Genomic DNA, 115,343 nt, shown 5'->3' with positions numbered 1-115,343 from the left:
CGCGCACAACGATTGTCGGCGCGTTCGATCATGGCATCTACGGCGCGGTCGAGCGGGTGGCCGACCACAAACCGCAACCCGGTTCGGCAGAGCCACGCCAGATCTTCTGGCGGATCTACTCGAAACGGGCGGTTCTGTGTGCGGGCGCAACCGAACGCCCTATCGCCTTCCCGAATAATGACCGGCCCGGGATCATGATGGCGGGGGCTGTGCGATCCTACGCCAATCGCTGGGCCGTGACGCCGCATGAACGGATCGCGGTCTTTACCAATAACGACGACGGGCATCGCACGGCTGCGGATCTGATGGCAAAGGGCGTCAAAGTTGCCGCCGTCATTGACACGCGGGCCGATGCGCCTGCGGTTGACGGTGCGGAGCTGTTCGCCGGGGCTCAGGTCATTGGAAGCAAAGGGCGGCTGGGTCTTGAGACCGTCACGATCCAGACGCAACAGGGCTTTACTCACGACATCATCTGCGGGGCTTTGGCTGTCTCTGGCGGCTGGAACCCGAATGTGCATCTGACCTGTCATCAGCGTGGGCGACCCCAATGGAACGAAGCGCTGGCTGCGTTTGTGCCGGGTGACTCCCTTCCGGTTGGCCTGTCGGTCGCCGGGGCGGCGGCGGGCGTGTTGTCCACCCATGGGGCCATGGAAACGGGTGCCGCGCGTGCCGCCGAAGCACTGGCCGATCTGGGCATTCAGGCCACGCCGGGGGATGTTCCAAAGGCCGAGGATGCCGCGGTCAATCTGCAACCCTTCTGGTATGTGAAGGAGGGCAAAGGTCGGGCCTGGATCGACCAGCAGAACGATGTGACCGTCAAGGATGTAAAACTGGCGCATCAGGAGAATTACGTCTCGGTCGAGCATCTGAAACGCTACACGACCCTCGGGATGGCGACCGATCAGGGCAAGACCTCGAATATGGGTGGTCTGGCGGTGATGGCCGAGATGACCGGCAAGTCGATCCCCGAGACCGGTACAACCATCTTCCGTCCGCCCTATACACCGGTGGCGATGGGCACTTTGGCGGGCCGTGCAGTCGGCAAGCAATTCCACCCCACCCGCAAAACCCCCAGCCACACATGGGCCACCGAGCAGGGCGCGGTGTTCACCGAAGTCGGCGACTGGCTGCGCGCGCAATGGTATCCGCGCAAGGGCGAGACCCACTGGCGGCAATCGGTGGATCGCGAGGTTCTGGCCACCCGCAACTCGGTCGGCATCTGCGATGTGACCACGCTGGGCAAGATCGACGTGCAGGGCGCGGATGCGGCGGAGTTTCTGAACAAGATTTACTCGAACGCATTTGCCAAACTGCCCGTCGGCAAGGTGCGCTATGGGTTGATGCTGCGCGAGGACGGGATTGCCTATGATGACGGCACCGCCGCGCGGTTTGCCGAGGATCATTTCGTTGTCACCACAACCACAGCCAACGCGGTGCTGGTCTATCGCCAGATGGAATTCGCGCGGCAATGCCTGTGGCCCGATCTGGATGTTCAGCTGATCTCGACCACAGAAGCCTGGGCGCAATATGCGGTGGCAGGTCCGAACGCGCGCAAGTTGCTGCAAAAGGTGGTTGATGCCGAGTTTGACATTTCGAACGAGGCCTTCCCCTTCATGGCCTGTAGCGAAATCACCGTCTGCGGCGGCTGCCGCGCGCGGCTGTTCCGTATCTCGTTCAGTGGTGAGCTGGCCTATGAGATCGCCGTACCCACCCGCTATGGCGACGCCCTGATCCGGGCGCTGATGGAGGCAGGGGAAGAGTTCGATGCGACCCCGTATGGCACCGAGGCACTGGGCGTCATGCGGATCGAAAAGGGCCATGCAACCGGGAATGAGATTAACGGGACCACAACGGCCCTGAACCTGGGTCTGGGGCGGATGGTCAGCAAGAAGAAGGACTGTATCGGCAATACGCTCAGCGAGCGGGACGGGTTGAATGAACCGGATGCCTTGCGGCTGGTCGGGCTGAAACCTGTCGATGCCAGCCGGACCGTGACAGCCGGGGGGCACCTGATGACCAAGGGCGGCCCTGTCGATGCGGCCCACGATCAGGGTTATGTCACCTCGGCGGCCTATTCCCCGATCCTTGGGTCTTCGATCGGGTTGGGCCTTTTGAAGAACGGGGCCGAGCGGATGGGTGAGGTCATGCGTCTGGTCAATCCGCTGGAAGGGTCCGAGACCGAGGTCGAAATTGTCAGCGCCCATTTTGTCGATCCGGAAGGGGAGCGTTTGCGTGCATAAACTAAAAGCCATCACCGCCCTTGGATCTGCCGAGGCACGTGTCTCGACCATCGCAGGGCTGACGATAACCGAGGTGACAGACCGCGCCCTGGCCTCTGTTTCGATGCGTCTGGGGCAGGGCGCGGAATTTGCCAGCCGGGCCAAAGACGTTTTGGGGTTCGATCTGCCGGGTCCCGGCGGCGCGGCTGTTGGGTCGCCATTTTCCGGCTTCTGGCTTGGCCCGGACAGCTGGATGATCGATGCGGATTATGCGGCGCATGAAACGCTGGCTGCAGACCTCAAGTCGGCCATGCAACAGACCGCTTCGGTGGTCGAGCAGACCGACGGATGGTGCCGGTTCGACGTTACCGGCCCGACGGCCTGCGATCTGTTCGAACGGTTGTGCAACGTGGACATTCGCGCGATGAAGGCCCAGACGGCGACACGTTGCGCCATTCATCACATCGGCTGCTACCTTTGGTGCCTTGAGGCGGGTCAAAGCTTTGCCGTGCTTGGGCCACGGTCATCGGCGGGGTCCCTGCATCACGCATTAGTAGAGGCGGCGCAGGCTATCTCGGCGGGCTGAAACGATCAGTGCAACACGGTATCGCGGGTGACGCGGAACCGGTTACGCTCTTGCCGGTCCTGGCGCGGTGACGCCCCGAATTGTTCTGCATAGTGGCGCGACATGGCGGTTGGGTTGGTGTAGCCGATGGCATGGGCAATCGATGTCAGGGAATCCTGCGTGTAGATCACCAATTGCCGTGCCGCGCGCAGGCGCAGATGCCGGTAATACTCTGCCGGGCTTTGATCCAGCGCCTTCCGGAAGCAGCGTTCCAGATGTCGCGAGGATACACCGACCTGACGCGCAACATCGCGCGTGGTCAGTGGAAACTCCAGATTGTCGGCAAACAGCCGAACCGCGCGGGCCACGACTTGCGGCAGATGATCGGCGGTTTCGTCAGTTTGAAAGGTCGGCGTTTTTTGCGGGATATTGGGGCTGCGGATCGCCGGGTGCTGGAACCAGCAGGCGACCTCGGTCATCGTGGCCTCACCCAGCATGGCTTCGACCATGTGCAAGGACAGATCAAACGCCGAGGCCGCGCCGGATGCGGTGCAACAGCGCCGGTTCACCGCGATCACGTCATCGGTTACGGCAATCTGGGGAAATTCAGTCTCGAACGCCGTACGGTACAGCCAATGGACCGAGCAGGTCTGCCCCTGCAAAACGCCCGAGCGGGCCAGTGGGAACACCCCGCCGCTGATCGCGCCCAACCGCGTGCCATGACGTGCGAGATAGCGCAATTGCGCCGTAACCTCGGCAGGCGCGCTGAACTGGCCATCGGGTTCGGACAGGACAATCAGAAGATCGACATCGCGCAAGGTCTTCAGGGCGCACTCGGTCTGAAACGGGATACCCGCGCTGGCGGTAACGGGGCCTGCGTCCTCAGAACACAGCACCCAGGAAAACACTTGTTTGCGCGCGATTTCATTGGCGGCGCGCAACGGCTCGATCACCGAGGTCAGACAGGCCATCGGAAAGCCGGGCAGCAGCAGGAAGCCAACCGAAATCCGGCTCCGCCCGTCGAAATCAAGATCCTTCAAAGGTGCCGATAACTGGTGCATGTCAGCTTCCGTTGCAGGGAATTTCGATATACTATGGGGAAAAATACTTTCCTGACAAGAGTGACTACACAAATCAGGGTCTCGTGTGCCATGGTTGGCAGAACCACCCTCAGGGATCAAGGGAATAGCAATGGCGCAGGCCGAAACGACCGATGACAAGCTGACATTGTCGCAGGACCCGCACAGGGTTCGGGACAGCGGTGAAAAGAACCTGGAAACGGCAATCGGGCGCGAAATTAAGGCGTTGCGCCTGCAGCAGGGGACAACGATTGCCGAATTGTCCGGGTTGACCGGCCTGTCGATCAGTATGTTGTCCAAGATCGAGAACGGGGCGACCTCGCCTTCCCTGACAACCCTCCAATCTCTGGCCGATGCGCTGAGCACGCCGATCACATCGTTTTTCCGACGTTATGAAGAAACCCGCAACGCGGTGCACACCAGATCGGGCGAAGGGGTCGAGACCGAGCGGGCCGGCACGCGGGCCGGGCACCACTATACCCTACTGGGTCATTTGGGGGCCAATGCCAGCGGTGTCGTGGTGGAACCCTACCTGATCACGTTGACCGAGGAATCCGACCGCTTTCCAACATTCCAGCATGACGGGATCGAGATGCTGTATCTGCTGGAAGGTGAAGTGGATTACCGTCACGGGGACAGCATTTATTCGATGAAGCCGGGCGACACGCTTTTCTTCGATGCCGATGCCCCGCATGGGCCAGAGGGTCTGGTGAAACTGCCTGCAAAATACCTGTCGATCATCTCGTATCCACAGACAAGCTGACCATTTTCATCATTGGTGTCGTCTAAACCGGGCTGCTTGAGTGCTGCGCCGGACCGTGGACCTATTCCTGTTTTGTGGATTTTCCTCACAGGAATATTTATTTCTCAGTGTTGTTTTTCACACTTCGGCCTGCTAGCGTCAGATTCGACGAAATTTCAGAGGACCAAAGCGGATGTGTGGAATTGTCGGTCTGTTTCTCAAGGACAAGAGTTTGGAGCCTGAACTGGGCTCGATGCTGACGGATATGCTGGTCACGATGACGGACCGGGGACCGGACAGCGCTGGGATTGCGATTTATGGCGCCGAGTCCGATGGGACAGCAAAGCTGACGGTGCAATCGGATGCGCCGGATGAAGACTTTGCAACGCTGGCCGCCGATCTGGGCGAGGCGATTGGCGCGCAGGTTTCCTTGCAGGCCAACGACACGCATGCGGTGCTGCAGATGGACGGTGCCAAGGTCGAACAGGCCCGTCAGGCCGTGCGCGAACTGCGCCCCGGTCTGCGCGTGATGTCGGACGGCGCGGCGATTGAGATTTACAAGGAAGTTGGCCTGCCACGAGATGTGGCCGACCGGTTCAACCTGTCGACCATGGGCGGCAGCCACGGCATCGGACACACGCGGATGGCCACCGAATCCGCTGTGACCACCGAAGGCGCGCACCCTTTCAACACCGGCTCGGATCAGTGCCTGGTGCATAACGGCTCGCTTTCGAACCACAACGCGTTGCGACGCAAGCTCAAGCGTGAGGGCGTGCGGGTGGAGTCGATGAATGATACCGAAGTTGGCGCGGCCTATCTGACCTGGAAGATGCAGAACGGGGCCACCTTGGGTGAGGCGCTGGAAAGCAGTCTGGAAGATCTCGATGGGTTCTTTACCTTTGTTGTCGGTACCAAGGACGGGTTCGGCGTGGTGCGCGACCCCATCGCCTGCAAACCGGCTGTGATGGCCGAGACCGATCAATATGTGGCCTTCGGCAGCGAATACCGCGCTTTGGTCAACCTGCCGGGCATCGAAGACGCCAAGGTCTGGGAACCCGAACCCGCAACCGTCTATTTCTGGAGCCACTGAGATGCAGACTTACGATGTTGCAGAAAACGGCCTGCGCGGTTTGAATTCGACCCTTCAGGCCCAAAGCGTTGACACCAACCAGACCAGCTGGGAGGTCCGGAACCCCAAGGGCAGCCACGCCATTGCCGTGGGGCTGGACGCGCCCATCGAGGTGACGGTCAAAGGGTCCACCGGTTATTACTGTGCGGGGATGAACCAGCAGGCGACCATCAAGGTCGAAGGCTCGGTTGGTCCGGGCGTGGCCGAAAACATGATGTCGGGCACCGTGATCGTCGAAGGCGACGCCAGCCAATATGCCGGGGCAACCGGGCATGGTGGTTTGCTGGTGATCAAGGGCAATGCCAGCTCGCGCTGCGGGATCTCGATGAAAGGGATCGATATCGTCGTGCATGGCAATATCGGTCATATGTCGGCCTTCATGGCGCAGGATGGCAATCTGGTTGTCTGCGGCGATGCGGGCGATGCGCTTGGCGACTCGCTGTACGAGGCGCGGTTGTTTGTGCGCGGCTCGGTCAAAAGCCTTGGGGCGGACTGCATCGAGAAAGAGATGCGGCCCGAGCACCTTGAATTGTTGGCCGATCTGCTGGACCGCGCCGGAGCGGACGCCAACCCGGAAGAGTTCAAGCGGTACGGCTCGGCCCGTCAGCTTTACAATTTCGACGTCGACAACGCGGCTGCTTACTGAGGATATGGGTATGAAAGACACAGATCACGCCATCCCCCGCACCATGCCGATCCAGTCGGCGACCTTTACCAACCCGATCAATGCCGAAATCCGGCGGGCGGCGGCGACCGGCATCTATGACATTCGCGGTGGCGGTGCCAAACGCAAGGTGCCCCATTTCGACGACCTGCTGTTTCTGGGTGCCTCGGTCTCGCGCTACCCGTTGGAAGGCTACCGCGAACGCTGCGATACCTCGGTGACGCTGGGCACGCGCTTTGCCAAGAACCCGATTCAACTGGACATCCCGATCACCATTGCGGGCATGAGCTTTGGTGCGCTGTCCGGCCCGGCGAAAGAGGCTCTGGGCCGCGGCGCATCCGCGGCGGGGACGTCGACCACCACCGGTGACGGCGGCATGACACCCGAGGAACGCGGCCATTCGTCCAAGCTGGTTTATCAGTACCTGCCCTCGCGCTATGGGATGAACCCCAACGATCTGCGCAAGGCGGATGCGATTGAAATCGTGGTTGGTCAGGGCGCAAAACCCGGCGGTGGCGGCATGTTGCTGGGTCAAAAGATCAGCGACCGCGTGGCCGAGATGCGCACCCTGCCGAAAGGCATCGACCAGCGCTCGGCCTGCCGCCACCCGGACTGGACCGGGCCGGATGATCTGGAGATCAAGATCCTTGAACTGCGCGAAATCACCGGCTGGCAGGTTCCGATCTACGTCAAGGTTGGCGCGACCCGGCCCTATTACGACACTGCGCTGGCGGTGAAGGCCGGGGCCGATGTGGTGGTGATGGACGGGATGCAGGGCGGCACCGCTGCCACGCAGGATGTGTTCATCGAACATGTGGGTCTGCCGACGCTGTCGTGTATCCGCCCTGCCGTTCAGGCGCTGCAGGATCTGGGTGTGCACCGCGAAGTGCAACTGGTGATCTCGGGCGGTATCCGCACCGGCGCTGATGTGGCCAAGGCGATGGCATTGGGCGCAGATGCGGTGGCTATCGGGACTGCGGCTTTGATCGCCTTGGGCGACAACGACCCGAAATGGGAATCCGAGTACCAAAAGCTGGGCACCACCACCGGCGCCTATGACGATTGGCACGAAGGGCAGGACCCGGCGGGTATCACCACGCAGGACCCGGATCTGGCCGCCCGGCTGGACCCGGTCGAAGCGGGCCGCCGGTTGCGCAACTATTTGAAGGTGATGACCCTTGAGGCGCAGACCATCGCGCGCGCCTGTGGTCACAATCACCTGCACAATCTGGAGCCCGAGGATCTGTGCGCCCTGACGATGGAGGCCGCCGCCATGGCGCGCGTCCCATTGGCGGGCACCGACTGGTATCCCGGCAAGGCCGGGTTCTGAACTGCAAGCGAAATGAAGGCGCGGCCCAAACGGGCGGCGCCTTTCTTCTTTTGAACCAACAGGGAAAGGAAGGCCGACCATGACGACAGATCTGGCAGCTTTCGCCAAGGAAAAAGGCGTCAAATATTTCATGATTTCGTTCACCGATCTGTTCGGTGGGCAACGGGCCAAGCTGGTCCCCGCGCAGGCTATTGTGGATATGCAGGAAGAGGGCGCAGGTTTTGCCGGGTTTGCCACCTGGCTGGACATGACCCCGGCCCATCCCGACATGCTGGCGGTGCCCGATCCGTCCTCGGTGATCCAACTGCCCTGGAAGCCCGAGGTCGCATGGGTCGCTGGCAATTGCGTGATGGAGGGTGAGGGCGTCGCCCAGGCCCCTCGCAACGTGCTGCGCCGCCTGATCGACGAGGCCGCCGACATGGGCATGCATGTCAAGACCGGGATCGAGGCCGAGTTCTTCCTGCTGACGCCCGATGGCGAGCAGATCAGCGATCCGTTCGATACGGCCGAAAAGCCTTGCTACGACCAGCAGGCGGTGATGCGCCGCTATGACTTGGTGCGCGAGATCTGTGACTACATGCTGGAACTGGGTTGGGGGCCGTATCAGAACGACCACGAGGATGCCAATGGCCAGTTCGAAATGAACTGGGAATTTGACGATGCCTTGCGCACCGCCGACAAGCATTCCTTCTTCAAGTTCATGACCAAATCGGTGGCGGAAAAGCACGGCTTCCGTGCCACATTCATGCCGAAACCGGTCGAGGGGCTGACGGGCAATGGCTGCCATGCCCATATCTCGGTCTGGGATGCGCCGGGCGCGGATGCAAAGACCAACGTGTTTGCCGGTGAGGGCGACGGTCCGACGGGCGAGGTCGGTCTGAGCGAACAGGGCAAGCACTTCCTCGGCGGCATCATGAAACACGCCAGCGCGCTGGCGGCGATCACCAACCCGACGGTGAACTCGTACAAACGCATCAACGCCCCGCGCACCATGTCGGGCGCGACTTGGGCACCGAATACTGTCACGTGGACCGGCAACAACCGCACCCATATGGTCCGCGTCCCAGGACCGGGCCGGTTCGAACTGCGTCTGGCCGATGGCGCGACAAACCCCTATCTGCTGCAAGCGGTGATTATCGCGGCGGGCCTGTCGGGCATTCGGTCCAAGGCCGATCCGGGCCGCCGCTATGACATCGACATGTATGCCGAGGGCCATACGGTGACCGACGCACCCAAACTGCCGCTGAACATGCTGGACGCGCTGCGCGACTATGACAAGGATACCGAGTTGAAGGCTGCGATGGGCGAAGAATTCTCCGCCGCGTTTCTGAAGATGAAACATCAGGAATGGAACTCTTTCGTCAGCCATTTCTCGCGCTGGGAAAAAGAGCACACGCTGGATATCTGAGGTTCATCGCCCTTTTTGAAACAGGGAAAGGCCGGAGTGTTTCGCAGTCCGGCCTTGTAGCATGACGGAGCGCGCCCGCCTCAGACGCCTTCGATCAGCGCAATATCCGCCTGACATGCATCCCGGCGCCTTTCTCGTGCTGCGCGGTATTCGTCAGAGGCATAGCAGGCGCGAGCGTCCTCGATACTGTCGAACTCGATGATCACCCGGCGTTGCCATGGGTGGCCTTCCAGCGTTTCGGCCTCGCCCCGGGCCAGGAACCGCGCGCCGAATTTCTGAAAGGCCGCTGGGGCGATATCCTGATAGCCCTTATAGGCCTCGGGGTCGGTGACGGTGACGTTGGCGATCCAATAGGCTTTGGGTTTTTCACTCAACTTGGTTTCTTTCATCCGATGCAAACAGCCGTTCGGCGATTTTGGTGGTGTCGTCCAGATGCCGCTCGACCGCTGCGCGGGCGGCGACCGGGTCGCCCGAGGTAATGGCGTCGCAGATCTGTTCCATATGGGTCAGGCCGGGCTGATCCCGATCGTCCGAAGACAGGGTCATCATGCGCAGCCTGCTGATCCGGCCATTCAGGCGCTGAACGATATCCCAGGCGATGTAGTGACCCGCGCCATCGAAAATCTCGGAGTAGAAATCCGCCGTGGCGCGGAACAGGGCACCCGGTGCCTTGTTCTCAAACCCGCGTCTGAGATGGTCCAGCGCCTGTCGCAGCGCGCCTGCGCGTTCGGGCGTGACATTGCGCGCGCAGTTTTCTGCGGCGGCAGTTTCGAGCATGCGGCGAATATCGTAGATCTGGCGTGCATCCTCCCACGACATGACGGCAACGATGGGTCCGCGCCCGGGCAGGATGTCTACCAGACCTTCGGCTTCGAGATAACGAATGGTTTCGCGGATCACGGTTCGGCTGACGCCCAACTGATCGCAAAGCGGGCGTTCGACCAGCCGCTCTCCGGGTTCGAACGTGCCTTCGATGATCGCCTCGCGCATCCGTTCCTGAACCATATCGCGCAGGGTCGCGGGGGGGTGGTCTATCTTGGTCAGTTTGGGTTCCGTCATGGCCAGATACCTATCGGTTTGGAAGATCGCTCGCAAGGTATGATTGACAGATGGTATGATGGTATACCAAATAGATCTGCACCGAATCGTAAGGAGCAGAACCATGCCCGCCGAAATCCGAAAGACCCTGTTGCATGTGGAAAACACATTGATCGAAGGGGGAAAGGTCGCCGAGACGCCGTTGAGGATGATTGCGGCTGTTGCGGTGATCCGGAACCCGTGGGCCGGGCGCGGTTTTGTCGAGGACCTGAAGCCCGAGATCCACGAGTGCGCGCCGGGTCTGGGCAAACTGCTGACCGATATGGTGCTGGAGGCCGCAGGCGGGGGTGACATGGTCGAAGGGTACGGCAAAGCCGCCATTGTCGGTGTGAATGGTGAGGTCGAACATGGCTCGGCCCTGATCCACACGCTGCGGTTCGGCAATTTCTATCGCGAGGCGGTCGGGGCCAAATCCTATCTGGCCTTCACCAACACGCGCGGCCCGGCAAATGCGTCGATGCAGATCCCGCTGATGGACAAGAACGATGGCGGCAGGCGCAGCCATTATCTGACCATTCAGTTGCAAGTGGCGGACGCGCCTGCGCCGGATGAGATCATGATCGCGCTGGGGGCATCCATCGGGGGCCGCCCGCATCACCGTATTGGCGACCGCTATCAGGACCTCAGGGAACTGGGCCATGACGTCGACAACCCTGCAGCTGTCTGAGCCCTTCGGGCAGGTTGCCTGTCGCGAGGCGGGCCTGTCCCATGCCGGGAAGGCCCCTCCTGTGGTTCTGATCCACGGGGTCGGCATGCAATCGGCAGCCTGGGGTCCGCAGATTGAGGCACTGTCGGAAACGCATCACGTGATCGCGCTGGATATGCCGGGGCATGGGGGCAGTGACCGCATCCCTTCGGGGTCGGGACTGCCGGTGTTTCTGGACTGGTTGCTGGCCGTTCTGGATGCGCTGAGGGTTGAACGGGTCAGTTTGGCCGGGCATTCCATGGGGGCCCTGATTGCAGGCGGGTTTGCCGTGTGTCACCCGGACCGGGTTGCCCGCGTGGCCTTGCTGAACGGTGTGTTCTGCCGCGACGCCAAAGCCAGCAAGTCCGTGATCGAACGGGCCGAACTGATCGGAACCGGGTCCTTCGATCTGGACACGCCCCTGCGCCGTTGGTTCGGGGACACACCGACCGACCGCGCCGCGCGGGGCCACGTGGCGCAATGGCTGTCGGAGGTGGATATTGACGGCTACGCGACCGCCTATGGCGCATTTGCGCGAGGTGATGCGCTGTATGCTGACGGGTTCGGCAGGATCAAATGCCCGTTGCTTGCGCTGACCGGGCAGGACGATCCCAACTCGACCCCCGCAATGTCGCAAGCGATGGCAGAGGCTGCACCATACGGGCGCGCGGTTATCATCGAAAACCACAGACATATGGTAAACCTGACCGCACCAGACGCGGTGAACGCTGCGCTGACGGACTGGTTGCACATGCCATCTGAACAGGGTGAACTGACATGATTGAATTTGACCCGAACACGCTGAACAACCCGCGCGCCTTACGCAATGCCTTCGGCACCTTCATGACTGGCGTGACCGTTGTGACGGCCCATGACGATGCGGGCAATCCGTTGGGCTTTACCGCGAATTCCTTCACCTCGGTCTCGCTTGATCCGCCTTTGGTTCTTGTCTGTCTGGCCAACACCTCCAGCAACTATGAAACCTTCGCCAAAACATCGAAATTCGCGATCAACATCCTGTCCGAGGCACAGATCGCACTGTCCAATACCTTTGCCCGCCCGGTCGAGGATCGGTTTGCGAGTGTCGACTGGGAACCCGGCCCGCATGGCTCGCCCATTCTGGGGGGTGTCTCGGCGTGGTTCGATTGCGCCATGCACAGAACCGTCGAAGCGGGCGATCACCTGATCCTGATTGGTCAGGTCAAAGCCTTTGATCAGGATATCGCGCCGGGCCTGGGATACGCGCGCGGGGCCTATGTCACACCGGCGGCCGAGGCGAGGGCGCTCAGCAAACGCTCGGACATGGTGGTGTCGGCCCTGATCGAGCGCGACGGGAAGATCCTGCTACAGGACGATGGCAACGGCTATTTGACCATTCCCAATACCGACGATGTCTCGGGCGGCGCAAACGCGGCTCTTGCCCGGTTGATCGCCGACAGCGGTGTGAATGCCGAGCCCGGCTTTATCTACTCCGTCTTTCAGGACGACGCGCGCCAGCAGCAGCATATCTCGTTTCTGTGTCAGGCCGACGGCGGTGAACCGGTTAACGGGGTTTTCACAGAAGTTAGCCCGTCCACACTGATGGATGTGTCGGACCCGGCGCTCTGCACCATGCTGGAACGGTTTGCGGCGGAAAGTCAGATCGGGAATTTCGGGGTGTATTACGGCAATGAGGTGAGCGGGCGGGTCAAGCCTCTCACCGGGGGAGTTAAGCGGACATGAAATTCTCACTTTTTGCGCATATGGAGCGGATCTCGGCGGATCAGGACCAGAAGCAGCTGTATGACGAGTTCATCCAACTGTGCAAAATCGCCGATGAGGGCGGGATGCACGCGGTCTGGACGGGCGAGCATCACGGGATGAATTTCACCATCGCCCCAAACCCGTTCCTGAACCTGATCGACGTGGCGCGCCATACCAAAAATGTGCGTCTGGGCACCGGCACCGTGATTGCACCGTTCTGGCACCCGATCCGTCTGGCCGGTGAGGCGGCGATGACCGATATCATCACCGAGGGCCGTCTTGATTTGGGAATCGCACGCGGGGCCTACAGCTTTGAATACGAACGTCTGATGCCCGGCATGGACGCCTGGGAAGCCGGCCAGCGGATGCGCGAGCTGATCCCGGCGGTGCAAAAGCTGTGGCTGGGCGACTATGCGCATGAGGGCGAGTTTCACCAGTTTCCCAAGACCACCTCGGCCCCGCAGCCGGTTCAGAAAGACGGCCCGCCGATCTGGGTCGCGGCGCGCGATCCCAACAGCCACGAATTTGCCGTCTCGCATGGGTGCAACGTGCAGGTGACGCCGCTTTGGAACGGCGATGACGAGGTTGAAAGCCTCATGGTCAAGTTCAACGACGCCTGCGCCAAGTTTCCTGATGTAGCACGACCCAAAATCATGTTGTTGATGCACACCTATGTGGCCTCGGACGATGCAGACGTGAAACAGGCGGCGGTCGAGCTGAACCGGTTCTACAACTATTTCGGGGTCTGGTTCATGAACAAGCGCGATATCTCGCAGGGCCTGATCGACCCGCTGAGCGACGATGAGATTGCCGCGCATCCCTTCTATACCCCGGAAAACATGGAGCGTGATCTGGTCATCGGCACAGTCGACACCGTCATCGATCGGCTGCGCCACTATCAGGCGCTTGGCTATGATGAGTATTCCTTCTGGATCGACTCCAGCATGCCGTTCGAGCGCAAGAAAGCCTCGCTTGAGCGGTTTATCAAAGACGTCATGCCGGCGTTTCAGTAAAGGGGTGCCATAAGATGCAGCAGTTTCAACAGTATATCGATGGCGCTTTTTCGGATGGGGCGACGCAGTTCGACAGTCTGGACCCCGCCACCGGCGCGGTCTGGGCAAAGATGCCCGAGGCCAGTGCGGAGGATGTGAATAAGGCCGTTGAGGCCGCAGATCGTGCGTTTTTTGCGCCTGAATGGGCAGGGATGACGGCCACTGCCCGTGGCAAGTTGCTGGCCCGGCTGGCGGATCTGATTGCGGAAAACGCCCCGCGTCTGGCCGAGCTGGAGACCCGCGATACCGGCAAGATCATCCGCGAGACCTCGGCCCAGATCGCCTATGTCGCTGATTATTATCGGTATTACGCCGGGCTGGCTGACAAGATCGAAGGCGCGCATTTGCCCATCGACAAACCGGATATGGAGGTCTGGCTGCGCCGGGAACCCATCGGGGTTGTGGCGGCGGTGGTGCCCTGGAACTCGCAACTGTTCCTGTCGGCGGTCAAGATCGGCCCGGCTTTGGCGGCGGGTTGTACCGTGGTGCTGAAAGCATCCGAAGAAGGCCCCGCGCCGATGCTGGAATTTGCCCGCATCTTCGATCAGGCCGGGTTCCCCAAGGGCGTGCTGAACGTCATCACTGGTGGACCGGTGGTAGGGGCAACGCTGACCAGCCACCCGAAAGTGGCGCATGTCGCCTTTACCGGCGGGCCGGAGACTGCGCGCCATATTGTGCGCAATTCGGCCGAGAATCTGGCTTCAACCTCGCTGGAACTGGGCGGCAAATCCCCGTTCATCGTGTTCGAGGATGCCGATATCGAAAGCGCCGTGAATGCACAGGTGTCGGGGATATTCGCGGCAACGGGGCAAAGCTGTGTCGCCGGGTCGCGGCTGGTGGTGCAGGCCTCGATCAAGGAGGAATTCCTCGCTCGTCTTAAGGACAAGGCCGAGGCGGTTGTGATCGGTGCCCCCGACGACATGTCGACCGAGGTCGGCCCGCTGTGCACGCTGCGTCAGCGGGACACTGCGGTCGACCTGATCCAGCGGTCTGTTGCTCAAGGTGCCCGACTGGTAACCGGTGGGCAGCCGATTGACCGCGACGGGTTTTATTTTCCTCCGACCATTCTGGATTGTTCCGACGTGCCGGACGCCGACAGCCTGACCAACGAGTTTTTCGGTCCGGTCCTGTCGGTCGTTTCGTTCGAGACCGAAGCCGAGGCCATCGCCATCGCCAACAATACCCAATTCGGTTTGGCCTCGGGCCTGTTCACGCAGAACCTGACGCGGGCGCATCGCATGATCCGCGCCATCCGTGCGGGGATTGTCTGGGTGAACACCTACCGCGCCGTCAGCCCGATCGCGCCGTTTGGGGGCCACGGTCTGTCGGGCCACGGGCGCGAAGGGGGTCTGCAAGCGGCGCTGGATTACACCAAGATCAAGTCGGTCTGGCTGCGCACCAGCGACGACCCGATCCCGGATCCGTTTGTCATGCGCTAAGAGCGACGGATCGGGCCTAGAAATCCAGACCCAGATCGACCGTGCGATAGGAATGGGTCAGCGCGCCGGAGGATATGAAATCCACGCCGGTCGCTGCAATGGCAGCCACCGTTTCGCGCGTGACATTGCCCGAGGCTTCGGTGACCAACCGACCGTTCACCAGCGCGACTGCCTCGGCCAAGGTTTCGGGCGACATGTTGTCCAGCAGCACAACATCGGCACCGCCAACCTCAAGCACTTGGGCCAATTGATCCAGCGTATCCACCTCGATCTCGACCTTCATCATGTGCGAGGCGCGCGCCTGTGTCGCCTCAAGCACCGCGCGCACGCCGCCTGCCGCCGCGATGTGGTTGTCCTTGATCAGGATCGCATCCGATAGTGAGAAACGGTGATTGAACCCACCGCCATGCAGCACGGCCTGCTTTTCGACGATGCGCAGGCCGGGCGTGGTCTTTCGCGTACAGGTGATGCGCGCGCGGGTGCCCTTGGTTTCCGCGACCAAAGCCGCTGTGGACGTTGCCACGCCGCACAGCCGCCCGGCAAAGTTCAGTGCCACGCGCTCCGCCGACAGGATCGAGGATGCCTTGCCCGTGATCTCGATCAGCGTATCGCCCTTGGCGCAGGGCTGGCCATCCGCGATATGTGTCGAGATATCCAGCGAAGGGTCGATCAGACGGAACGCCAGCGCCGCGACCTGCATCCCCGAGACCACGGCATCCTCGCGCGCGTTCAAGCGGGCCGCATAGGCCGTATCCGACGGGATTACGGTCTGGGTGGTGATGTCGCCATAGGCACCCAAATCCTCCATCAGTGCTGAGCGCACCAGGGGTTCAAGGATCATGTCGGGCAGGGCCGGATGGGTCATGCTGCGTCCTTTGCAATGCGGTCCCGCAGGGTCAGCGCCTCGTTCAGCGTCAGGGCCGAGCGTTGGCCGGGGCCGGGGGTAAGGTCGGGGAAATCAGAACGGTAATGAGCGCCACGGCTTTCCTCGCGCAAAAGCGCGGCGGCGGCGATCAGCGTGGCGGTGGCGGTCATGTTCAGAAATACGTCGGAGTCCGGATGCCGGGCCTCAAGCGCCGCGATTTCGGTCAGGGCGCGATGCAGACCGGCCTGATCGCGGACAACGCCCACATGCTGGGTCATGGCATGGCGCAGGGCAGCCAGATCCGGAGTTTGTTCGGTTGCGGCGTCGGGGGTCAGCGTAACATCAACCTTTGGTGCAGTTCGCTGGGAAACAACGGCTGCAATGTCCTGTGCGCAGGCGCGGGCAAAGACCAGCGCCTCAAGCAATCCGTTCGACGCCAGCCGGTTCGCGCCGTGCAACCCGGTCGAGGCCGCCTCGCCACAGGCCCAAAGCCCGTTCAGCGAACTGCGGCCCGCCAGATCGGTTTCGATGCCGCCCATATGATAATGGGCCGAGGCGGTCACCGGGATCGGATCGCGCACCGGGTCGAGACCGTGGCGCAGACAGGCCTCGGTCACTGCCGGGAAATGGTCCGCGATCTGTGCGCCAATCGCCGCGCGGGTGTCCAGCGCCGGGCGCTTGCCCGTCTGCGCCTGTGTGTAGACGGCACGTGCAACGGTGTCGCGCGGGGCCAGATCGGCATCGGGGTGGATGTCGGGCATGAACCGATGCCCGTCATTGTCGATCAAAACAGCCCCTTCACCGCGCAGGGCTTCGGTCGCCAGCGGGGTGGGGTCTTCGCCGACGTCGATGGCGGTGGGGTGGAACTGGACAAACTCGGCATCCGCAATCCGCGCACCGGCGCGCGCGGCCATGCCGATACCCTGACCCCGGATGCGCGCAGGGTTGGTGGTTTGCGCATAAAGACCCGCCGAGCCGCCGGTCGCCAGTACATGCGCCGACCCGCGCAGCAGAACCTGTGGTGCGCCCGGCGCGTCGGCGCTGGTCAGATAGACACCGCTGACCTGCGCGCCGTCGCTTTCCAACCCAACCGCCAGAGCGCCTTCGATGACCTGAATTGAAGGCGTTTCGCGCAGGGCCACAATCAGCGCGCGCATGATCTCGGCCCCTGCCTGATCGCCCTTGACGCGGACGACCCGCGCGGCGGAATGCGCTGCCTCGCGCGATTGCACAAAGCCGCCATCGGCGGTGCGGTCGAACCCGGTGCCCAGATCGGACAGATCAAGGATATGTTCAGGTGCCGCCTTGGTCACGAACTCGGCCACCTCACGCAGAACCGACCCGGCCCCGGCGCGCATCGTGTCCTCGGCATGGGCTTGCGGGCTGTCCGTTCGCGCCATCGCCGCCGCAACACCACCCTGCGCCCAGGCCGAGCTTGCGCCGGATCCAAGCGGTTCGGGTGAGATCATGACAACGGGGCAGGGGGCCAGTTTCAGCGCCGTATAGACCGCCGCCAGCCCGGCCCCGATGATCACCACACGCGGTGTCTGAACGGTTTGCATATCGCCGATCAAATACCCAAATGGCGCGACAGGTCGATCATGCGCTGCACCGACAGGCGGGCCTTGTCCGCCACTTCTGCATCCACCTCGACCTGTCCGGTCATCGTGTCCAGCGCGAACAGCACCTTTTCCAGCGTGATTTTCTTCATGTAGGGGCACATGTTGCAGGGGCCGACAAAATCGACCTCGGGCAGAGAATCCGCGATATTCGACGCCATCGAACATTCGGTGATCAGCAGCGCCTTTTCCGGCTTCTCATCCGTGACGTATTTGATGATCCCGCTGGTCGAGCCCGAGAAATCGGCCTCGGCCACCACGTCCGGCGGGCATTCGGGATGGGCAATCAGACGCGTGCCGGGGTTCCATTCGCGGAAGTCGCGCAGATCGCTGGCGCTGTATTGCTCGTGCACGATGCATGAACCTTCCCACCAGACCACGTTCTTCTGCGGCACGTCGCGCGCCACGTTCTGGGCCAGATACTGATCCGGGGTCATGATGACGGTATGGCTGTCCTGCGCCGCAACGATCTGCGCCGCGTTCGATGAGGTGCAGCAGATGTCCGAGGCCGCTTTGACCTCGGCCGTGGTGTTCACATAAGACACGACCGGCGCGCCGGGATAGCGGCGGCGCATTTCCTCGACGCCTTCGGCGGTGATGGATTCCGCCAACGAGCATCCGGCTTCCATATCCGGCATCAGCACGGTTTTGTCAGGGCTGAGAATCTTCGACGTCTCGGCCATGAAATGCACACCGCATTGCACGATCACATCGGCCTCGACCTCGGTCGCCTTGATGGCCAGTTGCAAGCTGTCGCCGCCGAAATCCGAAATGCCGTGGTAAATCTCGGGCGTCATGTAGTTGTGGCCCAGAATGACCGCGTTGCGCTTGGCCTTCAGATCGTTGATCGCTTTGACGTAGGGCGCGTAGATCGCCCAATCCATCGGCGACACCACACGGGACATGCGGTCGTAGATGTCGCTCATGCTTTCAGCAAGCTGGGGCGAGGGGGCAAGATCATATTTTTCGGAGAGATGCGCGCGCTGCGCGGGAAGGTCGAACACGGGACTGTTTTTCTGCCTGTTAAACGCGTGGCGTTCCTCATATGGGGTCTTCAGTGGAATGACCAGCGCTCAGACAGGACGAATTTCCCAAAAATCGGATCAGGCGCAAAACAATCCGTTTTTTTGGCCCTTGTTTTGGGCATTATCGGAAATTTCCTGCCCGGTTTCGGCCCGACGCGGCCCTTTCAGGCGGCACCTGCGGGCAGCGAATCTGGTTGTCTTTTGATCCGTTCCCCCCTAGTCAGGCTTTTACCTCGGGGTGCGTGACAAAAACGCTGAGATGCCATGGGCGAACCCGTTGAACCTGAACCGGCTAGAACCGGCGGAGGGAAAGGTAACGGTTCATCCATCCTTGCCCTCTCGCCGCAATGGAGGATGACATGAAACATCTGCTGATTGCTGCGGGAATTCTGAGTGCAACAGCCGCCATGGCGGACGACAAACCTCAGCTGACCGTTTACACCTATGACAGCTTCGTCTCGGATTGGGGCCCCGGTCCCAAGGTCAAAGAGGCGTTCGAGGCCGTCTGCGATTGTGACCTGAACCTTGTTGGCGTTGAAGACGGCGCAGCGCTTCTGTCGCGCATCCGGCTTGAGGGCGAAAGCTCGGACGCGGATGTGGTGTTGGGTCTGGATACCAACCTGATCACAGCCGCCAAGGAAACCGGCCTGTTCGCGCCAAGCGCGGTGACCGCTGAATATGCGCTGCCGATCGAGTGGTCGGATGACGTGTTTGCCCCCTATGACTGGGGCTATTTCGCCTTTGTCCACAATGCCGATGCTGCGGCCCCTGCGAATTTCCGGGACCTGGCCGACAGCGACACCAAGATCATCATTCAGGACCCGCGCTCCTCGACCCCCGGTCTGGGTCTGCTGCTGTGGGTCAAGGCGGCCTATGGCGATGACGCGCCCCAGATTTGGGCCGGTCTGGCCGACAATATCGTAACCGTGACCAAGGGTTGGTCCGAGGCGTACGGGCTGTTTCTGGAAGGTGAGGCCGACATGGTCCTCAGCTACACCACATCGCCTGCCTATCACCTGATTGCCGAAGAAGACGCCAGCAAGGCGGCGGCGGCTTTTGACGAAGGTCATTATATGCAGGTGGAAGTGGCCGGGAAACTGGCTGGGACGGATCAGCCGGAACTGGCAGATCAGTTCCTGCAATTCATGGTCTCGGACGCGTTCCAGCAGATCATTCCCACGACCAACTGGATGTATCCGGCGGTGACTCCGGCATCGGGCTTGCCCGAAGGGTTCGATACGCTGATCACCCCGGAAAAATCACTGTTGTTGTCCCCGGATGAGGCTGCCGTTGCGCGGGATCAGGCGCTTGCGGAATGGCTGGGCGCGCTCAGCCAGTAAGCCCCTGGCCGGGTGTTGGCGCAGCGGCGCTGGTCGCTGCGCTGATCCTTGGGACGCTGGCCGCCGTTGCACTGCGGGCTGATGCAGCCGGCGGGTTCGGCCCGGCGGACTGGGCCGCGTTGCGCTTTACGCTGGTGCAGGCCGTCTTGTCGGCCCTGTTCAGCGCGGCGCTGGCGATCCCTGTGGCCCGTGCACTGGCCCGGCGGCGCTTTCCGGGGCGGCGCGCGCTGATCGCGCTGCTGGGTGCCCCGTTTATCTTGCCGGTCATCGTCGCAATCCTTGGTCTGTTGCAGGTCTTTGGCCGTGCGGGCTGGATTTCCGACGTTCTGGGTCTGTTTGGCTTGCCGCCGATACGGATCTACGGGTTGCACGGCGTCGTGCTGGCGCATGTGTTCTTCAACCTGCCGCTTGCCACACGGCTGATCCTGCAGGCGTGGCAGGAAATCCCCGCCGAGAGGTTCCGTCTGGCCGCGCAGCTGGGCTGTGACGGAATGGCGATGTTCCGTCTGATCGAACTGCCGATGCTGAAACGCATCCTGCCTGGCGTGCTGGCGGTAATCTTCGCGATTTGCCTGACCAGCTTTGCCGTCGCCCTAACGTTGGGAGGGGGGCCGCGCGCGACAACCATCGAACTGGCGATCTATCAATCCTTCACCTACGATTTCGATCTGGGCCGCGCCGCGCTGCTATCCGCGCTGCAACTGGCCCTGACAGCTGCTGCTGCCCTGGCTGCCCTTCGGTTTTCGCGGGGTGACGGGTTTGGCACCGGGCTGGACCGGGCCATTCGCCGCTGGGATGGAGGGGCACCCGTCTTCGACACATTCTGGATCATCGCCGCGGCTGCGTTTCTGCTGTTGCCGCTGGCGGCGGTCGTGATCTCGGGGATCGGCGGGATTTTCGACATGCCCGCGTTGGTCTTCCGCGCGGCGCTGACCTCGGTTCTGGTGGCAGCGGTCAGTACCTCCGTTTTGCTGATGCTGGCGTTGCCCATGGCGATGGCGGTTGCAACCGGACGACATGGCATTGTCGAAATCAGCGGCATTCTGGGCCTTGCAGCCTCACCCTTGGTGATCGGCACAGGCCTGTTCATTCTAATCCGACCGGTGATCAGCCCCACATCGCTGGCCTTGCCCGTGACCGCGTTGGTGAATGCGGTGATGGCGCTGCCGTTTGCGCTGCGCATTCTGGTGCCTGCTGCGCGTGATGTGGTCACCCGGCACGGGCGGCTGGCGCTGTCGCTGGATATGACCAAATGGACCTTTTTCACGCGCGTCCTGCTGCCGCGTATGCGCGCGCAAATCGGCTTTGCCGCAGGGTTGGCGGCGGCGTTGTCGATGGGCGATCTGGGCGTGATTGCCTTGTTTGCCGACCCGCAGGTTGCGACCCTGCCGCTGCAGATTTACCGCCTGATGGGGGCGTATCAGATGCAAGCTGCTGCAGGGGCGGCGCTGTTGTTGCTGGTCCTGTCGATGGGCGCATTCTGGCTTTTGGATCGCGGAGGGCGAGCACATGCTGAAACTTGAGGGATGCGTCATCGAAAATGGCGGCTTCTCGCTGCATGCGGGTTTTGAGGTCGAGGCGGGTGCCAGCGTCGCGATCATCGGCCCGTCCGGTGCGGGCAAGTCAACGCTGCTGGAGGCGATCGCCGGGTTTCGCGATCTCAGGCAGGGGCAGATCCTGTGGCAAGGCGCGCGGATTTCCGACCTCGCGCCGGGCAAGCGCCCGGTTGCGATGCTGTTTCAGGACGGCAATCTGTTCCCGCATCTGACCGTCGCGCAGAATGTGGCCCTGGGCCTGCGTCCGAACGGACGCCTGACTGACGCTGAGCAGTCGCAGGTTCAGACTGCACTGGCGCGCGCGGCCCTGTCCAGGTTCGAGGCACGCAAACCAGCCGAGTTGTCCGGTGGCCAGCAAAGCCGGGTGGCTTTGGCGCGGGTGCTTGTGCAGCGGCGACAGCTACTGTTGCTGGACGAACCCTTCGCGGCCCTTGGACCTGCGTTGAAGGCAGAAATGCTGGACCTTGTCGCGGATTTGCTGGCGGAAACCGGAACGACCCTGATGATGGTCAGCCACGACCCGCAGGATGCGCGGCGGATCGCAAGTCAAACCGTGCTTGTCGCCAACGGACAGGCGCATCCTCCGGCAGCGACTGGCCCGCTATTCGAAAACCCGCCGCCAGAACTGCGCGACTATCTGGGGTGATCGGTTGGCAGAAGACTGCCCTTATCCCGATGCCGGACTCAGATGCTGGCTGATCTTGGACTCGACCCTTGGACTGTGCAGGTCAAAGCTGCCGCTATTGGCAAAGAGTTCGCGGACCGAGCGGTAGCTTTCAACCTTCTTCCATACAACAGGTGATGAGGTCGGCGCCCGGCCCGAAAGCGAGGCCAGATAGGACATTGTGCCAAACAACAGGCGCGATTTGTCCCGGTGTGGTTTGTTCAGAATATACAGGCTAAGCGGTGCGTCCGGTCCGCGCTCGGCGTCGACGACAAATACCTGACCGGCGCGGAAGGCCGCTTTTCCATCACACCGGGTCCAGCGACGCGTCGAGGATTTCCCTTCGCTCAGCGCTTCGACAATTCGGCTGTAGACGGTCCCGTTGCGCTCATCCAAGAAGGCTACGTTGACAATCACTTTGGTCCGATCGTTGGGCGCGCGAAAGAACACCTTATACGATCCCAGGAAAGGTCGCAATCTTTGCAGATCGCCCGGAAACACGTCGATCAGCGGGTCCCGACGTCGGTCGGCTTCGGTTTTGGCCAATCGGGTGGTGTGACGGCGCAACTCGGCCGGGTCGCCCAGTAAAATATGCTCGTCAATGCCAAAGAACCGACCGATCCGGCGCAGGTTGTTGGGCGAGGGCTTACTGCGACCGCTGAGGTATTTGGCAAATTGCTGGTGGTTGATTCCGATGTCCCTGCACACCGCAGCAACCGAAGGGTGATCGGCGCACAGATGACGCAAGTTCGCTGCCAGATGTTCATGCATATGCGGGTTGGTCTTTCGCTTAAACTCGCTAAAGAAAGCATAATCTGGCGTTATTGTTAAGCCCATTTGGGCGCGCAATCCTTGGGCCAACGCATCCATGCCCAGGGGAGGTCAAGCAATGGATAAATTTCAGTATGTGCGGCAACTGGAACACCGCCTGCAAATGCGTCAGGTGGACCGCCGCCAGTTCATGCGTGGTGTACTGGCAACCGGGATGACCGTCAGCGCTGCAACCTTGCTGGCCGACCGGGCAATCGCTGCGACACCCAACAAAGGTGGCAGCATGGTCGCAGGTATCGGCCACGGTGCATCCACCGAACAACTGGATCCGGGGCAGATCTCGGCAGGCTTCCTGATCCCGTTGAGCCTGGGTATGAACGGCTTCCTGACGGCTGTTGACGCCGACAGCAATGTGCAACCTTCGATTGCTCAATCCTGGGAAGCGTCGCCGGATGCCTCGGTCTGGACATTCCAGTTGCGCGACGGGGTCGAGTTTCACAATGGCCGCAGTGTGACCTCGGACGATGTGATCGCGTCGATCAACTATCACCGGGGCGAGGGTTCGACCTCGACCGGTGCGCCGCTGTTGGCAGGGGTCAAATCGGTCCGCGCGGACGGATCGCAAACCATCGTATTTGAACTGGAAGGCGGCAATGCGGACTTTCCGGCGATCCTCAGCGACTATCGTTTTGCCATTCTGCCCGCCGAAGGTGACAGTATCGACTGGCAGTCGGGCATTGGCTGCGGGGCCTATCAGTTGACCGACTTCCAGCCCGGCATCTCAGCCGATCTGGTGCGTCATGCCAACCATTGGAACGATGATGTCGCCCATGTGGATGAATGGAAGCTGCTGGTGCTGTTGGACACGACCGCGCGTATGGCGGCCCTGTCAGCAGGTACGGTTGACGTCGCCGACAAGGTCGACCCGAAAACCGCCAAATTCATCTCGCGCGATCCCAATGTCACGCTGCATTCGGTGGCGGGCACGCAACATTACTCGTTCCCGATGCTGACGAATACTGCGCCGTTTGATGACAACAACATCCGTCAGGCGATCAAATGGGGCATCGACCGGCAGGAATTGGTCGACAAGATTCTGCTGGGCTATGGCGCGGTTGGTAACGACCACCCGATCGGATCGGGCCAGAAATACTTCAACGCCGAGCTTGAGCAGAAGACGTTCGACCCCGACAAGGCGAGGTTCTATCTGAAACAGGCCGGGTTGGACTCGCTGGATGTCGAGCTTTCGTCGTCAGATGCCGCCTTCCCCGGTGCGGTGGACGCAGCGACGCTGATTTCGAACTCGGCAGCGAAATGCGGGATCAATGTCACCGTCAAACGCGAGCCCAATGATGGCTATTGGTCCGAGGTCTGGACCAAGAAACCCTGGTGCGCCAGCTACTGGGCCGGTCGCCCGGTCGAAGATCTGATGTTCTCGCTGGCGTTCCAGTCTGGCGTCGCCTGGAACGAATCCTTCTGGTCGCACGAAAAATTCGACAAGCTGCTGGTCGAGGCGCGGGCCGAGCTGGACACCGACAAACGCCGCCAGATGTATGGCGAGATGCAGGACATCGTGGCCAATCAGGGCGGCGTTGCGATCCCGATGTTTGCCTCCTACGTCTTTGCCACGCGGCCCAGCGTCGGCACGCCGGAAAAATTCGGCTCGAACCTCGATCTGGATGGCAGCAGCTTTATGGAACGCTGGTGGAAAGCGGAATAGCAGCCGATCTATGCTAGTATCGTGAAAGAAAGGGGATGGCTTTTGCGGTCGTCCTCTGTCGTGTCGGGGATAGGATTCCATGAAACTCTTCATTGCAACGCTATCGACCGAGACGAATACGTTCTGCACAATGCCAACCGCGATATCGGGGTTCGAGGAGTATTTTCTGCGCCACGGAACCGCAACGCAGGAACCGCCCAACCTGATGACCGAGGCGTTGCATTTGTGGCGCGCAAAAGCAGAAGCCTTGGGGTGGCAGGTCATCGAAAGTCTGGCCGCCATTGCCGAACCTGCCGGGCCGACCACCCGCAGCTGTTATGATGCATTAAGCGGCGAGATCCTGTCTGATCTGACCGAGTGCGGCGGTGCAGATATCATTCTGTTGCAACTGCATGGCGCGATGGTGGCCGAACATATCGAGGATTGCGAAGGCGACCTTTTGGCCCGCGCCCGTGCACTGTGCCCGAATGCCACGATTGGGGTGTCTCTGGACCTGCATTCTCATCTCACCGACAGGATGCTGCAGGCCAGCGATCTGATCGTGCATTTCAGGGAATACCCCCATGACGACGCAACCGCCTGCGCGGCTGAGCTGTTCGACCTGGCCCGGCGCGCCCATGTGGGTGAGATCGTGCCTTGCATGGCGTTTTATGATGCGCGGATGGTGAATCTTTATCTGACGAAAGCGGGGGCGATGAAGGATTTTGTGGCCGAAATGGCCACCGCTCAGTCCGCGCCCGATGTGTTGTCGGTGTCACTCAGCCACGGGTTTCCATGGGCGGATGTTGCGGATGTTGGCGCGCGGATGCTGGTCGTGACCGACAATCAGCCGCAACTTGCGGTCCAACTGGCCGAGACACTGGGCCGTCGGTTTTTCGATCTGCGTCACCGGGTGACCACTGACTATCTGCCGATCGACAGCGCGCTGGATCAGGTAGGAACGCGCGCAGGGCTGTGTGTTCTGGCGGATATGGGTGACAATTCGGGCGGCGGCGCACCCGGCGATGCCACCTATCTGCTGGCCGCCATGCTGGAACGTGGGCTCAGGAATTTTGCCAGCGGGATGTTCTGGGACCCCGGCGTTGTTCGCATTTGTCAGGATGCGGGTATCGGCAGCACGTTGACCGTTCGGCTGGGCGGCAAGACAAGCGCGGTTTCAGGCGATCCCATTGATCTGCGGGCGACGGTCATGAATATCGCAACAGGTCTGGGTCAGCATCTGGGAACCGGGTTAGAGCCGATGGGCACCGTGGTCTGGCTGCGTCTGGACGGCCATATCGACCTGCTGGTCAACGACCTGCGCGTTCAGGTGTACCACCCCGAAGCGTTTGAACAGATGGGTATCCGACTGGCCGAGAAATCGGCGGTGGCGGTGAAATCTCTGTTCCATTTCTACGGCCCGTTCAGCAAAATCTCGGATCACATCCTGCAGGTCGCCAGTCCGGGCGGAACCCAGCCCGCGTTTCGTGACATCGCCCTGCACAAGCGCAAACTTCCCTATTGGCCGGCGGTCGAACACCCGTTCGTGGATGACTGCCTTGCGGATACCGGGTAGCGGCCTCAGTCAACCGTCCGGGCCGACAGAATCCAGTCGCGGACACTCTGGGCCTCGGGTGTCAGGGGGCGGGATTTCGACCAGACCAGATAGAAGCCTTTGCCGGTTCTCCATGTCCATTCCGGGCGCGCGGCCAACACGCCTTGCTGCACCAGATGTTCGACGATGTGGTGCCAGCCAAAGGCAAACCCTTCGCCCGCCATCGCCGCCTGCAAAACCAATGCGTAATCGTTGAGACGCAGACCGCTGCGGGGCGTAACTTCGGATATGCCGAACGCGCTGAACCACTGATCCCACGAGGGGCGCTCGCGGATGGGTTCCTCAAGATGGATCAGGCGCTGGTTCAACAGGCCCGGCACACTACGCAAGGTCACTGCGGCGGCCATGACGCGGGGGGCGGCTACGGGGTATATAATCTCGTCATAGATCAGCTGCGCCTCGCAATCCGGCCAGTTGCCATCGCCTAGCCGCACCGCAAGACTGATGGTTTCGACGGTCAGGTCAGGCTCGCGGTCGCTGGATTGCAGGCGCAGGTCAATATCGGGGTGTTTTTGCTGGAACGAGGCAATACGCGGCACCAGCCAATAGTTGTTGAAGGCCGAAGAGGCACTGAGTGTCACGTGGTCATTGCTGGCGAACTGCCGGATCGAGGATGCGGAATGCGAAAGCATCTCGAACGCGCGGGTCACATCGGCAAACAATCGCGTTCCCGCATTTGTCAGGGTGATCCTGCGATGGCTGCGCCGGAACAGGATCACGCCAAGCGAGGTTTCAAGCTGCTTGATCGAAGCGCTGACTGCCGGTTGCTGGACATTCAACTCTTGCGCAGCTTTGGTGAATGACCCGGTCCGGGCGGCAGCTTCGAACACGACCAGATGGCGGGGGGATGCGAGTTGGGACCAGAGGTTTTGCATAAATTCAGCTTATGCAAAAGATCATTCTTTTCAACCGTCACAGACGGGCGTTTGCGCAGTATGACTATGCGCGAACAAGTCGATGAGGGTTTGCAATGGCACGGCGCGCACGGGGATCCAGACAACGACAGGACACGCAGACAGCGTCGCCGTTTATCCAACGGCAAGCACCGTATTACGACCTGCTGGACGAAGAGCAGGTTGCCCGGCTGGAGCAGCAAGTCGACTGGATCATTCAGGATGTCGGCATCGCCTTTCGCGACGACCCCGAGGCGCTGGAATTGTGGAAAAGGGAAGGGGCCCGGATCGAAGGCGATACCGTGCGTGCCCCGGCGGACTGGATCCGCAGCCTGTGCGCCAAGGCCCCGCGCGAGTTTACGCAACTGGCCCGCAATCCCGAACGCTCGGTTCGGATTGGCGGGCGCAATCAGGTCTTCGCGCCGATCTACGGCGCGCCGTTTGTGCGCGATTTGCACGGCGGTCGGCGTTATGGCGACATCAAGGCGTTTCAGGACCTTGTGCGTCTGACCTATATGCACCCGAACCTGCATCACGGCGGCTTTGTCACCTGCGAGCCCTGCGACGTGCCAGTCAGCAAGCGCCATCTGGACATGCTGCTGGCCCATATGACGCTGAGTGATAAACCCCATCTGGGCGCAATCACCGAGATGAGCCGCGCGCAAGACAGTGTCGATATGGCCGAGATTGTGTTCGGTGCCGATGTGATGGCCGAAAACTGCGTCATCATGGGGAATGTGAACACCAATTCTCCGCTGTTGGTCGACAAGGTGGTGACCGAGTCCGCGCGGGTTTACAGCAGCCGGGGGCAGGGCATGATCGTCGTGCCGTTCATCCTGTCGGGGGCGATGGGTCCGGTCTCGACCGCCGCCTCGGTCGCGCAGGCCATGGCAGAGGCGATGATGGTCTGTGCATACATTCAGCTTATCCGACCCGGCGCGCCCTTTGTTCTGGGCAACTTCCTGTCGTCGATGTCACTGAAATCCGGGGCGCCGACCTTTGGCATGCCCGAGCCGGTGATCTCGAACTATGCCATCGGCCAACTGGCCCGCCGCGCGGGTCTGCCGCTGCGCTGTGGTGGCTCGCTGACGGCATCCAAGATCGAGGACGCGCAGGCCGCCTATGAAAGCGCGGATTCGATGCATTCGACCATGCTGGCCGGGGCGAATTTTGTCCTGCACTCAGCCGGTTGGCTGGAAGGCGGCCTGTGCACTGGGTTTGAAAAGCTGATCATGGATGCGGACCGGTTGGGGTCTTATCAAAAGGTTCTCAGCCAAGGGCTGGATACCTCGGATGAGGCACTGGCCCGCGACGCCTATACCGAGGTCGGCCCCGGCGGTCATTTCCTGGGCTGCGGTCACACCATGCGCCACTATCAGAACGCCTTTTATGAACCCGCGCTGAGCCACAGCGAGAATGTCGAAAGCTGGGAGGATGAAGGAGCGAAAGACATGCGGACACGCGCTTATGACCGTTGGACCCAGATGCTGAAGGACTACGAAGCGCCGCCTATCGAAGAGGCCACGCGCGAAGCCCTGGAGGCGTTTGTGGCCAAACGCAAAGAAGCCCTTCCCGATGCCTGGTACTGATCGCCCCCTTGCCGCGACCCGGATGATGTAAGGAACACCCCCATGCCCGAGATTCAAAAAGACGAAACCGCCATCGGCAAACCGCTGCCGTCCCACGCCAAGGTTGTTGTAATTGGCGGCGGCGTTGTTGGCTGTTCGATCCTGTTTCACCTGGCCAAGTTTGGCTGGAAAGACGTTGTGCTTCTGGAACGGGACGAGCTGACCTCGGGCTCAAGCTGGCATGCGGCGGGGCAGATTCACACGATCAGTTCTGACCCGAATATCAGTCGCCTGCAAAGCTATACCATTGATCTTTATAAAGAGATTGAAGAAACATCGGGCCATTCGGTCGGCCTGCATATCACTGGCGGGTTCTACGCGGCCTCGACCAAGGAATGGTATGACTACCTGAAACGCGAACGCTCGAAAGCGCGCTATATGGGGCTGCATCAGGAATTCATCTCTCCGTCAGAATTGGCCGAACGGCACCCGCTGATCGATCCGAAACACTATTATGCGGCGCTATGGGATGATCAGGATGGTGATCTTGATCCGTCTGGGGCCACTTATGCTTTTGCCAAATCCGCCCGCGTGCATGGGGCGCAATATTTCACCCATTGCGGGGTGACGGCAATGTCTCAGCGACCCGACGGGTCTTGGGATCTGACCACGCCCAAAGGGCGGATCAACGCCGAGCATGTGGTCAATTGCGGCGGCCTTTGGGCGCGTGAGGTGGGGCATATGTCCGGCATCCATCTGCCGGTGCAGCCGATGGAACATCACTATCTGATCACTGAAAAAATCCCTCAGATCGCCGAGCGGATGGAAAGCATGGGTGAGGCCGGTCGCCTGCCTGCCGGGATCGATTATGAGGCCAACATCTATTTCCGGCAGGAACGGCAGGGGATGCTGCTGGGTACTTACGAGCCGAAATCGACCCCGTGGAAAGTGGGTGGCACACCATGGGATTTTGGTCACGAACTGCTGCAACCCGACCTCGACCGTATTGCTGACCGGCTGGAGATGTCATTCGAACGTATCCCCACGATCGGTCAGGCCGGGATCAAGGACATGATCAACGGTCCGTTCACTTTTGGCCCCGATGGCAACCCGATGATCGGACCGGTACCGGGGATGAAGAACTATTGGGTCGCGGTTGGCGTCATGGCGGGCTTTTGTCAGGGCGGGGGTGTCGGCCTGACCATGGCCGAGTGGATGATCGACGGCGAACCCTCGATCGACGTTTGGGCCATGGATGTGGCGCGGTTCGGCGAATTTGCGACGCCCGACTGGGGCACGGTCAAATCGTCCGAGAATTATGAGCGGCGGTTTGTGATGACCTTCCCCAACGAAACCTTGCCCAAGGGCCGGATGCAGAAAACCACCGCGCTTTATGACCGGCTGGTCGCCAAGGGCGCGCGGATGGGGCAGGGGTTCGGTCTGGAAAACGCGCTTTGGTTCGCAGATGGCCCCGAAGACGCCCATGAGGACCCGACATTCGAGCGCAATCGAAGCCACGACTATGTCGCGCGCGAGGTCAAGGCGGTGCAAGAGGCCGTGGGCGGGATTGAGATCGCCAACTTTGCCAAGCATGAATTCAAGGGCGCAGGCGCGCGTGCATATCTGGATCACGTACTGGCCGGATATGTGCCCAAACCGGGTCGCCTGACACTGACGCCGATGCTGACGCCCAAGGGCAAACTGTACGGAGATCTGACTGTCGCCTGTCTGGCCAAGGACCACTTTATCCTCTTCGGCTCGGGTGCAATGCAAGAGGCGCACCGCCGCTGGTTCGAAAAGGACCTGCCCGACGGTGTGACCTATGCCAATGTCTCGGACGACTGGCACGGCATCGCGCTGTCTGGTCCAAAATCCCGCGACTTGCTGGCGCGCCTGATGCGCGAGGATGTCTCGGCCGACGCGTTCAAATTCCGTGACCTGCGTCAGACCTTTGTGGCCGGGGTTCCGGTAATTCTGAGTCGCATCTCGTTCAGCGGCGAGTTGGGCTATGAAATCTACTGCAGACCACAATACCTGCTGCGTCTGGCTGAGGCCATAGAAGAGGCCGGGGCCGATCTGGGTTATCGCTGGTACGGCGCGCGGGCGCTGATGTCGATGCGGCTGGAAAAGGGCTGGGGCGTCTGGACCCTGGAATTCCGTCCCGATTTCAATGCGGTCGAAAGCGGAATGGACGCGTTTATCAACTGGAAGAAAGATTTCGTCGGTAAAAATGCGACTGAGGCGTCGCGTGCACAGGGCGTGAAGCAGAAACTCGTGACAATGACGATCGACGTGGACGGGATTGACGTTTCAAATGACGAGGCGATCCTGAAAGACGGCGCCGCTGTTGGATATGTCTCATCCGGCGGCTTTGCCCACCGGGTCGGGCGATCCATGGCGATGGGATATGTCGCGACCGAGCATGCCGCTCCGGGCACGGCGCTTCAGGTGGAAATTCTGGGTGAATTCTATGATGCCGAAGTTCTGGGCGGACCCATCTATGATGCAAACGGGGTCAACATGCGGGCGTAAATACCGATGTGCATTATGTTGCAACCCAGTAGAAATGTCACTTGGTCTGCAAAGTAGAAATGTCCCAGTTGCCGTGGAACGGTAGTGCAGCCTGACAGGATAGAGACCTCAAACATCGGAGCCCTGGCTGGCTGCGCGCTTCTCTTTCGCTGCTTTCGCAAGCCTTGAGTTCCAGCCGTTGTTGCGCCGACCTGTTGGGTTGTAGCGTGTGGCCTGAGTGCCGACGCGGTGCTTCTTCGGTGGTGCTTTATCCTGCTCTTGCTTGATGTGCTCCAGCACCGCGCTCAGTCGCTTGTTCCCGATGATTGCCGCGTGGCTCACGCGTTGATCTTTGTCGTACGCAGAGTAGGGCAGTGGAACGCCCTTTGAGCGGAATTCCAGCGTACCGTCCTGGTATTCATAGCTGTCCACATATTTGCCAACGAGGCCACGGGTGAGGTCGTTCTCTTCAAGCGTTATCCGCTTGCGGTCGTAGCGCAGCACCAAGTTCCTGTCGACGTAGCGCTCGTCGCGCCAGCACAGGATGTCCCGCAGACGGTCGGGCTCGACATTCAGGGCCCTGTGCAGATTGTCCGGTCGTCGCGGCGATTTGGCAAACCTGGCGTTGTAACGTTGCATGAATCCCGGCAGGAAAGTGTTTGCGGCTTCCATGTCCGAGATCCCAGCGAGCCGCAATTCCTTCACCAGCCGATCTTGTAGCGTGCGGTTGGCACGCTCGACACGGCCCTTGGCCTGGCTGCTGTTGGCGCAGAGGATCTCGATGTTCAACTCATTCAAAGGCCGGCCAAACTGGGTCATGCCATGGCCCGACTTTGCACCTTGCTGCGCTACCCGAAACACGGTGTGCTTGTCGGAATAGAAGGCAACAGGGCGACCATGATCAGCCAGGTAGCCATCAAGCGCTTCGAAATAGCTGAAAGTGCTTTCCGACTTCACGAACCGTAGCTGCATCAATGTGCTGGTCGCATCGTCGATGAAGACAAGCAGCGTGCAGGGCGGGGCGCGATCCTCGAACCAGCGGTGGTGTCACTGTGCCCTTAATTACTGGACGCTGGCTTAATAAAGTAGAGCAAAATCAGTGCTTGATTGTGCCTTTAATTTCTGGACTGTATCCTTAATTGTCGGACTGCGCCCTTATTTCCCGGACGGAGTGTCCTGTGGATAAATCGTGTGGGGATGATCTTGTCTAGTGAAGTAGAGAACCCAGAAGAAAGAGCGCTCGCGGTTGAACGGGCCAACACGTTGCGTCCAATAATGGAACTTGAGAAGGCGGGGCAAGATATAGGACCGCCGCTATTGGAAGCGGCCAACATGATGGGCGTTTCTAGAAGCACTGCATGGGACTTTTACCGTCGTCTCAAGACTAGTGATGGGCGCGCGAGCTCCTTGCTCCCCAAAAGACGCGGTCCAAAGCATGGCTCACGCCGCTTGGAACCGGATGTAGAGAGCATTATCGAGCGTGTGTTACGTCAACACTACCTTGTTCCTGAACCTCCAAGTTTTCTGAGGATTGTCAACGAGATCCGGGCGGAGTGCGCATCGAGAGGCTATCGGCCTCCCACTCGACGTACGATCAAATCGCGTGTCGACGCTATAGATCAACGCGAAGTGATGCGGAAACGAAGAGGCGCTAAGGCGGCGAGGCAAGCTTTCGAACCGAGGGTAGGGGGCTTGGACGTGGAGCGCCCCTTGGAAGTCGTCCAAATCGATCACACTCTGGCCGACATTATTCTCGTCGATAAATTCGAGCGTAAGCCATTGGGACGACCTTGGCTGACACTCGCAATCGATGTCGCGACCCGCGTTGTTCTGGGTGTGTATGTGAGTTTCGATACGCCGTCCGTTTTGTCCATCGGTTTGTGTCTGCATCATTGCGTGCGAACGAAGTCGATCCGCACGCCGGAGATACTGGAGAAGTTGTATTGGCCTGCCGCTGGGATTCCGCGAGCCGTTCATGTTGACAACGGGCAGGATTTCCGCAGCGACGCCTTCCAGTCGGCCTGTGCAGATTGGGGAATTTCAGTCGAGTACAGGCCACCGGGTCGGGCGCATTATGGTGGCCATATCGAACGTCTGATAGGGACGACCATGGGTGCAGTTCATGTACTTCCGGGAACAACGCAATCTTCCCCCCAGGACAAGGGGGAATACGATAGCTCCGGCAATGCAGCAATGACATTGGAGGAGTTCGAGGATTGGCTGCACCTGGAGATATGTCGCTATCACAACACCCGTCACGGGGGATTGGGGAGAGCGCCGTTGGCGGCTTGGGCAGACCTCGGTGGTGATGGCGCAGGCAGAAAGGTTGTCGATTCCGAGGCGTTTCGCATCAGCTTCCTTCCTTCAGAACGTCGGCAGCTCGCTCGAACCGGGATCAAACTGTTTTCTGTCGGCTATTGGAGCGACGCATTTGGCCCAATGATCGGCCGCGGCGTCGGGCAGGTTACTGTCAAGTACGACCCTCGTGATATGTCCCAGATTTGGGCTGTAAATGACCACGGACGGACCATAGTAGCGCGCTACAAGAACTTGTCGCGGCCACGGATTTCACTTTGGGAGTCGCGGCGTGCGCGCTCGATATTTCACGAACGCCAAGGCGGGCCGATCCCGGAGTCGATGCTGTTTCAGATTATTGAAGAACAAAGGCGCATCGCGCACGCGGCCAAGCAGAAAACCTTGGCGGTGCGGCTGAAAGGTGAACGTCAAGCGCGACTTCCTGACGACAAAACCAAACGTGATCCGTCCCGCGAGATGTTCGCGATCGATACCAGTAACCCGGATCTTCCTACCTACCCGATAGATGACATTTATGGAAACAAACGAAAGACTTGATCAGGTCCGCAGTGACCGGTGGATCGCATTTGATCGCGCAAATATTGTACTCAACAGGCTCACTTCTCTCATGGAGATGCCAAAACAGTCCCGGATGCCGGGTCTCATGGTTTACGGCAGTTCAGGGATTGGAAAGACCATGATCGCTAAGCGTATGGAAAGCCTGTACCCAACCCAATACGCGGCAGACATCGGTGTCACGCGAACACCCATCCTGTTGTTGCAGGCACCACCAGCGCCCGACGAGAGGCGCTTTTATCAGCACATTCTGGCGTCGATCGGGGCGCCTATGTGGGGACGGCACACCGTGTCCGAACTGGAGGTGCGCGCCCTCAGCCATTTGCGCGACATGGATCTGAAAATGATCATGATCGACGAGGTCCACAACTTGCTGGCGGGCAGTTATCGCGAGCAACGGCGTTTCCTGAATATGCTGCGGTTCCTCGCGAATGATCTTTGCGCATCTCTCGTCGTATTTGGTGTGAATGAAGCAGTCGACGCCATTCGCGGCGACGAACAACTGGCCCGACGTCTGGACGAGCATTTCTTGCCACTCTGGGAAGACGATATCGAATTCTCTCGTCTTATCCAGACGCTGATTGCTGCAATGCAATTGGAACGCGGATCCAGCCTCAGTGTGCATTCGCTTCGAACCATTCTGGGTGTGACAGGCGGTGTTACGTCGCGAGTATTCACGATGGTCAAGGCGCTTGCGATAGACGCTATCGAGACAGGCGAGGAGCGTATCACGGATGAGGCGGTTCAAGCCTGGCAACCAATCTGGGCAAAGCACAGCTGGAACATTCGAAGACAGCTCGTTCCAGCGTCCTAGTGACTATTCGTCCGCTGCCGAGGCGCCCACCGCCGCTACAAGACGAATTGTTGTCAAGTTGGGTCACCCGGCTTGCTGCGGCCAACTATTGCTCTGTTCCTGAATTGCTTGGCTATCTCGGGTTTTCGGGTGATAAGCCGCCGGAGACCAGTCACGATCTGCGAGGCGCAAATATTGAACGGTTCGGTGCTCTGACTCATCTGCCGTCGAGTGACATGCAGGCCATGTTGCTCGAGCGTCGCGCGGAATTTCCAGTCGAGTGTGTATCCTATTCAGACTTTCAGTACTGCCCGACGTGCGCGCGGATAGTGCCCGGCATCTCTCTGCATCATTGGCGCTACGCATGGTCTATGACGTGTAATTCCTGTGGTACTGGCTTATTACCTTTCGGCACGGCGCCAGGTGAAGAGTCCCAAGTTCCGGCACGGTTGGAAGTCCGAGCTTCAAAGGGCGCAGCGTGGTTGGAGCAACTGTATTTGCGCGGAAGTCAGCATGTTGGTCGGCAATTGAACTTGGCGCTACAGGTTGTACGGGTACTTGCACCAGAGCTTCGTCACGCGGGGCTTTGCTCTAAATCCCGCCATGACCGGTATGCTATGCTTGCTGCTGTTCATCTATTGATGACGCGACCATTGGTGGCCGTATCTATTGCGATGCGTCGTGATCCTGCCGCAGGAGAAAGGCTACGCATGGTATTCCCTGGTCAACGCAATTTATTCGATCAACTGGTTCACCTGTCATACAGTTCGCCGAGCTCGGCGAATGATGATCGCAGAATTCAGAAGGCCTGGATCCCGGCACGCAAATCCGGCAACACAACGAAACCCGATTTTCTGGCGGCTGCGAAAAAAGCAATCGAACAACTCGGGGTAAATGCGGACCGGGCGGAATTGCTCCGATGTGCTGATCTCACCCTTGAGAATAGCCGCCGCTAGCCTGTGGATATCCGAGAATTAAGGGCACAAAATCGGATCAAATGTCCCTGAATGTATCTGCGTCCAGTAATTAAGGGCACAATGACAGGTGGTCAGATCCGTCGATCTGGATGAGCTCGCCCAAGCATTCCCGGCGCAAGCGCGGCTGGTGGAACGTCCTGCGCTGTTTGCGAGATAACCAGATTCCGTCTGCCTGCATCCACTTGCGCAGCGTCTCGCGCGAGACGCTCAGATCATGATGTTCCAACAACATCTCAGCTGCCAGTGTCGGGCCAAAATCAGCGTATCGTTCTTTGACGAGTACCAGGGCAAACTCTCGAACGGCCGGATCAATACGATTGTTGGATCCACGGTCGCGCGCCTTGTGACGCAGCGCAGCCGGACCATCAGTCTGGAAAACCCTGAGCAAACGGTGAACTTGTCTGCGGCTCAAGTTAAGAACATTTGCGGCGGAAACCACCGTCATGCGGCCTTGGGAGACTTGGCTCAGCACTTCTATACGATTAAGCTCGCGTTCGCTCATGACAACCAATCCCACCGCCACACTCCAATCCTGCCTGCTCGACAGAGAAGTGTGACACTTCTACTTTGCTAATGTGGGACATTTTAACTTTGCTGCTTCACATTGAAACCCTATAAGCAAAGTTATGTTAATTATGTACGATCTCCTGTTAGGTCGAAAAACCCTCTTTCAGCCTAGCCGGTTGCATTATCCCTCAGACAGTTTCCGACACCCGGATCCGGTTGCGGAACAGATGGTCGTAATGCGGCTTCATGCGGCGGTGAACGCGGCGGACGCGATCCGGGGTGTTGGAAAGATCGACATATTTGCGTTCCTGCCGCACAAGGCCGGTCGATTTGGCGAGGTTTGCGTGGAAGGATCCTCCGTCCCACCAGCTATGCGCTGAAGGATCGCCTCCCGCCTCCCAGCTCAGCGCCTCTTCGATGAATGGGATCCCGACGGCTTCGCAGAAGGCCTGGGTCATTTCGTACGGGTTCTCCAGCACATCATCGCTGTCGATCACCGGCGGCGGCGTTCCGTTCAAGGCAGTCAGAAGATCGTAAAGCGCGCGTTGCTCGGGAAAGCCGACCTCTAACTCGTCGAAATCGGGCCATTTGTTATACATCGACGTGATCGTTTTGGCCGGGTCACGGATCAGGAAAGCATGGGTGAAATGAGACAGGAACTCAGCATCCCACATGTGGTTGATATAATGCGGGAAATCCTTGATGAAGACAGGGCCTTTCTCGGCGCGGGCCCTGACGTTCGTCCACACGCTTTCAAGGGTCAGGCCGGGCGTTGTTTTCTCACCTTCCTTGAACCGGGGCCACATGGGATCCTCGCCCTGATACCAGGCTTCGCCGAAAGGTTCATGCAGACAGTCCAGATCGCCGCGCTGACGCATCATCCATTCAAACGCGGTCGAGGTTGAGCGTGGGATGGCCCAAAGGGCGACGATTTTGTGCATGTTCAGCCTTTCAGTGATGAGAGCAATCGGCCCTGCTGCGTTTCCGGGGCAATGCCGAGTGTCTTGAAAATCCGCCAGTACAGCGCCGTGTCATGGCCGATGATCGGTTTGCCCAAACGGCTTTCCAGCGCGACCTCATAATGCACCGGGCGTTGTGCGATCCCGTCAGATGGGCGGCGATAGTTGCTCATCCCGTTGATCAGGTAGGCGTCCACATTCGGGGCCTGCTCTGCTGTGTAGTCGAAGGACTTCCACAACAGGTCTTCGTCAAAGCACCAGATGCAGTCGTCAACCGCGTCCTGACTTTCAAACCAACCCTGATCGAAGAAATTGCCCGCCCAGACCACATCAAACCCGGCTTCGCGCAGGAAGCCAACCGTGCCGGTATACCAGCTGTCGGGGTGGTAGCAGGCATTCAGCGCGACCTTTTCAACATTCAACTCACGTAACGCCTCGACCATGGCATAACCCGCCATGTGAAAGGGGGTCTGGTATGTGTCGCTGAGTTGCTCGCAATGTTGCCGGATGCCCTCGACACCCAGACCGCTGGCATGGACCCAGTTCGAGCCGACCTGACCGCAGACATCCGCACCGTTATTGGCCATGCATTCAACGAATTCTTCCAAAAGGCCAAAGTTCTTTTGCCGCTGATCCAGACGGTGCGCGTAATCCGGCACTTGCAGCATCCGGCCATGCACGCCCACGCTGCGCGGGGCCATGCGCAGAAAGTCCGAAGGTGCTGCGTCAAAGTCATGTGGCGGGGCGGTAAACCCCACCTGATGCGGGAACAGCTTGACCTTGGGGTTCTGCCATTTTGGGGGTTTTACATAGCTTTCCATGCGCCAGCCTTGTGCCGTTCCGAACCTGTGGTGGGTTTTCGGACCTTGCTGCCGCGCAGCCCGAAATGCCATTGCTTTGACGTGCAGCATTCAATATCAAAACTGATATGAGTCAGCGCAAATATAACCTGCCGTCGATCAACGCGATGATTGCGTTTGAGGCGGTGGCACGATTACAGGGTTTTGCGCGGGCCGCAGAAGAGCTGAGGACATCGCAGCCCGCGATCAGCCGACATATCCGAAATCTGGAAATCCGGTTCGGAACCACCTTGTTCGAGCGGCAAGGCGCGCGCGTTTCACTGACCAGAAAAGGCAGGGATTTTTATCATTCTGTCGCGCAGACGCTGGATAAAATGCAATCCGCTGTGAACAGCCTGGCGCGTCCGCAAAGCGAGGTGACAGTTGTGTGTTCCCATTCGGTATCGCATCTTCTGTTGATGCCGCGCTATGGCGCGTTGCGCAGGGCGTTGGGAAGCGGGTCCGAGCTGCGATTGCTGACAGCGGAATACAACCTATTGACCGCCGCCATTGATACCGGGGCCGATATCGTCTTTGAATACGCTTCGGCCACTCCGGACGCGCCGCATGTGGTTTTGTGCGAGGAAGAGATCAAGCCAGTCGGCACGCCCGCCATCGTTGAACAGGCTGTTGCCGCCCTTGCGGGCAAGGCCAAGCCCCCTCCTCTGCTCAGGTTGCAGAAAGAGAATTTCGGATGGATGGACTGGCCCGACTGGGTGAATGTGCATCCCGCCTATGCCGGGTGGCCGATTGCCGAAGAGTTTGACAGCTATGTCTACCTGCTGGAAGCCGCTGCCGCAGGGCAAGGTTTGGGCCTTGGCTGGCGCAGCTTTGTGGATTCGTACCTGACCCGGGGCGCCTTGGTCGAGATGCCGGTCGACTGGCATTCAAACAAAACCAAGTTCTTCGCGCGCCTGACTCGGTTCGGCCAACAGAACCCGGTTGCGCATAAGTGCCTGTCCTTGCTGGAGCATCTGGATCAGCGCTGACAGGGTTTGGGCAACGGATCAGAATGTCGCCTTGGCGTCCATCGCTTTGACACCGTCCTGACGCCGCGCCCAAAGCTGGATATCTTTGCCGGTTCTGTTGCCCTCGATATTAAACGGGACCATGCCCGCAATCGGCGACAGCCCACGAAACGCGAAGGTTTTTGGCGATTTGCCTATTGTCCGGCAGGCCAGATCGACAAGAAGCGTGGCGGTCAGTGGGCCGTGGAAAACCAACCCGTCGTACCCTTCGACCGACCTAGCATAATCAACGTCATAGTGAATGCGGTGGCCATTGAACGTCAGCGCCGAGTAGCGAAACAGCATGACCTGAGACGGCGCCACATGCTCAGAGATTTGCGCATCCGTGGGTGCCACGGGCGGGATCGGCTGTGGCGCATCGGGATGTGGGTCTTCGCGATAGACGATGTCATGTTCTTCGGTCAGGGCGAGGGTGCCATCCTCAAGCATCAGCTCGTGCAGGACGGTTACAAAGCAAAGCGGGCCGCTGCGACCGGTCTTTTCCACGACGCTTTTGATGGTCGAGCGTTTTTCGACCCACACCCCCATAGGCAACGGGTTGTGAAAGACAAATCGCCCTCCGGCCCACATGCGTCGGGGCAGCGACACGGGGGGTAGAAAACCACCTTTCTTTGGGTGGCCATCGCGCCCCAGGCCATCTATCAGCTGCGCCTCAAGGAAATAAAGCCAGTGCCACAGCGGCGGCAGCGGGTCGCCGACCTGAAGGCTGGGGGTCCGCCCCAGAGTCGCCTGCATGAAGCGCGCAGGCTCGGGCCGCAGAACGTCCCTGTGGGTCTCGGTTCGTCCGATCCAACTGTCGAGGGGCTTGGACATGGTGAGTTCGCCTGCAATTGCCAGGGCACTTGTGCCGCTGGCGCAGCGTAGGATCGACCGGTGCCAGGGGCAAGGCGGCAGCCCGGTGAACTGGGGCTGCCACTCAGGTTAGTCGATGATCGTGACCGGCTGGCCAAGCGCGTCCGCATCAGGTGTGACGCCAAGCCCCGGCCCTTCGGGCGGGGCGATACGGCCGTTTTCACGCACCGGGCCATCCGGTGCCAGACGCGGGCCGACATAGTGGCTCAGGTCGCAGGTGTTCATGATGCCGCGCGCCGGTGTCGATGCCGCCAGATGCAGCAGCGCCGCCGTGGTGATGTCACTGCCCCATGTATCCTCGACGCACATCCGGGTGCCCAGGGTCAGGCACAGATCGCGGATTTGCCGCATCGCCGACAGGCCACCCATCTTGGACAGTTTCAACGCTGCGGCCTGCATACAACCGGCCTGATGCGCCTCGATCACCGAGGCGATGTCATGGGCGTTCTCGTCGATCTTCATCGGCAGACCGGTGGTGCGCTGGACATGGGCGCATTCCTGCAAGGTGGTGCAGGGTTGTTCCAGCATCACGTCCAGATGCGCAGCGGCGCGTCCCACACGGATCGCCGACAGCGCATCGCTGCCGCAGTTCCAATCGCCATAGACCAGGGGCCCTGCCCCAACGGCCTTGCGCACCTTGGCCAGACGTTCGACATCCATCTGCCAGTCATTGTCGGCGCCCAGCTTGACCTGAAACTGGCGCATGCCCTTGTCATAGGCATCCCGCGCCATGCGGGCCATTTCGTCCGGCGCGACGCAGGTGATCGAGTGATAAAGGGGCATGTCCTTGACCTGCCGCCCACCCAACAGGCGATGCAGCGGCAAGCCCGCCGCCTGCGCCGTCAAATCCCAAAGGGCTGTATCAAGGGCGGATTTGGCATAACCGTGGCCCTGAAGATACGAGTTCAGTTTTTCCATCAGTGTTTCAGGGCCAACCGGGTCGGCCCCGATCAGAACCGGGGCCAGTTCCATTACCGCAGGCACCACGCCCTTGGCGTAGGCAGGCAGGTAGTGGGGAATGGGGCAGACCTCACCCCATCCTTGCAGCCCGGTATCGGTGTCGATCCGCACCACCACCGAGGTGGTGGTGTCGCAGGTTTTTCCGTCTGCCATGTAGTAGGTCTCATGGCTGGTCAGGGGGACTTCCCACAGCGCGATGCGCGTGATCTTCACGTCAGGCTTCCTCTACTTGTTCAAGCTGTGGGGCGTCGGTGCGCGGCAGCAGGCTGGCTGGGTCATAGGCCGGCTCACCCAGAATACGCCCTTTGCGCGGCTTGCCCGCTATGATGACTTCGATCTCGGTGCCGGGCACATGCGCGTGCGGTTTGATATAGGCAAAGGCCAGGATTTTACCGACCGTATGGCCATAAGCGACCGAGGCCGTTGCGCCGACGATTTCGCCATTTACAACAACGGCTTCGCCGCCATGGCCGTCTTCGACCCCGTCCGGTTCGATCTCCAGATAGGCGCAGATCCACGGCATTTCGCCCGTCTCGGCCTGTTGCGCGCTGACACGGGTGGCCTCGACGCCCAGATAGTCTTTGTCCAGCTTCATGAAGCGGCCCACATTGGCCTCGGGCAGCGTGACCTCATTGGTCAATTCGCCCGCACCGGGGAAGGCTTTTTCCATCCGCATCGCGTTCATCGCGAAGGACCCGTAATTGACGATGCCAGAGGGCGCACCTGCGGCCCAGAGCGCGGAATAGACGTCAACGCAGGCCGCGTCAGGCATGTGCAGCTCCCAACCCAACTCACCCGCGTAGGACATCCGGAACGCCCAGACCTTGTGGCCTGCAACGGTGATTTCCTGTGCCGACAGCCAGCGGAACCCTGCATTCGACAGATCCGCATCGGTGCATTGCGCCAGAACATCCCGCGATTTCGGGCCGTTCAGCGACAGGGCCGACCATCCGGCGGACAGCGCCGTGATGATTACATCCTCATCGGCGCGGTTGTGGTTCAGGTGGTCCAGCAGGCGCTGTTCGAAGAAGGCGGCGCAGACCAGATAGAACCGGTCATCCGCCATGCGCACCAGCGTGGTCTCCAACTCGACCCGACCCCGACGGTTCAGCATATGGGTCAGCGTGATCGAGCCGGTTTTCTGCGGCATCTTGTTGGCGGTCAGACGGTCCAACAATGCGTATGCGTCCCGGCCCGAAACCTCGACCTTGGTAAAGGCGGTGACATCCATGATGCCGACGCCTTGGCGCACGGCTTTGACCTCGGCGCCTACCACATCATGCACCACATTGCGGCGGAAGCTGTAGTGGTCGCGCTGCTCGACGCCGTCCGGCGCAAACCAGCGGGGGCGCTCGAACCCGTAAACCTCTTCATAAACCGCGCCTTTGTCTTTGAGGATCTCATAGAGCGGTGACGGCTTGATCGGGCGACCTTCCAGTCGGTTGAAATGCGGGAAGGGAATCTCGTGGCGCAGTTTGTAATCCTCATGCGCTTTGATGACCTGCCAGTCCTTTTTGGCATAGCTGCCAAAGCGGCGGGGGTCGTAATCGCGCATCGAGATATCGGCGGCACCCCGCACCATCCACTTGGCCAGTTCGCGCGTCAGGCCGGGGCCCCAGCCGATCCCGATCTGAGTGCCGCAACAACACCAATAGTTCTTGACGCCCGGAGCAGGCCCAACCATCGGGTTGCCATCCGGCGGGTGGCTGATGGCGCCGTGAACCTCACGGGTGATGCCCAGTTCCGCAAAGATCGGCATGCGTTCCAGAGAATTCTCCAGCCATGGCATGACACGGTCATAATCGGCCTCGAACAGCCAGTTCTCGTATTCCCATGGGCATTCGTCATGCCAGACCGAGTTTGAGTTCTCTTTCTCGTAAATCCCGATCAGGCCCTTTTTCTGCTCCATCCGGATATAGCCCGAGACCATCTTGTCGTCGCGGATCACGGGCAGCTCGGTGTCCAGATCCCGAAACTCGGGCACATTCTCGGTCACGAAATAATGGTGCGTCATCGAGGTCATCGGCAGTTGCAGGCCCGACCATTCGCCCATCTGGCGCGCGTAGGTGCCACCGGCATTGACCACATGCTCGCAAATGATTGTGCCCTTTTCGGTTTCAACCACCCATTCGCCCGCGTCGTCTTGGGTGATGTTGGTGGCGCGGCAATGGCGAAAGATCTTCACTCCTTTCTGACGCGCGCCGGTGGCCATTGCCATGGTCACGTTCGACGGGTCCACATGGCCATCATCCGGGGTGTAAAGCGCGCCCAGAACGCCTTCCAGATTATAGAACGGGTGCTTTTCTGCGATGAAGTCCGGCCCGACCAGTTCAATATTGAAGCCCAGCGAACGGCCGACGGACAGGGTGTGGCGCAACCAGTCCATCTCATCCTCGGTATAGGCCAGCCGGAACGATCCGCAGCCGTGCCAGGTAACCGCCTGCCCTGTCTCTTCCTCAAGCGTCTTGGAATAAAGGCCGATGTTGTAATCGACCATCCGCCCCAGCCCGTAAGAGCTGGTGGAATGGGTGATCTGCCCGGCTGCGTGCCATGTCGACCCGCTGGTCAGTTCGGCCTTTTCCAGCAGGACGGTGTCGTCCCCCCAGCCTTCATGCCCCAGATGATAGGCCAGGCCGCAACCCATGACGCCGCCGCCAACAATGACGACCTTTGCACGCTGCGGCAGTTCTTTTTTGGACATCGCAAAATTCCTGTTCGAGAGTCGCAGATTTCTGTGGATTTGATATTCAAACAAATGTACCACGGTCAATGATAAATGATACAAATGATCGAGAAACGGATCGGAATGGAACAAATGCGTGAATCGGCCCGCGACGAGAACGGTTTGTCGCTGGTATCGGATTCGCTGTCGCCCAAGGCACGCAAGGCCGTTGTGTTTTGTGCTGACACTGGGATTGTTCGGACCTTTTGCGATCACCCCCAGCACCCTGGCTTCTAGGATGAGGAACCCAAATGAATAAGCCGCTCACCCATTCGCTGGACGCCAGCTACTATACGGATTCCGCCGTCTTCGAGAATGAGATGAACGGCCTTCTGGCGCGGACCTGGCAATTTGCGGGGCATTCGGCGGATATCCCGAATGTCGGCGACTATTTTGCGTTTCAGATCGCCGGGCAGAACCTGTTTGCCATTCGCGGGCGGGATGAGGTGATCCGCACCTTCTATAACGTGTGCCAGCATCGCGCCCATGAGATGGTGACTGGCACCGGGAACACGCGCGTTGTTGTGTGCCCCTACCACCAATGGACCTATGAGCTGACCGGCGGCCTGCGCGCCGGGCCGAACATCAAGAAAGTGCCCGGATTTGATCGCGAAAAGATTTGCCTGACCGAGGTTCGGACCGAGATCTTTCTGGGTTTCATCTTCGTCAATCTCGACAGGGACGCCGCGCCGATGGACGAATGGTATCCCGGCGTGCGGGAAGAGATCGCCGAATTTGTCCCACAGATCAATGACCTTGCGCCGTTGGAATGGGTGGAAATCCCCGAAAGCTGCAACTGGAAGGTTTCGGTCGAGAATTACTCGGAATGCTATCACTGCCCGACCAACCACCCGACCTTCGCGGAAGGCGTGGTGAAGCCCGAGACCTATGACATTCAGCCGGATTCAGATGGCGGCTATGTTCTGCGCCACACGACCGAGTGTCAGGCCCTTGAAAAGATGACCTACCCCATCGACATGACGGTGCCGCATGCGGGTGACTACCAGTCGTGGTTTCTGTGGCCGATGTTCTCGTTCCAGTGTTATCCGGGCAATGTGCTGAACACCTATCACTGGCGCGCTGAAACCGTCGATAGCTGCACGGTCTGGCGTGGCTGGTATACCGAAGGCGGCCATGAAAGCGATGTGATCCGCGGGCTTGCCGTGCAGGACCGGGAAACTACTGTGGCCGAGGATATTCGTCTGGTCGAATCCGTCTATCGTGGTTTGAAATCAAAAGGCTACGTGCCTGGCCCACTGGTGCTGGACCCCGAGGGCGGCGTGATGAGCGAGCATTCGATTGCCAAGTTGCAGCAATGGATGCGCGACGCGGTCGACTGAAACTCAGAATAGCGAAAGACAAGTTGTTCTAGGAATGCCAAGCGCGTTCCCTGAATACCCGGAGGCGCGAGATATGCATGACGTGAAACCCTATTGGCAGAACTATATCGACGGGCAATGGGTCGATGGCGGCGCGGGCCGCATTGATGTTGTCGATCCCGCCACGGGTGAGAAACTGGCCGAACACGCTTTGGCCGATGCCGCTGACGTGGACCGCGCCGTTCAGGCCGCGCGCCGGGTGCATCTGTCAGGCGCGCTTGGCGCGCTGCGCCCGGTCGAACGCGGGCGGATGGTTCAGGCCATCGGTCGCTATCTGCTGGATCATATCGATGAGATCGCGCCCGTTCTGACGCTGGAACAGGGTAAACCCCTTTGGGAAGCGCGGATCGAGGTCGAGGGCGCAGCGCGGTATTTCGAATATTACGGCAATCAGGCCGAAACGGTCGAGGGGCGCTCGATCCCGCTGGGGGCGAATTACTTCGACTTCACCACCTACGAACCTTACGGGGTTTCGGCGCAGATCATCCCGTGGAATTACCCTGTCGAGATGACAGCGCGGTCTTTGTCCGCCGCGCTGGCCACGGGCAACACCTGCGTGATCAAGACACCTGAACTGACCCCGCTGACCAACGCCTGGTTCGCCCACGCCGCCGAGGTGGTTGGTCTGCCCGCAGGCGCGGTGAACATCCTGTGTGGCTTGGGGCACGAGGCCGGGGCAGCCCTGTCCGCTCACCCGCATGTCAACCAGATCGTCTTCACCGGATCGGTTCCCACAGGCGTCGCTATCGCCACCGCAGCGGCGCAAAACGTTGTACCATGTGTGTTGGAGCTGGGCGGAAAATCGGCGGCCATCGTTCATAGCGACGCCGATATCGACGCCTTCACCAATGATGCCCGTTGGGGCATTTTCTTCAACGCCGGACAGGTATGTTCCGCCATGAGCCGTGTGATCGTGCATGAGGATGTGCATGACACGCTTGTCGGAAAACTGGTGGACATGGCCAAGGGGCTGTCGGTCGGTGCAGGGATCGAGCGCGCCGAATTCGGTGCCAACATGGGTGCCATGGTCAGTCAGGCGCAACGGGACCGCGCCTTTGGCATGGTATCACAAGCCGTGTCGGACGGGGCCAGGGCCGCAACCGGCGGGCGCAAGCTGAACCGGCCCGGCGCGTTTCTGGAACCGACCATCCTGTGCGATGTTTCACCCGATATGACCATCGCCAATGAAGAGGCCTTTGCCCCGGTTCTGTCGGTCCTGAAATTCAAATCCGACGCCGAGGCGATCGAGATTGCCAACGGTACCCCTTATGGTCTGGTCGGGGGCGTCTTTACCCGCGATATTGACCGCGCCACGCAGGCGGCCCGACAAATCCGCGCCGGTCAGGTCTTTGTGAATGAATGGTTTGCAGGCGGCGTCGAAACCCCGTTTGGTGGCTATGGAAAATCCGGATATGGGCGCGAAAAGGGCCGCGAGGCGCTGTGGAACTACGTGCAAACCAAGAACGTCGCGATCCGGTTGAGGGCATAAGGTATGCGACACCCGCACTCCGTGAAAGATGTGGTCAATGCCGGTCTGTGTATCGGGTGCGGGTTGTGCGAGGCTGTGGCCCCCGCGCGTTGGAAAATGGCCTATACGGCCGAAGGTCGGCTGCGCCCTGCGGAAATCGGGCCCGGCTCGGATGCCGAAATTCTGCGCGCCTGTCCCGGCGCGGTTGCGCGCCCGAATGCTGAACCTTCGGCGCATACGGATCAGATCTGGGGCGGCTATCACAGCATGCAGGAAGCCTGGGCCGCAGACCCGGACATTCGCTATCGCGCGGCAACTGGCGGAGTTTTAACGGCGCTTGGTGTTCACCTGCTGCGATCCGGGCAGGCCAAATTCATCCTGCATTGCGCCGCCTTGCCGGATGACCCGATGCGCACCGGTTGGTGCATCAGCGAAACGCCAGAGCAGGTCGTGGCGCGGGCGGGGTCGCGATATGGGCCCAGCGACACTCTGGCCGGTCTGAGCGCTGCGCTGGACCGGGACGCGCCCTTTGCCATCATAGCCAAACCCTGCGATGCCGGGGCCGTGCGGGCGCGGGCAGAGGAAGATGAGCGGTTGCGCCGAAATCTGGTCGCCCTGCTGGTGATGGTGTGTGGCGGGGCGTCGGACCTTGGCAAATCGCAGGCGGTTCTGGATGAATATGACCTGTCGGAACGGGACGTGACCCTGTTTCGCTATCGTGGGTATGGAAACCCCGGTGCCACGCGGATCGAAACCGGCGACGGGCAGGTGTTTGAAAAGACCTATCTGGATATGTGGGCGGACGAATCTGGCTGGCGCATCCAAAGTCGCTGCAAGCTCTGCCCGGATGCCTTGGGCGAGGCTGCCGATATTGCCGCCGCTGATATCTGGCCCGGTGGCGCACCGGTGGGTGAGGATGAGGGATTCAACGGCGTGATCACCCGCACAACCGCCGGAGAGGATCTGTATCGCGCGGCCTGCGCCGCAGGCGATCTGCAGTCTGGCCAGACCATCACCCCGCGCATGTTCGACGATTTCCAACCCCATCAGGTCCGCAAGAAACACGCTTTGGCAGCCCGGTTGAGGGGCATGACAGACGCTGGCGCCCCGGTCTACGCCCATGACGGTTTGCGACTGGATGCTCTGGACGCCAAAGACCCCGACGAAGAGGCCGGAACCGCCAGACGCGTGCGCGAGGGCCGCTTTTATGAAAGCCTTCCGAAGATTGAAACAGGAGACACGTAATGGACAATGATCTGTTCGAAAAAGGGCTGGAACAGCGCAAGGCGACGCTGGGGGCCGAGTATGTCGAAAAAAACCTGGCCGCAGCCGATGATTTCACGCGTCCCTTTCAAGAGGCGATGACCGCCTGGTGCTGGGGCTTTGGCTGGGGCGATGACACGATTGACGCCAAGACACGCTCGATGATGAACCTGTCCATGATCGGCGCGCTTGGGAAGATGCATGAATGGGAAATCCACTGCAAAGGCGCGCTGAACAATGGGGTCTCCAAGGAAGAGATTCAGGCGATCATTCACGTGATCGGCATCTATTGCGGCGTGCCGCAGTCACTGGAATGCTTCCGCGTCGCGCGCAAGGTTCTGGAGGAGCGCGGGCTGCTCTGACGTCTGTCTGCAGGGTAAACATGCCATCTGAGTGACCATCCGTGGCCGGGAAGCGGCCACGGATTTCGGGGATTGTGCCCCTAAATGCGGCGTGATGCGCTTTCGGATGCGGCGGAAGGCACCAGTGCCCGCACCAGATCCTTCATGTCCAAAACGCCCACATCCTGCCCGTTGGATTGTACCTTGTAGGTCTTGTAGGTGTCGCCGCCGGACAGGCCGATCAGGTGCTCAAGGTTGTCGTCCACATCGACCACCCCGGCGAAATCGGTCTCGCCATTCATCGGGTGCATGACGGACCGGACGCGCAGAACGCGGGCACGGTTAATGTCGCTGACGAAATCCTCGATATACGGATCGTTCGGGTTCAGCAGGATATGCTGCGGTTCACCCTGTTGGACCACGTAGCCGTCTTTCAGGATCACCAGGTGATCGGCCAGTTTCAGCGCTTCGTCCAGATCATGAGTGATGAACACGATGGTCTTGTGCAGGTCCTTTTGCAGCTCCAGCAACAGGTCCTGCATGTCGGTCCGGATCAGCGGATCGAGCGCCGAGAACGCCTCGTCCATCAACATGATCGGGCTGTCCGAGGCCAGGGCGCGGGCGATCCCCACCCGCTGCTGCATACCGCCCGACAATTGGTGCGGATAGCGCTTTTCGAACCCGGCCAGACCGACGCGGGCCAGCCACTTTCGGGCCTCTGCCAGACGTTCGTCATGGCTTTCGCCGCGCACTTCGCGGGCCATGGCGGCATTTTCCTCGACCGTGCGATGCGGCAACAGCGCGAATTTCTGGAACACCATCGACATCACGTTGCGCCGCAGATCGCGCAGGCGCTGTTCGCCATAGCTCAGCACATCTTCGCCGCGCACATCGATACTGCCTGCCGTGGGTTCGATCAGGCGGTTCAGGTGCCGGATCAGGGTCGATTTCCCCGACCCGGACAGGCCCATGATCACGGTGATCTCACCTTCCTGCATGTCGACATTGATGTCACGCAGGCCCAGCACGTGCTGGTGTTTCTCAAGCAGTTCGGCCTTGTCCATGCCTTGCAGAACCTGAGGCATCACCGATTTCGGGTTTGCGCCGAAGATCTTGTACAGTCCTTTGATGGAGACAATCGGGGTCTTGGTCATATCATGCCTCCTTAGTGATGCGTGGATTCGTCGACGCGCGACAGGGCGGCCTTGGACACACGGTCCAGCAGGATTGCCAGCAAAACGATGCAAAAGCCCGATACCAGACCAACCCCAAGTTCGAGGTTACGAATGCCGCGCAGAACCAGAACACCCAAACCGGGGGCCGAGACCAGCGAGGCGATAACCACCATGGCCAGGCTCATCATGATCGTCTGGTTCAGGCCGGCCATGATGTTGGGCAGGGCCAGCGGGATTTCGACCTTGAACAGCTTCTGGCGCGCGGTCATGCCAAACGCATCTGCCGCCTCGATCACGTCCTTGTTGACCAGACGGATACCCAGATCGGTCAGGCGGATGATCGGCACTATTGCATAAAGGATAATGGCAATACCGTAGAGTTTGGATTCCGTGACGCTGAACAAAAAGATCAGCGGGATCAGATAGACAAAGCTGGGCAGGGTTTGCAGCATATCCAGGATCGGGATGACCGATTTCTGCGTCTTGTCCGATTTAGACATAAGGATTCCGATCGGAACGCCAAAAAGGACGCACAGGAAGGTGCAAACAAAGATGATCGACAAGGTCTGGACGGCGAATGTGTAGTGGTCGATGAAGGCCATGAACAGGAAGGTCACGGCAACCAGTATGGTAACCGACGCCTTGCGCACCGCCAGATGTGTCCCGATCAGGATCAGCGGGATCAGGATGAACCACGGGATTGCCAGAAACAGCCACAGCGACCCGTCCAGCATCCAGCTGAGCGGTTGCGTGAGCGGATCGAGAATGAATTTCAGACCATCCTTGATTGCCAGAAAACCATTCTCGACCCCCGATGTCATGTCCCGTGTCTGGGCGATGGCCGGGCAGGCATCGTGCAGCGCATCAAGCGACGGAAACGGCGTTTCATACCAGGGGGTCTTGGCTTCGCTGCCTTTGACCTGCGCCATAAGATCTGTGAGTGAAAGCTGTTCGCCGCCGGTCTTCCCGGCATTGCACCATTCCGTAAGGCCAAGCGTGCTGAATAGCCAATCGTAAGTTGCCATTGTACCCCTCTGCGTTCCGGGTCAGGCCAGCGAGGACGCCGCCCGGTGTTGGACTAGTTTTATTGTTGTATTTGTGCGCAAACCTTAGCCCGAGCAGCAACGTTTCACCAGCGATGCGAGGCGTCTTTGCAAATCAATCTCAGATGTGCTGCATCTGCGTCAGTTCAGGTGTCTGGGCACGGTTTCGTCCCAATGTTCTTCGTGCACCAGCTTGTCACCTTCGAAGGCGCGCAGGCTTGCCTTGATCTGCCAGTCCGTCAGGCGGGCAGTCATACTGACCCCGGTTTCAGTGCGAATGGACCAGTCGCCGCGCGACATTTCATAGACCCACGTCGTTTGGCCCACAGCGCCTTCGGGGTCATGGTCCGATGCGCTGAAGGATTCCCGGCCCTGCACGCTCAGTTCAAGGTTGTTTTCGACGATCCGGTACCGGCCTGTTGCGTGTTGTGAAACCACGGTTGTGACGCCATTGACCACATCATGGGTCACCCAACGCCCGCCTTCGGCCGCTTCCAGCATTTCGGTTTCCAGCGCCGGGGCCTGCGCGGCCGGCGGATACTCATGCAGCGTTTCGTCGATTGGGTTTGGCTGCCTGTCCGGCAGCGTCAGGCGGCAGTTTTCAAGCTTCAGCTCCAGTGTCGCGGCTTCCGGCGCGGGCCAGATCAGTGGGAAACACTGTGTCGAAAGCGCGATCCTGATGCGGCTGCCTGCCCCGAACCGATGCGCGATGGCGCGCAAAGGGATTTCGATCTCATAGTCCTGCCCCGGTACCAGAGGTTCAGGGCTTTTGTGACCATTGCGATGGGTCAGGTTCAAAACGGCATAGGTCACACGAGAGGATGTTCCATCGGGCAACACCTCATTCAGACGCGCTGCGATCTGGGCCACGGGTTTGTCCGAAGTGAAAGCCAGACGCAGAACCGGTTGGCCGACGATTTCAAATGGTTCGGTCAGGCGATTGCTGTCGAAACAGACCGACACGGCGTCGTCGCGCCGTTGATCGCCGGGTAAATCGCCGTCGCTGGCAAAGGCGCACCAGAAACCGGCATTGCCGCCAACCATGACCGGCGAATTGACAGGCACCCTGCCCGCGCTGCGCGGGATCGGTGAAAGTCCAAAATTTTCATCGAAATACCAATGGTTTGCACCGATTGAAGGCGATGGCCAGGTTTCCTCGGCCACCCAATGGCCTTCACGATGTTCCATTGCCGCTGCCGGGTCCGCGCTGTGCTGCATATATAGCCGCAGCATCGGTTCCTCCATGATGCCGGTGTCGCGGCCTTTCAGCCAATGATCCCACCAGCGCAGAACCTCTTGGAGGAACCCGATTTGCGGCCCCGGATTGCCAGCGTTTGGCATCACATGCGCCCATGGTCCGATCAGCCCTTTGCGCGGCACTTGCAGATGTTCCATCATCCGAAAGACCGCCGGATAATAGCCGTCGGCCCAGCCCGAGACTGCAAAGACCGGAATGCGGATGCGCGAGAAATCCTCGCACACCGAGCCATGTTTCCAATAGTCATCGCGGGTTTGGTGCTGCATCCATGTCTTCAGCCAAAGGCCCGAGCCGCGCAGCCGGTCTAGCCACATGTCGCGCCAGCGATCACCGACATTTGCCGGGTCCGGCGGCATGGTGTTCTTGCCGAACATCGTCGAGGACCAGGTCAGTTGCTCACCCAGCACGCAGCCGCCGGAATAGTGGATGTCGTCGGCATAGCGGTCATCGGTTGAACACAGCGTCATCACCGCCTTCAAGGCCGGAGGTTGCAACGCAGCGATTTGCAGCCCGTTGAACCCGGACCAAGACTTGCCGGTGATGCCGACCTTGCCGTCACACCAGGTCTGCGCAGCGATCCATGCAATCACCTCGCACCCGTCCTGAAGTTCCTGCGGCGTGTATTCATCGGTCAACACGCCCTCGGAATCCCCGCTGCCGCGCAGGTCAACCCGCACCACGGCGTATCCGTGACCCGCGAGGTACGGGTACAATGTCACGTCCCTTTCGGCCATGATGTCGTTCTTGCGATAGGGTTGAAATTCAAAGATCGCAGGGACCGGTGGCGCCTCGGCGTTTTCGGGCATCCAGATCCGTGCACCCAATCTGCATCCATCGGACATGGCGATATCAGTGTGATAGATTTCGCGGACGGGATTGGGGAAATCAGAAACGATGTTCATGCGGGCACCCGCCTTCCTGCTGCGGGTTGAGACTCCAGTGGCTTCCAGCCCACGGACAGGTTTCGGTGCACCATCATGATTCCTCCTGTCGGTCAGCATTTTTGGCTTGGGCACTTATGTCAATTTTGAATTCCTCCGCCCTCGTGCAGGACCCGCTAAAGGGAAACCAACCGGGTCGGCGGTATGATCAGCGAACAGCGATATGACTGATTATGTTAATTCGGCGACTGTCTGAGAAAAATGACAGAACGGCAATTGATGCAATCTAGCGGTTCAATTGCCAGAAGCGCTCGATAATAATGGCGCATGATAAAAACGAATCTTGCTACAGGGAGAAAGCAATGAAACTCAAGACACTACTGGCTGCATCGGCTCTTGCGACCGGGTTCAGCGCAACCACGGCACTGGCCGATTGCGGTGAGGTTTCGATCACTGAAATGGACTGGGCCTCGTCCGCGGTTGTAACTGCGGTGGCCAAGTTCCTGCTTGAGAACGGATATGGCTGCACGGTTGCTGCGGTTCCGTCCTCGACCACGCCTGCGATGGCGTCGATTGCGGAAACCGGCGAGCCTGACATCCTGACCGAATTGTGGACCAACTCTTCACCGGTATATGAAGAGCTGCGCGCCGACGGCAAACTTGTCGAACTGGCGAATGTTCTGGCTGATGGCGGGGTCGAGGCATGGTGGATTCCAGCCTATCTGGCCGAAGAGCACCCCGAACTGACAACGGTCGAAGGTATTCTGGCCAATCCTGAACTGGTCGGTGGCCGGTTCCATGACTGCCCGTCGGGTTGGGCCTGTGATGTGGTGAACAACAACAACCTCAAAGCGCTCAACATGACCGAGAACGGGATTGAGCGGTTCCAGCACGGGTCCGGCGAAACGCTGGCCACCGCAATCGCGGCGGCCTATGCGGCGAAAGAGCCCTGGTTCGGTTACTACTGGGCACCCACTTCGGTTCTTGGCAAGTATCCGATGGTTCAGGTCGAAACCGCACCCTTCGATCAGGATGCACACACCTGCAACGGTGACCCGGAATGCGCAAACCCGGTGCTGTCCGCCTATCCGACCGCCAAGGTTGTGACCGCCGTGGCCCCGTCCCTGCTGGAGCGTGAGCCGGACGTAGTTGAGTTCCTCAAGAAGATGTCTTTCTCGAACGATCAGATGGGCACGGTTTTGGCCTGGCAGGATGACAATGGCGCATCTTATGACGAGGCCGCCGTTTACTTCCTGACCAACTATCAGGACACATGGTCGGAATGGCTGAACGACGATGCGCGCGGCAACCTGTCGGCGCTGCTTCAGTAAGCCAGTTTGTCAGATCCCTCCGGCTGCTTGAGTGTCCGGAGGGATGTGAGAGTAAAGAAAGCGCCGCGTGTTGAGCGGCGCTTTTTCTTAGCTTGTATCGCGCAATCCCGTTGTGGCTTTTTGCATCGCAAGGATCAATGCGTCCCGCTTGGCGGACAACTCCGCCGGGCTTTGGCCCTTCGCGGCCTCGCCGACGCCCGCGATCAGGTGTTGGGCGACGGATTCGTCCAGATGGATCTGGCCCAGATCGTCCCACCAGCCATTGAACGTGTCCGAGAAATGATCGCAAAACGCGCGCAGACCGCCCTCTCCCGCGCCGAGGTTGAACAGCATGGTTGGCCCCATCGCCGCCCATCGCAGCCCCGGCCCGGCCCAAACGGCCTTGTCCACATCCTCGACCGAGGCGACCCCATCCATCACAAGGCTGATCGCTTCGCGCCAGATCGCCGCCTGCAGGCGATTGGCCACATGGCCCGGTCGTTCCTTGTTCACCCGGATTGTGACCTTGCCGACAGCTTCGTAGAACCGCTCGGCCCCGTCCACGGCGCTGGCATCGGTTCGGTCATTTCCCATCACCTCGACCAGCGGGATCAGATGCGGGGGGTTGAACGGGTGACCCAGCACAAAGCGGGCGGGATTGGCCCAGCCGCCCTGCATCTGGCCCAGCGTCAGGCCCGAGGCTGAACTGGCCACGATGGCGTTCGGGTTCAGCACCGGTTCGATCTCGGCAAAGGTTGCGTGCTTGATGTTGATACGCTCGGGCACGTTCTCCTGCACGAAGTCCGCGCCCTCAACTGCGGCGGCGGCGCTTGGGTGAAATCGGATCGCATCCGGGTTGCCGTATTTGGTCAGGCCCAGTTCGGTCAGTGTGGGCCAGGCCATCTCGATGTACTCGCGCACGGAGGTCTCGACCGTCGGGGCCGGATCAAACAGCGCTACCGAACACCCCGAGGCCAGAAACAGCGCGGCCCAGCTGGCACCGATGACGCCGCCGCCCAGACAGGCAGTGTGTTGAAATTCCATCAGAACAATCCCGGATTGAGGGGTGAGGCAGCCGTCATGCCGCCATCCACCGTGAAACATTCACCGCTGACATAGGCGGCTTTCTCAGAGGCCAGCCATGACACCATATTGGCGACATCCTGCGGTTGGCCGAACCGGCCCACCGGATGACGGGCCAGCGCGTCGGCCATGGCTTTGTCGGGGTCTTGCGCCAACGCGAACCCATCCTCGGCCATCTCGGTCATGATCCAGCCGGGCCGGATCGCATTGCAGCGCACCTTGGGCCCGTGATCCACCGCGATCGAGCGTGTCAGCCCGTGAACCCATGCCTTGGACGCGTTGTAAAGCGCCATCGACGGGTCCGCGACCATGCCCGAGATCGAGCCGATATTGATGATATTGCCGTCATGCTCGCTCATATCCGGCAGCGCCGCGCGACACATGTTGAACACGCCCTTGCAATTGACGTTCATCACCAGATCCCAGTCGGCATCGTCACTGTCGGCTATGGTCTTTTCGACCTGCACACCTGCGTTGTTGACCAACAGGGCAACCGGGCCAAAGGCCGCTTTGGCGTCGTCGAACAGCCGCGAGGCATCGGCGGTTTTGGAGACGTCCGCAGTGACCCACATGACCGCTTCGGGCAGGCCCTCGGGCCGTGCGCCGCGTCCGCAGGTTACGACGTTGAACCCGTCCGAGACCAGTTGATCGACGATGGCGCGCCCGATGCCCCGGCTTCCGCCTGTCACAAGTGCGGTTTGCTTATCCATGGGCGATCATCACATGTCTGACTGCGGTATAGGCGTCCAGCGCAAAGACACTCATATCGCAGCCTGTGCCCGAGGATTTCATAGCGGCCCAAGGCATCTCGGGCGTCGCCACGCCGTGGGTGTTTACCCAAGTGAACCCATAGCGCAGCTTGGCGCTCATCCGCATCGCGCGGCCCGTATTGTTGGTCCAGACCGACGAGGCCAGCCCAAACGGGCCGGTATTGGCGACCCTCAGGGCCTCTTCTTCGGTACTGAACCGCGAGATGGTCACGACGGGGCCGAAGATTTCGGTGCAGAACACCTCGGCATCATGCGGGACGTTGGCCAGAACGCTCGGTTCATAGAAAAAGCCCGGGCCGTCGATCATGTTGCCGCCCGTTACAACTTCGCACGTGTCGCGGGCGCGGTCCACGAAACCGGCCACGGTGTTGCGTTGTGTGGCCGAGATGATCGGGCCCATCTCGGTCCCTTCGGCCTTTTGCGCGCCGACCTTGATCTGCCCGACCTGATCGACCACGGCAGCGACCACCTTGTCATAGACCTCATCCGCGACCAGCAACCGGCAGGGCTGTGCGCAATCCTGCCCGGCGTTGAAGAACGAACCATAGCGCACCGTCTCGGCCACCGCGTCGATATCGGCATCCTCGAACACGATGACTGGGGCTTTGCCGCCCAGTTCCAGATGCACATGGCGGATCTTGCGCGACGCGGCTTTCATCGCCTCATACCCGGTTGCGGTTGAGCCGGTGATCGAGATCGCCTCGGTCCGTGGATCATTGATCATCCGGTCGCCGATTTCGCGCCCTGACCCGTGCAGTACGTTCACCACGCCTTTGGGCGCAACATCGGCGATCAACTGCGCCGCGCGCAGGGTCGAAAGCGGTGTCAATTGCGAGGGTTTCAGGGTCACAGGACACCCCGCCGCCAAAGGCGCGGCCAGTTTCCACGAGGCCATCATCAGCGGATAGTTCCATGGTGCGATTGCTGCGACCGGACCTACCGGGTCCTTGCGGATCATGCTGGTATGGCCTGCCACATATTCGCCCGCCGTCACCCCGGCCATGGTGCGCGCGGCACCGGCGAAGAACTTGAACGTGTCCAAGGTCAACGGCATTTCATCGTCTAAGGCCGAGGGCCATGGTTTGCCCGCGTCAAGACTTTCCAACTCGGCCAGTTCTTCGGCGTGATCCTGTAGCACAGTCGCGATATTGGTCAGCAATTCCGAACGTTCCGCCGGGCTGGTCTGACCGTAAGTGTCGAACGCCTCATGCGCGGCTGCGGCGGCTGCATCGGCCTGCTCGGGCGTGGCGGCGTTGATGGCACAAATCTCTTCGCCGGTTGCCGGGTTCAGAACTGGGATCGCAGCGCCCTGCCCTTCGACCAGTTCGCCGTTGATCAGCATTTTTGTCTGCATTGTAACCTCTCCTCAGAACGCCACCTGATCGCCGCCCTTCAGGCCCAGTCGCGAACGCGCCTCGGCCGGGGTAGCGACCGAAAGGCCGAGATTTTCTATGATGCTGCGGATTTTGTTGACCTGCTGCGCGCTGGACACTGCCTTTTCGCCGGGGCCGATATAAAGGCTGTCCTCCATCCCCACGCGTACATTCCCGCCCAGCAAAGCGCTTTGCGTGGTAAAGGGTATCTGGTGCCGACCGGCGGCCAGAACCGACCATTCATAATCATCCCCGAACAGCTTGTTGGCGATGGTGTGCATATGCATCAGGTTGTCCAGATCAGCACCGACGCCGCCCAGAATGCCAAACACCATCTGCACAAAGATCGGCCCGTCGATCCAGCCCTGATCCCGGATCCAGGCCAGATTGTAGAGGTGGCCCAGATCGTAGCATTCGAACTCGAACCGTGTGCCGTGGCCCTGCCCCAGCTCTTTCAGGCAGTATTCGATATCCGCGAAGGTGTTGCGAAAGATGAAATCGCGGGTCATGTACAGAAACTCGGGCTCCCACGCGTGTTTCCAGTTCGAGTATTTGTCTTTCATCGGGAAGATGCCGAAATTCATCGACCCGATATTCATGCTGGCCATCTCGGGCGAGGCGCGGGTGGCGGCGCGCAGACGTTCCTCGCGCGTCATGCCCAGGCCGCCGCCGGTCGAGACGTTCATCACCGCGTCGGTGGCCTGTTTGATGCGGGGCAGAAACTCCATGAACAGATCGGGGTTCGGGTCGGGCTTGCCGGTGTCGGGGTCGCGCGCATGCAGGTGGATGATCGATGCGCCCGCCTCAGCCGCTTCGATACTGGCCGTTGCAATCTGGGTCGGGGTGATCGGCAGGTGTTCCGACATGGTGGGCGTGTGGATGCCACCGGTCGGGGCGCAGGTGATGATGACGGATTTCTGCTTTGCCATGGATTACAACCTCATCTGCTGCACTTGCGCGGACAGACCGCCATCCAAAACCCATAGCTGCCCCGAGGCATAGCGTGCCTCATCACTGGCCAGCCAGTTCACCAGATTGGCGATGTCTTCGGGGGTGCCATAGGTGCGCATCGGGTGCACATCGCGCACCGCCTGTTGCAACTGATCGATGGTCTTGCCGCCCCCGCCCGAGCCGTCACCGGTGAAGAAACTCTGCAACATCGGCGTGTCGATATAGCCGGGGCAGATCGCGTTTACGCGGATGCCTTCGGGGCCGTGATCGCAGGCCATGGCGCGGGTCAGGGCGTGCACCGCGCCCTTGGTGGCGCAATAGGCGGCGAGGCCGGGATCGGCGATGAACCCGTCATAGGAGCCGAAATTGATGATCGAGGCGCTGGTCCCGGATCTGGCCGCCGCCCGCAGCAACGGCAGAGCGTGTTTTGAGGTCAGGAACGTGCCGGTGCAATTGACCGCGAAGGATTGGTTCCACTCTTCCAGCGTGGTGTCTTCGATGGTCTTTTCGATCTCGATCCCGGCAGCGTTGACCAGAATGTCCAGCTTTCCGCATTCGGCCTGAACCTGCGCCATTGCGGCCTTTACGGCATCTTCATCGGCCACGTTCATTGGCACGAACCGGCTGCCGTCATCGTCATGGGCGTCCAGCGATCCCTGCGCCGTCAGATCAGCGGCATAGACCGTGGCCCCTTCGCGCAGGAACCGCGCGACAATGGCGCGCCCGATGCCGCCGCGCCCGCCTGTGACAAGCGCGACCTTGCTGTCAAGTTTCATCCATCTTGCCCTTTTTTAGCGGAGGAAAGCGGTAGCGGTCTGCGGCCACCGTCCAATCCATGTGATTGCGTACATATTGCTGGCTGGCATCCGAGGGCGGGTTGTAATCCCAATGCTCGCCCGCCCCGGCCTCCATCGCGGCATGCAGCGCGCGGCGGGACTTTTGCGTCGCGATCACGTCAGCCCGCAATTGCGCGCTATCCCATCGCGCGGCAACCTCGGCGGCGAAGGCCTGAGCCTGCGCCTGATAGGCCGGGTCGGCCGCAAGGTTGGTCTTTTCCAACGGGTCTTTCGCCAGATCATACAGCTGCGGCGGATCGGGGTCGCAATGAATGTATTTCAAAGGCCCCCGTCGGATCATGAAGACCGGAGAGGGCGTCATCTCGGCGCAGTATTCGCCAATGGCCTCGTCCACCGGATCGGCCTCGCCCCGCGCCAAAGGCATCAGGCTGCGGCCATCGACCGGTTCGCCAAACATGGTGTCATCTCCACCGGCGATCTCGACCAATGTGGGTAGCATATCGACCAGCGAGCAGGCATTGGCCGCAACCCCCTGTGCCACGCCGGGGCCTGCCATGATCAACGGCACCCGCGCCGAGGGTTCAAAGAAGTTCATCTTGTACCACAGCCCGCGTTCGCCCAGCATATCGCCGTGATCTGCGGTCACGATGATGATCGTGTTGTCGAGCTCACCCATGTCCTCCAGCGTTTTGACCATCTCGCCGATCTTGCTGTCGAAATAGCTGACATTGGCCAGATAGGCGCGGCGGGCGCGGCGGATTTCTTCCTCGGTCAGCGGGACATAGCTGGCCTCGATCCCGTCCATGACCCGACGCGAGAACGGGTCCTGTTCCTCGGGCGATAAAACGAAGTCCGGCATGTCGATCTGATCGTCGGAATAGAGATCCCAGAATTCGGGCTTGGCGACGTAAGGGTCATGCGGATGGATGAAACTGGCCACTATGGCAAAGGGGGCATCATCGCCTGCGGCGCGATCCCGGCCCCGGTCGATCAGCCAGCGGCGGGCGGCAAAGCCAACCTCATCATCATAGTCGGTCTGAAAGGTTGCGAAGGCAACGCCGCTTTCCTTGACCGTCTGCATGTTGTGATACCACTTGTCGATCCGCTCATCCGGCGCTTCCCAATCGGGCGTCCATGCGAAATCCGAGGGGTAGATATCGGTGGTCACGCGATCCTCGAACCCGTGTTTCTGGTCCGGTCCGACAAAGTGCATCTTGCCCGACAGACAGGTGCGATAGCCCAGCGATTTCAGGTAATGCGCAAAGGTCGGCACTGTCGCTTTGAACTCGGATGCGTTGTCATAGGCGGCGATCCGGCTGATCAACTGCCCCGACATGAAGGCAAAGCGCGAAGGCGCGCAAAGCGGCGAGTTGCAATAGGCCGCATCAAACCGCATGCCCCGTGCCGCAAGCGCATCCATGTGTGGAGTTTTGGCAACCTTGTGGCCGTAGGCACCACAGTAATGCGGTGCCAGCTGGTCTGCCATGATGATCACGATGTTTGGCTGATTTGGCACGATGCCCCTCCCCTATAAGCCGCTGATCCTTTGTCTCAGGCGGGGGTTGGGGGCGGTTCGTATCGCATCGGTTTAGCGCCCGGTCGGGTTGAGAACGGAATACCTGTCATCGTGCCGCCGTTTTGTACGCATCCAGAACCAGACCGTGGAAATGATGCACGGCATGTTCCGATTGGCCTGAGCCATTGGCGTCATCCACGATACGGCCCTGTGTGAAAGCGGGCGTATTCATCCCGCGCTGAACGCTTTCGACAAGGTTGATATCCTCGACCTGCAGAACCTCATCCAGATAGCGGATGGTGTCGAGTTCCGCCTCGTTCGGCGTCGTCTCTTCGAGGAAAAAGTCATAGGTTTCCAGCGTGCGATCCGGTCCGGCGGGGATGACGTTCAGGATGATCATCGACGACCGCCCCGGATAGCGCATGATGCAGGTGTTGGGCCACAGCCACCAAACCGCGTGGGTTCTAACCGTCGCGTTCGAGACATCATAGGCACTGTTGGCCGTGTTCCCCGCATCCGCCATATGACTGGAATAAATGCCATGGGTGGTCACCTTGTAGGTGTCCATGTCCACCAAATCGCAAAAATCCTTATGCGCGGTCGGGCAGTGATAGCATTCAAGGAAATTATCGACCACGTTCTTCCAGTTCGACTTGATGTCATAGGTCAGACGGTGCGCGAAGGTCAGATCCTCGATATCCGGGGCCCAGTGTTTGATCTCGGTCGCCAGATCGCCGGTTGTTTCGGCCAGAGACTGCGCTGCCGGGTCCAGATTCACATAGACAAAACCGCAGAACTCTTCGACCTGAACCTGATCCAGACAGATGTCCTTTGGGTTGAAGTCCCGCAACTGCTCGGTATGCGGTGCGCGCACCAGATTGCCGTCCAGCTTGTAGACCCAGGCGTGATATGGGCACATGATGCGCGTGGTGTTGCCATCGCCTGAAAGCAGCTCATGCGCGCGGTGTTTGCAGACGTTGTAAAACGCGCGCAGCACGCCGTCCTTGTCGCGCACGACGGCGATGGGCTTGCCCGCGACCTCGACGGTCGTATACGCGCCCGGTTCCCGGACCTTTTCGACATGGCACACCCATTGCCACGTCTTCGCAATGATCGCTTCCAGGTCGGCATTGTGCCAAACCTGCTCGACATAGGCTTCCTTGCGCAATGACAGCGAGCGGGACGGGCTTTGATCATAGCCTCTGCCGATCTCCGCAAACTCTTTGGCCGATGGCAATTCAGTCATGGTGATCCTCATCCAAAGCGCACGAGGGCGCGCGTGCAAATCCGCTGGGTAGAGTGATTTAGCCGGGAATAATCGACCGATACTTTACATGGTTCGCCAACATTTGGCCTTAACTGGACGCGCCGTGTTTGCGATGCATGGGCCAGGCGCGGAATTCGAAGGGGATACGGCCTTCGATTCTGTCCCGCATGGGTGGCAGGCCAAACCGGTCCTTGTAGGCGCGGCTGAAATGGACCTGACTGGAAAAGCCGCAGGCGAACGCGATCTCGGACATGGCAAGGGTTGTCTGCGTCACCAGCCCACGGGCCCGGTCCAGCCGAATGTCACGGTAATACAGCACCGGCGTTTTCTTCAGATGCTGGGCAAAAAGGCGGTTGAGCTGCCGCTGTGAAATTTGCGCCGCCTTGCAAATCTCGCCAATAGTCAGCGGCTCTTCCAGGTTGTCTTCCATTGCCCGGATGGCGTTGCGCACGGTATCGGGGATCTTGGCCCCCAATGGTTCCATGAATTGCGGGTTCTGCGGGGTGCCGCGTTCGCGCAGGCTGGGGTGAAACACATATCGCGCGGCAGCGTTTGCCAGCGCGTTGCCATGTATGCCCTGCAGTATTTGCAACGCGAAATCGAACGAGGCGGATCCGCCGCAACAGGTGATGCGGTCGCCATCGAATTCGAACAGCGCCTCGGTGCAATCGACATCCGGATAAAGCTCGCGAAAGGCGTCGATATGTTCGTAGTGCACGGTCGCCCGGCGATGGCGCAAAAGCCCGGCCTCGGCCATGATGAACGCGCCGGTATCAATCCCGCCGAGTGTCGCCTGCTGGCGTGCGGCGCGGCGCAGGGCGGCCTGAATTTGGTCCGAGCCATGCTCCTCCGGGGTCCAGCTTGAAGAGACGATCAGAAAATCGACGGGCTGGGCGGAGGCGGTTTTCAGGCTTTGAGTCTCGATGCTGATGCCGTTGCTGGCCACGCATGGACCGCCGGTTTCCGACACAAGTTCCCAGCTGTAATGGGCCGCGCCTTCCAGATAATTCGCAGCCCGGAAGGGATCGATGAACCCCATGGTCGCAGCCATATTGAAGCTGGGGGTCACGATGACCCGAATTCGAATCTGATCGGATGGCTGCGACATTCAGATGGCCAATTTCGAAAAAATGACGGCGATAAAGCGTAAAACACATCCGCCATTCCCGCAAGTTTTGGCGGAATTGGTTACTTGCTCAGATCTTTTGTGGTCTGACGGTGAACCAAACGCACCGGGGTTTGGGTCAGCGCCGCTGGCACGTCATCGTCCTGAAGCCAGCGCAGGATGGTGTCCGCCACCTGTTTCCCAAAATCACCAACCCCGCACTGCACCGTCGACAAGGCGGGCCAGCATTCCGAGGCTTCCTGAATGTCGTCAAAGCCGATGATCTGAAAAGATGCGCCAATCGCGACCCGCGCCTCGTGGCAGGCGTTGATCATGCCAAACGCGACCAGATCGTTGAAACACAAGGCGGCGTCGCAATCCGGGTGATCCCTGAACAGGCCCGCCGCCGCCGCGTGACCAAAAGCGCGGGTGGATTTTCCTGTTACGACAACCGGTTGCAGCCCATTCTCCTGCACGATCTCAAGATAGCCCGAGATCCGTTCCTGCGTGACTTGCCTGCCTTCCAGCCCGCCAACAAAGGCAATCTTGCGCGCGCCGGTCTCCAGCAAATGACGGGTCGCAACCCGTCCACCGGCGCGGTAATCGGGTGCGATGAATGGGTATTTGCCGTTATCGCCTTCCACCTGACGCAGAACTTGCATCATCGGGATGCCGGCACGCTCAACCGCCTCAAGCGTTTTCGAGACATCCCCGTAAGCAGGCGACAGGATCAGGGCCGAGACCCCGTGTTCCAACATGGCCGTAACGACCTGATCCTGAATCTCGGGGTCTTCATTGGTGTTGGCCACCACAACAGCATAGCCCCGCGACCCCAGCGCCATTTGTAAGGACGTTGCGAATTCAGTAAAAAACGGGTTGGTCAGATCGTTGATCACCAACCCGATCAGGGCGTTCCCGGTTGACCTCAGATTGGCCGCGGATCGGTTATAAACGTAACCGATCTCTTTCATCGCTGCGTGAACCAGCGTTCGGGTTTCCGCTTTGACCTGCGCGCTGCCCTGCAACACAAGGCTGACCGTGGATTTCGACACGCCCGCCTTGTTGGCGACATCTATGATCGTCGGTCTGCGCATTCAGTCTATTGGTCTACCCCGTGCATGCTCAGCAATGTTGTCATCCGCGCTGTAGCCCGATCCGGGTCCGAGAGCAAACCCGCCTGATCCGCAAGCCGGAACACTTCGGCGTAATGACAGATGTCGCGGCTGGATTGGAACCCGCCGGGCATGATGAAATGGGACTGCGCGCCGTTCAGCCAGGCCAGATAGGCGATCCCGGCCTTGTAGAACCGCGTCGGCGCGCGAAAGATCTCGCGACTGAGCGGCACGGTTGGCGCAAATAGCGCGTGGTAGCGATCCATATCGTTCTGCGCCAGCGCCTCAAGCGCCTGAGAGGCCGCCGGAGCGATCGCCGCAAAGATGCCCAGCAAGGCGTGGGAGTAGTGGTCCCCGTCCCCAGCAATCAGATCGGCATAGTTGAAATCATCGCCGGTATAAAGGCGCACGCCCTCCGGCAGGCGCTTGCGAAACGCTTCTTCATGCGCCTGATCGAGCAGTGAGATTTTGATGCCGTCGACCTTGGAAGGGTTTTCAGCGATCAAAGACAGCACAAAGTCGCTGGCCTGATCCACATCCGTGCTGCCCCAATAACCGGTCAGAGCCGGGTCGAACATATCGCCCAGCCAATGCAGGATCACCGGTTCCGCCGCCCCGTCGATCAGCGCGCGATAGACGTCGTGATAGGTGTCCGGCCCGGCATTGATGGCCGGAAAGGCGCGTGAGGCCATCAGGATCAGTTGACCACCGGCGGCCTCGATCGCCTCGGCTTGATGTTCATAAGCGGACAGGATTTCCCCGGCCGTGTTTAGCGCGCCCATGGGCACATGATCCGTCCCGGCCCCGCAGGCAACGCGTGGCGACAGGGGGTGCGCTTTGGCGGCCACCATCGTGCGCTGGATCAGTTCCAGCGCCGTCTCCCAATCCACGCCCATGCCGCGTTGGGCGGTGTCCATCGCCTCGGCCAGCCCAAGGCCCTGATCCCACAGACCCTGTCGGAAGTTCAGGGTCGCGTCCCAGTCTACCGCCGGTCGACCATCCCACGGGTTCCGCTCGGCCAGCGGGTCCGAGACCACATGCGCGGCGGCGAATGCGGTGCGCGTCAACGGTACCTGCGGCGCGCGGGGGATCAAGGGTGTTCCGGTCAGCGCGTAAGGTTCCAAGTGGCCGTCACGGTTTGGCAATATCAATGTCATTGTCTCAGACCTCCAGATCCAGAACCAGAATACCGTCGATCCCACCCACGGCGTTTGCGACCAGTTGCGCCCCGCACGCCTTGTGATCCTCGTTCGCCTGATAGGTCGCCAAGGCGTCCCAGTCGTCGAAATCGATCACAAACCCATGCATATAGCCGCGCTCGATCTGTTCCGGGCTTCGGCTGCGGCCCCCGGTAAAGCCTTTGGCACCGGGCAGAGCTTCGGCCACCTTGGCCAGCCCGCTGTAGATTTGGGCGACCGTCTCCTCGGTCACATCCGGGCGGAATTTCGTCAGAACGATATGACGGATCATTGCGTAAATCCTTGATCTTGCTTGATCATGTCGGCGGCTTTCTCGCCAATCATGATCGTGGGCGCGTTGGTGTTCGAAGAATTGACCGTTGGCATGATCGAGGCATCGGCCACGCGCAGACCCTCGATCCCGTTGAAGCGCAGGCGCGGGTCCAGAACGGCCTCGGCATCATTGCCCATGCGGCAGGTGCCCGCGCAGTGGTGCGAGGTTTTGGAATGCACGCAGATGAAGTCGAAATACTCCTGCTCGGTCTTTACAGTCGGACCGGGCAGATGCTCCGCCAGAACATATGGTTTCAACGCATCCTGCGCGAGGATGTTCTGCACCAGTTTCAGACCCCGGATCGACATCTCTCGGTCATAGGGATCGGCCAGATAGTTCGGGTCGATCAAAGGCATCGCTGCCGGATCGGCGCTTTGCAACCGCACCGTCCCCCGAGATCGGGGCCGCAGGAAACAGGCGTTCAGGGTGACGCCGCCATTGGGCATCGCCTCGACCCCGGCCTCGATCCCCGTACCCAGCCCCAGATGCATCTGAATGTCGGGCGAACGGGCGTCGGGGTCGGCGTACCAGAAGCCGCCGGTTTCAAACAGGCTGGAGGCGACGGGACCCTTGCGGGTGAACAGATATTGCAGCCCGGCACAAGCCGACAGGTGCAGCTTGGCGAAGCGGTCGTAAGTGTGCGGGCCGGTGACCTCGCATATCGAATAAAGGTCCAGGTGATCTTGCAGATTCTCGCCAACCTGTGGCTGGTCATAGACTGCCTTGATCCCGAGGCTTTCCAGATGATCCGCCGGTCCGATCCCGGACAGTTGCAGCAGGCGGGGTGAGCCGATGGCACCGGACGACAAAATCACCTCGCGCGCGGCAGTGATCATTTCGCCGCTCATCATCTCTATGCCGGTTGCCCGTCCTTTCTCGACCGTGATCCGACGGACCTGAGCTCCCATGCGAATAGTCAGGTTCGGACGGTTCCGATTAGGTGCCAGAAACGCCATCGCCGCCGAGGACCGTCGCGCATTGCGTTGGGTCAGCTGGTAATACCCGGCCCCGTCCTGTTTCGCGCCATTCACATCCCGCGTTTCGGGAATACCAACCTGCCCGGCGGCCTTGATATAGGCATCGCAGATTGGCAAAGGCGCGGCGGGCATCGACACGCCCAGCGGGCCGCCTTTGCCGTGGAACTCATTGTCGTAGCTGTCGTTATCCTCGGACTTCTTGAAATAGGGCAGGACATCGTCATAGCCCCAGCCCTCACACCCCATCTGACGCCAGTCGTCATAGTCCTGCGCAGCACCGCGTGTGTAGATCTGGGCATTGATTGCCGACCCGCCCCCGATCACCTTGGCCTGGGTGTAGTTGAACACCTTGTTCTGCATGTGCTTCTGCGGTACCGTCGACCAGCCCCAGCTGCCAATGCCTTTGGTCATCTTGGCAAAGCCCGCAGGCAGGTGGAAAAACGGATGGCGATCCGAAGACCCGGCCTCAAGCAGCAATACCTTGGCCGCAGGTTCCTCGGACAGGCGCGCCGCAATGACCGAACCTGCCGAGCCGCCGCCGATCACGATGAAATCATATCCTTCAGACATCTTGTCCTCTGAGTTCCTTACAGGCGCGAGATCGAAAGCCCGCCATCCACGGGGATCGCGGCCCCGGTGGCGAATTGCATCTGGCCGTCCACGATGGGAACGATGACCGAGCCGATATCCTGCGGCTCACCCCACCGCGCGGCGGGGACCAACCCGCCTTCGATCCGGTCGGTGTATTTGTCGCGCACACCAGCCGTCATTTCGGTGGCGATGATGCCGGGGCGCAGTTCGAAAACGCCGATCCCATGCGGGGCCATCCGCACCGCAAACAGCTGCGCCATCATCGCGGCGGCGGCCTTGGACACGCAGTATTCGGCGCGCTCGATAGACACCATCGTGGCGCTGACCGAGGTGACAAAGGTGATCGAGCGATAGCTGTCCTGGGGGTGCGCCAACATCCGCCGCGCGACCTCTTGCGCCAGAAAGAAGGCACCGCGCAGATTGATGTTTTGCACGAAATCCCAGTTCTCGGGCTTCAGGTCCAGCATATCGCCCCGCACCGGCGCACCGACGCCTGCGTTGTTGATCAGGGCGGTGATTGGGCCTAGCTGGGCCTCGACCTGATCCAGCAAGGCGGGCACGTGATCGATCTGGGACACATCATGCTGCACATAGATCGCGCCGGGTCCCAATTCGGACAAAGCGTTCTGGACCACCGGTTTGTCCGGGGCAGACCGTGACGCAAGCGCCACCTTGTACCCAGCGGCGATCAAGGCGCGCGAGATTCCAAGGCCGATGCCTTGCTGGCCCCCTGTGACCAAAGCAACTCCGGTCATGCTGCAAACTCCGTCTCTAAGATGTGGCGACCGGCGCGCAAGGCCAGTGCCGCGATGGTCAGGGCCGGATTGACCGCAGCCGAGGTCGGCAGGACCGAGGCGTCAACGATGAACAGGTTTCGGTGGTCATGGCTGCGGCAGAACGGGTCCACCACACTGCTGGCTGGATCACGCCCCATCCGGGCTGTTCCGCATTGATGCGAGGGCGTGCGCCGGTCGAAGGGCCGCGACAGGACAATTGGAAACCCGGCCCGGCGCAGGTGCTGTTTCAGCTTGGCCACCAGTGCCTCATGCGCCTGCCAGTTCGAGCGTTTCCAGTCCAGCCGGATCTGGTCACCTTCGACCGTTACCCGGCTGTCCGGATTGGGCAGGTCCTCGGACATCGCATAGAAATCAAAGCTGCGGTTTGCGATCATTGTCGCAATCGGACCGGGTATACCGGGCTGGGATGCCAGAATCGGCCCGGTGATCTTGCCCAGCATCTGTATATTGCCCAAGGGCGCACCGCCCTTCCCGGCATCATTGTAGTAGTCGTTGAACATCAACGTCTTTTGATAGACCGCGCGGTTGCGGCGCAGCGGATGCAAGGCCAGAACCGCCGAGCAATTGTGGTTCATGAAGTTGCGCCCAACCTGATCGGATCGGTTCGCCAATCCGGCGGGGCAATTGTCATTGGCGGATTTCAACAACAGCGCGGCGGACTGAACAGCCCCTGCAGATAACACGATCACCGGCGCGTGCAGGGTACCGTGCCCCTTGACCTCAACACCTGTGATGTGCCCGTCTTTGTCGCTCAGCAGTTTTTTGGCGGGTGCGTTCGTCAATAGTTCGACATTCTCGTGCTTCAGGGCATCCGCCAGAGCGCAGGTTTCCGCGTCCATTTTGCCACCGCAGGTGTTCGGAAACGCATCCCACGTGGTTTGCCCGGCCGAAAGCCAGCGGTCGATATCCACCCCCAAAGGGACAGATGCGGGCGACAGCCCCGCCCCGCGCAAACGCGCGCGCAGATCCGCGATGTCAGGCTCATCAGCTACAGGAGGATGCGGGTAAGCGCCGCTATGCGGCGGCTCGGTCGGGTCCTCATCGGCGGTTCCGCGCACCGCATAAAGCTGCTCCGCCGCCGTGTAGTCCGGTTCCAGATCTCTGTAACGGAGAGGCCAGCCAGGAGAGCGACCGCCCATATGCTGGCGCGGTTCAAAATCCTCGGCCCGGTAGCGGATCAGGGCGGCACCGTAGAATTTCGAGTTGCCGCCGACGCAGTAATAGTTGCCCGGACTGAAAGGCTGCCCTTCGCCGTCCAGCCAGGTTTCATCGGGGCGGAAATGCCCATCCTCAAAGATCGCCTTGGGGTCTCGATCCACGGGTGAAGGGCGCAGATAGTCGCCGCGTTCAAGGATCAGAATGCGACGGCCCGAGGGGGCCAGCGCTGCGGCCAGCGTTGCCCCTCCGACCCCCGATCCGATGATTATGACGTCCGGGTTTGTCACGGAGTGATCCGCATCTCGCTTTCAGGGTCAAAGGCCACGGCCTTCTCCATATTGACGGCAAAGTCGAAATCCTGCCCCGGCGCGACCTCAGCGTCCGAGCGCATCCGGGCGATCACATCCCGGCCTCCCAGTTGCATCGACACGAACGTGTCCGAGCCTGCGGGTTCGGTGACAACAATCCGGTTGGTCATCTGCGCAATGTTCGAGGATTTGCGATCCGCGCCATCCATATCGGTGATGGTTTCGGGACGGATGCCCAACAGGATCTCACGCCCATCCCATTCGGCCAGATTGTCCTGACTGAACGGCAACTGCGCCATCGATCCGTCATGGGTGGCGACCTCGGCATGAGGGCGACCGTTCAGCACGGTCACTTTCGCAGGCACCACGTTCATCGCCGGCGAGCCCATGAACGTTGCCACAAAGATATTGGCCGGGGTGTCGTAGATTTCCTGCGGGGTTCCGAGTTGCTGCACATAGCCTCCGTTCATCACCGCGATGCGGCTGGACAGGGTCATCGCCTCGATCTGGTCGTGGGTCACGTAAACGATGGTCGTGCCAAGGTTCTGGTGCAGCTTCTTGATCTCGGTCCGCATATCGACACGCAGCTTGGCGTCGAGGTTGGACAGTGGTTCGTCAAACAGGAACACATCCGGTTCCCGCACCAATGCGCGGCCCATGGCGACCCGCTGACGCTGACCGCCAGACAATTGACCGGGCTTGCGGTCCAGCAACTGCTCGATCTGCAACAGCGTGGCGACCTCGTGCATCGCCTTGTCGCGTTCGGGCTTGGGGACGCCGTGCATCTCAAGCCCGAAGGTGATGTTCTGGCCCACGGTCATGTTGGGATAAAGCGCGTAGCTTTGGAACACCATGGCGATGTTGCGGTTCGACGGATGCACCCCGTTCATCACAGTGTCCTTGATAAGAATTTCGCCGCTGGTGATGTCCTCAAGCCCCGCGATCATGTTCAGCAGGGTCGACTTGCCGCAGCCCGAGGGGCCGACCAACACCAGAAACTCCCCCTCCTGCACCGAGATATCGACCTTGTGCAGAACCTCGACCGATCCGTAGGATTTGGTCGCGTTGTCTATGTCCAGAAAACCCATCAGGCCTTATCCTTTCACGGAACCCGCCATCAGGCCGCGGACAAAGTACCGTCCGGCCACGATATAGACGAGCAGAGTTGGCAGGGCCGCCAGAATGGCCCCTGCGAAATGAACGTTGTATTCCTTCACGCCAGTTGACGACTGCACCAGATTGTTAAGCGCCACCGTCATCGGTTGGCTGTTGGCATCGGCAAACGACGCACCAAACAGGAAGTCGTTCCAGATGTTGGTAAACTGCCAGATGATCGACACCACCGCGATCGGCCCGGAACTGGGCAACAGGATGCGCCAGAAGATCTGGAAGAACCCCGCGCCGTCGATCTGCGCCGCCCGGATCAACTCGGTCGGGAAGACCGCGTAGTAGTTGCGGAAATATAGCGTGGTGAAGCCGATCCCGTAGACCACATGCACCAAGGCCAGACCCCAGGTGGTGCCTGCCAGACCCATCAGGCCCAGCATCCGCGCCATCGGGATCAGAACGATCTGGAACGGGATGAAGCAGGCAAACAGCATCAGACCGAACAGGATCGTGTCGTATTTAAAACGCCATTTGGTCAGCACATAGCCGTTCAGCGCGCCAAGGATGGTCGAGACGATCACGGCCGGAACCACCATCTTGATCGAGTTCCAGAAGTAGGGCTTCAACCCGGTCGGATCGACACCGATCTGGGCTGAGGACCACGCTTTCAGCCAAGGCTCCAACGTGAAGACTTGTGGCAGGTTCATCATGCCGCCGCCGGTGATCTCTTCCAACGGTTTCACCGAGTTCACCAGCATCACATAAAGCGGCAGAAGGTAGAAAAGCGAGAAGAGGATCAGCACCACATAGATCAGCGTCCGCGTGACCCGACCAGTGCGAATTGCGGTATCCTGAGTTGCTTGGGACATCAGCGTTTCTCCCGCAATTCGGCGTAAAGATAAGGGATCATGATCGCCGCGATGGTCATCAGCATGATCGTGGCCGAGGCCGCGCCGATCCCCATCTGGTTCCGCGTGAACGTGTAGGAATACATGAAGGTCGCGGGCAGCTCGGTCGCGCGTCCCGGTCCGCCGCCGGTCAATGCGATCACAAGGTCAAACGTCTTGATCGCAAGGTGGCTGAGGATCACGAAGGCCGACAGGAATGCCGGACGCAGTTGCGGGATGATGATCCGGCGATAGAGGTTCCAGTTCGAGGCCCCATCCATCTGTGCCGCGCGCAGGATTTCGTTGTCGATGCCGCGCAGCCCGGCCAGAAACATGGCCATCACAAAGCCGCTGGTCTGCCAGACGGCGGCCAGAACAACCGTATAGATCGCGTAGTCGCGGTTTTTGATCCAGTCGAACTCGAAACTGGTCCAACCCCATGTGTGCATGACGTTTTCCAGCCCGATACCGGGATCCAGAAACCATTTCCAGGCGGTGCCCGTGACGATGAAACTCAGCGCCATGGGATAGAGGTAGATTGGGCGCAGTAACCCTTCGCCGCGAATTTTCTGGTCGAGGAAGATTGCCAGACCCAAGCCAATACAGGTGCAGATCACGATATAAAGGCTCGCGAAGATTCCCATGTTGATCAGCGAGGTTTCCCAATGGCTCAGGCGCCAAAGCTTGTCGTAGTTTTCCCATCCGACCCATCCAAAGGTCGGCAGGATGCGGCTGTCGGTAAAGGACAGGTAGACCGAGAACAGAATGAACCCGTAAACAAAGACCAGCATCATCGCCAGCGACGGTGACAGGACCAGTTTCGGGATCCAGTTCTGAAGGCGTGTCTTGAAATCCGCGTCGGCTGAAGTTGCCATGGCGCGCCCTCCTTCAAGTCGGGGGTGTCTAAGGCGCGGGATGTGCCCGCTGGTGACAGGGCGGCGCGTTTGCCGCCCCGTCGGGAGGATCAGGTGATCACTTGGCGATGGAAACGGCGTCGACCAGTTCGACCACAGCGGTTTCGCTGTCGTATTCACCGTTGAAATGCGCCGTTACGACGTCATAGACCGCGTTTTTGACCGAGGCAGGTGCTGCGTGACCATGGGCCATCGATCCGAACAGGTTGCCCGAGGATGCAGCCGCCGCCAGATCCTTCATGCCCTGCTTGCCGCAGTCATCAAAGTCGGCGTCGCTGACATCGGTCCGCGCGGGAACCGAGCCCTTCACAACGTTGAACGCCGACTGGAAGGACGGTGACAGGATCGCGCTGGCCAACGCCGCCTGTTCTGCCGAAACAGAACCGCCCTGATCGAACATCATGAACTGGTCCGCGTTGAAGGTGACCTGATCTGCCGTGCCGGGGAAGCGGAAGCACAGGAAGTCCTGACCGGGCACCTTACCCGCATTCAGAAACTCACCCTTGGCCCAGTCGCCCATCATCTGGAAACCGGCCTCGCCGTTGATGACCATCGCAGTCGCCAGGTTCCAGTCCCGGCCCGAGAAGTTCTCGTCCACATTTTCGCGGATAAAGGCCATGCGGTCGAACGCCTCTTTCATGGCGTCACCACCCAGGGCTTCTTCGTCCAGATCGATGAACGCGGCTTTGTAGCCATCCGGACCCAATGTCGACATGGCCACAGCGTCGAAAATAGTGGCGTCCTGCCAGGCCTGACCACCATGGGCAATCGGGGTCACTCCGGCGGCTTTCAGCGCCTCAACAGCAGCCACAAATTCTTCCCAGTTGGTGGGTTGAGCGATGCCGTTTGCATCCAGAACCGCCTTGTTGGCCCAGACCCAGTTGGTCGAATGCACGTTTACCGGGGCCGAGACCCACTTGCCGTCATGCTTGGCGAAGGCCTTCAACGCGTCCGGTACAACATCGTCCCAACCTTCCTGCGCGGCCACTTCGTTCAGATCGGCCAAAGCACCTTGCGCGGCCCAGTCCTGAATGTCGAAGCCCAGACCCTGAACCGCCGTTGGCGCGTTGCCTGCTGTCACACGCGCGCGCAGAACGGTCATCGCCTGCTCACCGCCGCCACCGGCAACCGGCATGTCGGTCCAGCCGACGCCCTGACCGGACAGGTCATCTTTCAGAACGTTCAGCGCTGCGGCCTCGCCACCCGAGGTCCACCAGTGCAGCACCTCGACCTCTTCTGCCTGCGCCAAGCTGGTCGTGCACAGCAACCCGGCCACAATCAGAGATTTCGTCTTCAACAGATTACGCATTTTGTTTCCTCCCTTAATGCGATCTTGGTTCCGGCGGCTCGCTTCCCGCCGGTCAGTCTTGCGGCACCCAGGGCGCACGGCTGTTGCCGATGCGCATGACCACCGATTTAACCTCGAAAAATTCCTCGAACCCGTAGCGTCCGATTTCCCGCCCCTGCCCGGATTGCTTGACGCCCCCAAAGGCCACTTCGGGGAACCCGTCCATCCAGGTGTTGGTCCAGACCGTTCCCGCTTCGGCGCGTCGGGCGAATTCCAGGCAGGTGTGAACGTCGTCACTCCAGACCCCGGCGGACAGACCGTAAGCGCTATCATTGGTCAGGGCGATGGCCTCGTCCAGTGTTTTGAAGGTCAGGACCGACAAAACCGGTCCGAATACCTCATCCCGCGCAATGGGCATGTCGGGCTGAACATCTGTCACAATGGTTGGCTGGTAGAACTGATCGCCCAACCCGTCGACGGTCAGGCGGTCCCCGCCAAGGGCAATGGTCGCGCCTGCATACTGCGCCTGTTTCACATAGGCATCGATCTTGGCATTGTGCTCGGCTGTAACGATGGCCCCGACCTGAGTGCTGGGGTCCAGGGGGTCGCCGAATTTCACCTTGCGGGACAGCTCGACGACCTTGGTCGAAAACGCCTGGGTAATGTCTTCGTGCACGATGATGCGGCTGCTGGAGTTGCAGCACTGGCCGACGTTGAAATAGACGCCAAACACTACCGCATCTGCGGCCGCATTCAGATTGGCGTCGGGGAAGATCACCTGTGGGTTCTTGCCACCCAGTTCCAGCGCAACCTTCTTGAGCGTATCCGATGCCGTCTTGCTGATGGTCTTGCCGACGGCGGTCGAGCCCGTGAAGCTGACCATATCCACGTCTTCATGGGCAGAGAGCGTGCTGCCAACCGGCACACCATAGCCCAGTACCATGTTGCACACCCCTGCGGGCAGTCCGGCTTCGATCAACAACTCGCCCAGCATGATGGTGGTCGAGGGTGTCACTTCCGAGGGCTTCACAACCACCGTGCAGCCTGCGGCCAGCGCAAAGGGCAGTTTCTGGCTGAGGATCCAGAACGGGAAATTCCACGGGGTGATGATCGAGACAACGCCAATGGGCTCTTTCAGAACCACACCCATCATATCTGCGCCCAGCGTGTTGTGGCTGTCGCCATGGGTGCTGCGGGCCAAAGACGCTGCATAGCGCCACAGATCGGCGGCACCCCCAACCTCACCCTTGGACTGGCTGACCGGCTTGCCGCTTTCCAGTGTTTCGATCAGGGCAATGCGGTCGATATTCTGCTCGATCAGGTCCGCCACTTTCAGCAGTACTGTTGCGCGGTGTTTGCCCGACGTGCGGCTCCAGACGCCGCTGTCAAATGCGGCTCGGGCTGCCGCGATGGCGGCCTTGGTTTCGGCCTCACCACCAAGGGCTGACCGGCTGACAACATGCCCATGCGAGGGCGAGCGACGCTCGAACGTCTCACCTGACGCGCTGCTTTGCCATGCGCCATTGATCAGATGGCGGCCTTCGAACATTTCGGGCAGCGCGAACGGGATCGCAGGGTTGATCGTGAGGTCTTTCATATGCGTCAAAGCCCTGAAAACTGGGGGTTACGTTTTTCCATGAAGGCCGCGACGCCTTCGTCCCGATCGGCTGAGGCCGCCGCCGCAGCGCTGCCAAGCGCCTCGATCGCGGCTGCTGAATCTTCGCCGACCGCCGCGTGAATCATGTTCTTGGCAATTTCGGTGGCGCGCGGGGACAGAGCCTGCGCCTCGGTGGCGATCTCAAGCGCGCGGGTCAGGACATCGTCGGCCACTTCGGCGGCATAGCCCAGGGCAACCGCGCGGTCTGCGCCAATACGGCGACCGAACAAAGCCATTTCCTTGACCGCCCCTTCAGGGATCAGCCGCGCCACGCGCTGTGTGCCGGACCAACCCGGAACAATCCCGATCCGCGCCTCGGGCAAGGCCAGAGTTGCGCGAGGGGCCATCAGCCGCAGGTCGCAACAACTGGCCAATTCCAGCCCGCCGCCAAAGGCATGGCCATTGATCGCGGCAATTGTTGGTTTGCCCAGCCGTGCGAGGCGGTCGAAAATCCGGTGCCCGTCCCGCACCCAATGGCGGGCAAACTCTGCTGGGCTAAGCCCCCCCCAGGCACCAATATCCGCGCCGCAGCAAAACGCTTTTTCCCCCGCCCCGGTCAGCACCAGAGACCGAACCGCGCTGTCCCGCTCGACCTGCTGTACGTGAGTTTCCAATGCGTCCAGCATGTCAATCGTCAGCGCATTCAGCTTGGACGGGTTGTCCAGCGTCAGGACAGCCGTCGCCCCGTCGATATGAAAGCCAATCCCGCTCAAATCGTCATCCCCATTGGGCCTTCGGTGAACAGGGCCTTTGGCATTAAGGCTGCGTTTTCAGCAACTTGTACGCGGCCCTCTGATGCTGCCATAATGTCTTGCTGCGCGTTGATGCCCGGCATAATCTCGGTCGCGACCAGCCCCTGTTCGGTCAGGCGGATGACACAGCGCTCGGTCACGTAGATCACATCCTGCCCAAGCTCGCGCGCCCGGCGGCCCGAGAAAGTGACGTGTTCGACCTGATCCACCATCTTGGTGAACTTGCCGGGGGCCGCGACGCTGATCCCGTCCGAACCCAGATCGATCTTGGCACCAGCCTCGAACCAGCCCGAAAACACGATCTTTTTCGCGCCTGCGGTGATATCGACAAACCCACCGCACCCGGCGGTCAAATAAGGCTTCTTGCCCAGTTTCGAGACATTCACGTTGCCGTCCACGTCAACCTCAAGGAAGGACAGGAAGGACATATCGAACCCGCCGCCCTGAAAGTAGATGAACTGCTGCGGTGAGGGCACGTAGGCATGCGCGTTAGACGCACAGCCAAAGGCGAAACCGGTCAGCGGAACACCCCCGACGGCCCCTTGTTCGATGGCCCATGTGACGGCCTTGGGATGCCCTTCCTCCAGCAGAATGCGGGGCACCATGGCGCTGATGCCAAAGCCCAGATTTGCGCTCATCCCCGCGCGCAATTCCATCGCAGACCGGCGCGCGATTACCTTCTCAACCCCGTGTTCGACCAATGAGAAACTGTTCCATGGGCGCATGATCTGGCCCGAGATGGCGGGGTCATAGGGCGTTTCAGTGGTCTGTTTCTGATCCGGGTCCTCGACGATCAAGTCGACCAGATGGCCCGGCACGCGTACATCATGCGGACGCAGGCTGCCCTCGGCAGTCACCCGCTGCACCTGAGCGATCACCAGACCGCCATGGTTGCGCACGCAGATGGCCTGTTCCAGCCCGCCCAGATAAGCCCCTTCATGCTCGTAAGTCAGGTTGCCGAATTCATCCGCCGTGGTGGCGCGCAGGATGCAGACATTTGGGATGATGTTGGGGAAGTGCAGCCAGGTCTGGCCGCCAAACTCGGCGCGCGCGACGATGGGCGAAGCGGCCCCGCGCGCATTCATCGCGCAACCCTCGCGGATCGGGTCCACGAACGTATCCAGTCCGACCTGAGTCAGAACGCCCGGACGCCGGGCCGCAGCCTCGCGGTGCATGTCGAACATGATCCCCGAGGGCACGTTATACGCAGCCACGCGGTCTTCGACGATCATTTTCCAGATCTCGGGCATTTCAAAGCTGGACGGCCCCGAGGGGTATGATCCGGCCAGCACACGGGTCAGCAATCCGTCCTGCGCCAGATATTCCATGCCCTTGACGCCATACATATCCCCCGCCGCAATCGGGTGCATCGTTGTGATATTGCGCGGATGCCCCTCGGCCCGGAACCTCTCACCCATGGCTTTCAGAACCAGATCGGGGCACCCCAAAGCTGACGAGGATGAGACGGTGACAATCGCCTCATCCGGGATGCGGGATACGGCGTCGGATGCAGAAACAAGCTTGGTCATCAGAAGCCACCATAGTTGACGTCAACGCGCTGACCGGTTGCTGCCGCTTCGCGCACGCTAAGCGCGACGGACAGGGATTTGACCCCGTCCGGACCATCGGCTGCGGGGCGTCCTTGCCCGGCAGCGGCGGCGACGAAGTCCGAGACGCCCTGCACGTAAAGGTCATGGTTGGAATAGGGGATCGCTTCGCTACCCGTTTCAGTGACGAGGGTAATGTCACCCACCGGCTGCTGGGTCATGATACCCTTGGCAAAGATCGACCCTTGGGTGCCGTGCACCTCAAGACCCGAGCCCGCATAAGGATGGGTGAAGCTTTCATGGGTCATCACCATCGCGCCCGAGGGCATGGTCCAGACCGACATGCAGGAATCCTCGACCCCCTGCCCCATGCCGGAACTTGTCATCTGCGCCACAACGCTTGCGGGATCTTCCTGTAGCAGGAACCGGGTGACGTCCGCGTCATGCACGACGATGTCGGGGATCACGCCGCCACCGGCGCCCGCGTCATTGATCCGCCAGCCCTGTAAGTGGCCCGGCAGGTGAACCGCGTGATGAATGCGCAGCGACAGCACCTTGCCGACGCGCCCGGCTGCGATGAGGTCCCGGATCGCGCGATGGGTGCCCGAGCAGCGCAGGTGATGGTTCGTGCCAAAGGTGACGCCTGCGGCTTCGGCGGCCCGAACCATCTTAACCGCTTCGTCCTGCGTCATGCCCAAGGGCTTTTCACACAGAACATGCTTGCCCGCTGCGATCGCCGCCAAAGCCTGCGCGTGATGCTTTTCATTGGTCGAGGAAATGTAGACCGCCTGAACATCCGAACCCGCCAGCGCCGTGGCTAGATCGGTGGTGGCGTTTGCAATGCCGTGGTCATCCGCCCAGATTTGCACCCGGTCAGGTGAGGTGCTGACAATCCAGGTCACCTCGTTGCCCGGCTGCTTGCGCACCGCGTTCAGCATATGTTGCGCGGCAATTGTGCTGGCCCCGACGAATACCCAGTTCATAGTAGATTCCCAAATTGGAACGTTCCAGAGATGTGTAGTGGAACGTTCCAATAACTTCAAGAGGAATCATTTGCCCCTGTCCGAACCCGCGCGCAGGTACTCATGATGCTGACGATAAAATGTAGAAAACCCGAGGGGTTTACGCTTCGACCAGATACCGTTCGGACAATGGCAGGCTGGCCGCGCCCAGCGATCTGGCGCTTGGGCCAACAGACCCGGCCGCGATCAGAGGTCTCTCAAGCCCAGTCAGGTTGAGCTGTGACATCTGTGATTCGACCTCGGCAATCAGCCGTGCCTTGATGTCCTCGGGCAGCCAGCCGTCGATCTTGACGCATTCAAAATCGATCAGGCTGCAGGATGAGACAATCGCACAGGCCAGTCCGAACCCGGCCTGTTGCAGCCAATTGTCCAACTCGACTTGTGGGATATGCCACTGATCGGTTTCCTCCCACATCAAGCCGTCGGTTGCGGTGACGGCACGTTCCAGGGTGTAGAGGCTGGCCACGTCGATCAACGGCTTCACAACGCCTGTTTCTATAGGAACGGGCATGGGCCCAAGCGCCCCTGCATTTCCCCGACCCGCATAGATCGAACCATTCAGGACAACGCCGCCGCCGATGAAATAGCCAACATAGAAATACAGGAAATCGCGCGGCCCGTCGGCGGGGCCAAAAACCAGTTCCGCACCGCAGGCCGCTGTTGCGTCATTCTGCAAAAAGACGGGAAAGTCATAGGCTTCGGCCAAATCCGCCTGAATGTCTGCCGTACGCCAGGGGTCCATCTTTTTCTGCGCCACCTGAAGGGTTTGTGCCCAGTCCCACAAATAGAAAGGCATGGCGATCCCAAGGCCCGCGACGCGGGGTCGGGCCTCGGGCGACAGGTCAGAGATCATCCGATCCAGCGCCTGTTTGGCAAATTTCAGTGTCGCGTCCGGTCGCGGGTAGTCGTACGTCTGACTTTCGTGCTTTCGCACGCGCCCAAGAAAGTCGGTCAGAACCAATTCGGCGCTGCGACGACCTATTTTCAATCCGAAAAACAACGCCCCATCCGGGTTAAGTCGCATCGGGATCGAGGGTTGCCCGACCTTGCCCCGCACAGGCTCGCCCCGCAGCAGCAGACCATCCTTTTCCAGCTGCCGCATGATGACCGACACGGTCTGCGCAGACAGACCCGTCATCCGCGCGATTTCGGACTTGGCCAGCGCCTCATGTCTGCGGACCAGAGACAGGACCAGACGCTCATTCCGAGCGCGCATTCCGCTTTGGTTGGTCCCTTTGACCTCGGAAACCCGTTCTGACGGCGTGTTTTCCTGTGGCACTTCAACAGACACGTCTGACCCTCCCCTGTTCAAACCATGAGAAACCGGCGTCTTTCTGTCAATAATAAATAAGAGTGATTTATTTATTGACTCATTTTGAGATTCTTGTGATGGTTTTGCTGTGGGGTCGGGCCATTGCTGCCCGATCACCCATATGCCGGCACCGGCATGGGAGAAATTGGGAGGAGAACTTATGAAACTTGCGACTTTCGCAGGCGCGACAGCTTTGGCCCTGACGGTCACAGCAGGCAGCGCGTTTGCCGACACCACTGTTTGTTTGATCACCAAGACCGACACCAACCCCTTCTTCGTCAAGATGAAGGAAGGTGCGACCGCCAAGGCGGAAGAGCTGGGCATGACCCTGAAGGCCTTCGCGGGCAAGGTCGATGGCGACCACGAAACCCAAGTTCAGGCGATTGAGACCTGCATTCTGGACGGCGCAAAAGGCATTCTGCTGACCGCCTCTGACACCTCATCCATCGTACCTGCCGTGCAGCAGGCACGGGATGCGGGCGTGTTGGTGATTGCGCTTGATACGCCGCTGGAGCCGATTGAGTCGGCGGATGCGACCTTTGCTACCGACAACTTCCTGGCCGGGCTGCTGATTGGCCAATGGGCCAAGGCGACGCTGGGCGATGCGGCCAATGACGCAAAGATTGCCACGCTGGATCTGGCTGTCAGCCAGCCCACCGTGGACGTTCTGCGCAATCAGGGTTTCCTGCAGGGCTTTGGCGTCGATCTGGCGGACCCCAACGTGATCGGAGACGAGGATGACCCCCGCCTTGTCGGCAGTGACGTCACCGCCGGGAACGAAGAAGGCGGTCGCCGCGCGATGGAGAATCTGCTGGCCAAGGACCCGACGATCAACGTTGTGCATACCATCAACGAACCGGCTGCTGCGGGTGCGTACGAAGCGCTCAAGGCGATTGGACGCGAAAATGACGTGCTGATCGTGTCGGTCGATGGCGGCTGCCCCGGCGTGCAGAACGTGGCCGATGGCGTGATCGGCGCGACCTCGCAGCAATATCCGCTGCTGATGGCCTCGCTGGGTGTCGAAGCGGTCAAGAAATGGGCCGATGAGGGTGTGAAGCCCGAAAACACGCCCGGCAAGGACTTCTTTGACACTGGCGTTGCGCTTGTCACCGACAAGGCCGCCGATGGGGTCGAGTCGATCTCGGTCGATGAAGGCATGAACCTCTGCTGGGGTTGATCTGACGACGCAGGAGGCGGCACTGCGGCCTCCTGCCATCCAATCACACCTTTACCCGAAAACTTGCTAAAATGGTCCGCAGACGGGCTCTTGACGCTTGGGGGAACCTTTTATGTCCGATACGTCACGACAACCTGATGATTTCGAGGCCGCCGCGCAGGGCAGCCCGGAACAGGTCGCAGAGTTTGAAGATCATCACCGGGGATTTGTGGGAACGGTTCAGCATTTCCTGCATGTGAACCCCTCGCTTGTTCCGCTGATCGTTCTTGTTGCCGCCATTGTCATCTTTGGCGTTTTGCTGGGGTCGAAGTTTTTCTCGCCCTTTGCGCTGACACTGATCCTGCAACAGGTGCAGATCGTCGGTATCGTCGCAGCAGCACAGAGCCTTGTGATCCTGACCGCAGGCATCGACCTGAGCGTGGGTGCGATCATGGTGATGTCGTCAGTGGTGATGGGGCAATTCACCTTTCGCTACGGCCTGCCGCCAACGGTCGCCATCATCTGCGGGCTGGCTGTCGGGACGGCCATTGGCGCGATCAACGGATATTTGGTCAGTCGGGTCAAATTGCCCCCGTTCATTGTAACGCTGGGCATGTGGCAGATCGTTCTGGCCGCCAACTTCCTGTATTCGCAAAACGAAACGATCCGCTCGCAAGAGATCGAAACAAACGCCCCGATCCTGCAAGTGTTTGGCGCGAAATTTAACGTGGGCGGGGCCGTTTTCACGGTTGGCGTCATCTTCATGTTGGTGCTGATATTGGTGCTGGCTTACGCGTTGCGGCACACGGCCTGGGGACGGCATGTCTATGCTGTGGGCGATGATCCCGAAGCCGCCGAACTGTCGGGTGTAAACGTGCACCGCACCCTGATGTCGGTCTATATGCTGTCCGGTCTGATCTGCGCCTTTGCGGGCTGGGCCCTGATCGGTCGCATCGGATCGGTGTCACCGACTTCAGGGCAACTGGCCAATATCGAAAGCATTACGGCGGTTGTGATTGGCGGGATTTCCCTATTCGGCGGGCGCGGCTCGATACTGGGCTCGCTGTTCGGAGCGCTTATTGTTGGGGTGTTCACACTGGGTCTGCGCCTGCTTGGGGCGGATGCGCAGTGGACCTTCCTGCTGATCGGTATCCTCATCATTGCAGCGGTCGCGGTCGACCAATGGATCAGAAAGGTATCAGCCTGATGGAACCCATTCTCAAAGGACGCAACCTTGTCAAACGTTACGGCAAGGTCACCGCACTGGACCATTGTGACTTTGACCTGATGCCGGGCGAAATTCTGGCGGTAATCGGAGACAATGGCGCAGGCAAGTCCACGCTGATCAAGGCGGTTTCAGGCGCGGTCACGCCGGATGAAGGCGACGTCTGGCTGGATGGGCAGAAGGTGCAGTTCCATTCGCCCATCGACGCGCGGGAAGCCGGGATCGAGACCGTTTACCAGACCCTGGCCATGTCCCCTGCCCTGTCGATTGCCGATAACATGTTCATGGGGCGCGAGATCCGGCGGAGCGGCCCGCTAGGGTCATGGTTCCGAATGCTCGACCGTCCCGCGATGGAGAAATTCGCGCGCGACAAGCTGAGCGAATTGGGTCTGATGACGATCCAGAACATCAATCAGGCGGTTGAAACACTGTCCGGTGGTCAGCGTCAGGGCGTTGCTGTGGCGCGCGCGGCGGCCTTCGGGTCGAAGGTCATCATCCTTGACGAGCCCACAGCGGCGCTTGGCGTCAAGGAAAGCCGCCGGGTGCTGGAACTGATCCAGGATGTGAAATCGCGCGGCATTCCGATCATCCTGATCAGCCACAACATGCCCCATGTGTTCGAAGTCGCCGACCGTATTCACGTGCATCGTCTGGGCAAACGCTTGTGTGTGATCGACCCCAAAGACCATTCGATGTCAGACGCGGTGGCCTTTATGACCGGCGCGATGGACCCCCCCGGTGAAGGCAAGGCGGCGTGACGGCGGAAGGATCGACAGCCCCTGACCTCGCCCAGCAGATTGCCGAGGCGGTCCGGGCGCTGCCTGATCAGAAAACGCGGCACCTTGTGGCGATTGCAGGCCCTCCGGGGGCCGGGAAGACGACCATCGCGGCGTTGGCGCGGGACATGTTACAGCGGCAGGGGATCGCTACCGGTTTGGTCTCGATGGATGGGTTTCACTATGACAACGCCATCTTGATCAAGCGCGGCTTGCTGGACCGCAAAGGCGCGCCGGAAACCTTCGACATCGCCGGGTTTCAGGCAATTCTGCACCGCCTGTTGACCGAAGATGAGGTCGCCGTTCCCGAATTCGACCGCGAGATTGACAAGGCCATCGCCGCGCGTGGACTGGTCGCGCCCGAGCAAAACCTTGTTCTGGTCGAGGGCAATTACCTGCTGTTGGAAGAAGCTGGCTGGGCAAACCTTGCAGAGATATGGGCGCTCAGCGTCTTTCTGGATGTTGATCTGCCCACGCTGGAGGACAGGTTGACCGCGCGTTGGCTGGATCACGGCCTGCCCCCTGACGCGGCCCATGCCCGTGCGCTGGCGAATGATATTCCGAACGCGAAACGGATTCTCTCCAACTCACGTCCTGCGGATATTGTGCTGCGTTAGAACCGGCTGACGTCAGTGAATCCCAGCCGTCAGTGTCCGCACCAACTGGCGTTGCACCAGCAACAAAATAACGGCGGGTGGCAACAGGGCCATCAACGCCAGCGCCATCCCTGCCGGATCCCCGATCCCGGCATAGACCATCCCGCTGACCAGCGTGCTATGGGTCAGGCTGGTTGTGGTGATGATGACCGGCCAGGCATATTGGTTCCAGCCGAACACGAACAGGATCGCAAACAGCGCGGCCATCATCGGCAGGGACAGGGGCAGGATCGTATCGAAGAAAAACCGCATCGGTCCGGCACCGTCCATTCTGGCGGCCTCCATCAGCTCAACCGGGATTTGCCGCAGGAACTGGTTCAGCACCAGAACGCCCAGCCCGCTGGCCGAAACAGGCAGGATCATCCCGGTGTAAGAGTTCAAAAGGCCCAGATCGCTGGTCACGGCGAAAGTGGGCAGCATCCGGCTTTCAATGGGAAAGAACATGGCCAGCAGGATCGCTGCAAAGATCAGGTTACTGTAACGCAGGCGAAAATAGACCAGCGCATAGGCGGCCAGCATTGACACAGAGCAATTCAGGGCCGCCACGCCAACAGCCAGAACCAGCGAGTTCCACATCATCGCCCCGGCACTGATGCTGTTGCTGCTGACCCCGTTTTCCCAAAGGTTCTGGAACAGCGGCCACAGATTGCCGACGCCAACACCGGCCACAAGTTGCCAGCCCAACGCGGCAACCGGCCCGGTCATGACAACCGCTCCGACAATCAGGATCACATGGTCCAGTATGTTGGTTTTGCGCAATTTTTGTCCAACGCGCCGTTTTGGGTTCCTTCAGCCTGACCGGGATAGGCAAACTGCGCGGTTCGGTCAACGCGCGGAATTGCCCGGGCAGAGTTGAATTACGGGCGCTTTGTCTATATATAGACCTTAAATCTGTTTTCGGACAAAGAGGACGCCATGGAAATCGCAGCTCTGCCGCAAGAGGCCAACGCCGCCCCGCTGCTTGTCCCGGTTGAAGCCGCAGATCGCGCGCGGCTCAGCGGGCCGGGTCTGCGCACGTTTCGCAATATCGCGCAAGGCTGGGGGCTGAGCGAGGCGCAGCGCATTGCAACATTGGGGCATCCCGGTCGATCGACCTATCACGCCTGGATCAGGAAGGCGGTTGATCGCAAGCCGATCTCGTTGCCCTTTGACACATTGGTGCGCATCTCGGCCGTTCTGGGTATCCACAAGGCTCTGTCGATCCTGTTTCTTGATCAGGATCAGGCGGTGAAATGGTTGATCAGCCCGCATAAGGGCACGGTTTTTGCAGGGTCGTCCCCATTGCATCTGATCGTGACCGGTGGGCAGGACGGCATGATGACCGTGCGCCGCTATCTGGATGCCTGGCGCGGCGGTGACATGGGTCAGGGCGCGCCCGAGGGTAGTTTCGAGCCGGTAACCGAAGACGACGTGGTCTTTTTGTGAGCTGGGATCTGACCGGGTACACCCGTGCCCGAGCCACATCTTCAACCTGCCGTATCATCCCGTCACGCTTCCCGCCTGTGTCCGCATTCGAAGATGTGGCCAGCGCCGACGATCTGGCAGACGTCTTTGAACTGGAAGGCTGGACCAATGACCGGCTGGTGGCCACGCGCTTGTCCCGGCTGGATCGGGCGCAATGGGTCTATGGCCGACCCAATGCCAGCATTGTCATGTCTTCGTTTCTGCACGGCTCGGTCACGGGGATGCGTTTCACCTCATCCCTGTTGGGCGCGTGGTATGCGGCCAGCGATCTCATGACCTCTGTGCTTGAAGTCGCCAATGGGCTGCGCAAGGAAATTTCACTCTCGGGTCTGACCCATAAACGCGAGGCCTATCGCGAATACGAGGCACGGCTGGTCGGCGATTTTGTCGATGTCTTTGGCAAACACCCCGAGTTTCATGACCCCGACGATACAAGCTATCCCGTTCCCCAACGCTTTGGCGAACATGTGCGACACGCGGGCCCTGGTTTGGGTCTGGTTGGCATTCGCTATGAAAGCGTTCGCAGGCCGGGACATGAAAACTGGGTCTGCTTTGACCCGCCATCGGTGCAAGATGTTGTTCAGGCCCGCCATTTCGAGATCGACATACGCCCGACGGGCAAAGTGACGGTCGAGGAATTGACGTAACCGCAGGGACATCAAAACCCTGCATTTCCCTGAAAAAGCCGATAACCCCGACGAAAATTCTGTTTACTGACCGCCACGTCCCGTGCACATTCGAGGCATGCCTTATTTCGAGCGAAAACCCTACGCCAGCATGCTTCGTGCAGTAGATCCGACCGCGCCAATGTTGGATCAAAACCCGATATCGGATTTGGCGCGCAGTGTTTTGGACGCTGAAACCGGTCAGAAACTGCCGCTGGACGGGCCATTTCAATGCCAGGAAACCTGCAGACCGGGCGGAACGGGAACAATTGTGCTGTCCGTTGCCGCACCGGCCGGGTTCGGTGCGGTTGAGATGCGGTTCGAGGCTGGTGATCTGACGAACGAAGAAGGTGCTGTGATCCCCGCCGACCGCCTGCGGGTCGAGCCTGCCACCCTAAAGCTGGGCGCGGGGGAAGTGGCCGATGTCAGCGTTATTCTGACGGTGCACGATCTGGTGGACCCCGGCCAGTATCATGGGCGGGTTCATTGTTTTGGCTCGGAACGCTCGGCCATCGTGGTAAAATTCGATATCGCCGCCCGTCAGACCTGACGCGCGACCAGATAATCCATGAACTGACCCAGAAAAGCCCGTGGGCCGCCCTGAGCCCCGGCAAACACGTTGTCAAACTCAGTGCGCGCTGACTGAAGCAGATCATCCGCCGCGCGCTGCGCGTACTCGACACAGCCGTAATGGTGCATCCGCGACAAAACCCAGTCGACATCATGGGTCGAGCGGTCTTGTCTGGGGTCGGACAGAAACCGGGACAGGCGGTCTTTTTCGCGCTGCTCGCCATTCAGGCTGAGCTGGCTCAGCATCAAGGTCCGTTTGCCCTCGTATATATCGCCGCCGATTTCCTTGCCGTATTTGTCTTGACTTCCGACAAGGTTCAGAACGTCATCCTGTATCTGAAATGCGGCCCCCAGAAAGAAGCCAAAGGCGTTGAAATCGTCCAGATTCAACCGGCCCGAGGCCACATCATCCGGTCGCGCGATCAACGCTCCAATCCGCAGCGGGTGGATAAAACTGTACCAACAGGTCTTTTTCAGACACATGGTCAGGTAATCCGCCGGGGTGACGTCCATCCGGTTGTCGCGAATCCACCCAAGCTCGATCGCCTGCCCTTCGATGGATTGCAGCAGAAGGTGATCGAACTCATCCAGCACGCGCGCCGATGTCTCGGGGCCCAGCGGGTCCAGATTGTCGCGCAACAGACGTAAAGCCAGCGCCTGCATGCCGTCGCCCGTATTGATCGCAAGCGGCACGCCGAGGCGTTTATGCATGCATTCCCGGCCGCGACGGAAATCGCTGACATCTTCAATGTCGTCATGGATCAGAAACGCGTTGTGCAGCAGTTCGATCACCGCTGCTGACACGATGGCATCTTCGGTTTTGCCGCCGAACGCCTCGCAGGTCGCCAGCAAAAGCGCCGGGCGCAGCCCCTTGCCGGACGTTTCGATATAGTCGCGGATTGGGCCGTACAGATAATCTTGGGGCTCATGCGTCGGTAGCCGGCCCAACAACGCCTGCCGCGCCTGATCCCCGTAAGAGGTCAGTTGTTCCAGAAATCCTTGCGTTGCCGCCGGATCCAGATGCGCGGTGGATGCGCTCACAGGCTCAGCCCTTCTGCGTGATGATGACTTTGCGGCGCGAACCGCCCGCCGCGCCGGGGTTCGGCTTTGAATTCAGCGATGTGCCCATGATCCGGTCCACGCCGGGCACGGATGAGGGCTCGGCCCCGGTTCCGACAACGTCCAGCGCGACCTCTTCGGCCTGCTCTGCACCCGGGATTGGGATGTCTACACCGGGCACGTAAGACGCCATCATGTCATACAATGCGGGCGGAGGGCACACCATCCGCAGCGCATCCGCAATCGCGGGTTCTTCGACAAACCCGCCGGGCTTGGAATACTCGCTGGCAATTGGGCCGACAGCGGCCAACGGCCCTTCACCCCCGCCCGTCGTTCCCGTGGTGTCCTGCGCGGTGCGCAGCGATGCCTGAACCGCCTCGGAAAACCGATCATCCCAGGGCAGACCGGCCTGATACCGCGCGTAATCATAGGCGCGCAGCGGGCGCAGAATATCCGGTTCGTGCAGATCCCAGATTTTGCAAAGCTCGGCGTCAGAGTTGCTGCGCCGCAGGATGCCATTGACGGCGCGCCGCGCGGCTTCGTTCGCACCTTCCATGGTGGCAAGGTCGGTGAAAGTGCGTACATAGTCCGACGCCAGGAAGAAATTCGGGATCAGAGTCGCCGCGTTGGGCCGCAGGCGCCACGTGTTTATGCGATTGACCAGCAGCGGCTCGACATTGCTCATCCGCGAGGGGTGCTCGGGGTCGGCGACAATGTCGGGATCGAGGAACCAATAGTGCATATCCTCGTCGCGCAGAACGGTTTGGCCGTCCACGTTGAGGCTGCGTTTCATCTGCGCCCAGACCTCATCCGCAATCTCTTCGCGGGTGCAGTTTCGCGCGGTCTTGCCGTTGAGGCCCGGCTTGTCCCATTCGGAGATATCGATAGACAGCAGGCCCTTGGTCTTGCCCTCGGCCCAGTTCTCGAAATTGATATCGGGCCAGAATTGTTTCTGCGACACGGCCGTCAGGGCCCATGGGCTGTCGATGAAGATCACGTGGCCATGGGTCAGTTCGACCTCTTTCGTCAGGTAATACTGGATGCCGTTCATCCACTGGACGTTCTCAGCCAACAGCTTCAGCTTGGCCAGCGCCGGATCCAGCGCGGTCATCGACCGGGTCACAAGCGGTGCGATCCGTTCGATTGGCAGGGCGCTGATGAACCAGTCGCCGGTGATCGTTTCCTCTTTCCCGGCCCGCTCGATTGTGGCGTTCACGATCCGGCCGTCCCGGCACTCGATGCCCGTGACTTTTGAATCGAAGTGGTATTTCACCCCCATGCTCTCAAGGTAGTTGAGCCAGGGCTGGATCCAGACCAGATTTGTCGGCCCGTTCAGCAATCGGTTGCAATGCGGTTCCGGTGTGGCAATGCCCAACTGCAACTGAATGGCGATATCGCCCACGGTCTTGGTGCTGGCCGTTGTGGCCTTGGCCGCAACCAGCGAGCGCGTCAGGCCAATCGCCAGAAACTTCTGATAGGCTTCCGACCGTTCTTCGGCCCCGATGAAATCCCACCAGCCGGTGCGTTCATACTCATCCTCGCGCCGTTCCTTGCACGAGGTTGCAATGCGCCACATGCAGCTGATGAAATGTTCGACATCCTCGAACCCGATCTCATCCCGGGGCGAGATCGTGAAGGCGAAGGTCTTGAGCGCATCCGCGACCTCTTTCAAGGACCGGGGAGAGCGTTCGGGAACGATAATGCCCGGCTTGTCGAACTGGCTGACCAGAACCTGCGTGGTTGGCATCAGGTTATCGAAACAGGTGCCCTTGTCGTAATAGGGCGTGCGGGCCATCGTGTCGGTGATGTGGCGGTAGAAGTTCGGGAAGAAGCGGAACCCGTGTTCGCCCGGCAACCAGGGGCGTTTGACACCGGGCGGGAAGTCCGCGCCGTCCATATCGACCCATTGCTGAAGCGCCTCGATATGCTTGGCTTTCGATCCCCGGTCATCTTCGCTTTTCATCACGGGGATGCTGCGTGCCTTGCCGCCGGCGATCAGTTGTCGTTCGTAAACCTCAACTTCGAACCCGCGCTCGATCAGCTCATGCGCGGCACTCATCCCCGCCACGCCGCCGCCCAGTATGACCACCTTCTCAGGCATCGGATGTTCCTTTCGCGGAATAGACGTCAAAGCGCAGGGTGACGTCGGACAGGCTCGCCTGCCCGATCCCGATCCCCTGCACCCGGTTCAGCCACTTATAGTTGGGGTTCGACGTCAGATAACGTGAGGCAATGTGAACGGGGGCCGTGGCGGGCAGCTGCCCCTTGCACAATGCGGCAAAGGCTGTCTGACCAAAGTCGCAAATGCCTGAGTCCTCGAACATGATCGGCTCGCCACCATCGTCCGGTTTGATCATCGCCCGCGCATTCAGACTGCCCACCCCGTCCGGTCGCACCTGCATCCAGTCGCCGCCCACCGGCTCAATCGTGCCATTCAGCTTCGGGCCACAAACCGTGCCGCCTTCGCGGATGGCGAAATGCAGCCAAAGCCCTTCCGGGGTCTCTCCGGTGGTGCGAAAATTTGCGTCAAACGGAACCACAAAACGCGCGATATGGTCCAGAGCCGGCGATACCGGGGCCGCATCTGCTGCCGGTTTTTGCGCTGGCTTGACCTGCTGATAGCCCGGATCAACTTCGCGACCCCGGCTTGTCAGAACGGGACGCCACGACATCGGCTTGCCCGCCAAAGCAAGGGGCAAAGTGGCGGCGAATTGCTGCATTCCTGTCTTCGGATCACACCCAACAGGCCACCCCCGCACCGCGCGTTCCGGCCCGCCCGCTTCGGAAAACAGCAATCGCAACGTGTCGTGCGACGATACAGCCGGTCCGGCCTCGACCAGAACCCGCTGAACCCCGCTGACGGTCTGGGTGACCGCCTCGGACCACCGCAGGGTAATCCCTTTGTCGGTGAACTCGCGCACGACCCCGTCCCCGATCAGAAGTGGATTTTGGTAACGGCCTTTTCTTCCTTTATCCTCAGACGGAATTTCTGCTGCACGCGGAAGACATGTTCACCCTCGGACGAGGTTTGCAGGTATTTGACCGCGATATCCGAAGGCACAACGATTTCAATCGGCGCCCCTTGCAGCGAGACCAGAACCGCTTCTTTTGCCGGAATGGCGCCAGAGCGCAGCAAAGGTCCATCAAGGAAGGGAAGGATGCTGTCGCGCGGCAGAACCATCGAGTTTGCCAGCGGAGTTGTCACCGCCTCAAACAGATCGTTACCCATGACACAGGCAAATGGACCCAGATGGCCTTCGGTTTCCAGTTTGTTGATACCTTTCACGACCGCCTGGAACACTTCGGTTCCTGTGGCGTTAGTCCCCGTTTTGGTTCCTTTGGTAGGGTTATTTGCCCCGGCTTGCAAAAGCCCGTCATATGCGCCGCCGCCGCTGACGGTGAAAATGTTTGGCAGCTTCCCGGTCCCAGTTGAGGGTGGAGCCTGGTTTGCTGCAGGTTGCCCCTTGAACACAATCAAGTCTTCGACTCGGGCAACAACAGTGGCTGCACGCCGGAACATGAGCTGCGCTGCGGCAAGTTCCGGATCGGCAATCTGGGCACCCTTCAGAAACACATTTACCGATACGGTTGTAAGGCGCGAGGTGTCATAATCATTCACCACAAGGCGATCGACCGCACCGCCCCCCGTGGAATCCACCTCTAGCGTGTTCAGCGGAACCGATTGCGTATCGGCTGGCAACGGCCCGTATAGGGGTAAAAAACTGGCAGCGACCCGAGATCGAAGCGCCTCATCATGAACAACCTGATTGACGGTGCTCCACTGCTCTTGACTCCATTCAAGTGCCTCGGTCATCAAAAATCCCTCCAGTTGGTACTGCTCAACTGATCTTGGCAGCTTTTTCAATATTCGTCGTATCGCTCAGCGTTTCCAACAAACGCCGGGCGCGATCTTCCAAAACAACGGCACCGGTTTCCTGGGCAAGCTGCAGTGCCGTCTTGGCCTCAGCTATCGCAGCGTCCCATTCACCACGGGCGGCAAAGGCCTTGGCCCGGACCCGATGATATTCGGGCTTGTTCAGCGTCTCACCCCGATCCCAACCGGGCTGGCACACATGCTCAAGCCGCTCCAGAGCCGGATCAATATTGCCCTGATCAATCTGTAATTCTGAAAGAACAATCTGATTCTGCGGAAAAGTAAAGTTCCCACCCGCATTCGAGACGAGATCCATGTACGTTTCCACCCGCTCGGCCCCGCCTGCGACGTCGCCCATACCGGCCTGCGCCAGACCCATATAGATGTCTTGCATCGCGTGCAGATACAGGAAGCCTTCCTCATCCGCGATCTTGCGCGCTTCTTTCATTGTCTTGTCCATCCGCTCCCATTCCCCGGCATAGGGCAGGAACATCGAACAGGCCCCCATGATGTAAACAAGGTTGGGCGCGTGTTTCAGCGATCTGCTGATTTCGATGGATTCCAGACGGGCGGCCTCGGCCTCTTCAAACTTGCCAAGTTGCCATAGCAGACAGCCCTTGATGGCCTGGAAAGAGGCCGCCGTAGACGATTGAGTAATGGGCAACATCGCCAGATCCATTTCCGGTGTCAGCAGGTCCAGCCCATAGTCGACATGGTGCTGACATTCGGCAAACTCGCCCCGGAAATAATGCGTGAAGCTCAGGGCCCGCGACGCCAGAACCATTGTGACCGGATCCTGCACCGCACCGGCCATTCCGGCCAGGGCCTGCCCCATCTCCATGGCGCGGTTCATCTGACCGCCGACGAAGAAATTGGTCCATCGGCAGAAAGTCGCCGCAAACAGCGTTTCGCCATCGCCAAGCGCCTGCGCAAGCTCCATCGCGCGGGCGGCGGTCTGGCCGACCTGATCCGATGACCAACCATAGATTGCCATATAGGCCGGAAGCACATTCATCTGCACGCGCAGTTCCAGACCATCGCGATCCGGTGCAACGGGCAGCGTGTCGATGTTGCGAAGCGCCGCACGGAATGCCGAAATGGCTGGCAGATTGGCCAAACGCGACAACGCCTGCTCGCCAGCTGTAATCCAGTGGGTGACGGCCACGTCATTCAGCCCGCCCAGATCGCAATGATGCGCGACTGTGTCGGGGGCCGGAGTTCCAAATGCTTCATGCCCGGCCAGAAGCGCCTCGGCGATTTGCAGGTGCAGCTTTTCGCGATCATCCAGCAGCAGCGAGTTATAGGCGGTATCCTGAACAAGCGCGTGGTTGAACGTGTAGGTCGGCGAACCGGCATCGCTGGTGGCCAGAACCAGCCCTGCGGCCATCAGCTGAATCAACGCCCCGTCCACATCCGTGCCATCCGGTGCAACCGCGCGGATCATCGGAGCGGTAAAGCTGCGCCCGATGACCGACCCAAGCTGCGCAATCGGTTTGGCCTTTTCCATCCGGTCAAGACGCGACATGAGCGAGTCCTGCAAGGTCGCCGGAATGCTCAGCGTATCCAGAACCGCAGCGTCGATCGGTACGTCATGAGGCAGCTGATCCAGAACCGCCTTGGTCATTTCCTCGATATAAAGCGGCACGCCATCCGCCTTCTGGATGATCTGATGCACCAGAATAACCGGCAGGCTGCGCGGCTCTGCAACGCGGCGCACCAGTTCTGAAGCTTCCGATTTGCCCAAAGGTGTCAAATCGATGATCTCGGCCCGGCCTTCGAAATGCTCGGGCGGTTCATATTCCGGGCGATGCGACATCACGATCAGGATCGGCATTTGATCCAGTGCGCCAACCAGCGCGTCCAGCGCATCCAGTGTCGTTGCGTCTGCCCAGTGCACATCTTCCAGCACCAGCAACATCGCACCCTGCTTGTCGCAAACACTGCCGGCACATCGGATCAACAGGTCCAAAGACATCCGGGCCTTTTTCAACGGATCGGATTCGACCGGACCGTCTGCCGACAGACCGGCAAGATCCACCAGCAGCGGCAGATCGGCGTCAGTCAGGCGCGAGGCGTCCTGAACAAACTCGGCAATTGCCTGTTTCACCGCCTCTTCACCCGTGCCGTCATTGGACATGCCGCGAAGGTGCCCCTGCAGCGGATGCAGCGGCAAACTGGCCAGATGCGGAACGCATTGCAGGGTCAGCGGAACGGTATCCAGCGTCTCGGACAGGGACTTGATCAGCCGCGATTTGCCGATCCCCGCCGCACCACCAACCAACGCCAGCTTGCCCGAGCCGTCCTTTGCACTTTCCCACAGACCCGTGAGGGTCGACAGATCGCTTTGGCGCGAAACCAAAGTCACCGCAGATTGACCGGACCGCGCGTCAAACCGGCTGGGGGCGACTACTTCGGAGACGACCCGATAAACGGTGCGTTCGTGTTGAAAGCCCTTCAGCTCATGACTGCCGCGGGGTTCAAAATCAAACGCCCCTTTGGTCAACTGCCAGGTCTCGGATGCCACAATGGCCTCGCCCGGATTGGCCAGCCCTTGCAGGCGCGACGCAAGGTTTGCGGTTTCCCCAACCAGAAAATCCCCGGTGCCCAAGCTTTTGGACGACACGGTACCAACGACGACAAGACCGGTTGCAATGCCCGCCCGCAGATCCAGGTTTTCACCGTATTTGGTATCCAGATTCTGCACCGCCTCGATGGTTTCAAGAACCGCGCGTACTGCGCGTTCGGCATCATCCTCCATCGCTTTGGGATAGCCGAAATACATCATGATCCCGTCGCCCTGACGATACGCCAGGTGGCAGCCATGCCGTTTCATCGTTCCGATTGCGGTGTCCAGATACAGAGTCATGATCTGCATCAGCTCTTCCGGATCATAGCGTTGCGCCAATTGGGTCGAGCCAACCAGATCGCAGAACACCAGTGTCAGCTGGCGACGCTCGGCCACGCGGGACAGTTCGGGATTGTCCTCTACTTCCAGCCGCTTCAGCTCGATCTGGGCCTGCCGAAAACGCTTTCTCTGCCCGACTGTCAGGCCAAGATCGCGCAGCTCGGGATCTGTCAGATCGTCAAGAAGTTCATCCGAGATTTCTTCTTCGGCAAATCGGGATGCGTGTTCTTCCAACCCGGCCTTTTCAAGGACTGTGATCAGGCGGGCCGAATGGTCGACAACCTGAGTCATGGTTCCGTGCCTTTGCACATCTTAGTTTCCCCCTGTCACCCGTCCTAAACAACAGATTAACGGCAAAAACTTGCCGAATCTACACAATAGGATTGGCGCGGTTCTTAACTTGTTAGTTTCTGTTGCAAAAGAGTATCCGAATTACAGGGATTTACGGGGTTTCCAGCTACAATCTTCCGTTATTTAGGGGTTTAGACCAAAGCGCCTGACATATGTTCGGATCGCAATGTTCGTAGGCCTGCAACCATACCGCGAGCGGTGCTGAAAATCACTGATCCTTATGGAAGTTCTGCCGGTCATTCTGCGGAAAATCTGCACAAAAGCCCCCCGATCTCTGCGCGCATGGCTTCGCAAAGCTGCAATCGCGCCCGGCATTGCTGTGGGCAACAAAAACAGCAAGCAAGAGACAGAGCATGAGACAGGAACTGATCATTCAGGGCGTACCCGATCGCATCAAACGAGACGCATGGTGGCTGGAAACGGTCAGCACTCCGCAGTCCCAGCAACGGCGTCTTTCAACACCTGACGGGCCGTTGCTGAAATCCCTTCGGATGCAGCACGCGATCCCGTTGCTGGCGGCGTTGATCACGCTTGCGGATTGGCTGTTCTGGAACCAACCGGCGGGTATTTCGGTCGCGGTATTCTCGTTGCTCTTTGCGGTGGCCATCATGGTTGCCAGACCACTGCGGCCCAGCCCGATCCAATGGCTGGGGTCCATGACCTTTGCGCTTATGTGCAACTTGCCGGTTGCGGTTGATCTGCAACCCTTGTCGCTGATGTTCAGTCTGGGCGGGATCGTGTGCCTTGCCGTTTGGGTCGTTTATGGAAGCCGCTCGAACGAGCACCTTGTCCTGCGCTCGGCCCTGACACTGCCAATTTTTGGAAGCCTTATGCTGTTTCGCGACACCGCGCGGGCCAGCAAATCGGTCGATGTCGGATCGTGCGCTCGCAATCACGCGGCGTCGATGCTGTTGCCCCTGATCATGGGCGGGGTCTTTCTGGCCCTTCTGTCCAGTGCCAACCCGCTGCTGGAGGGTTTTCTGTCCCGGCTGGATCCGGGTCAGATGTTTGTGTTGGATTTCTGGCTTAGGGTGCTGTTTTGGGCCGTCGTTGCCTGTCTGATCTGGCCCTATCTCAACCTCAGCGAAAAGCTGCTGGGGTCGACCACAACCAAACCGGTTGCCAGACAGGCCGGGCCGGGTCGATCCGCCTTTTTGGTCAATCCAGCGTCGGTCCGAAACTGTCTGTTTCTTTTCAACGCCTTGTTTCTGGCCCAAACCGTCATGGACCTTGGCATCCTGACCGGCGGTGTCGCCCTGCCCGATGGGGTGAACTATGCCGAATACGCGCATCGCGGGGCTTATCCGCTGGTGGTCACAGCCCTGCTTGCAGGCGTCTTTACTCTGCTAACCCACAGCATGATCCGTGAGGACCGGACCTTGCGCGCTTTGGTCTATCTGTGGCTTGTGCAGAATGTTTTTCTGGTCGTCACGGCCGCGTTCCGGTTGCAGCTATATGTCGAAGCATATGCCCTGACTCACCTGCGCATTGCGGCATTTATCTGGATGGGTTTGGTCATGGTCGGGCTGGTTCTGACCCTGTTGCAAATCCACAATGGCCATAGCAGCGTCTGGCTGTTGCGCCGATGTTTCGCGGCCGCGCTGGCCACGCTGTATGTTTGCTGTTTCGTGAACTTCTCAGGGATTGTCGCCGATTACAATCTGCGCCATGGCGATCTGGCCTCGCGCGATACCTATTACATCTGCGGTCTGGGGGCCGATGCCTTTCCGGCCATACATGCAGTCGAAATGGAAACGGATCAACAGATTTGCGGTCGTGCAATGTATTATGATCTGCGCCGAGACAGGATCACCAACTGGCGCGAATGGGGCTTTCGGAGATGGCGTATCCAAGCCTATTATCGGCAGCAGAATTGAAGGACCGCCGTTGATGCCCGCACGCATTCTTGTTGTCGATGACGACCCCAATATCCTTGAGGTAACAGGGATCGCGATTGAAAAAGCTGGCTATGAAACGCTGTTCGCTACCGACGGCGTTTCCGCCTTGGGCAGTTGTCAGGCAGAGCGCCCCGACCTGATCGTTCTGGACATTGGCCTGCCCGAAAAAGACGGGCTGGAAGTCTGCCGCGAGATCCGTAAATCCTCGGACGTGCCGATCCTGTTTCTGACCGCGCGGGATGATGAGATTGACCGCATCGTGGGGCTTGAGATCGGGGCCGACGACTATCTGACCAAACCCTTTTCCCCGCGAGAGCTGGTGGCGCGGATCCGGGCCATTCTGAAACGCAGCACCGCATTGGTGGCGCAAGCGGACCAGGGCCTGACGCGGGGCCGCCTGCATCTTGATCCTGACCGCCATGTTTGCCGGTTCGACGGATTGGACGTGTCTCTGACCGGGTCCGAGTTCAGATTGCTGGCCACGTTGATGGCCCGGCCCGATCATGTCCTGTCGCGGGTGCAGCTGATCTACGCGCTGTATGGCTACAACATACACGTGTCCGACCGGACCATCGACAGCCACATCCGAAATGTTCGGGCCAAACTGGCCTCAGCCGGGTGTGGCGACGGTATCGTGACCATCCATGGTGTCGGGTTGAGGATGGGTTCATGCCTGCCCGGCTAAGCCGAAGATGGCGCCCCCGGCTGTGGACAGTTGTCCTGTTGGTCCTTGCAATCGTCCTGTGCCTACCCTTCGCCGGGCTGATCCTGTTTCGGTTCTACGACAGCCAGCTGGTGCAACAGACCGAGGAAAGCCTGCTATCCCAAGCCGCTGTAATGTCTGCGACTTTTGCCGAACTCTACGCGGACGCAGCCGGTGCGCAGCCGCCCGACCTAAGTTCGTTTTCCGTGGATGACGCGGTGTTCCCATCCCTGTCCGTCAATCGTGAAACGATCCTGCCGCCCCGCCCGGATGCGGTTCCGGTGACAGCATCAACCAGGCCTGTCTATCGCGACATTGCCGAATTGCTGACTCGCATGTCTGACGCCGCACAAGCGCAGACACTGGCGGGCTATCGCTTCCTGGATGCCGAGGGGCGTGTCTTTGCCGGTACCGCCGAGATCGGCAAGGGGATGGGCCATGTCGAGGAGGTCCAAGCCGCATTGGCGGGCGATACCACCTCGGTCGCGCGAACGCGGTTGCGCGATGACAAACCCCCCGCGCTCTATACGTTCAGCCGTGGTGCACGGGTGCGGGTCTTTGTGGCGATGCCGGTGTTCATCGATGAGACGCTGATCGGGGCCGTCTATATCAGCCGCACACCGAACCACATCTTCCGCTTTCTGTATGGCGAACGGTCCAACCTGATCAAGGCGGCCATCTTCGTCGCCTTGTCCACCGCCCTGATCGGCTACGTCTTCTGGCGCTTCATCACCCAACCCATTCGCCTGTTGATTCAGCGCAGCCAGTCTGCGGGCCATGGCGGCCAGCCATGGAAGCCACCCGAACAGCTCGGAACCCGCGAGTTGGAAGATCTGAGCCGCAGCTTTCAGTCGCTGACCGAACGTCTGCAACGCAAGCAGGACGCGCTGAAAACCTACACGGCGCATGTCACCCATGAACTGAAATCCCCCCTGACCGCTTTAAAAGGTGCGGCCGAGTTGTTGCGGGATGATGATCTGCCCCAGCCGCAAAGGCACAGGCTTCTGGATGCGATCGACAAAAGCAGTACGCGGATGGAGGATCTGCTTGCCAACATGCGCGCCTTCAGCCTGGCCGATCAGAGCGCGCTGGCCGGGTCCTGTTGCCTGGCCGATATCGAACCAGAGTTGCGGCGGACATTCCCGAAACTGGCCCTGAAGATCGAGGCCGCAACCACCCGGTTACCGGTCGAGGCCCGCACACTGACGCTTATGCTGACCCATCTTTTGCAGAACGCGCAACAGCATGGGGCGCAAACGGTTTACCTCAGCACGGAACACAGCATTCGCAAGACCAGCCTGCGCATCAAGGACGATGGGGCGGGGATCAGTGAGGGCAATGTCGGCAAGGTGCTTGAACCCTTTTTCACCACGCGTCGGGACAGTGGCGGCACCGGCATGGGCCTGAACATCGTCAAGGCGACGGCCGAAGCGGTCGACGGGACGCTTGACATCGATCCCGGCAATGGCGGCGCTTGTTTTGTGATTACTTTCGATCAGGATCGCGACGCGACGCCATGAAATCGATCAGCTTCCGCATACGTGCAGGCAGCAAACGACGACTGGGGTAGACCGCATACATCTCGCGGGTCAAAGGGGTTGCGCCATCAACGGTCAGAGGTCGCAGACCGGCCCCGGTCATATCCGTTGGAAGCATCGCGACACCAAGATTGCGTCGGGCGGCATCCTCAAGGACGCTCAGATCGGTGAGGCTGTGCACGATATGCGAGGGGTGGATGCGCTCTCCTGAATCAAGAACCCAAGGCTGCCCCGCCACAAGGGCGGGCAGTTTCAGAAATTCTGCCCGTGTGATCGCGCCCTCCAACCCATGCTGTTTGACGAAGCCATCGCCTGCGCAGAAACAATACGGAATCGACCAAAGACGCTTTGCCACCAGACTGGAATCCCCAAGCGGCCCGACCCGGAAAGCAAGATCGACGTTGTCCCGGAAGAAATCCAGCATTGCGTTTGTGGTTGTCAGTTCCAGTTGAATGTCCGGATTTAGGACCGCGAAATCCAGCAGGCGCGGGCCAATGGTGGTGCGTGCCGCCAGCGGTGGGGCCGTGATGCGGATCACGTGGCGGTTTGTGTCCTCGCCTATCACCGCAATGTCCTGCAACGCCTCGATGGGGTCCTGACAGCGATCCAACAGATGCCGTCCTTCCTCGGTCAGTCGGACTTGTCGCGTGGTGCGTTCGAAAAGTTTGGTTTCCAGAAGATCCTCAAGCGCCGCAATCCGCCGGCTGACACGGCTGAGCGGTATGTTCAACCGATCCGCCGCCTTGGAAAAGCTAAGATCCCGCGCGACGGCGGTAAACAGGGCAATGTCGTTGTAGATCATTATTCTATTTTTGGGAATTTATCTCCTGATCTCAACTATTATCTCGAATAGGCGATCTCTCTATCTTCGGTCCATCAAGACGGAGAAACCCATGTCCTACGCGATCAAACTCTCACAGACCGGCGGGCCTGATGTGCTGAGCAGGTCGGCCATTCACCCCGCAAAGCCCGGCGCGGGCGAAGTTCTGATCCGCAATCACGCGGCTGCGGTCAATTTCATCGACACGATCATTCGACGCGGCGAAATGCCCGACGGCATGATGCCCGCCCTGCCCCACATCCCCGGTGTCGAAGGCGCAGGTGTGATCGAAGGCATCGGCGACGGGGTCGACGGCTTTGCGATTGGGGACAGGGTCGCCTGGATGGGTCCGATTGGTGCCGGTGGCTACGGCACGCACTCGATCATCGGCGCAGCTTACGTTACCCGAATCAGCGATAGTGTCAGTTTTGAACTGGCCGCATCAATCCCCGTAAACGCCATGACCGCCTATCACATGCTGGTCAATCTGGGCGGCGCGGCAAAGGGAAAACGGTTCTGGTGCATGCGGCTGCAGGCGGTGTCGGCACCATGATCCAGCACATCGCCAAACATCTCGGCATGACCGTGATCGCCTCGGCCAGTACCGACAAGATGGGCTATGCCAAAGCGCAAGGCGCGGATCATGTCATCGACTACCGAATCGAGGATGTCACGGCACGGGTGCTGAACCTGACCGGCGGTCGCGGCGTTGATCTGAGCCTGAACCCTATCTCGGGCGACACATTGACATCAGACATGGCGGCCCTGGCCCCCTTGGGAACCGTTGTGCTGTTCGGCTTTCTTGCCGGTCCGCCAACCGGGAGTTTTGCCGGGGACCTTGGGCAGCACTTTCAGAAATCCATCGCCGTGCGGGTCAGCGATATCTACACCTATTTCAACGATCAGCCGCAGGCATTCAACGCCGACCTTGCGACGGTTTTTGACCTGCTGGGTCAGGGTATTTTGCGCCCACAGATCACCACACTGCCGATAACTGAGGCGGCAAAAGCCCATCGTCGGCTGGAAAGCGGCGAAACCACCGGCAAGCTTGTACTGACAATCGAATAAGGAGATCGCTATGTCTGACGCATTGGAAACAAACCTGTCCGGCCAGCATGTCGTCATCGTGGGCGGCAGCAGCGGCATGGGCAAAGCGACCGCAAAACTGGCCAAATCCTGCGGTGCCAAAGTCACGATTGCAAGCCGCGACCCCGGCAAACTGCAAGCGGCTGCCGCTGAAATCGGCGATGTTGGACTCGCTCCGGTCGATACCACCGACGCTGCTGCGGTGACGGCATGGGCCGCCAGCCTTGGCACCGTTGACCATCTGGTCATCACGGCCTCAAGCGCGGCGCATGGTGCGTTCACGGAACTGCCCTTGGACCAGCTGCGCACCATGTTTGAGGCCAAGTTTACCGGGCCCTACATCACCGCACGCGAGGTGCTGCCCTATCTGACCGACGCAGGATCGATCACCTTCTTCTCGGGTGTTCTCAGCCGCCGTCCCTCGGTCGGGGCGACCGGGCTTGGGGCCGTCAATGCCGCCGTCGAAGCGCTGACCAAAGGGTTGGCCCTGGAACTGGCCGGACGCGCGCGTGTGAACTGTATCAGCCCCGGAATGGTTGCCACCGAAGCCTATGCCGCGATGCCGTAAGAGGCACGTCAGGGCATGTTCGCTCAGGTTGGTGACGGCTTGCCGGTCGGGCGTATCGGGCAGGCTGACGAGATCGCGATGGCCGTGGTCATGGCCATGGAAAACGGATTTCTGACCGGAACTGTTCTGGACATTGACGGGGGGCACATGGTGCGCGCCTGACGAAGGTTTGCCAAGGTTCTGAAACCCGCCTTTATGTCGTGTCGCCCTGTTCCCAGTCGCGCTTTAGCAGGAATTGGTTTTTGAAGTTCTTAAGACCCAGCATGACTTCGGAATCCACGATATCCTTGTCAGCGTGGATATGATCTTCCAGGAACGCGGCCAGATCGTCGGGTTCCTCGCACACCATTTCGACCATGAGATCATATCGACCGGTGACCCACAGGATGTAAACCACGCCCGAGACGGAACCCAGCCGCTCCGCCACCGCCTGAGGGGTGACGCCCGGTGCGACTTTCAGGCAGATCATCGCGTCCGCCTTGTATTCCGACGCCACCGGGTCCGCGATGGCGACAATCCGCAACAGACCCGCGTCCTTCATCGCATTCACGCGGTTTCGCACCGTCCCTTCCGAGACATCCAGCTTCTGCGCAATTTCCGAGAATGCCATGCGGCCATCCACTTCCAGCATCCGGACGATCTCGCTGTTCAGACGTTCTTCGACCGAGTGCGTCGCCCGCTGGCGGGTTGGTTTTGCTGTGTCTGGCTTTCGCGGTATGTTCAAAACGGGTTCCTATCACTCAAAGTTCTGACGCGTTTGCCGGCCAGCGCAAGGCATGTTAGCCAGTTCGCCCTGCTCTACAAGCCTTGGGTCTGTGCCCCAAAGGATCACTCGCCCAGCAACGTGCGAATGCCCGCATCCAGCGCAGCCGTAAAGCCCGGATCGTTGCCGGGATTGGCGGCGCAATGGCCCCAGGGTGAATCGTAGGGCCGGAACTCGGCATTCGGCATGTGCTGCGCCTCGATCGCGTTGTCTTCGGGGGGGAAATACAGGTCGTGCGCGCAGGGCATCAGGATCGCGCGGGCCTTGATCGCCCCTAGGGCGGCCTTGAAATCACCGTTGTAAAGCGGCCCGGCCGAGATGTCGCCCGCCTGCCATGTCGCCAGTTTGGCCAGCAGGTTGTTGGCGTCCCAGCCCTCGACATGGTCAACCTCCCAATCGAGCAGCAGATCCTCGATGCTGTCAAAGCCAAGCTGCTTGTAAAGCCCCTCGCGATAGAAGGTTTGCGAGAACGCCCAACCCGCATAGACCCGCCCAAACGCCTTCAGCCCCGCGACCGGCGGGCTGTCGTAGTCGCCGCCATTCCAGCTTTGATCAGCACACAGCGCGGCCTTGACCCCTTCGAGAAACACAAAGTTATGCGGCGAGGTTTTGGCCGAGGCGCAAAACGGCAGGATCGCCTGTACCATATCGGGGTATTGCGCCGCCCATTGATAGGATTGGCACCCGGCCATCGACCAGCCTGCCACCAATGCGATCTGATCAATCCCCAGATGGTCATGGATCAGCCGATGCTGGGCGGCGATGTTGTCCCACATCTGCACCAGCGGAAAGCGCGGCCCGTCCTGCGGCGCGGGCGTGTTCGACGGGGACGAGGATCGGCCATTGCCAAACAGGTTCGGGCTGACGATGAAGTGCCGGGCCGGATCAATCGCGCGACCCGGGCCAAAGAAGCCTTCGTTGCGGGAATTGGTGCCGGTGTAGAAGGTGGGCAGGACAATCACATTGTCCCGTGCGGGCGACAGGGTGCCATAGGTCTGATAGGCCAGCCGGGCATCTTTCAGGACTTCGCCTGACAACAACTGAAAATCGCCCAGTTCGAGTATCTGAAAGTCCTGCGTCATCATCCGCCCCGCCGTTCTTGAAAGACGGCCCCGACACATGCCGGGACCGTTTGATTTGTCAGTAGAGCCGCAGGTATTCCTGCACCTCCCAGTCGGTGACCGACTGGTGATACCGCTCCCACTCGTCGTTCTTGTATTCGAGATAGGATTTCCGCATCACCGGCCCCATCACATGCTCGGCCATGTCATCGCTGCGCAGCGCCTCGATGGCGTTGAACAGGGTTCGCGGCAGGCGGCGGATGCCCAGATCAGCCAGCTCACCCTCAGTCTTGGAATAGAGGTCGAAATCGGTGGGCTTGCCCGGATCGATCTTGTTTTTGATCCCCATCACTGCGCAGGACAGGTGCATCGCCATCGCCAGATAGACGTTCATCGTCATGTCGCAGGCCCGATTTTCGATGCAGTGGCGGCTTTGCGGCAGGCGGAACTGGGCCGAGCGGTTGTTGAACCCGTAGGTGATGTTGGTCGGCGCCCACGTGACGGTGCCGCCCTCGAACCCACCCACACGCGGAACCAGCCCGTTATACGAGTTCACGGTCGGGCAGGTGATCGCGGTGATCGCCTCGGCGTGCTGCATCAGACCACCCACGGCCCAGCGGCTCTCGTCGCTCCAGTCGCCATCGGTGGTTTCAAAGATGTTCTCGCCGGGGCGGCTTTCATGCTGCATCGACATATTGATATGCGCGCCCGAGCGCCAGTCGCCCACGGTGGGTTTCGGCATGAAGGTCACGAACATGCCGTGCTTCTTGGCTACTTCCTTCAAAACGATGCGCAGAAACGCCAGACGGTCGGACATTTCCAGCATGTTGGTATAATGGAAATCCAGCTCGAACTGGGAATAGGCCCCCTCGGCCACCACGTCGTGCAGGTTCCAGCCCAGCCCCTCGATGATGTCGATCATGTCCTTGAGGAACGGCATCGAGTCGACCGAGTATTCCACGTCATAGCCAAAGGCCTGACGACGCGGGCGCAGGCCGTCTGCCGGGTCGTCATCAAAGGCTTTCACCGGTTGACCGGCCTCGTCATATTTCATGACGATGAATTCAGGTTCGACCCCGGCATAGCCGGTATAACCTTCCTGCGCGGCCTCGTGCATCGCGCGTTTCAGCGCCTGTCGGGGGCAGACATTATATGGCGCGTCCTCCCAATAGAGATCCGAGAAGATGATCGCCATCGAGGTGTCCCACGGGCAGATATAGACCGCATCCAGATCCGGCACCACGACCTGATCACTGTCGGCGGGGCTGAGTTCGGGGACGAATGAGATCGAATGCACCGCAAATTGTGGCCCTTTGCCCAGGCAGAGCTGTTCAAAATCGCTCATCGGGACGGGCTTGGTCTTGGGGATGCCGTGCAGGTCGATCCAGGCGCCCATGACATATTTCACGCCCGCCTCTTCCAGTCGCTTTTTCACCTCGGGAATCTTCGGCCGGTTGCGTTCGACCGCGTCGTGAAAGCTTTCGTAATAGATCTTGGCGCTGGTGTTGTCTTTGGGCATTTGGCGTCCTCCTGTCAGGGTGCCGCCCGTCGTTTGGATCATGTCCGGGCGGTCTGGATTCTGGGCGTTCATTCGCCATTTGGGGGGAAGGCAGACACCCTATTCGCGGGGAGAGCACATTGGGTGCCTGCCTTCAGGTCGCAGCGGTGCGTCAGCCCGCTACAAAATCGTCCGGATCAATGCCGGGGACCTTGGTGATCCCGGCCAGTTGCTTCCAGTTATGGGGATAGGCGGCGTAGAAGATCACGCAGCGATCATCCGCCTCATACGAGATGTGGTTGTCCTTTGGGATGAACAGCACATCGCCGCGGTTGCAGATATATTCCTCGCCATCGCAAACCAGCCGGAAGGTGCCTTCCAGGCAATAGATGATCTCATCACAGGTCAGGTCCCACGGCACCTTGATGTTCTTGAGCACATTGATGCCGCCGCACATCGTATCGCTGAAGGCGCTGGTCACCATCGGTTTGATATAGGTATCGCTGTCGCTATCGCCGATCTGGTTATAGCGGTCTTCGACAAGGTCCCATTTCATAAGTCTTGGTGCGTTGCCCATGGATCAGGACCCTTCCTTGGCCAGATGTTTCAGAATGCTTTCGTTCAGTTCGACCTTGTAGCCATCCGGGTCCTCGCAAAACGCGATCACGCGGGTGCCGTTCTTCATCGGTCCCGGCGGGCGGGTGATATTGACGCCAGCGGCTGCCAGATCCTCGCAGGCTTTGTAGACGTCAGGGGTTTCGATGCAGATATGGCCCCAGCCATTGCCCTTGTCGTAAGGCTCTTCCTGATCCCAGTTCGCGGTCAGTTCCAGCGTCGGAGACTCGGCCTCGGAGCCATAACCGATGAAGGTGTTGGTGAACTTACCTTCGGGATAATCCGTGCGTCGCAGCACCTGCATGCCCAGAATACCGCAATAGAATTCCAGCGATTTTTCCATATCCATCACGCGCATCATCGTATGCGCCAGACGGAAGCCGCTGCTTAGGTTGTCGGTCACTGTTTTCTCCCTAATTCAGTGATGTTCGGCGGTGGCGACATCACGGGCCACCAGTTCCTGAAATGCGCGTACGCTGTCTTCCCAGGCCGGGGACAACACACCCCCGGCTTCCGAGACGATCGAAGACCGCCCCAGTTGCAGCCGTTCCGTCATTTCGTGATCTTCCTTGTGGACGTCCCACCACAGCTTTTTCAGCCCCTCAACTTCCTCGGGCGTCAGGGATTGCCCTTCGGTGGTGTAAAGCGCCCGCTTCTGCATCATCGTGCCGGGGCCGGTGGGGATGTTCAGATAAACCCCCAACTGATCGGGGAAGTACCGGCCCAGAATGAAGTTTGGATACAGCGTCAGATAGCGAGAGCTGACAGCCAGACTGCCGGATGTGCCAACCTCTTCGTCCAGATCGACTGCGCTGCCCAGGCAATTGCCATCGATGATCGTGTAATGATCTTCAAGCGGCTGATCGGTGGTCGAGGCATGGACGAACTGCACGTGATAGGGCTCGATGAAGTTCTCCATGATGAACTTCCAGTTGCAGGCAATTTCGCCGAAATCCAGCGTACCGATACAGTCGAGCTTGTCCCAGTCCATACCGTCCAGACGGGTTCGGATTGCGGCGGAATATTCCTCGAAATCGGGGGCGTTGCCGTCGAGATTGACGAAGATCCAGTCGTTCCAGACATGGCTGCGCACCGGAACCAGACTGTTCTGCGATTTGTCGAACCCGTCGGCCTGATGGTCGTTCGCGCCGCCAAAATGGGGGGCAGCACGCAGTTGCCCATCCAGATCATAGGCCCAGGCGTGATAGGGGCAGCGGATCAGCTTGCCCAGGTTCTTGGGCGCGTCCACCAGCGTCAGACAGCGGTGGCGGCAGATATTGTGGAACGCCTTGATCTCGCCCGCCGTATTGCGCACCAGCAGCAGGGGATGTTCGGCCACGGTGACGGGAACCGCGTCCCCAACCGCCTGCAATTCATGGGCAAAGCCGACGCAAACCCAGTTGCGGGTAAAGACCGAGGCGCACTCGGCCCGCCAGAACTCCGCATCCTTATAAGCCGCCGCAGGCAAGCCGTGCTTCAGGGTTGATTCCTCGTAGAAGGGCTCAAGCAACGAATGGATTGGCTTCATCGTTCAAGTTCCTGACACAGGGTTTCGAATTCAGCAGCGCAGCCGTGGTGGTGATACGGCCTCGCCTTGATTGAGCAGTAGTGAACTGCGAAAACCGCATCCTGTCCACTGTTTTTTGCGAAACCATCACAAAAATTCTACTGATACTTCAAACTTTTCGTGAGATTGGCCCCTTCGCGTCAGATTTTCGCAAAATTTACCTGGGGTGAATGTCGGGCGCGGCAGAATGGGATGGTCGCCTTTTGCGACTCGGGATCAGTGAATCACTTTGCGCTGCGCGTGCTTCATCAGGCGGCTTGCCCGGTTCGAGATGGTGTTCAGAATGTCCTGTACCGGCGCAATTTCCCGGATCAGGCCGATACTCTCACCCGAATATGGGACCGCGTCGGCGTGATCCCCTTGGGCCTGCAAGATGCGGCGTATTTGCGCATCTGGCAGGTCACTTTCCGCACTGGCCCAAAGCCGCGTGCCCATCAACACGCCATCCGCGCCCAGCATGAGGCAGGCTGCCAGCCCCCGGGCATCGGCAATGCCGCCTGCGGCCAGCACGACGATGTCATGGTCTGCATGGTGCAGATAGTCGGCCACTTCCGGCAACAGGCACAGTGTCGACCGCCCGCCCGCCTCGCCACGTGCCACAACGACATGCGCACCGGCTTCAACCGCCATCGCGGCGCTTTGCAGGTCGTGGACCTGACAGATCAACCTTGTGTTTGCCTGCGCGATCCGGAGCGCGAACGGACGCGGATCGCCATCGGTCAGGAAGATTGCGCGCGGGCGATGCTTTAGCGCCAGATCAAGCAGGTCGGGATTTCGCTTGAGATGCGCGGCGCTGAAACCGCAGCCAACCGATTCATTGCCCGCCGCACGGAACTGCGCAGCGATCCAATCGCCATTCTGTTCGCCGACACCGATCATCCCCAACCCACCGGCCCGCGCCACGGCCGAGGCCAGCCGACCATCTGCCATCCCCGGCATCGGGGCCAGCACAACGGGGCTTGTCAGCCCGAACAGACGGGTCAATCGCGTGTCGATCATGCTCCACCTCCTCAAAGACAGCCGAGTGAAACATGGGTTTCGGGGCTGAAACGTATGTTTTGGCGACATTGAATGTCTGGAAGCGGCAATATTCGGGGGATTGTTGAAGATTGTCTTGTTGACAAGTTTCGTAGACTCATATCTTGTCACAGTGACAATTTACTAGGCCCCGCTTGCCCAGACCCAAAATCGATACCGAGCGCCGTGAACAGATCCTTGAGGCTCTGGAAATCGTCGTGCTGAAAGAGGGGCTGGCGAAAACGACCTTGTCCAAGGTTGCCGCGCAGGCGGGATTGCCGCGCCCGCTGATCCGGTATTACGCGGGTAATCGCGACAGTCTGATCCAACTGCTGTTTGACCGTGTCTTTGCCCGCAGCGAGGACCATCTGGACAAGCTGCAACCGCAATCCGGGGTCGTCTCGACAGAACGTCTGGTCGATCTGTTCGTGCAGGACATCTTCGCGGACAAGGTCATGAACAAGCTGATGAAAGAGCTTTGGTTCGCCTCAGGCTCTAGCCCCTCGATTTCCGAGGGGCTGCAAGCGCTTTACCAAAGGGTCTGCGCCACGCTTTGCGACAGTATGGCCCGCGACGGTTTGGGCCACAGCGATATCGACCGGTTTGACCGGGCCTTCAGCATTGTTGCGCTGTGTTTCGGGGCAACCAGCTTTTGCGAAATCGCGCTGCATCCCAACGATCCAGATCGTGTCCGCGAAACCGCGCGCGCGATCCTTTTGAACGAAAATCTGAAACGGTGAGGAGTCAGATGAGTACACAAACTGAAACGCGTGGTGGTCTGTGCACCACAAGTCTTTCTCTGTAGGCCAGCGTGTTTCGCGCCTTGTTTCGGGCCGGTCAAACCTCGCCAAAATGGACCCCAACGACCCCAAAAAACCGCGCACCACCCTTGCTTGACGCCTCAGAATCCGGCCCATAGGTTGCGTCGCAATCAACCTGATGAAGCAGAAAGGGTCACTTATGACCAAGGCATATTCCGTCGTCACCTACACCGAAATCTCTGATCCCGAGTGCTTTGCCGCATATGCCGCGATTGCAGGCCCCGCGATCCAGGCCGCTGGCGGGCGCTTCGTCACCCGCTCGGAACCGGCTGAGATTCTGGAAGGTGAAAACAACAACCGTGTCGTTGTGATCGAGTTCGAAAGCGTCGAAGCGGCGCATAGCGCCTATTACAGCGTCGCCTATCAGGACGCGATCCGCACATTGGGCAATGGTGCCCGTCGCGATTACCGCATCGTTCCGGGGTGCTAATCAGCCCGGCGGTGCGCTGACGCCACAAAGTCAAAACCTGAACCGACGGCCGTGCCGTCAGTAACTTGACAGTGTGGTAACACAATGATGTTCCCTCTTGGATTATTGATTTTCAAATCAATTCATTTCGGATGAGGGTGGATCACCATGTCACCGCAAAAGGCCTGCGCCCGTCCGACGCGGCGGCTTCTGAAAGGGGCCAAACCGGGCAATTCGATGCTTTCGGTTCACTCCAAAGTGCACAAGTTGTCCTCGCTCAAACTTTTGATCGACAACCCGCAGGCGAATTTTCTGTGCACCAGCATGGCCGGGGTGTTGCAGCCGCCGCGCATCTCGCATGATCAGCATAATTTCACCTCGGTTTTCGATCTGGGCATGGCTGAGTGCGGCGGGAACACCGCGATTGTCGCCGGTCTGTTGGACGGCTACGGGTGCGAGGTCGAGCGCAGCTTTTTTCTGGGCCGCGTCCCGGATGCGGCGCGCAAGCCCTTTGACACCATGATGCAGGCAAGGGCGCTTGCGTTTCAGATGTGCAAGCCCGGCACCTCGATGCATGATCTGGATGTGGCGGTGAACGACGTTTTTCGCAAAACGGGCTTTGGCGACAACCTGCTGCACCGTACCGGCCACGGGATCGGCGTGACCACGCATGAGGGGCCGTTTCTGGCCGAAGGCTATCACCACGAAATCCGCCCCGGCATGGTCTTCACCATTGAGCCTGGGGTCTACATCGAGGGGCTGGGCGGGTTCCGTCATTCCGATACCGTACTTGTCACCGAGAACGGCAATGAAAGCCTGACACCGCTGCCCGACAGCCTGGACGACATGACCATTCCGGTCGGCTTTGGATCCAGGCTTGGTCTGTCAAAGCTGCAAATTCCGATGTTGCGTCTGGCCGCAAGGCTCAGCGGGTTGAAGCTGGAGGCGTGATTGATGTCATTGGCTTTTGCGTCCTTTTGGCTCTGAACGCCGCTTACTCTCGGGGCACAGGGGACCAGAATGCAGCCTTTCAAGACAGCACTTTACGCGCAATGCCTTTGGCTTGTGGCCGCCACCGTCTTTAACCTTCTTAGCCTGCGCGACATCAAGCAGGGTCTGCCGGGCTGGGCCGGGGATCAGGCGCTTGGCGCTCAGATGGTCGTCATAGTGATGGGGGCCGTCATTGGGCTGGGCCTATTCGGGTGGCTCAGAACCTACCGCGTGCTTGTCATACCGGTTCTTGTGTTGCTGTTGGCCGGCGGGGTCCTGAGGCATGCCTTTGCCGATCCGGCCTCTTATGCCTCGGCAACAACATGGGCGGTGGCGATTGCGATCAACCTGTTCGGCAGCGCGGCTTTTGCCTTTGGCTTGATTGCGGTGATCCGTTCTCGGGAATGATCGGGGGTCTGGCCCCATGTCGTCGGACACAACACCCGAATCTGCGGCTTATCACTGGGCGCCGTTTTGGTTGAGGCGGGCCTAGCCAATCCGCTGGCCAGCCAAAAAACCAAGCGAATAGCACCATGAAACACGCCTTTCAGGGAAACACGGCTCGGCCGATTTGTGACAAACCCACCCTTCCCCACCTATCCGAGATGGATGGATTGGCCCAATGAATCAAAATACTTAAGCGGGCAGCCTTCCGGTCGCTTTGCAAAAACGCAAAATAGATATGCGAAATTTTTTATGGGAATTGCATTTTTACATGGATAGGAAACGGAAAAGCTTAGTGGAGAAAGCCAATGGAACAACTGACTCACTTCATCAACGGCGAGCACACCGCCGGAACAACATCGCGCTTTGCCGATGTCTACAACCCTGCAACCGGTGAAGTTCAGGCGAAATGCCCGCTGGCGACCACTGAAGAAGTCAACAAAGCGGTCGAGCTTGCTGCTGCGGCACAACCCGCATGGGGCGCAACCAACCCGCAGAAACGCGCACGCGTTCTGATGAAGTTTGTCAGCCTGCTGAACCGCGACATGGACAAGCTGGCCGAAGCGCTGAGCCGCGAGCACGGCAAGACCCTGCCCGACGCCAAAGGCGACATCCAGCGTGGTCTGGAAGTTGCAGAATACTGCATCGGTGCCCCCCAAATGCTGAAAGGTGACTTCACCGACAGCGCCGGTACCGGCATTGACATGTACTCGATGCGTCAGCCTCTGGGCGTGACCGCGGGTATCACCCCGTTCAACTTCCCGGCCATGATCCCGATGTGGATGTTTGCCCCGGCCATCGCCTGCGGCAACGCCTTTATCCTGAAACCGTCCGAGCGCGCGCCGTCGGTTCCGCTGATGCTGGCCGAACTGATGGAAGAAGCCGGTCTGCCCAAGGGCGTCCTGCAGGTCGTGAACGGCGACAAGGAAGCGGTTGACGCGATCCTGCACAACCCGACGGTTCAGTCGATCGGCTTTGTCGGCTCGACCCCGATTGCCGAATACATCTATGCGACCGGCTGTGCCAACGGCAAGCGCGTGCAGTGCTTCGGCGGCGCGAAGAACCACATGATCATCATGCCCGATGCGGATCTGGATCAGGCCGCCGACGCTCTGATCGGTGCCGGTTACGGTGCGGCAGGCGAACGCTGCATGGCGATCTCGGTTGCCGTTCCGGTTGGCGACGAAACCGCAGACCGTCTGATCGAAAAGCTGGTCCCGCGTATCGAAAGCCTGAAGGTCGGCCCCTACACCTCGGGCAACGACGTTGACTATGGACCGGTTGTCACCTCGGCCGCCAAGGAAAACATCCTGCGTCTGGTTCAGAGTGGTGTTGATCAGGGCGCGAAGCTGGTCGTCGATGGCCGTGATTTCAACCTGCAAGGCTATGAAGACGGTTTCTATGTCGGTCCGCACCTGTTCGACCACGTAACAACCGACATGGACATCTACAAGCAAGAGATCTTCGGCCCGGTTCTGAGCACCCTGCGCGCCAAGACCTACGAAGAAGCCATTGGTTATGCGATGGACCATGAATACGGCAACGGCACCGCGATCTACACGCGTGACGGCGATACCGCCCGTGACTTTGCCAACCGTATCAATATCGGCATGGTCGGCATCAACGTTCCGATCCCGGTTCCGCTGGCCTATCACACCTTCGGTGGATGGAAGAAATCGGCCTTTGGCGACCTGAACCAGCACGGCCCGGATGCGTTTAAATTCTACACACGCACCAAGACCGTGACCGCGCGCTGGCCCTCGGGCATCAAGGAAGGTGGCGAGTTCACCATCCCGGTCATGGAATAACTCTTCGGGTCCGAGAGCGCCCCGGCGCTCTCACCCCTCTTTCTGGGCCGTTGTCGAAACCCGGCAATACCTGCCCAGAGACATCACGGCGGCGTTTGCCAAGGCAGACCCGCATATCTGGCAGATCCCAAACGGCCAGGCCGTTGGGCTTTGATCTGCCGAGACCTGATCGCCGATGCGTGCCAAACGGCAACAAAACGCGGCGGATCACCGGAACACGCACACTTGCAAGGCTGTGCGTTTGGCTCGGAGACGCACTCCTTCTCCCCTGTCTCCGAGCCGACTTCCCACGACATTGAAAGAGCTGCACATGAAAATAGGCACACCAAGAGAGATATATGAGGGTGAGAATCGGGTTGCGATGACGCCTGAGTCTGCGGTTCAGTTGCAGAAGCTGGGGTATGCGTGCCTGATTGAGACGGGTGCTGGGGCTGCGGCCGGGTTTTCGGATGCGGTTTATGAGGCGGCGGGTGTTGAGGTTGTGAAGACCGCGGCGGCGCTGTGGAAAGAGGCTGACATTGTTGCCAAGGTGCGCCAGCCGAATGCGACGGAACTCAAGCGTCTGACCAAGGGCAAGACCCTGATTTCCTTCTTCAATCCTGCCGGGAACGAAGAAGGCATGGAGCTGGCCAAATCCAAGGGCGCGAATGTGATCGCGATGGAGATGGTGCCTCGGATCAGCCGCGCGCAGAAGATGGACGCGCTGTCCTCGATGGCCAATATCGCCGGTTATCGTGCGGTCATTGAGGCGGGCAACAACTTTGGCCGGTTCTTCACCGGTCAGGTGACGGCGGCGGGTAAGGTGCCGCCTGCCAAGGTGCTGATCGTGGGGGCCGGTGTGGCCGGTCTGGCGGCGATCGGGACCTCGACCTCGCTGGGTGCGATCACCTATGCGTTCGACGTGCGCCCCGAAGTGGCCGAGCAGGTCGAATCGATGGGCGCCGAGTTCGTCTATCTGGATTTTGAGGAACAGCAGCAGGATGGCGCGGCCACCGGCGGCTATGCCAGCGTTCAGTCGGAAGAATTCCGCAACGCGCAGCTGGCCAAGTTCCGTGAGTTGGCGCCAGAAATGGATATCGTCATCACCACGGCGCTGATCCCGAACCGCGAAGCGCCTGAGCTTTGGACCAAGGACATGGTCGAAAGCATGAAGCCGGGCTCGGTCATCGTTGACCTTGCGGCGGAAAAGGGCGGCAACTGCAAGCTGACCGTGGCGGATGAGAAGATCGTGACCGACAATGGCGTGACCATCATCGGCTATACCGACTTCCCCAGTCGGATGGCGGCGCAGTCCTCGTCGCTTTATGCGACGAACATCCGTCACATGATGACTGACCTGACGCCTGAAAAGGACGGCCAGATCAATCACAACATGGAAGATGACGTGATCCGCGGCGCGACCGTGACCCATGAGGGCGAGATCACCTTCCCGCCGCCACCGCCGAAAGTGCAGGCGATTGCGGCGCAGAAGAAACCCGAGGTCAAGGAACTGACCCCGGAAGAGAAAAAGGCGCAGGAAATTGCGGCCTTCAAAGCGCAGACCAAACAGCAGTTCACCCTGCTGGGGGTCGGCGGCGCGCTGATGCTGCTGGTGGGGCTGATCGCTCCGGCCAGCTTCATGCAGCACTTCATTGTCTTTGTGCTGGCCATCTTCGTGGGCTTCCAGGTGATCTGGGGCGTCGCGCACAGCCTGCACACACCGCTGATGGCGATCACCAACGCGATCTCGTCGATCATCATCGTTGGGGCGTTGATGCAGATCGGATCGGGGTCGTTCCTGGTCATTCTGCTGGCGGCGCTGTCCGTCTTCATGGCCGGGATCAACATCTTCGGCGGCTTCCTCGTAACCCGGCGCATGCTCGCCATGTTCCAGAAATCTTAAGGAGGCCGGGCACATGGAATTTGGCTTCACCACTGCCGCCTATGTTGTTGCAGCTGTTCTGTTCATCCTTTCGCTCGGCGGTCTGTCGAACCAGGAAAGCGCCAAGCGCGCGGTCTGGTATGGCATCGTCGGTATGGCGCTGGCGGTCTTTGCCACGCTGGTTGGCCCCGGTTCGGGTCTGTGGCTGCTGTCGCTGCTGCTGATCGCGGGCGGTGGTCTGATCGGTCAATATGTGGCGCAGCGCGTCCAGATGACCGAGATGCCGCAGCTGGTGGCCGCGATGCACTCGCTGGTGGGTCTGGCGGCTGTGTTTGTGGGCTTCAACGCGCATTTTGAGATCGGCAACGTGGCGCAGGTCATGGCGATTGCCGACAGCGCGTCTCAGGCGGATCTGAGCGATCTGGGCGCGTTTGCCAAGCTGATCGCCAAGAAAACCTCGGCCGAGCTGGCGATCCTGCATGTCGAGCTGTTCCTGGGCATCTTCATCGGTGCGATCACCTTTACCGGGTCGGTCGTGGCCTATGGCAAGCTGGCGGGCAAGGTGACCTCGGCGGCGACCAAGCTGCCCGGCGGTCATGCGCTGAATGCGGCGGCTGCTGGTCTGTCGCTGATCTGTCTGGTCTGGTACACTATGTCGGGCGGTCTGCTGCCGCTGATCCTGATGACACTGGCGGCGCTGTTCATCGGTTATCACCTGATCATGGGCATCGGCGGGGCCGACATGCCGGTGGTTGTGTCGATGCTGAACAGCTACTCGGGCTGGGCGGCTGCGGCGATCGGCTTCTCGCTGGGCAACGACCTGCTGATCGTTGTTGGTGCGCTGGTGGGCTCGTCCGGTGCGATCCTGTCCTACATCATGTGCAAGGCGATGAACCGTCACTTTGTCAGCGTGATCCTGGGCGGCTTTGGTGGCCCGCAGGGCGAGCAGATGGCCGTTGAAGGCGAACAAGTGGCGATTGACGCCGATGGCGTGGCCGCCGCGCTGAACGAGGCCGACAGCGTGATCATCATCCCCGGTTACGGCATGGCCGTGGCGCAGGCGCAGCAATCGGTTTCCGAGCTGGTCCGCAAGCTGCGCGCCAAGGGCAAAGAGGTGCGCTTTGCGATCCACCCGGTCGCGGGCCGTCTGCCCGGGCACATGAACGTGCTGCTGGCCGAGGCCAAGGTGCCCTATGACATCGTGCTGGAGATGGACGAGATCAACGATGACTTCCCGGATACGGATGTGGCCATTGTCATCGGCTCGAACGACATCGTGAACCCTGCGGCACAGGAAGACCCCAACAGCCCCATCGCCGGAATGCCGGTTCTGGAATGCTGGAAGGCCAAGCAGGTGTTTGTCTCGAAACGCGGTCAGGGCACCGGGTACTCGGGCATCGAAAACCCGCTGTTCTTCAAGGAAAACACCCGCATGTTCTACGGCGACGCCAAACAGTCGCTGGACAA

General features: G+C 60.0%; 102 protein-coding genes, 2 pseudogenes and 1 riboswitch (2 of these 105 only partly in view). Of the genes and pseudogenes, 49 read left to right on the top strand and 55 right to left on the bottom strand.

Annotated features, from left to right (window positions below; translation table 11 throughout):
* Nucleotides 1–2,240, top strand: partial view of a sarcosine oxidase subunit alpha family protein gene (locus ACR0MO_RS07195; protein ID WP_480890422.1) — the 3' portion only. It extends 721 nt beyond the left edge of the window; the window shows 2,240 of its 2,961 coding nt (coding positions 722–2,961); its start codon lies off the left edge, out of view; it ends in the stop codon at nt 2,238–2,240.
* The gene (locus tag ACR0MO_RS07190) at nt 2,233–2,805 is read left to right on the top strand and encodes a sarcosine oxidase subunit gamma (protein ID WP_480584149.1); all 573 of its coding nucleotides are present in this window, start codon (nt 2,233–2,235) and stop codon (nt 2,803–2,805) included. The genes ACR0MO_RS07195 and ACR0MO_RS07190 overlap by 8 nt, the downstream gene beginning before the upstream one ends.
* A 5-nt stretch (nt 2,806–2,810) precedes the next feature.
* Here the strand turns inward: ACR0MO_RS07190 and ACR0MO_RS07185 are convergent, their stop codons facing one another.
* Nucleotides 2,811–3,845, bottom strand: a complete 1,035-nt coding sequence (locus ACR0MO_RS07185) for a GlxA family transcriptional regulator (protein ID WP_480890420.1) — start codon at nt 3,843–3,845, stop codon at nt 2,811–2,813.
* Between the two features lie 130 nt (nt 3,846–3,975).
* On the opposite strand from ACR0MO_RS07185, the gene ACR0MO_RS07180 reads away from it, so the two are divergent.
* The 5 genes from ACR0MO_RS07180 (at nt 3,976) to glnT (ending at nt 9,136) form a co-directional block, all read left to right on the top strand.
* Complete coding sequence (locus ACR0MO_RS07180; RefSeq protein WP_480881913.1) at nt 3,976–4,626, top strand: helix-turn-helix domain-containing protein; 651 nt, start codon at nt 3,976–3,978, stop codon at nt 4,624–4,626.
* A gap of 172 nt (nt 4,627–4,798) precedes the next feature.
* Entirely contained in the window at nt 4,799–5,695 is an 897-nt protein-coding gene (locus ACR0MO_RS07175; RefSeq protein ID WP_170622578.1) for a class II glutamine amidotransferase, read from the top strand.
* A gap of 1 nt (nt 5,696) precedes the next feature.
* Nucleotides 5,697–6,380, top strand: a complete 684-nt coding sequence (locus ACR0MO_RS07170) for a GltB/FmdC/FwdC-like GXGXG domain-containing protein (protein ID WP_170622579.1) — start codon at nt 5,697–5,699, stop codon at nt 6,378–6,380.
* Between the two features lie 10 nt (nt 6,381–6,390).
* Nucleotides 6,391–7,728, top strand: a complete 1,338-nt coding sequence (locus ACR0MO_RS07165) for an FMN-binding glutamate synthase family protein (protein ID WP_170622580.1) — start codon at nt 6,391–6,393, stop codon at nt 7,726–7,728.
* 79 nt (nt 7,729–7,807) lie between these two features.
* Nucleotides 7,808–9,136 carry a type III glutamate--ammonia ligase gene (gene glnT, locus ACR0MO_RS07160; protein WP_480890417.1) on the top strand — a complete coding sequence of 443 codons (1,329 nt, stop codon included), beginning with the start codon at nt 7,808–7,810 and terminating at the stop codon, nt 9,134–9,136.
* A gap of 80 nt (nt 9,137–9,216) precedes the next feature.
* On the opposite strand, the gene ACR0MO_RS07155 is transcribed toward glnT, so the two are convergent.
* Together ACR0MO_RS07155 and ACR0MO_RS07150 are read right to left on the bottom strand one after the other, a co-directional pair.
* Complete coding sequence (locus ACR0MO_RS07155) at nt 9,217–9,510, bottom strand: DUF1330 domain-containing protein (protein WP_480584133.1); 294 nt, start codon at nt 9,508–9,510, stop codon at nt 9,217–9,219.
* The gene (locus ACR0MO_RS07150; protein ID WP_480890414.1) at nt 9,503–10,195 is read right to left on the bottom strand and encodes a GntR family transcriptional regulator; all 693 of its coding nucleotides are present in this window, start codon (nt 10,193–10,195) and stop codon (nt 9,503–9,505) included. Before ACR0MO_RS07150 ends, ACR0MO_RS07155 begins: the two co-directional genes overlap by 8 nt.
* 103 nt (nt 10,196–10,298) lie before the next feature.
* Between ACR0MO_RS07150 and ACR0MO_RS07145 the strand changes: the two genes are divergently transcribed.
* The 5 genes from ACR0MO_RS07145 to ACR0MO_RS07125 are packed head-to-tail and all read left to right on the top strand — an operon-like array spanning nt 10,299 to nt 15,153.
* A complete protein-coding gene (locus tag ACR0MO_RS07145; protein WP_480890412.1) occupies nt 10,299–10,901 on the top strand; it encodes an amino acid synthesis family protein in 603 nt (200 codons plus the stop codon).
* Nucleotides 10,873–11,700: an alpha/beta fold hydrolase gene (locus ACR0MO_RS07140; RefSeq protein ID WP_170622585.1), complete on the top strand. Its 828-nt coding sequence runs from the start codon at nt 10,873–10,875 to the stop codon at nt 11,698–11,700. The genes ACR0MO_RS07145 and ACR0MO_RS07140 overlap by 29 nt, the downstream gene beginning before the upstream one ends.
* Entirely contained in the window at nt 11,697–12,641 is a 945-nt protein-coding gene (locus ACR0MO_RS07135; RefSeq protein ID WP_170630544.1) for a flavin reductase, read from the top strand. The genes ACR0MO_RS07140 and ACR0MO_RS07135 overlap by 4 nt, the downstream gene beginning before the upstream one ends.
* Complete coding sequence (locus tag ACR0MO_RS07130; protein ID WP_170622586.1) at nt 12,638–13,675, top strand: LLM class flavin-dependent oxidoreductase; 1,038 nt, start codon at nt 12,638–12,640, stop codon at nt 13,673–13,675. The genes ACR0MO_RS07135 and ACR0MO_RS07130 overlap by 4 nt, the downstream gene beginning before the upstream one ends.
* 14 nt (nt 13,676–13,689) lie before the next feature.
* Nucleotides 13,690–15,153: an aldehyde dehydrogenase gene (locus ACR0MO_RS07125; RefSeq protein ID WP_480890407.1), complete on the top strand. Its 1,464-nt coding sequence runs from the start codon at nt 13,690–13,692 to the stop codon at nt 15,151–15,153.
* A 16-nt stretch (nt 15,154–15,169) separates the two neighbouring features.
* Here ACR0MO_RS07125 and nadC read toward each other — a convergent pair whose 3' ends face one another.
* Genes nadC through nadA form a run of 3 tightly spaced genes read right to left on the bottom strand, consistent with a single transcriptional unit; the run spans nt 15,170 to nt 18,641 of the window.
* A complete protein-coding gene (gene nadC / locus ACR0MO_RS07120) occupies nt 15,170–16,018 on the bottom strand; it encodes a carboxylating nicotinate-nucleotide diphosphorylase (protein WP_480890404.1) in 849 nt (282 codons plus the stop codon).
* On the bottom strand, nt 16,015–17,580 hold the full coding sequence (locus ACR0MO_RS07115) for an L-aspartate oxidase (protein ID WP_170622589.1): 1,566 nt from the start codon (nt 17,578–17,580) through the stop codon (nt 16,015–16,017). Before ACR0MO_RS07115 ends, nadC begins: the two co-directional genes overlap by 4 nt.
* 8 nt (nt 17,581–17,588) lie before the next feature.
* Nucleotides 17,589–18,641 carry a quinolinate synthase NadA gene (nadA, locus tag ACR0MO_RS07110; protein WP_170622590.1) on the bottom strand — a complete coding sequence of 351 codons (1,053 nt, stop codon included), beginning with the start codon at nt 18,639–18,641 and terminating at the stop codon, nt 17,589–17,591.
* 245 nt (nt 18,642–18,886) lie between these two features.
* Nucleotides 18,887–18,990: riboswitch (TPP riboswitch) on the top strand.
* A 31-nt stretch (nt 18,991–19,021) separates the two neighbouring features.
* Between nadA and thiB the strand changes: the two genes are divergently transcribed.
* Genes thiB through ACR0MO_RS07095 form a run of 3 tightly spaced genes read left to right on the top strand, consistent with a single transcriptional unit; the run spans nt 19,022 to nt 22,204 of the window.
* The gene (gene thiB, locus ACR0MO_RS07105) at nt 19,022–20,002 is read left to right on the top strand and encodes a thiamine ABC transporter substrate binding subunit (RefSeq protein ID WP_170622591.1); all 981 of its coding nucleotides are present in this window, start codon (nt 19,022–19,024) and stop codon (nt 20,000–20,002) included.
* The gene (locus ACR0MO_RS07100; protein ID WP_480890400.1) at nt 19,978–21,525 is read left to right on the top strand and encodes a thiamine/thiamine pyrophosphate ABC transporter permease ThiP; all 1,548 of its coding nucleotides are present in this window, start codon (nt 19,978–19,980) and stop codon (nt 21,523–21,525) included. The genes thiB and ACR0MO_RS07100 overlap by 25 nt, the downstream gene beginning before the upstream one ends.
* The gene (locus ACR0MO_RS07095; RefSeq protein WP_480890398.1) at nt 21,512–22,204 is read left to right on the top strand and encodes a thiamine ABC transporter ATP-binding protein; all 693 of its coding nucleotides are present in this window, start codon (nt 21,512–21,514) and stop codon (nt 22,202–22,204) included. The genes ACR0MO_RS07100 and ACR0MO_RS07095 overlap by 14 nt, the downstream gene beginning before the upstream one ends.
* A 21-nt stretch (nt 22,205–22,225) precedes the next feature.
* Here the strand turns inward: ACR0MO_RS07095 and ACR0MO_RS07090 are convergent, their stop codons facing one another.
* Nucleotides 22,226–22,993 (bottom strand): helix-turn-helix domain-containing protein, encoded by a 768-nt coding sequence (locus ACR0MO_RS07090; protein WP_480890396.1) that lies wholly within the window; start codon nt 22,991–22,993, stop codon nt 22,226–22,228.
* 118 nt (nt 22,994–23,111) lie between these two features.
* Between ACR0MO_RS07090 and ACR0MO_RS07085 the strand changes: the two genes are divergently transcribed.
* Together ACR0MO_RS07085 and ACR0MO_RS07080 are read left to right on the top strand one after the other, a co-directional pair.
* The gene (locus tag ACR0MO_RS07085; RefSeq protein ID WP_480890394.1) at nt 23,112–24,713 is read left to right on the top strand and encodes an ABC transporter substrate-binding protein; all 1,602 of its coding nucleotides are present in this window, start codon (nt 23,112–23,114) and stop codon (nt 24,711–24,713) included.
* Between the two features lie 79 nt (nt 24,714–24,792).
* The gene (locus ACR0MO_RS07080) at nt 24,793–26,268 is read left to right on the top strand and encodes a M81 family metallopeptidase (RefSeq protein ID WP_480890392.1); all 1,476 of its coding nucleotides are present in this window, start codon (nt 24,793–24,795) and stop codon (nt 26,266–26,268) included.
* A 5-nt stretch (nt 26,269–26,273) separates the two neighbouring features.
* Here ACR0MO_RS07080 and ACR0MO_RS07075 read toward each other — a convergent pair whose 3' ends face one another.
* The gene (locus ACR0MO_RS07075; protein ID WP_480890389.1) at nt 26,274–27,182 is read right to left on the bottom strand and encodes a LysR substrate-binding domain-containing protein; all 909 of its coding nucleotides are present in this window, start codon (nt 27,180–27,182) and stop codon (nt 26,274–26,276) included.
* A 95-nt stretch (nt 27,183–27,277) separates the two neighbouring features.
* Here ACR0MO_RS07075 and ACR0MO_RS07070 point away from each other — a divergent pair, with 95 nt between their 5' ends.
* Entirely contained in the window at nt 27,278–28,789 is a 1,512-nt protein-coding gene (locus ACR0MO_RS07070) for a trimethylamine methyltransferase family protein (protein WP_480890386.1), read from the top strand.
* 42 nt (nt 28,790–28,831) lie between these two features.
* Nucleotides 28,832–31,300: a GcvT family protein gene (locus ACR0MO_RS07065; RefSeq protein ID WP_480890383.1), complete on the top strand. Its 2,469-nt coding sequence runs from the start codon at nt 28,832–28,834 to the stop codon at nt 31,298–31,300.
* A 108-nt stretch (nt 31,301–31,408) separates the two neighbouring features.
* On the opposite strand, the pseudogene ACR0MO_RS07060 reads toward ACR0MO_RS07065, so the two are convergent.
* Nucleotides 31,409–32,323: pseudogene (locus ACR0MO_RS07060) on the bottom strand (ISNCY family transposase); the annotation flags it as partial.
* A gap of 666 nt (nt 32,324–32,989) precedes the next feature.
* Here ACR0MO_RS07060 and ACR0MO_RS07055 point away from each other — a divergent pair.
* Genes ACR0MO_RS07055 through ACR0MO_RS07045 form a run of 3 tightly spaced genes read left to right on the top strand, consistent with a single transcriptional unit; the run spans nt 32,990 to nt 35,899 of the window.
* Nucleotides 32,990–34,132, top strand: coding sequence for a transposase (locus ACR0MO_RS07055; protein WP_480890381.1), 1,143 nt, complete (start codon nt 32,990–32,992; stop codon nt 34,130–34,132).
* Nucleotides 34,110–34,964 (top strand): TniB family NTP-binding protein, encoded by an 855-nt coding sequence (locus ACR0MO_RS07050; RefSeq protein WP_480890378.1) that lies wholly within the window; start codon nt 34,110–34,112, stop codon nt 34,962–34,964. Before ACR0MO_RS07055 ends, ACR0MO_RS07050 begins: the two co-directional genes overlap by 23 nt.
* Nucleotides 34,964–35,899, top strand: coding sequence for a TniQ family protein (locus ACR0MO_RS07045; RefSeq protein ID WP_480890377.1), 936 nt, complete (start codon nt 34,964–34,966; stop codon nt 35,897–35,899). The genes ACR0MO_RS07050 and ACR0MO_RS07045 overlap by 1 nt, the downstream gene beginning before the upstream one ends.
* Nucleotides 35,900–35,987: 88 nt before the next feature.
* Here ACR0MO_RS07045 and ACR0MO_RS07040 read toward each other — a convergent pair.
* The 3 genes and pseudogenes from ACR0MO_RS07040 to ACR0MO_RS07030 form a co-directional block, all read right to left on the bottom strand.
* A pseudogene (locus ACR0MO_RS07040) lies at nt 35,988–36,437 on the bottom strand (helix-turn-helix domain-containing protein); the annotation flags it as partial.
* 178 nt (nt 36,438–36,615) lie between these two features.
* The gene (locus ACR0MO_RS07035; RefSeq protein WP_480890374.1) at nt 36,616–37,368 is read right to left on the bottom strand and encodes a sulfotransferase-like domain-containing protein; all 753 of its coding nucleotides are present in this window, start codon (nt 37,366–37,368) and stop codon (nt 36,616–36,618) included.
* Between the two features lie 2 nt (nt 37,369–37,370).
* Nucleotides 37,371–38,297, bottom strand: coding sequence for a hypothetical protein (locus ACR0MO_RS07030; RefSeq protein ID WP_480890371.1), 927 nt, complete (start codon nt 38,295–38,297; stop codon nt 37,371–37,373).
* 17 nt (nt 38,298–38,314) lie between these two features.
* Between ACR0MO_RS07030 and ACR0MO_RS07025 the strand changes: the two genes are divergently transcribed.
* Nucleotides 38,315–39,214 (top strand): LysR family transcriptional regulator, encoded by a 900-nt coding sequence (locus ACR0MO_RS07025; protein ID WP_480873311.1) that lies wholly within the window; start codon nt 38,315–38,317, stop codon nt 39,212–39,214.
* 18 nt (nt 39,215–39,232) lie between these two features.
* Here ACR0MO_RS07025 and ACR0MO_RS07020 read toward each other — a convergent pair whose 3' ends face one another.
* From ACR0MO_RS07020 to ACR0MO_RS07010, 3 genes are all read right to left on the bottom strand, one after another.
* Nucleotides 39,233–40,066, bottom strand: coding sequence for an HTD2 family dehydratase (locus ACR0MO_RS07020; RefSeq protein ID WP_480890369.1), 834 nt, complete (start codon nt 40,064–40,066; stop codon nt 39,233–39,235).
* A gap of 108 nt (nt 40,067–40,174) precedes the next feature.
* A complete protein-coding gene (locus ACR0MO_RS07015) occupies nt 40,175–41,278 on the bottom strand; it encodes a mandelate racemase/muconate lactonizing enzyme family protein (RefSeq protein ID WP_170630525.1) in 1,104 nt (367 codons plus the stop codon).
* 1 nt (nt 41,279) lies between these two features.
* The gene (locus tag ACR0MO_RS07010; RefSeq protein WP_480890366.1) at nt 41,280–43,766 is read right to left on the bottom strand and encodes an FAD-dependent oxidoreductase; all 2,487 of its coding nucleotides are present in this window, start codon (nt 43,764–43,766) and stop codon (nt 41,280–41,282) included.
* Nucleotides 43,767–44,038: 272 nt separating this feature from the next.
* On the opposite strand from ACR0MO_RS07010, the gene ACR0MO_RS07005 reads away from it, so the two are divergent.
* The 4 genes from ACR0MO_RS07005 (at nt 44,039) to ACR0MO_RS06990 (ending at nt 48,259) form a co-directional block, all read left to right on the top strand.
* A complete protein-coding gene (locus ACR0MO_RS07005) occupies nt 44,039–45,127 on the top strand; it encodes an aromatic ring-hydroxylating oxygenase subunit alpha (RefSeq protein ID WP_170622604.1) in 1,089 nt (362 codons plus the stop codon).
* 73 nt (nt 45,128–45,200) lie between these two features.
* Nucleotides 45,201–46,655, top strand: a complete 1,455-nt coding sequence (locus ACR0MO_RS07000; protein ID WP_480890363.1) for an aldehyde dehydrogenase family protein — start codon at nt 45,201–45,203, stop codon at nt 46,653–46,655.
* A 3-nt stretch (nt 46,656–46,658) separates the two neighbouring features.
* Entirely contained in the window at nt 46,659–47,879 is a 1,221-nt protein-coding gene (locus tag ACR0MO_RS06995; RefSeq protein ID WP_480890360.1) for a Coenzyme F420 hydrogenase/dehydrogenase, beta subunit C-terminal domain, read from the top strand.
* Nucleotides 47,879–48,259 (top strand): carboxymuconolactone decarboxylase family protein, encoded by a 381-nt coding sequence (locus tag ACR0MO_RS06990; protein ID WP_170622607.1) that lies wholly within the window; start codon nt 47,879–47,881, stop codon nt 48,257–48,259. The genes ACR0MO_RS06995 and ACR0MO_RS06990 overlap by 1 nt, the downstream gene beginning before the upstream one ends.
* An 80-nt stretch (nt 48,260–48,339) precedes the next feature.
* Here the strand turns inward: ACR0MO_RS06990 and ACR0MO_RS06985 are convergent, their stop codons facing one another.
* The 3 genes from ACR0MO_RS06985 to ACR0MO_RS06975 form a co-directional block, all read right to left on the bottom strand.
* Nucleotides 48,340–49,392: a betaine/proline/choline family ABC transporter ATP-binding protein gene (locus ACR0MO_RS06985; RefSeq protein ID WP_170622608.1), complete on the bottom strand. Its 1,053-nt coding sequence runs from the start codon at nt 49,390–49,392 to the stop codon at nt 48,340–48,342.
* A gap of 11 nt (nt 49,393–49,403) precedes the next feature.
* A complete protein-coding gene (locus tag ACR0MO_RS06980; protein ID WP_170630519.1) occupies nt 49,404–50,438 on the bottom strand; it encodes an ABC transporter permease subunit in 1,035 nt (344 codons plus the stop codon).
* 159 nt (nt 50,439–50,597) lie between these two features.
* On the bottom strand, nt 50,598–52,616 hold the full coding sequence (locus ACR0MO_RS06975; protein ID WP_480890357.1) for a CocE/NonD family hydrolase: 2,019 nt from the start codon (nt 52,614–52,616) through the stop codon (nt 50,598–50,600).
* Between the two features lie 341 nt (nt 52,617–52,957).
* On the opposite strand from ACR0MO_RS06975, the gene ACR0MO_RS06970 reads away from it, so the two are divergent.
* Complete coding sequence (locus ACR0MO_RS06970; protein WP_170622611.1) at nt 52,958–53,926, top strand: ABC transporter substrate-binding protein; 969 nt, start codon at nt 52,958–52,960, stop codon at nt 53,924–53,926.
* Nucleotides 53,927–54,013: 87 nt separating this feature from the next.
* Here ACR0MO_RS06970 and ACR0MO_RS06965 read toward each other — a convergent pair whose 3' ends face one another.
* The 23 genes from ACR0MO_RS06965 to ACR0MO_RS06855 all read right to left on the bottom strand — a co-directional run bounded on the left by ACR0MO_RS06965 (nt 54,014) and on the right by ACR0MO_RS06855 (nt 79,612).
* Nucleotides 54,014–54,949, bottom strand: coding sequence for a 3-hydroxyacyl-CoA dehydrogenase NAD-binding domain-containing protein (locus ACR0MO_RS06965; RefSeq protein WP_480584058.1), 936 nt, complete (start codon nt 54,947–54,949; stop codon nt 54,014–54,016).
* A complete protein-coding gene (locus ACR0MO_RS06960) occupies nt 54,949–55,698 on the bottom strand; it encodes an SDR family NAD(P)-dependent oxidoreductase (RefSeq protein ID WP_480890355.1) in 750 nt (249 codons plus the stop codon). The genes ACR0MO_RS06965 and ACR0MO_RS06960 overlap by 1 nt, the downstream gene beginning before the upstream one ends.
* Nucleotides 55,691–57,112, bottom strand: coding sequence for an aminobutyraldehyde dehydrogenase (locus ACR0MO_RS06955; protein ID WP_480584052.1), 1,422 nt, complete (start codon nt 57,110–57,112; stop codon nt 55,691–55,693). Before ACR0MO_RS06955 ends, ACR0MO_RS06960 begins: the two co-directional genes overlap by 8 nt.
* A 12-nt stretch (nt 57,113–57,124) precedes the next feature.
* A complete protein-coding gene (gene kce / locus ACR0MO_RS06950; protein ID WP_170622615.1) occupies nt 57,125–58,060 on the bottom strand; it encodes a 3,5-dioxohexanoate:acetyl-CoA acetone transferase in 936 nt (311 codons plus the stop codon).
* 3 nt (nt 58,061–58,063) lie between these two features.
* A complete protein-coding gene (locus ACR0MO_RS06945) occupies nt 58,064–58,858 on the bottom strand; it encodes an SDR family oxidoreductase (protein ID WP_170630514.1) in 795 nt (264 codons plus the stop codon).
* Nucleotides 58,848–60,395: a choline-sulfatase gene (betC, locus tag ACR0MO_RS06940; RefSeq protein ID WP_480890351.1), complete on the bottom strand. Its 1,548-nt coding sequence runs from the start codon at nt 60,393–60,395 to the stop codon at nt 58,848–58,850. Before betC ends, ACR0MO_RS06945 begins: the two co-directional genes overlap by 11 nt.
* Before the next feature lie 106 nt (nt 60,396–60,501).
* Nucleotides 60,502–61,641 carry an aromatic ring-hydroxylating oxygenase subunit alpha gene (locus ACR0MO_RS06935; protein WP_480890349.1) on the bottom strand — a complete coding sequence of 380 codons (1,140 nt, stop codon included), beginning with the start codon at nt 61,639–61,641 and terminating at the stop codon, nt 60,502–60,504.
* Nucleotides 61,642–61,750: 109 nt separating this feature from the next.
* Nucleotides 61,751–62,770: a GlxA family transcriptional regulator gene (locus tag ACR0MO_RS06930; RefSeq protein WP_480873283.1), complete on the bottom strand. Its 1,020-nt coding sequence runs from the start codon at nt 62,768–62,770 to the stop codon at nt 61,751–61,753.
* A gap of 80 nt (nt 62,771–62,850) precedes the next feature.
* Nucleotides 62,851–63,861 (bottom strand): LacI family DNA-binding transcriptional regulator, encoded by a 1,011-nt coding sequence (locus tag ACR0MO_RS06925; protein WP_480890346.1) that lies wholly within the window; start codon nt 63,859–63,861, stop codon nt 62,851–62,853.
* Between the two features lie 5 nt (nt 63,862–63,866).
* The gene (locus ACR0MO_RS06920) at nt 63,867–65,036 is read right to left on the bottom strand and encodes a dihydrodipicolinate synthase family protein (RefSeq protein ID WP_480890344.1); all 1,170 of its coding nucleotides are present in this window, start codon (nt 65,034–65,036) and stop codon (nt 63,867–63,869) included.
* Between the two features lie 4 nt (nt 65,037–65,040).
* Complete coding sequence (locus ACR0MO_RS06915) at nt 65,041–65,349, bottom strand: Dabb family protein (protein ID WP_480890341.1); 309 nt, start codon at nt 65,347–65,349, stop codon at nt 65,041–65,043.
* On the bottom strand, nt 65,346–66,938 hold the full coding sequence (locus tag ACR0MO_RS06910; protein WP_480890338.1) for a GMC family oxidoreductase: 1,593 nt from the start codon (nt 66,936–66,938) through the stop codon (nt 65,346–65,348). Before ACR0MO_RS06910 ends, ACR0MO_RS06915 begins: the two co-directional genes overlap by 4 nt.
* Nucleotides 66,939–66,955: 17 nt before the next feature.
* Entirely contained in the window at nt 66,956–67,714 is a 759-nt protein-coding gene (locus ACR0MO_RS06905; RefSeq protein WP_170630508.1) for a 3-ketoacyl-ACP reductase, read from the bottom strand.
* Nucleotides 67,711–69,201, bottom strand: coding sequence for a GMC oxidoreductase (locus ACR0MO_RS06900; RefSeq protein WP_480890336.1), 1,491 nt, complete (start codon nt 69,199–69,201; stop codon nt 67,711–67,713). Before ACR0MO_RS06900 ends, ACR0MO_RS06905 begins: the two co-directional genes overlap by 4 nt.
* A complete protein-coding gene (locus ACR0MO_RS06895) occupies nt 69,198–70,310 on the bottom strand; it encodes an ABC transporter ATP-binding protein (protein WP_480890334.1) in 1,113 nt (370 codons plus the stop codon). The genes ACR0MO_RS06900 and ACR0MO_RS06895 overlap by 4 nt, the downstream gene beginning before the upstream one ends.
* 6 nt (nt 70,311–70,316) lie before the next feature.
* Nucleotides 70,317–71,198: a carbohydrate ABC transporter permease gene (locus ACR0MO_RS06890; RefSeq protein ID WP_170622626.1), complete on the bottom strand. Its 882-nt coding sequence runs from the start codon at nt 71,196–71,198 to the stop codon at nt 70,317–70,319.
* Nucleotides 71,198–72,091, bottom strand: coding sequence for a carbohydrate ABC transporter permease (locus ACR0MO_RS06885; protein ID WP_170622627.1), 894 nt, complete (start codon nt 72,089–72,091; stop codon nt 71,198–71,200). The genes ACR0MO_RS06890 and ACR0MO_RS06885 overlap by 1 nt, the downstream gene beginning before the upstream one ends.
* A 97-nt stretch (nt 72,092–72,188) precedes the next feature.
* A complete protein-coding gene (locus ACR0MO_RS06880) occupies nt 72,189–73,439 on the bottom strand; it encodes an ABC transporter substrate-binding protein (RefSeq protein ID WP_170630506.1) in 1,251 nt (416 codons plus the stop codon).
* Between the two features lie 52 nt (nt 73,440–73,491).
* On the bottom strand, nt 73,492–75,015 hold the full coding sequence (locus tag ACR0MO_RS06875) for an aldehyde dehydrogenase family protein (RefSeq protein ID WP_480890332.1): 1,524 nt from the start codon (nt 75,013–75,015) through the stop codon (nt 73,492–73,494).
* A gap of 5 nt (nt 75,016–75,020) precedes the next feature.
* A complete protein-coding gene (locus tag ACR0MO_RS06870; protein WP_480890329.1) occupies nt 75,021–75,788 on the bottom strand; it encodes an enoyl-CoA hydratase/isomerase family protein in 768 nt (255 codons plus the stop codon).
* Nucleotides 75,785–77,356 carry an acyl CoA:acetate/3-ketoacid CoA transferase gene (locus ACR0MO_RS06865; protein WP_480890326.1) on the bottom strand — a complete coding sequence of 524 codons (1,572 nt, stop codon included), beginning with the start codon at nt 77,354–77,356 and terminating at the stop codon, nt 75,785–75,787. The genes ACR0MO_RS06870 and ACR0MO_RS06865 overlap by 4 nt, the downstream gene beginning before the upstream one ends.
* Nucleotides 77,356–78,357 (bottom strand): Gfo/Idh/MocA family protein, encoded by a 1,002-nt coding sequence (locus ACR0MO_RS06860; RefSeq protein ID WP_480584003.1) that lies wholly within the window; start codon nt 78,355–78,357, stop codon nt 77,356–77,358. Before ACR0MO_RS06860 ends, ACR0MO_RS06865 begins: the two co-directional genes overlap by 1 nt.
* Nucleotides 78,358–78,496: 139 nt before the next feature.
* Nucleotides 78,497–79,612, bottom strand: a complete 1,116-nt coding sequence (locus ACR0MO_RS06855; RefSeq protein ID WP_170622681.1) for an ROK family transcriptional regulator — start codon at nt 79,610–79,612, stop codon at nt 78,497–78,499.
* A gap of 256 nt (nt 79,613–79,868) precedes the next feature.
* Between ACR0MO_RS06855 and ACR0MO_RS06850 the strand changes: the two genes are divergently transcribed.
* The 4 genes from ACR0MO_RS06850 to ACR0MO_RS06835 all read left to right on the top strand — a co-directional run bounded on the left by ACR0MO_RS06850 (nt 79,869) and on the right by ACR0MO_RS06835 (nt 83,482).
* Entirely contained in the window at nt 79,869–80,885 is a 1,017-nt protein-coding gene (locus ACR0MO_RS06850; RefSeq protein ID WP_170622633.1) for a sugar ABC transporter substrate-binding protein, read from the top strand.
* Between the two features lie 112 nt (nt 80,886–80,997).
* Nucleotides 80,998–82,071 (top strand): ABC transporter permease, encoded by a 1,074-nt coding sequence (locus tag ACR0MO_RS06845; RefSeq protein ID WP_480890324.1) that lies wholly within the window; start codon nt 80,998–81,000, stop codon nt 82,069–82,071.
* A complete protein-coding gene (locus tag ACR0MO_RS06840) occupies nt 82,071–82,847 on the top strand; it encodes an ATP-binding cassette domain-containing protein (RefSeq protein WP_170630976.1) in 777 nt (258 codons plus the stop codon). Before ACR0MO_RS06845 ends, ACR0MO_RS06840 begins: the two co-directional genes overlap by 1 nt.
* On the top strand, nt 82,844–83,482 hold the full coding sequence (locus tag ACR0MO_RS06835) for a nucleoside/nucleotide kinase family protein (protein ID WP_480890321.1): 639 nt from the start codon (nt 82,844–82,846) through the stop codon (nt 83,480–83,482). Before ACR0MO_RS06840 ends, ACR0MO_RS06835 begins: the two co-directional genes overlap by 4 nt.
* A gap of 12 nt (nt 83,483–83,494) precedes the next feature.
* Here the strand turns inward: ACR0MO_RS06835 and ACR0MO_RS06830 are convergent, their stop codons facing one another.
* Nucleotides 83,495–84,280 carry an ABC transporter permease subunit gene (locus ACR0MO_RS06830; RefSeq protein ID WP_480890318.1) on the bottom strand — a complete coding sequence of 262 codons (786 nt, stop codon included), beginning with the start codon at nt 84,278–84,280 and terminating at the stop codon, nt 83,495–83,497.
* A gap of 156 nt (nt 84,281–84,436) precedes the next feature.
* On the opposite strand from ACR0MO_RS06830, the gene ACR0MO_RS06825 reads away from it, so the two are divergent.
* The 3 genes from ACR0MO_RS06825 (at nt 84,437) to ACR0MO_RS06815 (ending at nt 86,200) form a co-directional block, all read left to right on the top strand.
* Nucleotides 84,437–84,946 carry an antitoxin Xre/MbcA/ParS toxin-binding domain-containing protein gene (locus ACR0MO_RS06825; RefSeq protein ID WP_480890315.1) on the top strand — a complete coding sequence of 170 codons (510 nt, stop codon included), beginning with the start codon at nt 84,437–84,439 and terminating at the stop codon, nt 84,944–84,946.
* Entirely contained in the window at nt 84,943–85,632 is a 690-nt protein-coding gene (locus ACR0MO_RS06820) for an RES family NAD+ phosphorylase (protein WP_480583991.1), read from the top strand. Before ACR0MO_RS06825 ends, ACR0MO_RS06820 begins: the two co-directional genes overlap by 4 nt.
* A gap of 160 nt (nt 85,633–85,792) precedes the next feature.
* On the top strand, nt 85,793–86,200 hold the full coding sequence (locus ACR0MO_RS06815; protein ID WP_480890312.1) for a hypothetical protein: 408 nt from the start codon (nt 85,793–85,795) through the stop codon (nt 86,198–86,200).
* On the opposite strand, the gene ACR0MO_RS06810 is transcribed toward ACR0MO_RS06815, so the two are convergent.
* From ACR0MO_RS06810 to ACR0MO_RS06790, 5 genes are read right to left on the bottom strand one after another with little or no spacing between them, the layout of a single operon-like run.
* Complete coding sequence (locus ACR0MO_RS06810) at nt 86,191–87,261, bottom strand: FPP/GGPP synthase family protein (RefSeq protein ID WP_170622637.1); 1,071 nt, start codon at nt 87,259–87,261, stop codon at nt 86,191–86,193. The genes ACR0MO_RS06815 and ACR0MO_RS06810 overlap by 10 nt on opposite strands.
* Nucleotides 87,262–87,265: 4 nt before the next feature.
* Entirely contained in the window at nt 87,266–89,380 is a 2,115-nt protein-coding gene (locus ACR0MO_RS06805) for a hydroxysqualene dehydroxylase (protein WP_480890309.1), read from the bottom strand.
* Nucleotides 89,373–90,200, bottom strand: a complete 828-nt coding sequence (locus ACR0MO_RS06800) for a DUF3237 domain-containing protein (protein WP_480873252.1) — start codon at nt 90,198–90,200, stop codon at nt 89,373–89,375. The genes ACR0MO_RS06805 and ACR0MO_RS06800 overlap by 8 nt, the downstream gene beginning before the upstream one ends.
* A gap of 14 nt (nt 90,201–90,214) precedes the next feature.
* Entirely contained in the window at nt 90,215–91,144 is a 930-nt protein-coding gene (locus ACR0MO_RS06795; RefSeq protein ID WP_480890306.1) for an encapsulin, read from the bottom strand.
* Nucleotides 91,119–94,349 (bottom strand): adenylate/guanylate cyclase domain-containing protein, encoded by a 3,231-nt coding sequence (locus ACR0MO_RS06790; protein WP_480890303.1) that lies wholly within the window; start codon nt 94,347–94,349, stop codon nt 91,119–91,121. Before ACR0MO_RS06790 ends, ACR0MO_RS06795 begins: the two co-directional genes overlap by 26 nt.
* 413 nt (nt 94,350–94,762) lie before the next feature.
* Between ACR0MO_RS06790 and ACR0MO_RS06785 the strand changes: the two genes are divergently transcribed.
* The 3 genes from ACR0MO_RS06785 to ACR0MO_RS06775 are packed head-to-tail and all read left to right on the top strand — an operon-like array spanning nt 94,763 to nt 98,530.
* Nucleotides 94,763–96,286 (top strand): DUF4153 domain-containing protein, encoded by a 1,524-nt coding sequence (locus ACR0MO_RS06785; RefSeq protein WP_480707921.1) that lies wholly within the window; start codon nt 94,763–94,765, stop codon nt 96,284–96,286.
* Between the two features lie 13 nt (nt 96,287–96,299).
* A complete protein-coding gene (locus tag ACR0MO_RS06780; protein WP_480707923.1) occupies nt 96,300–96,992 on the top strand; it encodes a response regulator transcription factor in 693 nt (230 codons plus the stop codon).
* Between the two features lie 38 nt (nt 96,993–97,030).
* Nucleotides 97,031–98,530: a sensor histidine kinase gene (locus ACR0MO_RS06775; RefSeq protein WP_480890298.1), complete on the top strand. Its 1,500-nt coding sequence runs from the start codon at nt 97,031–97,033 to the stop codon at nt 98,528–98,530.
* On the opposite strand, the gene ACR0MO_RS06770 is transcribed toward ACR0MO_RS06775, so the two are convergent.
* On the bottom strand, nt 98,496–99,350 hold the full coding sequence (locus ACR0MO_RS06770; protein WP_480873243.1) for a LysR family transcriptional regulator: 855 nt from the start codon (nt 99,348–99,350) through the stop codon (nt 98,496–98,498). The two genes, ACR0MO_RS06775 and ACR0MO_RS06770, sit on opposite strands and share 35 nt — an antisense overlap.
* A 91-nt stretch (nt 99,351–99,441) precedes the next feature.
* Between ACR0MO_RS06770 and ACR0MO_RS06765 the strand changes: the two genes are divergently transcribed.
* The 4 genes from ACR0MO_RS06765 to ACR0MO_RS06750 are packed head-to-tail and all read left to right on the top strand — an operon-like array spanning nt 99,442 to nt 101,184.
* Complete coding sequence (locus ACR0MO_RS06765; protein ID WP_480890295.1) at nt 99,442–99,921, top strand: alcohol dehydrogenase catalytic domain-containing protein; 480 nt, start codon at nt 99,442–99,444, stop codon at nt 99,919–99,921.
* The gene (locus ACR0MO_RS06760; RefSeq protein ID WP_480890292.1) at nt 99,918–100,436 is read left to right on the top strand and encodes a quinone oxidoreductase family protein; all 519 of its coding nucleotides are present in this window, start codon (nt 99,918–99,920) and stop codon (nt 100,434–100,436) included. Before ACR0MO_RS06765 ends, ACR0MO_RS06760 begins: the two co-directional genes overlap by 4 nt.
* 10 nt (nt 100,437–100,446) lie before the next feature.
* On the top strand, nt 100,447–101,022 hold the full coding sequence (locus ACR0MO_RS06755) for an SDR family NAD(P)-dependent oxidoreductase (protein ID WP_480890289.1): 576 nt from the start codon (nt 100,447–100,449) through the stop codon (nt 101,020–101,022).
* Between the two features lie 15 nt (nt 101,023–101,037).
* The gene (locus tag ACR0MO_RS06750; protein ID WP_480890286.1) at nt 101,038–101,184 is read left to right on the top strand and encodes a hypothetical protein; all 147 of its coding nucleotides are present in this window, start codon (nt 101,038–101,040) and stop codon (nt 101,182–101,184) included.
* A 31-nt stretch (nt 101,185–101,215) separates the two neighbouring features.
* Here the strand turns inward: ACR0MO_RS06750 and ACR0MO_RS06745 are convergent, their stop codons facing one another.
* The 7 genes from ACR0MO_RS06745 to ACR0MO_RS06715 all read right to left on the bottom strand — a co-directional run bounded on the left by ACR0MO_RS06745 (nt 101,216) and on the right by ACR0MO_RS06715 (nt 107,525).
* A complete protein-coding gene (locus tag ACR0MO_RS06745) occupies nt 101,216–101,746 on the bottom strand; it encodes an Lrp/AsnC family transcriptional regulator (protein WP_480583955.1) in 531 nt (176 codons plus the stop codon).
* A gap of 104 nt (nt 101,747–101,850) precedes the next feature.
* A complete protein-coding gene (locus ACR0MO_RS06740) occupies nt 101,851–102,867 on the bottom strand; it encodes an alpha/beta fold hydrolase (protein ID WP_480890281.1) in 1,017 nt (338 codons plus the stop codon).
* 58 nt (nt 102,868–102,925) lie between these two features.
* Nucleotides 102,926–104,365, bottom strand: coding sequence for a glutamine synthetase family protein (locus ACR0MO_RS06735; RefSeq protein ID WP_170622649.1), 1,440 nt, complete (start codon nt 104,363–104,365; stop codon nt 102,926–102,928).
* A 151-nt stretch (nt 104,366–104,516) separates the two neighbouring features.
* Entirely contained in the window at nt 104,517–104,921 is a 405-nt protein-coding gene (locus ACR0MO_RS06730) for a cupin domain-containing protein (protein ID WP_170622650.1), read from the bottom strand.
* Nucleotides 104,922–104,924: 3 nt separating this feature from the next.
* Nucleotides 104,925–105,362 (bottom strand): lactoylglutathione lyase, encoded by a 438-nt coding sequence (gene gloA, locus ACR0MO_RS06725; RefSeq protein WP_480890278.1) that lies wholly within the window; start codon nt 105,360–105,362, stop codon nt 104,925–104,927.
* A gap of 15 nt (nt 105,363–105,377) precedes the next feature.
* Nucleotides 105,378–106,487: an aromatic ring-hydroxylating oxygenase subunit alpha gene (locus tag ACR0MO_RS06720; RefSeq protein WP_480890275.1), complete on the bottom strand. Its 1,110-nt coding sequence runs from the start codon at nt 106,485–106,487 to the stop codon at nt 105,378–105,380.
* Between the two features lie 255 nt (nt 106,488–106,742).
* Nucleotides 106,743–107,525, bottom strand: a complete 783-nt coding sequence (locus ACR0MO_RS06715; protein ID WP_170630486.1) for a nitronate monooxygenase — start codon at nt 107,523–107,525, stop codon at nt 106,743–106,745.
* A 173-nt stretch (nt 107,526–107,698) separates the two neighbouring features.
* Here ACR0MO_RS06715 and ACR0MO_RS06710 point away from each other — a divergent pair, with 173 nt between their 5' ends.
* The 7 genes from ACR0MO_RS06710 to ACR0MO_RS06680 all read left to right on the top strand — a co-directional run.
* On the top strand, nt 107,699–108,283 hold the full coding sequence (locus tag ACR0MO_RS06710) for a TetR/AcrR family transcriptional regulator (protein ID WP_170622654.1): 585 nt from the start codon (nt 107,699–107,701) through the stop codon (nt 108,281–108,283).
* A gap of 220 nt (nt 108,284–108,503) precedes the next feature.
* Complete coding sequence (locus ACR0MO_RS06705) at nt 108,504–108,794, top strand: DUF1330 domain-containing protein (RefSeq protein WP_170630485.1); 291 nt, start codon at nt 108,504–108,506, stop codon at nt 108,792–108,794.
* 147 nt (nt 108,795–108,941) lie between these two features.
* Entirely contained in the window at nt 108,942–109,724 is a 783-nt protein-coding gene (locus ACR0MO_RS06700) for a M24 family metallopeptidase (RefSeq protein ID WP_480890271.1), read from the top strand.
* A gap of 69 nt (nt 109,725–109,793) precedes the next feature.
* Nucleotides 109,794–110,171, top strand: a complete 378-nt coding sequence (locus ACR0MO_RS06695) for a hypothetical protein (RefSeq protein WP_170630484.1) — start codon at nt 109,794–109,796, stop codon at nt 110,169–110,171.
* 344 nt (nt 110,172–110,515) lie between these two features.
* Nucleotides 110,516–112,015 (top strand): CoA-acylating methylmalonate-semialdehyde dehydrogenase, encoded by a 1,500-nt coding sequence (locus tag ACR0MO_RS06690; RefSeq protein WP_170622658.1) that lies wholly within the window; start codon nt 110,516–110,518, stop codon nt 112,013–112,015.
* A gap of 310 nt (nt 112,016–112,325) precedes the next feature.
* Nucleotides 112,326–113,897: a Re/Si-specific NAD(P)(+) transhydrogenase subunit alpha gene (locus ACR0MO_RS06685; RefSeq protein ID WP_170452007.1), complete on the top strand. Its 1,572-nt coding sequence runs from the start codon at nt 112,326–112,328 to the stop codon at nt 113,895–113,897.
* A 13-nt stretch (nt 113,898–113,910) separates the two neighbouring features.
* Nucleotides 113,911–115,343, top strand: partial view of an NAD(P)(+) transhydrogenase (Re/Si-specific) subunit beta gene (locus tag ACR0MO_RS06680; RefSeq protein ID WP_170452005.1) — the 5' portion only. Its footprint extends 22 nt past the window's final position; the window shows 1,433 of its 1,455 coding nt (coding positions 1–1,433); its start codon is at nt 113,911–113,913; its stop codon lies beyond the right edge, outside the window.

This window comes from Ruegeria sp. K5 (assembly GCF_056531805.1).
The sequence above is the reverse complement of the archived record's forward strand: the minus strand, read 5'-3'. Positions and strand labels throughout refer to the sequence as shown.

What these genes read in the sequence shown, in the direction of transcription:
- ACR0MO_RS06890 (WP_170622626.1), bottom strand. Translation starts at nt 71,198, where the DNA reads ATGTCCCAAGCAACTCAGGATACCGCAATTCGCACTGGTCGGGTCACG.
- ACR0MO_RS07100 (WP_480890400.1), top strand. Translation starts at nt 19,978, where the DNA reads ATGGCTGGGCGCGCTCAGCCAGTAAGCCCCTGGCCGGGTGTTGGCGCA.
- ACR0MO_RS06845 (WP_480890324.1), top strand. Translation starts at nt 80,998, where the DNA reads ATGTCCGATACGTCACGACAACCTGATGATTTCGAGGCCGCCGCGCAG.
- ACR0MO_RS06770 (WP_480873243.1), bottom strand. Translation starts at nt 99,350, where the DNA reads ATGATCTACAACGACATTGCCCTGTTTACCGCCGTCGCGCGGGATCTT.
- ACR0MO_RS06805 (WP_480890309.1), bottom strand. Translation starts at nt 89,380, where the DNA reads ATGCCTGAGAAGGTGGTCATACTGGGCGGCGGCGTGGCGGGGATGAGT.
- ACR0MO_RS06985 (WP_170622608.1), bottom strand. Translation starts at nt 49,392, where the DNA reads ATGACCAAGACCCCGATTGTCTCCATCAAAGGACTGTACAAGATCTTC.
- ACR0MO_RS06980 (WP_170630519.1), bottom strand. Translation starts at nt 50,438, where the DNA reads ATGGCAACTTACGATTGGCTATTCAGCACGCTTGGCCTTACGGAATGG.
- ACR0MO_RS07140 (WP_170622585.1), top strand. Translation starts at nt 10,873, where the DNA reads ATGACGTCGACAACCCTGCAGCTGTCTGAGCCCTTCGGGCAGGTTGCC.
- ACR0MO_RS07065 (WP_480890383.1), top strand. Translation starts at nt 28,832, where the DNA reads ATGCCCGAGATTCAAAAAGACGAAACCGCCATCGGCAAACCGCTGCCG.
- ACR0MO_RS07150 (WP_480890414.1), bottom strand. Translation starts at nt 10,195, where the DNA reads ATGACGGAACCCAAACTGACCAAGATAGACCACCCCCCCGCGACCCTG.
- ACR0MO_RS06760 (WP_480890292.1), top strand. Translation starts at nt 99,918, where the DNA reads ATGATCCAGCACATCGCCAAACATCTCGGCATGACCGTGATCGCCTCG.
- ACR0MO_RS06935 (WP_480890349.1), bottom strand. Translation starts at nt 61,641, where the DNA reads ATGACTGAATTGCCATCGGCCAAAGAGTTTGCGGAGATCGGCAGAGGC.
- ACR0MO_RS07075 (WP_480890389.1), bottom strand. Translation starts at nt 27,182, where the DNA reads ATGCAAAACCTCTGGTCCCAACTCGCATCCCCCCGCCATCTGGTCGTG.
- ACR0MO_RS06910 (WP_480890338.1), bottom strand. Translation starts at nt 66,938, where the DNA reads ATGTCTGAAGGATATGATTTCATCGTGATCGGCGGCGGCTCGGCAGGT.
- ACR0MO_RS07050 (WP_480890378.1), top strand. Translation starts at nt 34,110, where the DNA reads ATGGAAACAAACGAAAGACTTGATCAGGTCCGCAGTGACCGGTGGATC.
- ACR0MO_RS06825 (WP_480890315.1), top strand. Translation starts at nt 84,437, where the DNA reads ATGGAAATCGCAGCTCTGCCGCAAGAGGCCAACGCCGCCCCGCTGCTT.
- ACR0MO_RS07165 (WP_170622580.1), top strand. Translation starts at nt 6,391, where the DNA reads ATGAAAGACACAGATCACGCCATCCCCCGCACCATGCCGATCCAGTCG.
- ACR0MO_RS07010 (WP_480890366.1), bottom strand. Translation starts at nt 43,766, where the DNA reads ATGTCCAAAAAAGAACTGCCGCAGCGTGCAAAGGTCGTCATTGTTGGC.
- kce (WP_170622615.1), bottom strand. Translation starts at nt 58,060, where the DNA reads ATGGCAAAGCAGAAATCCGTCATCATCACCTGCGCCCCGACCGGTGGC.
- ACR0MO_RS06920 (WP_480890344.1), bottom strand. Translation starts at nt 65,036, where the DNA reads ATGACATTGATATTGCCAAACCGTGACGGCCACTTGGAACCTTACGCG.
- ACR0MO_RS06700 (WP_480890271.1), top strand. Translation starts at nt 108,942, where the DNA reads ATGTCACCGCAAAAGGCCTGCGCCCGTCCGACGCGGCGGCTTCTGAAA.
- ACR0MO_RS06970 (WP_170622611.1), top strand. Translation starts at nt 52,958, where the DNA reads ATGAAACTCAAGACACTACTGGCTGCATCGGCTCTTGCGACCGGGTTC.
- ACR0MO_RS06705 (WP_170630485.1), top strand. Translation starts at nt 108,504, where the DNA reads ATGACCAAGGCATATTCCGTCGTCACCTACACCGAAATCTCTGATCCC.
- ACR0MO_RS06840 (WP_170630976.1), top strand. Translation starts at nt 82,071, where the DNA reads ATGGAACCCATTCTCAAAGGACGCAACCTTGTCAAACGTTACGGCAAG.
- ACR0MO_RS06750 (WP_480890286.1), top strand. Translation starts at nt 101,038, where the DNA reads ATGTTCGCTCAGGTTGGTGACGGCTTGCCGGTCGGGCGTATCGGGCAG.
- ACR0MO_RS07095 (WP_480890398.1), top strand. Translation starts at nt 21,512, where the DNA reads ATGCTGAAACTTGAGGGATGCGTCATCGAAAATGGCGGCTTCTCGCTG.
- ACR0MO_RS06735 (WP_170622649.1), bottom strand. Translation starts at nt 104,365, where the DNA reads ATGCCCAAAGACAACACCAGCGCCAAGATCTATTACGAAAGCTTTCAC.
- ACR0MO_RS06695 (WP_170630484.1), top strand. Translation starts at nt 109,794, where the DNA reads ATGCAGCCTTTCAAGACAGCACTTTACGCGCAATGCCTTTGGCTTGTG.
- ACR0MO_RS06720 (WP_480890275.1), bottom strand. Translation starts at nt 106,487, where the DNA reads ATGAAGCCAATCCATTCGTTGCTTGAGCCCTTCTACGAGGAATCAACC.
- thiB (WP_170622591.1), top strand. Translation starts at nt 19,022, where the DNA reads ATGAAACATCTGCTGATTGCTGCGGGAATTCTGAGTGCAACAGCCGCC.
- ACR0MO_RS07145 (WP_480890412.1), top strand. Translation starts at nt 10,299, where the DNA reads ATGCCCGCCGAAATCCGAAAGACCCTGTTGCATGTGGAAAACACATTG.
- ACR0MO_RS06895 (WP_480890334.1), bottom strand. Translation starts at nt 70,310, where the DNA reads ATGGGTTTTCTGGACATAGACAACGCGACCAAATCCTACGGATCGGTC.
- ACR0MO_RS06875 (WP_480890332.1), bottom strand. Translation starts at nt 75,015, where the DNA reads ATGAAAGACCTCACGATCAACCCTGCGATCCCGTTCGCGCTGCCCGAA.
- ACR0MO_RS07085 (WP_480890394.1), top strand. Translation starts at nt 23,112, where the DNA reads ATGGATAAATTTCAGTATGTGCGGCAACTGGAACACCGCCTGCAAATG.
- ACR0MO_RS07005 (WP_170622604.1), top strand. Translation starts at nt 44,039, where the DNA reads ATGAATAAGCCGCTCACCCATTCGCTGGACGCCAGCTACTATACGGAT.
- ACR0MO_RS06955 (WP_480584052.1), bottom strand. Translation starts at nt 57,112, where the DNA reads ATGCAGACAAAAATGCTGATCAACGGCGAACTGGTCGAAGGGCAGGGC.
- ACR0MO_RS06785 (WP_480707921.1), top strand. Translation starts at nt 94,763, where the DNA reads ATGAGACAGGAACTGATCATTCAGGGCGTACCCGATCGCATCAAACGA.
- ACR0MO_RS06930 (WP_480873283.1), bottom strand. Translation starts at nt 62,770, where the DNA reads ATGTCGCAGCCATCCGATCAGATTCGAATTCGGGTCATCGTGACCCCC.
- ACR0MO_RS07000 (WP_480890363.1), top strand. Translation starts at nt 45,201, where the DNA reads ATGCATGACGTGAAACCCTATTGGCAGAACTATATCGACGGGCAATGG.
- nadC (WP_480890404.1), bottom strand. Translation starts at nt 16,018, where the DNA reads ATGACCCATCCGGCCCTGCCCGACATGATCCTTGAACCCCTGGTGCGC.
- ACR0MO_RS06740 (WP_480890281.1), bottom strand. Translation starts at nt 102,867, where the DNA reads ATGACGCAGGACTTTCAGATACTCGAACTGGGCGATTTTCAGTTGTTG.
- ACR0MO_RS07080 (WP_480890392.1), top strand. Translation starts at nt 24,793, where the DNA reads ATGAAACTCTTCATTGCAACGCTATCGACCGAGACGAATACGTTCTGC.
- ACR0MO_RS06975 (WP_480890357.1), bottom strand. Translation starts at nt 52,616, where the DNA reads ATGAACATCGTTTCTGATTTCCCCAATCCCGTCCGCGAAATCTATCAC.
- ACR0MO_RS06765 (WP_480890295.1), top strand. Translation starts at nt 99,442, where the DNA reads ATGTCCTACGCGATCAAACTCTCACAGACCGGCGGGCCTGATGTGCTG.
- ACR0MO_RS06965 (WP_480584058.1), bottom strand. Translation starts at nt 54,949, where the DNA reads ATGGAATTTCAACACACTGCCTGTCTGGGCGGCGGCGTCATCGGTGCC.
- ACR0MO_RS06860 (WP_480584003.1), bottom strand. Translation starts at nt 78,357, where the DNA reads ATGAACTGGGTATTCGTCGGGGCCAGCACAATTGCCGCGCAACATATG.
- ACR0MO_RS06780 (WP_480707923.1), top strand. Translation starts at nt 96,300, where the DNA reads ATGCCCGCACGCATTCTTGTTGTCGATGACGACCCCAATATCCTTGAG.
- ACR0MO_RS07185 (WP_480890420.1), bottom strand. Translation starts at nt 3,845, where the DNA reads ATGCACCAGTTATCGGCACCTTTGAAGGATCTTGATTTCGACGGGCGG.
- ACR0MO_RS06865 (WP_480890326.1), bottom strand. Translation starts at nt 77,356, where the DNA reads ATGACCAAGCTTGTTTCTGCATCCGACGCCGTATCCCGCATCCCGGAT.
- ACR0MO_RS07030 (WP_480890371.1), bottom strand. Translation starts at nt 38,297, where the DNA reads ATGCTGCACGTCAAAGCAATGGCATTTCGGGCTGCGCGGCAGCAAGGT.
- ACR0MO_RS07020 (WP_480890369.1), bottom strand. Translation starts at nt 40,066, where the DNA reads ATGTCCAAGCCCCTCGACAGTTGGATCGGACGAACCGAGACCCACAGG.
- ACR0MO_RS06885 (WP_170622627.1), bottom strand. Translation starts at nt 72,091, where the DNA reads ATGGCAACTTCAGCCGACGCGGATTTCAAGACACGCCTTCAGAACTGG.
- ACR0MO_RS07090 (WP_480890396.1), bottom strand. Translation starts at nt 22,993, where the DNA reads ATGCATGAACATCTGGCAGCGAACTTGCGTCATCTGTGCGCCGATCAC.
- ACR0MO_RS07070 (WP_480890386.1), top strand. Translation starts at nt 27,278, where the DNA reads ATGGCACGGCGCGCACGGGGATCCAGACAACGACAGGACACGCAGACA.
- ACR0MO_RS06990 (WP_170622607.1), top strand. Translation starts at nt 47,879, where the DNA reads ATGGACAATGATCTGTTCGAAAAAGGGCTGGAACAGCGCAAGGCGACG.
- ACR0MO_RS07180 (WP_480881913.1), top strand. Translation starts at nt 3,976, where the DNA reads ATGGCGCAGGCCGAAACGACCGATGACAAGCTGACATTGTCGCAGGAC.
- ACR0MO_RS06855 (WP_170622681.1), bottom strand. Translation starts at nt 79,612, where the DNA reads ATGCGCGCTCGGAATGAGCGTCTGGTCCTGTCTCTGGTCCGCAGACAT.
- ACR0MO_RS07135 (WP_170630544.1), top strand. Translation starts at nt 11,697, where the DNA reads ATGATTGAATTTGACCCGAACACGCTGAACAACCCGCGCGCCTTACGC.
- ACR0MO_RS06715 (WP_170630486.1), bottom strand. Translation starts at nt 107,525, where the DNA reads ATGATCGACACGCGATTGACCCGTCTGTTCGGGCTGACAAGCCCCGTT.
- ACR0MO_RS06905 (WP_170630508.1), bottom strand. Translation starts at nt 67,714, where the DNA reads ATGACCGGAGTTGCTTTGGTCACAGGGGGCCAGCAAGGCATCGGCCTT.
- ACR0MO_RS07025 (WP_480873311.1), top strand. Translation starts at nt 38,315, where the DNA reads ATGAGTCAGCGCAAATATAACCTGCCGTCGATCAACGCGATGATTGCG.
- ACR0MO_RS06690 (WP_170622658.1), top strand. Translation starts at nt 110,516, where the DNA reads ATGGAACAACTGACTCACTTCATCAACGGCGAGCACACCGCCGGAACA.
- ACR0MO_RS06755 (WP_480890289.1), top strand. Translation starts at nt 100,447, where the DNA reads ATGTCTGACGCATTGGAAACAAACCTGTCCGGCCAGCATGTCGTCATC.
- ACR0MO_RS07035 (WP_480890374.1), bottom strand. Translation starts at nt 37,368, where the DNA reads ATGCACAAAATCGTCGCCCTTTGGGCCATCCCACGCTCAACCTCGACC.
- ACR0MO_RS07170 (WP_170622579.1), top strand. Translation starts at nt 5,697, where the DNA reads ATGCAGACTTACGATGTTGCAGAAAACGGCCTGCGCGGTTTGAATTCG.
- ACR0MO_RS06945 (WP_170630514.1), bottom strand. Translation starts at nt 58,858, where the DNA reads ATGAAACTTGACAGCAAGGTCGCGCTTGTCACAGGCGGGCGCGGCGGC.
- ACR0MO_RS06685 (WP_170452007.1), top strand. Translation starts at nt 112,326, where the DNA reads ATGAAAATAGGCACACCAAGAGAGATATATGAGGGTGAGAATCGGGTT.
- glnT (WP_480890417.1), top strand. Translation starts at nt 7,808, where the DNA reads ATGACGACAGATCTGGCAGCTTTCGCCAAGGAAAAAGGCGTCAAATAT.
- ACR0MO_RS06995 (WP_480890360.1), top strand. Translation starts at nt 46,659, where the DNA reads ATGCGACACCCGCACTCCGTGAAAGATGTGGTCAATGCCGGTCTGTGT.
- ACR0MO_RS06960 (WP_480890355.1), bottom strand. Translation starts at nt 55,698, where the DNA reads ATGGATAAGCAAACCGCACTTGTGACAGGCGGAAGCCGGGGCATCGGG.
- ACR0MO_RS06850 (WP_170622633.1), top strand. Translation starts at nt 79,869, where the DNA reads ATGAAACTTGCGACTTTCGCAGGCGCGACAGCTTTGGCCCTGACGGTC.
- ACR0MO_RS07175 (WP_170622578.1), top strand. Translation starts at nt 4,799, where the DNA reads ATGTGTGGAATTGTCGGTCTGTTTCTCAAGGACAAGAGTTTGGAGCCT.
- ACR0MO_RS07125 (WP_480890407.1), top strand. Translation starts at nt 13,690, where the DNA reads ATGCAGCAGTTTCAACAGTATATCGATGGCGCTTTTTCGGATGGGGCG.
- ACR0MO_RS07130 (WP_170622586.1), top strand. Translation starts at nt 12,638, where the DNA reads ATGAAATTCTCACTTTTTGCGCATATGGAGCGGATCTCGGCGGATCAG.
- ACR0MO_RS06730 (WP_170622650.1), bottom strand. Translation starts at nt 104,921, where the DNA reads ATGGGCAACGCACCAAGACTTATGAAATGGGACCTTGTCGAAGACCGC.
- ACR0MO_RS06815 (WP_480890312.1), top strand. Translation starts at nt 85,793, where the DNA reads ATGTTGGATCAAAACCCGATATCGGATTTGGCGCGCAGTGTTTTGGAC.
- ACR0MO_RS06880 (WP_170630506.1), bottom strand. Translation starts at nt 73,439, where the DNA reads ATGCGTAATCTGTTGAAGACGAAATCTCTGATTGTGGCCGGGTTGCTG.
- ACR0MO_RS07115 (WP_170622589.1), bottom strand. Translation starts at nt 17,580, where the DNA reads ATGCAAACCGTTCAGACACCGCGTGTGGTGATCATCGGGGCCGGGCTG.
- ACR0MO_RS06925 (WP_480890346.1), bottom strand. Translation starts at nt 63,861, where the DNA reads ATGCGCAGACCGACGATCATAGATGTCGCCAACAAGGCGGGCGTGTCG.
- ACR0MO_RS06915 (WP_480890341.1), bottom strand. Translation starts at nt 65,349, where the DNA reads ATGATCCGTCATATCGTTCTGACGAAATTCCGCCCGGATGTGACCGAG.
- ACR0MO_RS06790 (WP_480890303.1), bottom strand. Translation starts at nt 94,349, where the DNA reads ATGACTCAGGTTGTCGACCATTCGGCCCGCCTGATCACAGTCCTTGAA.